Origin of the sequence: Streptomyces camelliae, assembly GCF_027625935.1 — a bacterium.
Lineage (GTDB): Bacteria > Actinomycetota > Actinomycetes > Streptomycetales > Streptomycetaceae > Streptomyces > Streptomyces camelliae.
In genome coordinates this window covers 7,118,975-7,233,265 of the sequence record NZ_CP115300.1, presented here as the reverse complement: position 1 = coordinate 7,233,265, position 114,291 = coordinate 7,118,975, and the positions used below count along the sequence as shown (strand labels likewise).

General features: G+C 71.1%; 102 protein-coding genes and 3 rRNA genes (2 of these 105 only partly in view). 37 read left to right on the top strand and 68 right to left on the bottom strand.

Translation table 11 applies throughout. The features are described from left to right. The 8 genes from O1G22_RS33130 to O1G22_RS33095 form a co-directional block, all read right to left on the bottom strand. Positions 1-734 carry the 5' portion of an ABC transporter ATP-binding protein gene (locus O1G22_RS33130; protein ID WP_270084675.1) on the bottom strand. The gene continues 631 nt to the left of window position 1, outside the view, so only the first 734 of its 1,365 coding nucleotides appear in the window; the start codon lies at positions 732-734; the stop codon falls past the left edge of the window. A 218-nt stretch (positions 735-952) separates the two neighbouring features. Then, positions 953-1,684 (bottom strand): class F sortase, encoded by a 732-nt coding sequence (locus O1G22_RS33125; protein WP_270084674.1) that lies wholly within the window; start codon positions 1,682-1,684, stop codon positions 953-955. A 754-nt stretch (positions 1,685-2,438) separates the two neighbouring features. Continuing rightward, entirely contained in the window at positions 2,439-3,008 is a 570-nt protein-coding gene (locus O1G22_RS33120; RefSeq protein WP_270084673.1) for a hypothetical protein, read from the bottom strand. Between the two features lie 96 nt (positions 3,009-3,104). Beyond that, positions 3,105-4,343, bottom strand: a complete 1,239-nt coding sequence (locus O1G22_RS33115; protein ID WP_270084672.1) for an MFS transporter — start codon at positions 4,341-4,343, stop codon at positions 3,105-3,107. Positions 4,344-4,365: 22 nt separating this feature from the next. Further along, positions 4,366-5,748, bottom strand: a complete 1,383-nt coding sequence (locus tag O1G22_RS33110; RefSeq protein ID WP_270084671.1) for a CitMHS family transporter — start codon at positions 5,746-5,748, stop codon at positions 4,366-4,368. Positions 5,749-5,872: 124 nt separating this feature from the next. Further along, positions 5,873-8,104, bottom strand: a complete 2,232-nt coding sequence (locus O1G22_RS33105) for a molybdopterin oxidoreductase family protein (protein WP_270084670.1) — start codon at positions 8,102-8,104, stop codon at positions 5,873-5,875. A gap of 102 nt (positions 8,105-8,206) precedes the next feature. Continuing rightward, complete coding sequence (locus O1G22_RS33100) at positions 8,207-8,824, bottom strand: TetR/AcrR family transcriptional regulator (RefSeq protein WP_270084669.1); 618 nt, start codon at positions 8,822-8,824, stop codon at positions 8,207-8,209. A 65-nt stretch (positions 8,825-8,889) separates the two neighbouring features. After that, positions 8,890-9,504 (bottom strand): hypothetical protein, encoded by a 615-nt coding sequence (locus tag O1G22_RS33095; protein ID WP_270084668.1) that lies wholly within the window; start codon positions 9,502-9,504, stop codon positions 8,890-8,892. A gap of 163 nt (positions 9,505-9,667) precedes the next feature. On the opposite strand from O1G22_RS33095, the gene hmgA reads away from it, so the two are divergent. The 3 genes from hmgA to O1G22_RS33080 are packed head-to-tail and all read left to right on the top strand — an operon-like array spanning position 9,668 to position 12,953. Further along, the gene (hmgA, locus tag O1G22_RS33090; RefSeq protein WP_270084667.1) at positions 9,668-10,978 is read left to right on the top strand and encodes a homogentisate 1,2-dioxygenase; all 1,311 of its coding nucleotides are present in this window, start codon (positions 9,668-9,670) and stop codon (positions 10,976-10,978) included. 45 nt (positions 10,979-11,023) lie between these two features. Then, positions 11,024-11,773 (top strand): GntR family transcriptional regulator, encoded by a 750-nt coding sequence (locus tag O1G22_RS33085; RefSeq protein WP_225098359.1) that lies wholly within the window; start codon positions 11,024-11,026, stop codon positions 11,771-11,773. Between the two features lie 25 nt (positions 11,774-11,798). Then, a complete protein-coding gene (locus tag O1G22_RS33080) occupies positions 11,799-12,953 on the top strand; it encodes a type ISP restriction/modification enzyme (RefSeq protein WP_270084666.1) in 1,155 nt (384 codons plus the stop codon). Here O1G22_RS33080 and O1G22_RS33075 read toward each other — a convergent pair. Together O1G22_RS33075 and O1G22_RS33070 are read right to left on the bottom strand one after the other, a co-directional pair. After that, on the bottom strand, positions 12,950-13,477 hold the full coding sequence (locus O1G22_RS33075) for a nucleotidyltransferase domain-containing protein (RefSeq protein ID WP_270084665.1): 528 nt from the start codon (positions 13,475-13,477) through the stop codon (positions 12,950-12,952). The two genes, O1G22_RS33080 and O1G22_RS33075, sit on opposite strands and share 4 nt — an antisense overlap. Continuing rightward, entirely contained in the window at positions 13,474-14,196 is a 723-nt protein-coding gene (locus O1G22_RS33070) for a TetR/AcrR family transcriptional regulator (protein WP_270084664.1), read from the bottom strand. Before O1G22_RS33070 ends, O1G22_RS33075 begins: the two co-directional genes overlap by 4 nt. Positions 14,197-14,259: 63 nt before the next feature. Here O1G22_RS33070 and O1G22_RS33065 point away from each other — a divergent pair, with 63 nt between their 5' ends. Genes O1G22_RS33065 through O1G22_RS33055 form a run of 3 tightly spaced genes read left to right on the top strand, consistent with a single transcriptional unit; the run spans position 14,260 to position 17,262 of the window. Further along, positions 14,260-15,216, top strand: coding sequence for an ATP-binding cassette domain-containing protein (locus O1G22_RS33065; RefSeq protein ID WP_270084663.1), 957 nt, complete (start codon positions 14,260-14,262; stop codon positions 15,214-15,216). Further along, a complete protein-coding gene (locus tag O1G22_RS33060) occupies positions 15,213-15,992 on the top strand; it encodes an ABC transporter permease (RefSeq protein WP_270084662.1) in 780 nt (259 codons plus the stop codon). Before O1G22_RS33065 ends, O1G22_RS33060 begins: the two co-directional genes overlap by 4 nt. A 46-nt stretch (positions 15,993-16,038) precedes the next feature. Next, entirely contained in the window at positions 16,039-17,262 is a 1,224-nt protein-coding gene (locus O1G22_RS33055; protein ID WP_428986429.1) for a CaiB/BaiF CoA transferase family protein, read from the top strand. 72 nt (positions 17,263-17,334) lie between these two features. Here the strand turns inward: O1G22_RS33055 and O1G22_RS33050 are convergent, their stop codons facing one another. The 3 genes from O1G22_RS33050 to O1G22_RS33040 all read right to left on the bottom strand — a co-directional run bounded on the left by O1G22_RS33050 (position 17,335) and on the right by O1G22_RS33040 (position 19,106). Next, entirely contained in the window at positions 17,335-17,616 is a 282-nt protein-coding gene (locus tag O1G22_RS33050; protein WP_225098365.1) for a hypothetical protein, read from the bottom strand. Positions 17,617-17,742: 126 nt separating this feature from the next. Then, positions 17,743-18,567 carry an anti-sigma factor gene (locus O1G22_RS33045; RefSeq protein ID WP_270084661.1) on the bottom strand — a complete coding sequence of 275 codons (825 nt, stop codon included), beginning with the start codon at positions 18,565-18,567 and terminating at the stop codon, positions 17,743-17,745. Beyond that, a complete protein-coding gene (locus O1G22_RS33040) occupies positions 18,564-19,106 on the bottom strand; it encodes a sigma-70 family RNA polymerase sigma factor (protein WP_270084660.1) in 543 nt (180 codons plus the stop codon). Before O1G22_RS33040 ends, O1G22_RS33045 begins: the two co-directional genes overlap by 4 nt. Before the next feature lie 217 nt (positions 19,107-19,323). Here O1G22_RS33040 and O1G22_RS33035 point away from each other — a divergent pair, with 217 nt between their 5' ends. The 4 genes from O1G22_RS33035 to O1G22_RS33020 all read left to right on the top strand — a co-directional run bounded on the left by O1G22_RS33035 (position 19,324) and on the right by O1G22_RS33020 (position 26,164). After that, positions 19,324-20,868 carry a DUF4331 domain-containing protein gene (locus O1G22_RS33035; RefSeq protein WP_270084659.1) on the top strand — a complete coding sequence of 515 codons (1,545 nt, stop codon included), beginning with the start codon at positions 19,324-19,326 and terminating at the stop codon, positions 20,866-20,868. Between the two features lie 97 nt (positions 20,869-20,965). After that, entirely contained in the window at positions 20,966-22,987 is a 2,022-nt protein-coding gene (locus O1G22_RS33030; RefSeq protein WP_270084658.1) for a tetratricopeptide repeat protein, read from the top strand. Further along, positions 22,984-24,510, top strand: a complete 1,527-nt coding sequence (locus O1G22_RS33025) for a nickel/cobalt transporter (protein ID WP_270084657.1) — start codon at positions 22,984-22,986, stop codon at positions 24,508-24,510. The genes O1G22_RS33030 and O1G22_RS33025 overlap by 4 nt, the downstream gene beginning before the upstream one ends. A 43-nt stretch (positions 24,511-24,553) precedes the next feature. After that, the gene (locus O1G22_RS33020) at positions 24,554-26,164 is read left to right on the top strand and encodes a serine/threonine-protein kinase (protein WP_270084656.1); all 1,611 of its coding nucleotides are present in this window, start codon (positions 24,554-24,556) and stop codon (positions 26,162-26,164) included. A 38-nt stretch (positions 26,165-26,202) separates the two neighbouring features. On the opposite strand, the gene O1G22_RS33015 is transcribed toward O1G22_RS33020, so the two are convergent. Next, positions 26,203-27,006: an SGNH/GDSL hydrolase family protein gene (locus O1G22_RS33015; RefSeq protein ID WP_270084655.1), complete on the bottom strand. Its 804-nt coding sequence runs from the start codon at positions 27,004-27,006 to the stop codon at positions 26,203-26,205. 264 nt (positions 27,007-27,270) lie between these two features. Here O1G22_RS33015 and O1G22_RS33010 point away from each other — a divergent pair, with 264 nt between their 5' ends. From O1G22_RS33010 to O1G22_RS32990, 5 genes are all read left to right on the top strand, one after another. Then, positions 27,271-27,681 carry a hypothetical protein gene (locus O1G22_RS33010; protein ID WP_270084654.1) on the top strand — a complete coding sequence of 137 codons (411 nt, stop codon included), beginning with the start codon at positions 27,271-27,273 and terminating at the stop codon, positions 27,679-27,681. Between the two features lie 393 nt (positions 27,682-28,074). Next, entirely contained in the window at positions 28,075-28,896 is an 822-nt protein-coding gene (locus O1G22_RS33005) for a glycosyltransferase family 2 protein (RefSeq protein WP_270084653.1), read from the top strand. Beyond that, the gene (locus O1G22_RS33000; protein ID WP_270084652.1) at positions 28,893-29,882 is read left to right on the top strand and encodes a glycosyltransferase family 2 protein; all 990 of its coding nucleotides are present in this window, start codon (positions 28,893-28,895) and stop codon (positions 29,880-29,882) included. Before O1G22_RS33005 ends, O1G22_RS33000 begins: the two co-directional genes overlap by 4 nt. Then, positions 29,875-30,684 (top strand): polysaccharide deacetylase family protein, encoded by an 810-nt coding sequence (locus O1G22_RS32995; protein WP_270084651.1) that lies wholly within the window; start codon positions 29,875-29,877, stop codon positions 30,682-30,684. Before O1G22_RS33000 ends, O1G22_RS32995 begins: the two co-directional genes overlap by 8 nt. Beyond that, the gene (locus O1G22_RS32990) at positions 30,677-34,447 is read left to right on the top strand and encodes a lipopolysaccharide biosynthesis protein (protein WP_270084650.1); all 3,771 of its coding nucleotides are present in this window, start codon (positions 30,677-30,679) and stop codon (positions 34,445-34,447) included. The genes O1G22_RS32995 and O1G22_RS32990 overlap by 8 nt, the downstream gene beginning before the upstream one ends. 21 nt (positions 34,448-34,468) lie before the next feature. Here O1G22_RS32990 and O1G22_RS32985 read toward each other — a convergent pair whose 3' ends face one another. Next, the gene (locus O1G22_RS32985; protein WP_270084649.1) at positions 34,469-35,887 is read right to left on the bottom strand and encodes a GH39 family glycosyl hydrolase; all 1,419 of its coding nucleotides are present in this window, start codon (positions 35,885-35,887) and stop codon (positions 34,469-34,471) included. 109 nt (positions 35,888-35,996) lie between these two features. On the opposite strand from O1G22_RS32985, the gene O1G22_RS32980 reads away from it, so the two are divergent. Together O1G22_RS32980 and O1G22_RS32975 are read left to right on the top strand one after the other, a co-directional pair. Then, a complete protein-coding gene (locus O1G22_RS32980) occupies positions 35,997-37,091 on the top strand; it encodes a DUF5925 domain-containing protein (RefSeq protein WP_225098379.1) in 1,095 nt (364 codons plus the stop codon). A 15-nt stretch (positions 37,092-37,106) separates the two neighbouring features. Then, positions 37,107-37,877 (top strand): DUF72 domain-containing protein, encoded by a 771-nt coding sequence (locus O1G22_RS32975; RefSeq protein WP_270084648.1) that lies wholly within the window; start codon positions 37,107-37,109, stop codon positions 37,875-37,877. A 101-nt stretch (positions 37,878-37,978) separates the two neighbouring features. On the opposite strand, the gene O1G22_RS32970 is transcribed toward O1G22_RS32975, so the two are convergent. Next, positions 37,979-38,347 (bottom strand): GntR family transcriptional regulator, encoded by a 369-nt coding sequence (locus O1G22_RS32970; protein WP_270084647.1) that lies wholly within the window; start codon positions 38,345-38,347, stop codon positions 37,979-37,981. 84 nt (positions 38,348-38,431) lie between these two features. Here O1G22_RS32970 and O1G22_RS32965 point away from each other — a divergent pair, with 84 nt between their 5' ends. Both O1G22_RS32965 and O1G22_RS32960 read left to right on the top strand, forming a co-directional pair. Continuing rightward, entirely contained in the window at positions 38,432-39,361 is a 930-nt protein-coding gene (locus tag O1G22_RS32965; RefSeq protein ID WP_270084646.1) for a GNAT family N-acetyltransferase, read from the top strand. After that, positions 39,342-39,842, top strand: coding sequence for a ribonuclease FAU-1 family protein (locus tag O1G22_RS32960; RefSeq protein ID WP_270084645.1), 501 nt, complete (start codon positions 39,342-39,344; stop codon positions 39,840-39,842). The genes O1G22_RS32965 and O1G22_RS32960 overlap by 20 nt, the downstream gene beginning before the upstream one ends. 25 nt (positions 39,843-39,867) lie before the next feature. Here the strand turns inward: O1G22_RS32960 and O1G22_RS32955 are convergent, their stop codons facing one another. Then, positions 39,868-40,491, bottom strand: a complete 624-nt coding sequence (locus O1G22_RS32955; RefSeq protein WP_270084644.1) for a class I SAM-dependent methyltransferase — start codon at positions 40,489-40,491, stop codon at positions 39,868-39,870. Positions 40,492-40,602: 111 nt separating this feature from the next. Between O1G22_RS32955 and O1G22_RS32950 the strand changes: the two genes are divergently transcribed. Then, positions 40,603-40,737 carry a hypothetical protein gene (locus tag O1G22_RS32950; RefSeq protein WP_270084643.1) on the top strand — a complete coding sequence of 45 codons (135 nt, stop codon included), beginning with the start codon at positions 40,603-40,605 and terminating at the stop codon, positions 40,735-40,737. A gap of 21 nt (positions 40,738-40,758) precedes the next feature. On the opposite strand, the gene O1G22_RS32945 is transcribed toward O1G22_RS32950, so the two are convergent. The 3 genes from O1G22_RS32945 to O1G22_RS32935 form a co-directional block, all read right to left on the bottom strand. Further along, positions 40,759-41,208, bottom strand: coding sequence for a GNAT family N-acetyltransferase (locus tag O1G22_RS32945; protein ID WP_270084642.1), 450 nt, complete (start codon positions 41,206-41,208; stop codon positions 40,759-40,761). A gap of 154 nt (positions 41,209-41,362) precedes the next feature. Further along, the gene (locus tag O1G22_RS32940; protein WP_270084641.1) at positions 41,363-42,226 is read right to left on the bottom strand and encodes an esterase/lipase family protein; all 864 of its coding nucleotides are present in this window, start codon (positions 42,224-42,226) and stop codon (positions 41,363-41,365) included. A 168-nt stretch (positions 42,227-42,394) separates the two neighbouring features. Beyond that, positions 42,395-42,841 (bottom strand): MarR family winged helix-turn-helix transcriptional regulator, encoded by a 447-nt coding sequence (locus O1G22_RS32935; protein ID WP_270084640.1) that lies wholly within the window; start codon positions 42,839-42,841, stop codon positions 42,395-42,397. Between the two features lie 97 nt (positions 42,842-42,938). On the opposite strand from O1G22_RS32935, the gene O1G22_RS32930 reads away from it, so the two are divergent. Then, the gene (locus tag O1G22_RS32930; RefSeq protein WP_270084639.1) at positions 42,939-43,313 is read left to right on the top strand and encodes a cupin domain-containing protein; all 375 of its coding nucleotides are present in this window, start codon (positions 42,939-42,941) and stop codon (positions 43,311-43,313) included. On the opposite strand, the gene O1G22_RS32925 is transcribed toward O1G22_RS32930, so the two are convergent. From O1G22_RS32925 to O1G22_RS32890, 8 genes are all read right to left on the bottom strand, one after another. After that, the gene (locus O1G22_RS32925; RefSeq protein WP_270084638.1) at positions 43,291-44,304 is read right to left on the bottom strand and encodes a DNA polymerase Y family protein; all 1,014 of its coding nucleotides are present in this window, start codon (positions 44,302-44,304) and stop codon (positions 43,291-43,293) included. The genes O1G22_RS32930 and O1G22_RS32925 overlap by 23 nt on opposite strands. Then, positions 44,301-47,756: a DNA polymerase III subunit alpha gene (locus tag O1G22_RS32920; RefSeq protein ID WP_270084637.1), complete on the bottom strand. Its 3,456-nt coding sequence runs from the start codon at positions 47,754-47,756 to the stop codon at positions 44,301-44,303. Before O1G22_RS32920 ends, O1G22_RS32925 begins: the two co-directional genes overlap by 4 nt. A 226-nt stretch (positions 47,757-47,982) precedes the next feature. Next, on the bottom strand, positions 47,983-48,882 hold the full coding sequence (locus O1G22_RS32915; RefSeq protein ID WP_270084636.1) for a S1 family peptidase: 900 nt from the start codon (positions 48,880-48,882) through the stop codon (positions 47,983-47,985). A gap of 221 nt (positions 48,883-49,103) precedes the next feature. After that, positions 49,104-49,898 carry a DUF1684 domain-containing protein gene (locus tag O1G22_RS32910; protein WP_270084635.1) on the bottom strand — a complete coding sequence of 265 codons (795 nt, stop codon included), beginning with the start codon at positions 49,896-49,898 and terminating at the stop codon, positions 49,104-49,106. A gap of 40 nt (positions 49,899-49,938) precedes the next feature. After that, positions 49,939-50,775: an LLM class flavin-dependent oxidoreductase gene (locus O1G22_RS32905; RefSeq protein WP_270084634.1), complete on the bottom strand. Its 837-nt coding sequence runs from the start codon at positions 50,773-50,775 to the stop codon at positions 49,939-49,941. Positions 50,776-50,782: 7 nt separating this feature from the next. Beyond that, positions 50,783-51,544 (bottom strand): amino acid ABC transporter ATP-binding protein, encoded by a 762-nt coding sequence (locus O1G22_RS32900; RefSeq protein WP_270084633.1) that lies wholly within the window; start codon positions 51,542-51,544, stop codon positions 50,783-50,785. Beyond that, positions 51,541-53,301 (bottom strand): FAD/NAD(P)-binding protein, encoded by a 1,761-nt coding sequence (locus O1G22_RS32895; protein ID WP_270084632.1) that lies wholly within the window; start codon positions 53,299-53,301, stop codon positions 51,541-51,543. The genes O1G22_RS32900 and O1G22_RS32895 overlap by 4 nt, the downstream gene beginning before the upstream one ends. After that, positions 53,298-54,155, bottom strand: a complete 858-nt coding sequence (locus O1G22_RS32890; protein WP_270084631.1) for an amino acid ABC transporter permease — start codon at positions 54,153-54,155, stop codon at positions 53,298-53,300. Before O1G22_RS32890 ends, O1G22_RS32895 begins: the two co-directional genes overlap by 4 nt. A 426-nt stretch (positions 54,156-54,581) precedes the next feature. Between O1G22_RS32890 and O1G22_RS32885 the strand changes: the two genes are divergently transcribed. Then, positions 54,582-55,487: an ABC transporter substrate-binding protein gene (locus tag O1G22_RS32885; protein WP_225098394.1), complete on the top strand. Its 906-nt coding sequence runs from the start codon at positions 54,582-54,584 to the stop codon at positions 55,485-55,487. A 33-nt stretch (positions 55,488-55,520) separates the two neighbouring features. Here O1G22_RS32885 and O1G22_RS32880 read toward each other — a convergent pair whose 3' ends face one another. Then, the gene (locus tag O1G22_RS32880) at positions 55,521-56,696 is read right to left on the bottom strand and encodes a DUF5685 family protein (protein ID WP_270084630.1); all 1,176 of its coding nucleotides are present in this window, start codon (positions 56,694-56,696) and stop codon (positions 55,521-55,523) included. Positions 56,697-56,964: 268 nt separating this feature from the next. Here O1G22_RS32880 and O1G22_RS32875 point away from each other — a divergent pair, with 268 nt between their 5' ends. Continuing rightward, the gene (locus O1G22_RS32875; RefSeq protein WP_270084629.1) at positions 56,965-57,402 is read left to right on the top strand and encodes a cell division protein SepF; all 438 of its coding nucleotides are present in this window, start codon (positions 56,965-56,967) and stop codon (positions 57,400-57,402) included. Positions 57,403-57,437: 35 nt separating this feature from the next. On the opposite strand, the gene O1G22_RS32870 is transcribed toward O1G22_RS32875, so the two are convergent. Together O1G22_RS32870 and O1G22_RS32865 are read right to left on the bottom strand one after the other, a co-directional pair. Beyond that, a complete protein-coding gene (locus O1G22_RS32870; RefSeq protein ID WP_270084628.1) occupies positions 57,438-58,628 on the bottom strand; it encodes an acyl-CoA dehydrogenase family protein in 1,191 nt (396 codons plus the stop codon). 87 nt (positions 58,629-58,715) lie between these two features. Continuing rightward, positions 58,716-60,386: an MFS transporter gene (locus tag O1G22_RS32865; RefSeq protein ID WP_270084627.1), complete on the bottom strand. Its 1,671-nt coding sequence runs from the start codon at positions 60,384-60,386 to the stop codon at positions 58,716-58,718. A gap of 260 nt (positions 60,387-60,646) precedes the next feature. On the opposite strand from O1G22_RS32865, the gene O1G22_RS32860 reads away from it, so the two are divergent. Next, positions 60,647-61,810, top strand: a complete 1,164-nt coding sequence (locus tag O1G22_RS32860) for a glycosyltransferase family 39 protein (RefSeq protein ID WP_270084626.1) — start codon at positions 60,647-60,649, stop codon at positions 61,808-61,810. 237 nt (positions 61,811-62,047) lie between these two features. After that, the gene (locus O1G22_RS32855; protein ID WP_225098400.1) at positions 62,048-63,079 is read left to right on the top strand and encodes a phosphatase PAP2 family protein; all 1,032 of its coding nucleotides are present in this window, start codon (positions 62,048-62,050) and stop codon (positions 63,077-63,079) included. 111 nt (positions 63,080-63,190) lie between these two features. Here the strand turns inward: O1G22_RS32855 and O1G22_RS32850 are convergent, their stop codons facing one another. Together O1G22_RS32850 and O1G22_RS32845 are read right to left on the bottom strand one after the other, a co-directional pair. Next, the gene (locus O1G22_RS32850; RefSeq protein WP_225098401.1) at positions 63,191-63,406 is read right to left on the bottom strand and encodes an I78 family peptidase inhibitor; all 216 of its coding nucleotides are present in this window, start codon (positions 63,404-63,406) and stop codon (positions 63,191-63,193) included. Positions 63,407-63,755: 349 nt separating this feature from the next. Next, positions 63,756-64,448: a LysM peptidoglycan-binding domain-containing protein gene (locus O1G22_RS32845; RefSeq protein ID WP_270084625.1), complete on the bottom strand. Its 693-nt coding sequence runs from the start codon at positions 64,446-64,448 to the stop codon at positions 63,756-63,758. 540 nt (positions 64,449-64,988) lie between these two features. Between O1G22_RS32845 and O1G22_RS32840 the strand changes: the two genes are divergently transcribed. Next, a complete protein-coding gene (locus tag O1G22_RS32840) occupies positions 64,989-65,783 on the top strand; it encodes a hypothetical protein (RefSeq protein WP_270084624.1) in 795 nt (264 codons plus the stop codon). 68 nt (positions 65,784-65,851) lie between these two features. Further along, a complete protein-coding gene (locus O1G22_RS32835; RefSeq protein ID WP_270084623.1) occupies positions 65,852-66,262 on the top strand; it encodes a hypothetical protein in 411 nt (136 codons plus the stop codon). Between the two features lie 76 nt (positions 66,263-66,338). Here O1G22_RS32835 and der read toward each other — a convergent pair whose 3' ends face one another. The 5 genes from der to aroH form a co-directional block, all read right to left on the bottom strand. Next, a complete protein-coding gene (gene der, locus O1G22_RS32830) occupies positions 66,339-67,823 on the bottom strand; it encodes a ribosome biogenesis GTPase Der (RefSeq protein ID WP_270084622.1) in 1,485 nt (494 codons plus the stop codon). 81 nt (positions 67,824-67,904) lie between these two features. Next, complete coding sequence (locus O1G22_RS32825; RefSeq protein ID WP_270086614.1) at positions 67,905-68,492, bottom strand: lysophospholipid acyltransferase family protein; 588 nt, start codon at positions 68,490-68,492, stop codon at positions 67,905-67,907. A 62-nt stretch (positions 68,493-68,554) separates the two neighbouring features. Beyond that, entirely contained in the window at positions 68,555-69,250 is a 696-nt protein-coding gene (gene cmk / locus O1G22_RS32820; protein WP_270084621.1) for a (d)CMP kinase, read from the bottom strand. A gap of 116 nt (positions 69,251-69,366) precedes the next feature. Continuing rightward, positions 69,367-70,452, bottom strand: coding sequence for a prephenate dehydrogenase (locus O1G22_RS32815; protein WP_270084620.1), 1,086 nt, complete (start codon positions 70,450-70,452; stop codon positions 69,367-69,369). Further along, entirely contained in the window at positions 70,449-70,811 is a 363-nt protein-coding gene (aroH, locus tag O1G22_RS32810) for a chorismate mutase (protein WP_225098408.1), read from the bottom strand. Before aroH ends, O1G22_RS32815 begins: the two co-directional genes overlap by 4 nt. A gap of 145 nt (positions 70,812-70,956) precedes the next feature. On the opposite strand from aroH, the gene O1G22_RS32805 reads away from it, so the two are divergent. Both O1G22_RS32805 and O1G22_RS32800 read left to right on the top strand, forming a co-directional pair. After that, positions 70,957-71,418, top strand: a complete 462-nt coding sequence (locus tag O1G22_RS32805; protein ID WP_270084619.1) for a Rieske (2Fe-2S) protein — start codon at positions 70,957-70,959, stop codon at positions 71,416-71,418. A gap of 21 nt (positions 71,419-71,439) precedes the next feature. Further along, a complete protein-coding gene (locus O1G22_RS32800; RefSeq protein ID WP_270084618.1) occupies positions 71,440-72,183 on the top strand; it encodes a nucleotidyltransferase domain-containing protein in 744 nt (247 codons plus the stop codon). On the opposite strand, the gene O1G22_RS32795 is transcribed toward O1G22_RS32800, so the two are convergent. From O1G22_RS32795 to pyrG, 11 genes are all read right to left on the bottom strand, one after another. Then, the gene (locus tag O1G22_RS32795; RefSeq protein WP_270084617.1) at positions 72,109-72,852 is read right to left on the bottom strand and encodes a nucleotidyltransferase domain-containing protein; all 744 of its coding nucleotides are present in this window, start codon (positions 72,850-72,852) and stop codon (positions 72,109-72,111) included. The two genes, O1G22_RS32800 and O1G22_RS32795, sit on opposite strands and share 75 nt — an antisense overlap. A gap of 4 nt (positions 72,853-72,856) precedes the next feature. Next, entirely contained in the window at positions 72,857-73,864 is a 1,008-nt protein-coding gene (locus tag O1G22_RS32790; RefSeq protein ID WP_270084616.1) for an ADP-ribosylglycohydrolase family protein, read from the bottom strand. 65 nt (positions 73,865-73,929) lie between these two features. Further along, positions 73,930-75,000, bottom strand: a complete 1,071-nt coding sequence (locus O1G22_RS32785) for a pseudouridine synthase (protein ID WP_270084615.1) — start codon at positions 74,998-75,000, stop codon at positions 73,930-73,932. Between the two features lie 12 nt (positions 75,001-75,012). Further along, entirely contained in the window at positions 75,013-75,663 is a 651-nt protein-coding gene (scpB, locus tag O1G22_RS32780) for an SMC-Scp complex subunit ScpB (protein WP_270084614.1), read from the bottom strand. Further along, complete coding sequence (locus O1G22_RS32775) at positions 75,660-76,880, bottom strand: segregation and condensation protein A (RefSeq protein ID WP_270084613.1); 1,221 nt, start codon at positions 76,878-76,880, stop codon at positions 75,660-75,662. Before O1G22_RS32775 ends, scpB begins: the two co-directional genes overlap by 4 nt. An 18-nt stretch (positions 76,881-76,898) precedes the next feature. Then, positions 76,899-77,450 (bottom strand): hypothetical protein, encoded by a 552-nt coding sequence (locus tag O1G22_RS32770; protein WP_225098416.1) that lies wholly within the window; start codon positions 77,448-77,450, stop codon positions 76,899-76,901. Continuing rightward, positions 77,435-78,568, bottom strand: a complete 1,134-nt coding sequence (locus tag O1G22_RS32765) for a ParA family protein (protein WP_225098417.1) — start codon at positions 78,566-78,568, stop codon at positions 77,435-77,437. The genes O1G22_RS32770 and O1G22_RS32765 overlap by 16 nt, the downstream gene beginning before the upstream one ends. Positions 78,569-78,947: 379 nt before the next feature. Then, positions 78,948-80,072 (bottom strand): alanine dehydrogenase, encoded by a 1,125-nt coding sequence (ald, locus tag O1G22_RS32760; protein ID WP_270084612.1) that lies wholly within the window; start codon positions 80,070-80,072, stop codon positions 78,948-78,950. A 138-nt stretch (positions 80,073-80,210) separates the two neighbouring features. Further along, on the bottom strand, positions 80,211-82,277 hold the full coding sequence (locus O1G22_RS32755) for a tetratricopeptide repeat protein (protein ID WP_270084611.1): 2,067 nt from the start codon (positions 82,275-82,277) through the stop codon (positions 80,211-80,213). Between the two features lie 162 nt (positions 82,278-82,439). Then, positions 82,440-83,066, bottom strand: a complete 627-nt coding sequence (locus tag O1G22_RS32750) for an NUDIX domain-containing protein (RefSeq protein WP_270084610.1) — start codon at positions 83,064-83,066, stop codon at positions 82,440-82,442. 83 nt (positions 83,067-83,149) lie between these two features. Continuing rightward, complete coding sequence (pyrG, locus tag O1G22_RS32745; protein ID WP_270084609.1) at positions 83,150-84,799, bottom strand: CTP synthase; 1,650 nt, start codon at positions 84,797-84,799, stop codon at positions 83,150-83,152. A 575-nt stretch (positions 84,800-85,374) separates the two neighbouring features. On the opposite strand from pyrG, the gene O1G22_RS32740 reads away from it, so the two are divergent. From O1G22_RS32740 to O1G22_RS32730, 3 genes are read left to right on the top strand one after another with little or no spacing between them, the layout of a single operon-like run. Next, entirely contained in the window at positions 85,375-87,177 is a 1,803-nt protein-coding gene (locus O1G22_RS32740; RefSeq protein WP_225098450.1) for a glycoside hydrolase family 15 protein, read from the top strand. A 49-nt stretch (positions 87,178-87,226) separates the two neighbouring features. Then, on the top strand, positions 87,227-88,561 hold the full coding sequence (locus tag O1G22_RS32735; protein WP_270084608.1) for an FAD-binding oxidoreductase: 1,335 nt from the start codon (positions 87,227-87,229) through the stop codon (positions 88,559-88,561). Between the two features lie 44 nt (positions 88,562-88,605). After that, on the top strand, positions 88,606-90,252 hold the full coding sequence (locus tag O1G22_RS32730) for a PucR family transcriptional regulator (protein ID WP_270084607.1): 1,647 nt from the start codon (positions 88,606-88,608) through the stop codon (positions 90,250-90,252). Between the two features lie 9 nt (positions 90,253-90,261). Here the strand turns inward: O1G22_RS32730 and O1G22_RS32725 are convergent, their stop codons facing one another. The 6 genes from O1G22_RS32725 to O1G22_RS32700 all read right to left on the bottom strand — a co-directional run bounded on the left by O1G22_RS32725 (position 90,262) and on the right by O1G22_RS32700 (position 96,246). Next, complete coding sequence (locus O1G22_RS32725) at positions 90,262-91,398, bottom strand: glycosyltransferase family 4 protein (RefSeq protein WP_270084606.1); 1,137 nt, start codon at positions 91,396-91,398, stop codon at positions 90,262-90,264. Between the two features lie 269 nt (positions 91,399-91,667). Continuing rightward, on the bottom strand, positions 91,668-92,414 hold the full coding sequence (locus tag O1G22_RS32720; RefSeq protein WP_270084605.1) for a hypothetical protein: 747 nt from the start codon (positions 92,412-92,414) through the stop codon (positions 91,668-91,670). A 19-nt stretch (positions 92,415-92,433) separates the two neighbouring features. Next, positions 92,434-94,176 (bottom strand): DNA repair protein RecN, encoded by a 1,743-nt coding sequence (gene recN / locus O1G22_RS32715; RefSeq protein WP_270084604.1) that lies wholly within the window; start codon positions 94,174-94,176, stop codon positions 92,434-92,436. Positions 94,177-94,215: 39 nt separating this feature from the next. After that, positions 94,216-95,133 (bottom strand): NAD kinase, encoded by a 918-nt coding sequence (locus O1G22_RS32710; protein WP_225098426.1) that lies wholly within the window; start codon positions 95,131-95,133, stop codon positions 94,216-94,218. Next, entirely contained in the window at positions 95,130-95,945 is an 816-nt protein-coding gene (locus O1G22_RS32705) for a TlyA family RNA methyltransferase (RefSeq protein WP_270084603.1), read from the bottom strand. The genes O1G22_RS32710 and O1G22_RS32705 overlap by 4 nt, the downstream gene beginning before the upstream one ends. A gap of 31 nt (positions 95,946-95,976) precedes the next feature. Beyond that, positions 95,977-96,246 (bottom strand): hypothetical protein, encoded by a 270-nt coding sequence (locus O1G22_RS32700; protein ID WP_270084602.1) that lies wholly within the window; start codon positions 96,244-96,246, stop codon positions 95,977-95,979. A 42-nt stretch (positions 96,247-96,288) separates the two neighbouring features. Here O1G22_RS32700 and O1G22_RS32695 point away from each other — a divergent pair, with 42 nt between their 5' ends. Beyond that, a complete protein-coding gene (locus tag O1G22_RS32695; RefSeq protein WP_270084601.1) occupies positions 96,289-96,636 on the top strand; it encodes a sterol-binding protein in 348 nt (115 codons plus the stop codon). 9 nt (positions 96,637-96,645) lie between these two features. Here the strand turns inward: O1G22_RS32695 and O1G22_RS32690 are convergent, their stop codons facing one another. From O1G22_RS32690 to O1G22_RS32675, 4 genes are read right to left on the bottom strand one after another with little or no spacing between them, the layout of a single operon-like run. After that, positions 96,646-97,503, bottom strand: coding sequence for an ABC transporter ATP-binding protein (locus tag O1G22_RS32690; protein ID WP_270086613.1), 858 nt, complete (start codon positions 97,501-97,503; stop codon positions 96,646-96,648). Positions 97,504-97,508: 5 nt separating this feature from the next. Beyond that, positions 97,509-98,567: a FecCD family ABC transporter permease gene (locus O1G22_RS32685; RefSeq protein ID WP_270084600.1), complete on the bottom strand. Its 1,059-nt coding sequence runs from the start codon at positions 98,565-98,567 to the stop codon at positions 97,509-97,511. Continuing rightward, positions 98,564-99,607, bottom strand: coding sequence for a FecCD family ABC transporter permease (locus tag O1G22_RS32680; RefSeq protein ID WP_270084599.1), 1,044 nt, complete (start codon positions 99,605-99,607; stop codon positions 98,564-98,566). The genes O1G22_RS32685 and O1G22_RS32680 overlap by 4 nt, the downstream gene beginning before the upstream one ends. Positions 99,608-99,661: 54 nt before the next feature. Next, positions 99,662-100,690, bottom strand: a complete 1,029-nt coding sequence (locus O1G22_RS32675; protein WP_270084598.1) for an HAD-IIA family hydrolase — start codon at positions 100,688-100,690, stop codon at positions 99,662-99,664. A gap of 73 nt (positions 100,691-100,763) precedes the next feature. Between O1G22_RS32675 and O1G22_RS32670 the strand changes: the two genes are divergently transcribed. Continuing rightward, entirely contained in the window at positions 100,764-102,047 is a 1,284-nt protein-coding gene (locus O1G22_RS32670) for a DUF1015 domain-containing protein (RefSeq protein ID WP_270084597.1), read from the top strand. A gap of 83 nt (positions 102,048-102,130) precedes the next feature. On the opposite strand, the gene O1G22_RS32665 is transcribed toward O1G22_RS32670, so the two are convergent. The 6 genes from O1G22_RS32665 to O1G22_RS32640 all read right to left on the bottom strand — a co-directional run bounded on the left by O1G22_RS32665 (position 102,131) and on the right by O1G22_RS32640 (position 110,454). Then, positions 102,131-102,913, bottom strand: coding sequence for a tetratricopeptide repeat protein (locus O1G22_RS32665; RefSeq protein WP_270086612.1), 783 nt, complete (start codon positions 102,911-102,913; stop codon positions 102,131-102,133). Next, positions 102,805-103,932 (bottom strand): hypothetical protein, encoded by a 1,128-nt coding sequence (locus tag O1G22_RS32660; RefSeq protein ID WP_270086611.1) that lies wholly within the window; start codon positions 103,930-103,932, stop codon positions 102,805-102,807. Before O1G22_RS32660 ends, O1G22_RS32665 begins: the two co-directional genes overlap by 109 nt. A 180-nt stretch (positions 103,933-104,112) precedes the next feature. Further along, a 5S ribosomal RNA gene (gene rrf, locus O1G22_RS32655) occupies positions 104,113-104,229 on the bottom strand. 104 nt (positions 104,230-104,333) lie between these two features. Next, positions 104,334-107,456 (bottom strand): 23S ribosomal RNA (locus O1G22_RS32650). A gap of 304 nt (positions 107,457-107,760) precedes the next feature. Next, positions 107,761-109,286, bottom strand: a 16S ribosomal RNA gene (locus O1G22_RS32645). Together the 16S, 23S and 5S rRNA genes form the textbook arrangement of a ribosomal RNA operon. A gap of 517 nt (positions 109,287-109,803) precedes the next feature. After that, complete coding sequence (locus O1G22_RS32640) at positions 109,804-110,454, bottom strand: DNA-3-methyladenine glycosylase (RefSeq protein WP_270084596.1); 651 nt, start codon at positions 110,452-110,454, stop codon at positions 109,804-109,806. Between the two features lie 100 nt (positions 110,455-110,554). Between O1G22_RS32640 and O1G22_RS32635 the strand changes: the two genes are divergently transcribed. The 3 genes from O1G22_RS32635 (at position 110,555) to O1G22_RS32625 (ending at position 112,597) form a co-directional block, all read left to right on the top strand. After that, positions 110,555-111,337 (top strand): sporulation protein, encoded by a 783-nt coding sequence (locus O1G22_RS32635; RefSeq protein WP_270084595.1) that lies wholly within the window; start codon positions 110,555-110,557, stop codon positions 111,335-111,337. A gap of 45 nt (positions 111,338-111,382) precedes the next feature. Further along, positions 111,383-111,922, top strand: coding sequence for a YbhB/YbcL family Raf kinase inhibitor-like protein (locus tag O1G22_RS32630; protein ID WP_270084594.1), 540 nt, complete (start codon positions 111,383-111,385; stop codon positions 111,920-111,922). A 168-nt stretch (positions 111,923-112,090) separates the two neighbouring features. Next, on the top strand, positions 112,091-112,597 hold the full coding sequence (locus O1G22_RS32625; protein WP_225100725.1) for an HNH endonuclease: 507 nt from the start codon (positions 112,091-112,093) through the stop codon (positions 112,595-112,597). 46 nt (positions 112,598-112,643) lie between these two features. On the opposite strand, the gene O1G22_RS32620 is transcribed toward O1G22_RS32625, so the two are convergent. The 3 genes from O1G22_RS32620 to O1G22_RS32610 form a co-directional block, all read right to left on the bottom strand. Then, the gene (locus O1G22_RS32620) at positions 112,644-113,603 is read right to left on the bottom strand and encodes an SPFH domain-containing protein (protein ID WP_270084593.1); all 960 of its coding nucleotides are present in this window, start codon (positions 113,601-113,603) and stop codon (positions 112,644-112,646) included. 110 nt (positions 113,604-113,713) lie between these two features. After that, positions 113,714-114,145 (bottom strand): NfeD family protein, encoded by a 432-nt coding sequence (locus tag O1G22_RS32615; protein ID WP_225100727.1) that lies wholly within the window; start codon positions 114,143-114,145, stop codon positions 113,714-113,716. A 61-nt stretch (positions 114,146-114,206) separates the two neighbouring features. Then, positions 114,207-114,291, bottom strand: the final stretch of a protein-coding gene (locus tag O1G22_RS32610; RefSeq protein ID WP_225100728.1) for an ABC transporter ATP-binding protein. It continues 707 nt past the right edge of the window; the window shows 85 of its 792 coding nt (coding positions 708-792); its start codon lies beyond the right edge, outside the window — the gene reads right to left on this strand; its stop codon occupies positions 114,207-114,209.

The window sequence follows — 114,291 nt, the reverse complement described above, 5'->3', positions numbered from 1 at the left end:
CCCTGGAGCAGATTGATGCGCGGGACGCCGATGAAGGCGGCGACGAAGACGTTGCGGGGCAGTGCGTAGACCTCGCGCGGGGTGCCGACCTGCTGGAGCACCCCGCCACGCAGTACGGCGACCCGGTCGCCGAGAGACATCGCCTCGGCCTGGTCGTGGGTGACGTACACCGTGGTGACCCCCAACTCCCGGGTGAGCTGGGCTATCTCGGCACGCAGCCGGTTACGGAGCTTGGCGTCCAGGTTGGACAGCGGCTCGTCCATCAGGAAGGCCGAGGCGTGCCGGGCGATGGCCCGGCCCATGGCGATCCGCTGCCGCTCACCGCCGGAGAGCTGGCTCGGATAACGGTCGAGCAGGTCTTCCACGCCCAGCATGCGGGCGGTGGCGGTGACGCGCGGGCCGGGGTCGGCGCCGCGGTCCTCGATGCGCAGCGGGAAGCCGATGTTGTCGCGGCTGGTCATGCTCGGGTAGAGGGCGAAGTTCTGGAACACCATGGCGATGTCCCGGGCGGCGGGCTGCCAGTCGTTGGCGCGCTCCCCGTCGAGCAGCAGCTCGCCCTCGTCGATCTCCTCCAGACCGGCGATCATCCGCAGCACGGTGGACTTGCCGCAGCCGGAGGGGCCGAGCAGGACCAGGAACTCCCCCGGTGCGATGTCCAGCGAGAGCCCGTCGACCACGCGCGTGCCGCGTGTGTAGGACTTGCTCACGTCGTGCAGTGAGATGGCGCGTGTCATGCCTGCCGCCCCCGGGGGCTGTCCGGAGCGCCGCTGCTCCGTGGTCCGAACGCCCCGCGCGGTCGTACGGGGCCTGTGGGTCACGGAAGTTAACGGAATGTGCCCGGCCGGGGGAAGACACCCGGGGCCGGCGGGAACGGCGGGGCAGGTGGGGAGCGGAAGCGGAAGCGCGGATTCAGCCGACGGCCGCCGCAGTTCCCACATCGCGGACGGCGGACTCAGGCTCTGCCCGGTTCGCGGACGGCGGTGAGGTGGGCGAAGACGACCACGTTGCCGGCGTAGCCGGTCCGCCGGTGATAGGCGCCGCCGCAGGTGATCAGCCGGAGTTCGGGACGGCCCCGGTCGCCGTAGACCTCGCGGTCAGGGAAGTGCGCCTTCTCGAAGGTGCGGACGGCGTCGACGCGGTACACGGCGGTACGGCCGTCCGCCCGCCGCACCTCGATCAGGCGCCCGGCGGTCAGCTGGGACAGCCCCGAGAAGACCGCGGGTCCGCTGTCCGTGTCCAGATGCCCGACGGCCACAGCGGTCCCCGCCCCACCCGGCGCGGGTCCGCCCTGGTACCAGCCCACCAGCTTGGGGTTGTCGTCGGGCGGCGCGGTCATCCGGTGGTCACGGTCCAGGTCCAGGCCCATCACGGGGGCGTGCACGCTCAGGTAGGGGATGGCGAGTGAGGTGGCGCGGGAGGGGGGCAGGGGGGCGGGGGCGACCGAGGAGGGGAAGGACGCGGCCGGGGCGCGGCTCACCGGCCCGGCGGGGGTGGCGTGCGGCTGCCCGGCCGGGGTCCCGGTCGACGCCGGGGGCGTGGAGCCCTCCCGCCGTGCTTCCGGCGGGAGTTGACCACCCCGGGCATCCGCACCGATGCCACCGGCGCCGGGAGCGGCCTGGTCGACGGCAGGTCCACCGCCGGCGCCCGCACACCGGACACCGCCGGTCAACAGGACGACGGCCACGGCGACCGTACGCAGCAACCGGTAGCCACGGCTCCGACGCCACGGCCGCCGGGTGGGCCGTACCCGGGGCGGGACGGTACGCCCGGCGCCACGGCCGCGCTGCGGCAGTGAGCCGAGCCCCGGGCCGGAGCCTGTACGCCCCCCGAACCCGGCCCCGGGGACCGGCCTCCGTGCAGCAACGGCACCACGGCCGACAGACGCGCCACGCCGGGCACCGGCACCCCGACCACCCCCTGCCGCACGCCCGGAAACCCCACGCCGCCCGGCCCCGGCACCCCGCCCGGCCACGGCACCCCGACCGGCCACGGCAGCGCGCCCGGCCACGACGCCAAGCCCGGACTCGGCACCCCGCGCGGGCGCCTCGCCCCTACCAGCTGCCTCGCCCCTACCAGCTGCGTCGGCCCGGACGGAGGCGCCAGCCCGGACGGCCGCGCCGTCACGGGCGGGCGCGCCGTCACGGGCGGGCGCGCCGTCACGGGCGGGCGCGCCGACTCGACCAGAGGCACCAGACCGGACGGAGACGGCGGCCCAGCCAGAAGCGGCCACACGCGCAGCCGTAGGCGGAGCCACAGCGCTGCGCGGGGCCGAGTCACCCCGCCGGCCCGAGCCCGCCCGGCCGGGCGGTCCGCCGGAGCCGGCCAAGGGCCCCGAGTCGGCCGGGCGGTCGAGGCCGGGCGGGCCGGGGGAGTCGGTCGGTGACCCCGGGTCGGGTGGGGCGTCCGGGCGCGGGGGTGGCGAGGGCCTGCGAGGGTGGTTACGCGGCACCATGCGAGCGGCGGCGGAGGCGGAACCAGACCGCTGTGCCGACGGCGGCCAGGCCCACGGCGGCGGCGCCGATGACCGGGGTGAAGGCCTCGGTGCGGGCCAGGCCGCCGGCGCCGGCCGGCGGGCCGCCGTTCGGCCTGCCGCCCGGGGCGCTCGGGCAGTCGACCTTGAAGACCTTGTGCTTGCCCGCCCCGGTGACGCCCACGACGGTCCAGGTCAGCTTGTACTGGCCGCTGGGCAGCATCAGGTTGGCCGTGGTCGCGGTGCCCGTGGGCAGGGTGAGGGCGCCGGAGAGCGAGGTACCGACGGCGGACGCCGGCTGCGGTGCGATGGTCCAGGTGATCTGCTGGTTCGGGTCGAAGTTGACCGCGTCGAGGTAGAAGCGGCAGACCTTCGGCTGGTTGAGATGCGCGGCGCTCACCGTACCCACCACGTGGATCTTGACGTCTCCGTTGGCACCGGGCGGCGCGGCCACGGCCGGTCCGCCCAGAAAGACGGTTCCCGCGAGGGTGAGGGCCGACCAGGCGGCGGCGCGACGGGGCAGGGACGGCGTCGGCATGAACCACACTCCGAATCGGGCGATTTACATACAAGTTGCGTTACCTGACTCTGTGTCACCTACGCATCCTTCGCCCGGAAGCGGCACCGCGCGTCCTCAGATATCGCCCTTCCGGCTCAACGGCGATCGCGCCCTCCACCGTGCCCCCGCCACCGCCTCCCGCCCCTCCCCCGGCGTCCGCGACCGGACCGCCACCCCCGCCGACACCAGCAGCAACGCCCCCAGCATCACGAACGGCGCCGCCACACCCGCCACCCCGGCGACCAGACCGGCGGCGGCCGGGGCGGCGACCTGGCCGAGCCGGTTGCCGGTCAGCCGCAGGGCGAGCGCGGTGGAGCGGGCCTCATCGGGCGCGGCCTGCACCACGGTCGTCATCGACAGCGGCTGGCCCACCCCGAGGCAGAAGCCGAGCAGCGTGAGGAGTACGCCAAGTGCCCACACCGGCACGGGAAGGGCGATCCCGGCGCACAGCACCGCCGCCAGGAAGCAGGTCACGGTGAGCAGCGCGGGCCGGCCCAGCAGCCGGAGCAGCGGGGTGAGGACCAGGCGGCAGGCGATCGTCGCCCCGGCGCGCAGGCTCAGCAGTACGCCGATCAGCGACGGGGCGATGCCGCGGTGTTCGCCGACGACGGGGAGGTACGCGGTGAGGACGTCCGTGGCGGAGAGGACCGACAGACTGATCAGCATGCCCGCGGGGACGCCCCGGGCGCCCAGGATGCGGCCGACCGGGACCCGGTCGCCTTGCGGGGCGCGGGACGTGACCGTCGTACGGTCCTCGATGCGCCACAGCGAGGTGAAGGCGACGGCCGCCCCCGCGCCCGCCGCCACGAGGGCGCCGGCGCTGCTGCCTGCCATGTCGGGGCCGCTGATCAACGCGCCGGCGGCCACCGGGCCGAGGAGTTGGCCCAGGGATGCGCCGATGGTGAAGTGGCCGAAGTTGCGGTCCTGCTCGTGCGGCGCGGACTGGCGGGCGACGAGCGACTGGGCGCCGATGACGAAGCAGAGGTGGCCGAGGCCCATCACCCCGCTCCAGACGGCCATCGCCCAGAGGGAGTTCACCACTCCACTGAGCGCACAGCCGCCGGAGATGAGGACCACGCCCGCCGGGAGCAGGGGCGCGCACCGGCCGTGGTCGGTACGCCGGCCGAGCGGTACGGCGGCGAAGAGGGGCAGCAGGGCGTACACGCCGGCGATGACACCCACCGCCCGCTCGTCGGCGCCGAGCGCGAGGGCCCGGTAGGAGACGGCGGGCCGGGCCATCGACACCGCCCCCTGCGCGAAGCCGAAGGCGAGGACGAGGCGCAGCAGCCAGCCGCGGTTCCCACCGGGCGCCATGGACCGTTCCCTTCCTGGAGGTTCAGATGATGCCGAAGAGGATTCCTGCCCCGAGCACGACCAGCGATGTCAGGGCGGCCCACTTGACCACGAACCGGGTGTGGTCGCCGAACTCCACCTTGGCCATGCCGACCAGGACGTAGACGGCCGGGACGAGCGGGCTGGACATGTGCAGGGGCTGGCCGATGATCGAGGCGCGGGCGATCTCCAGCGTGGACACGCCGTGTGCCTGGCCGGCCTCGGCGAGCACCGGAAGGATGCCGAAGTAGAAGCCGTCGTTGGACATGAAGTACGTGAGCGGGATGCTCAGCACACCGGTGACGAGGGCCATGTGCGGGCCCATGCCGGCGGGGATGCCGTCCACCAGCCACTTCGCCATGTGGTCGACCATGCCGGTGCCCTGCAGGACGCCGGTGAAGACGGCGGCGGCGAAGACCATGCCGGAGACGTTGAGGACGTTCTCGGCGTGGGCGGCGATCCGGGCCTTCTGGTCGGGCATCCGGGGGAAGTTGACGGTCAGGGCGAGGGCGGCGCCGAGCAGGAACAGCACCGGGATCGGCAGCCACTCCATGATCATGGCGGTGAGCAGGGTGACGGTGAGCAGCGCGTTGAACCAGTACAGCCTGGGGCGGAGCGTCGCACGGTGGGGGTCGAGTCCCCGGAAGCCCTCGGGCTCCTCGGGCAGACCGGCGCCGGAGGCCGAACCCCCGGTGTGTGCCCGCGACGTGTCGGCGCCGGCGCCGACGAGCACGGACTCCCTCTCCTCCACCAGGACCTCGTCCAGCGTGAGGACGCCGAGCCGCTTGCGTTCGCGGCGGCCGAGGACGTACGAGAGGACCAGGACGAACAGCAGGCCCATGGCCAGCGCCGGAATCATCGGCACGAAGATGTCGCTCGCGTCGACCTTCAGCGCGGTCGCGGCACGGGCGGTCGGGCCGCCCCACGGCAGCGTGTTCATCACGCCGTTGGCCATGGCGGCCACACCGGTCATCACGACCAGGGACATCTTCAGGCGCTTGTACAGCGGGTACATCGCCGAGACAGTGATCATGAAGGTGGTGGAGCCGTCGCCGTCCAGGGAGACGATCCCGGCGAGGACCGCCGTACCGACGACGATGCGCAGCGGATCGGCCTTGCAGAACCTCAGGATGCCCCGCACGATCGGGTCGAAGAGGCCGACGTCGATCATCACACCGAAGTAGACGATCGCGAACATGAGCATCGCCGCGGTGGGCGCGAGGCTGGTGACTCCGTCGATGACGTAGTCGCCGAGCTGGGCGCCCTTGCCGACGAACACACAGAAGAGTGCGGGGATCAGCACGAGCGCCGCGATCGGCGACATCTTCTTCAGCATGATCAGGACCAGGAAGGTCGCGATCATGGCGAAGCCGAGGATGGTGAGCATGAGTGGATACCTAACGTTCGCCCTTGAACATCCCACCTGGGGGTCGGCGGTGCGATGACGTTAGGTCCGTTCAAACGGCGTTAACAAGACGTTGACGTGCGAGCAATAAGCGCAAAATTCCAGGTCACAGGCTTGCGGTGAGCTGGACGGGGATGCCGTTCAGGACAGCGTTGCCGGACAGCGGGTCGAGTTGGCTGCCGTCGAGGAGCTGGTTGACGTTGACGCCGGGGCTGCCGGAGGCGTGCCCGAGGCGGGTGCCGGGGCGGTCGTGGCCCCAGCCGTGCGGCAGGCTCACCACCCCGGGCCGGACCCCGTCGGTGACCTCGGCGGGGGCCACCACCTCTCCCCCGGCGCCCTTGACGCGTACGTCCGCCCCGTCCCGGACGCCGAGCCGGGCCGCGTCCTCGGGGTGGATGTGCAGGGTGCAGCGGTTGGAGCCGCCGGTGAGGGCGGGCACGTTGTGCATCCAGCTGTTGTTGGAGCGCAGATGGCGGCGGCCGACGAGGACCAGTCCGGCGGGGCGTTCGCGCAGCGCCGCGCGGAGCCGGGGCAGGTCGGCGGCGATCGGCCCGGGCAGCAGCTCGACCTTGCCGCTGCGGGTCTTCAGCGGCTGCGGCAGCCGGGGGCGCAGCGGGCCGAGGTCGATGCCGTGCGGGTGGGCGAGCAGCTCGGCGAGGCTCAGCCCGTCGGGCCGTACGCCGAAGCCGTCGCCGTAGGGGCCGAGGCGCAGCATCATGTCCAGCCTGCGCTCGGGGCCGCTCTCGCCGGTGAGCCGGGCCGCGAGTTCCTTCGGGTCACGGCCGTACACGGGCGAGTGCTCCTCCTGTACGGCCTTGCCGAGGGTCTGCTCGATGACCATGGTGTCCACCGCTGCCGGGTCGGCGCCGTGCATGCCGGTGGCCGCGAGGATCAGCCGGGCGAGGATCTCGCTCTCGGCCATGCGGCCGGGCTCCAGCGGGACGGCTGGGCGGGTGTAGCGGACCTGGTTGCGCACGGCGAGGGTGTTGAAGGCGAAGTCGTGGTGCGGGCTCTGGGACGGCGGGGGCGGGGGCAGCACGACGTGGGCGTGGCGCGAGGTCTCGTTGAGGTACGGGTCGACGCTGACCATGAAGTCCAGGGACTCCAGGGCCTTGTCGAGGCGGTCGCCGTCAGGTGCGGACAGCACCGGGTTGGCGGCGACGGCGATCAGCGCGCGGACCGGTTCGCCCCGGTCGGTGGCGGCGTCGATCTCCTCCGCCAGCGCGGACAGCGGCAACTCGCCCTTTGCCTCGGGAAGGTGCCGTACCCGGGAGTGCCAGCGGCCGAGGGTGAAGCCGCGGCCGGGGCCCGCCGGGCGCGGGGTCTTGTCGGTGGCGGCCTGCGGGAAGAGGGCGCCACCGGGCCGGTCGAGGTTGCCGGTGAGGATGTTGAGCACGTCGACCAGCCAGCTCGCCAGGGTGCCGTGCGGGACGGTGCAGCTGCCGATGCGGGCGTAGACGGCTGCGGTGGGGGCGGCGGCCAGTTCGCGGGCGAGGGTGCGGATGAGGTCCGCGTCGAGGTCACAGGCCTCGGACACGGCTTCGGGCGTGAAGTCGCCGAGTGCGTCCCGGAGTTCGGCGACGTCCGTGACGTGCGGGGCGAGGTGCGCGAGGTCGGCCAGGTCCTCCGCGAAGAGGGTGTGCGCCATCGCGGCGAGCAGCAGGGCGTCGGTGCCGGGCCGGATCGCCAGGTGCCGGTCGGCGAGTTTCGCCGTGCGGGTGCGGCGCGGGTCCACCACGGTCAGGTGTCCGCCGCGGGCCTTGAGCGCCTTGAGCTTGCCCGGGAAGTCGGGGGCGGTGCACAGACTGCCGTTGGACTCCAGCGGGTTGGCGCCGATGAGGAGCAGATGGTCGGTGCGGTCCAGGTCGGGCACCGGGATGGCGTAGGCGTCACCGAAGAGCAGCCCGCTGGAGACGTGCTTGGGCATCTGGTCGACCGTGGAGGCGGTGAACAGGCTGCGGGTGCGCAGGGCGGCGATCAGGACCGGCGGATAGAGGGCGCCGGCCACGGTGTGGACGTTGGGATTGCCGAGGACCACGCCGACGGCGTCGGGGCCGTGCCCCTCCACGACCGGGCGGAGCCCCGCGGCCACCGCGTCGAAGGCCTCCTGCCAACTCGCCTCGCGCAGACGACCGTTCTCCCGGACGAGCGGGGTGCGCAGCCGGTCGGGGTCGCCGTCGACGGCCCCGAAGGAGGCGCCCTTGGGGCAGATGAAGCCCTTGCTGAAGACGTCCTCGCGGTCACCGCGGGCACCGGTGACCCGGGTGCCCTCGATGGTGAGGGTCAGCCCGCAGGTGGCCTCGCACAGGGGGCAGATTCGCAGGGCGGTGCGGGACACGGGTCCTCCCAGGGGCGGGGCGCGGGCAGCTGGTCCGGGCCGCCGAGCATACCGACCGGTACGCACGGAGGGGAGTCCCCGCGTGCGACTTCCCGGGCGGACTCAGTCCAGCACGCGCCCCAGATACGCCCGCAGCAGCTCGCGCGTCTCGGCGATGATCGCCTCGTCACCCTCCGGATCCGTGCGGAAGGCCAGCTGGACGAGGGCGTCGGCGCTCTCCACGGCGACCAGGAAGACCCGGCGCAGATCCTCGTCCGGGGTGCGGCCGACATAGCCGGAGAGCAGCCGGATCAGCCGGTCGGCGACGCGAGTGTTGGGTTCGGCATGGCGGGTGCCGACCGGTATCTGATTGCCGAAGTCGACCAGCGAGAAGCCGGGCGCCGTGCGTTTCATCGCGAGGTACTCGTCCAGGACGGCGTCCATCGCGGCCCGCCAGTCCCCCGCGCGCGCCTGCTTCAGCCGCTCGGTGACGCGCTCGGTGTAGCGCTCCAGGTTGCGCTGGGCGAGGGCGTCGGCCATCTGCCGCTTGTTGCCGAAGAAGCGGTAGACGGAGCCGATGGGCACACCGGCGCGCAGCGCGACCGCGCGGGTGCTCAGGTCGTCGTAGCCGACCTCGTCGAGGAGTTCGGCGCAGGCGTCGAGGATCCTGGTCAGCCGTTCGGCGCTGCGGCGCTGAACGGGCGCACGGCGGAGCGATGTCGCGTGGGGCACGGGCTTCATGATGCCTCTCCGCCTGCGGTCCGGTGAACCTCACCCTCCCCTACGGAAAACAGTGGTCGATGCACTCATCGCACCGGGGAGCCGCCCATCGTGGGCGCGGCCGACGCCCCGGGACTCCGCGTGGGCGTGTGCGTGGGGCTCTGCACGGGGGCGGTGGGGGTGGCGGTCGGCGCGGGATCCGGGTCCGACACGGTGATGTCGGCGGTGCTCTGGACCGGCTTGCCGTGGACGGCCCACGCGGTGCCGTCGTCGGCGTACAGGCGCGCGGTCACGTGGTGGGTGCCGTGCGGGACGAGGCGGCCGGGCAGGTGGTAGTCCGGGGTGCGCAGCCGGGCGGCCTCACGGCCGTCGACGAAGAGGTACGCGAGTCCGCGGCCGGCGACCGCCGTGCGGCCGGCGCCGGGCCCGGAGCAGTGGAAGTGGCGGAAGGTCAGGCGCACGTCCCAGCCGTCGCGCGGGTCCGGCGTCACCTCGACACCGACCTCGGGTGCGTCCTTCCGGTCGACCTCGCGCAGATGCCGGCCGGACTCGTCGGTGTCGTCCAGGACCTTGCCGACCGGCGAGGGCGACTGCACGCTCGCCCGGGGGTGACCGGTCGCGCAGCCGGCCGCTCCGAGCGGCAGCAGGACGCACACCGCGAGCGCGGTGAGGGTGCTGCGGATCCACGGCGTCGACGGCATGCCCGCGAGAGTAGAACAACGTTCCGGTCGTCCGGATCCACCTGAAGTCGGGTTCCGGCCAGGCCGTGTGATCCCCCGGACGGAGGAGAGCGATCCCCTCTTGCGCCCACCCCCACACATTCCTACGGTGATACATAGGAATCAGGAGCGCAAGGGAGCGATCATGAGCGGGGACACGCGGAAGACCGCCGCGGGACTGTCGTATCTGACCGGGTTCGGCAACGAACACGCCTCCGAGGCGGTGCCGGGCGCCCTGCCCGAGGGCCGCAACTCGCCGCAGCGCGCGCCGCTCGGCCTCTACGCGGAGCAGCTGAGCGGCTCGGCGTTCACCGAGCCCCGGGCACACAACCGCCGCTCCTGGCTCTACCGCATCCGCCCGTCGGCCGCCCACCCCGCGTTCACCCGCACCGGCAACGGCGCGATCCGTACGGCACCCTTCACCGAAGCCGTGCCCGACCCCAACCGGCTGCGCTGGAACCCGCTGCCCGAGCCGCCCGCCGGTACGGACTTCCTCGTCGGTCTGTGGACGCTCGGCGGCAACGGCGACGCGACCCAGCGCACCGGTATGGCCGTGCACCTGTACCACGCCAACGCCTCGATGGAGCGGGTCTTCTCCGACGCCGACGGCGAGCTGCTGATCGTGCCGGAGCGCGGCGGACTGCTGCTGCACACGGAGTTCGGCCTGCTCGCCGTGGAACCGGCCCAGGTGGCGCTGATCCCACGCGGGGTGCGCTTCCGTGTGCTCCTGCTGGATGATTCCGCCCGGGGCTATGTGTGCGAGAACTACGGTGCCCCCTTCCGCCTCCCCGACCTCGGCCCGATCGGCGCCAACGGGCTGGCCAACGCCCGGGACTTCCGGGCACCGGTCGCCGCGTACGAGGACGTGACGGGCCCGGTGGAGGTGGTGAACAAGTTCTGCGGCAACCTCTGGACGGCGGTCTACGACCACTCCCCGCTCGACGTGGTCGCCTGGCACGGCAACCATGTGCCGTACGTCTATGACCTGCGCCGGTTCAATGTGATCGGCACCATCTCCTACGACCACCCGGACCCGTCCATCTTCACGGTCCTGACCTCCCCGTCCGACACCCCCGGTCTGGCCGGTGTCGACTTCGTCGTCTTCGCGCCGCGCTGGCTGGTGGGCGAGGACACCTTCCGGCCGCCGTACTTCCACCGGAACGTGATGAGCGAGTACATGGGCCTGATCGAGGGCGCCTACGACGCCAAGGCGGAGGGCTTCGTGCCGGGCGGCGGCTCACTGCACAACATGATGTCGGCGCACGGCCCGGACCGGGAGACCTTCGACCGGGCGAGCGCGGCCGAGCTGAAGCCGCAGAAGATCGACGACGGGCTGGCCTTCATGTTCGAGACCCGCTGGCCGGTGACCCTCACCCCGCAGGCGGCGGGCGCCGATCACCTCCAGCAGCGCTACGACGACGTGTGGCGGGGACTTGAGCCCCACTTCCGCGCGTGACACCTCTGTTGCGCCCGATGTTCATCGAAAGGTACGGATAGCCGTGTGACCTCCTTCGCCCCGGACTCGATCGTCCTGAACCGCAAGCTGCCGCTCTGGTACCAGGTGTCGCAGTCCCTGCGCGCCTCGATACTCGGCCGCTCGCCCGAGGACCCGCTGCGGCTGCCCACCGAGGAACAGCTGGCGGAGCACTACGGGGTGAGCGTGCTGACCATGCGGCAGGCGCTGAAGGAACTGGAGGACGAGGGGCTGATCAGCCGGCACCGGCGACGCGGCACGTTCATCGAGCCCGGCGTCCGGCGGGGCGCCCCGGTGCGGCTGCTGGGCTCGGTGGACGCCATCGTGGCCCAGCAGTCCGGCATGACGACCGAGCTGCTGGACCACGGCACGGTGCCGGTGCCGGCACCCTTCGCCGAGTACTTCCCGGATCTCGCGGAGGTGGCGACGTACCACCGGCTGCGCAGCGACGAGAAGACCGGCGAGCCGACGAACCACGCCGTCAACCACATCCGCCCCGAACTGGCCGCCCGCGTCGACCTGGAGGACCTGATCCGCTGGCCGATGACGAAGGTGCTGCGGGACGTGGTCGGGGCGGACATCAGCCGCATCACGGACACGGTCGAGGCCCGCCTCGCCGACCCGGACACCGCCCGCCTCCTCCAAGTCCCGCTGCTCAGCCCGATCCTGCACTACACGGGTGTGACGTACGACACCGAGGGGAGGGTGCTGGACGTGGCGGTGATCCACTATCGGGGGGACCGCTTCTCGTTCACGGTGACCCTGGAGGCGACCTGATCCCGGGTCCCGCTCAGGCCTTACCATGCCCTGCGTGACGTACGACGACGCTCCGCTGCTGGCGGACCTCATGCCGTGGTCCGTCGCACCGCTACGGCCGGGCCGTGCCTGGCCGGCGGCGCCCGACGCGGCTTCGCTGAAGGCCCGCTGGAACGCGCTGCTGAAGGCCGAAGGCGCCGAGCGGCGGGCCCTGTTCGAGCCGAGCCGGGCCCGTACCCTCGACTCGGCGGTGGGCCAGTTGCCGGGCCAGCCGACCGGCACGGAGCGGCTGGCCCGCGCCGAGGGCCCGTGCGCGGAGCCGGTACGGGTGCTGGCGGCACCCTTCGACGAACAGTGGCTGATCCCGGACCACCGGCTGATCGACACGGCCCGCCCGGAGCTGTGGCGGGTGGCGGACGAGCGGCAGGTGTTCGTCGTGGAGACGGCCGACGAGACCACGCCCCTGCTGGCGACCTCGCTCCTGCCCACCCTCCGCACGGGCCGCGTCCGCCCGCTGTTCCGCCGCCCGAACGGCACGGAACCCAACCTCGCCCCAGGTCTGTCGGACCACCTCGCCGACCGCCTCGGCTCCCTGCCCACCCCACCGGACCTGCTGGCCTGGATCCTGGCGACGGTCCGCCCGGATCTCACCGTCCCGCTCACCTCGGACGCCGACGTGTGGGACCGGGGCACGGAGTTGGGCCACCGCATGCTGTGGCTGCTGCGCCGCGACGGCGAACGCCCCAAGCTGCCCGGCGGCCGGCGGCCGTACGTCCGCGCGCCCCTGCCGAGCCTCCCCCTCACCCTGCACTACGACCCGGAGGAGGAGACCCTCCACCTGGACGAGGGACGTATCTCCCCCGTCCCGCCACAGGCCTGGGAGTACGAGGTGGCCGGAGTCCGGGTCCTGGAGGCCTGGTTCGCGGCCCGTACGACCCCGTCCGACGCCGGCACGCTCGCGGCGATCCGCCCGGCGACCTGGCCGCAGCCCTGGACGTCGGAGTTGCTGGAGCTGATCACGGTCCTGGCTCTGCTGGCGGAACTTCGGCCCCTGCGCGCCGAGTTGAAGATCCCGGCCCCGATCACGGCGGCCGACCTGCGCCAGGCGGGCGTCCTGCCGGTGCCGGGCGCTTCCCGGCGTCCCGCGTCGGTCCTGGACCACCACGAGGAGGGCCCGGAGGGCCAGTTCGCGCTGCTCTAACGGCCCCGCAGGGCAGCCTCCAGCCGGGCGATGTCCGCGGCGTCCTTGGCACGGCGCGGCCGGGACGGATCCCAGACGGGCATCATGCGCTTGATCTCGATCTGGGCGAGCGGGCCGACGATCGGCGCCTCGATGTCCCCGATCCGGCCCGGCCCGGCGTCCAGCAGTCCGTCCGGCCACGCAGTACCGGCCCAGGGGCCACCCGCGACGACCACTCGCCCCGCCGCATCCCGGTCGACCAAGGTGAAGCTGCTGTCCAGCCCGTCCTTGACGAAGTCGAGCTGGAGATCGGGGGGCGGCCCGGGGACGGGCGTGTGACCGAGTGCGGTGAGGACCTCGGCGAGGGCTGCGGCATCCTTCGCCCGGGCGAACCAGTCGATGTCGCCGTGCTCCCGGGTGACCTCCCCGAGGAAGAAGTCCATGGCCCAGCCGCCTCGCAGCCAGAGAGGGATGCCATGCCGGCGGGCCGCCTCCAAGGTCTGTCCGATGAGGGTGAGCTGACGCCCGCCGCGTTCCTGGTTCACCTCTTGTCGCTGCCCGGGGTGAAGCCGTCGAGGACCCGCCCCAACGCCCGCTCGAAGACCGCCTCCAGGTCGATCGGCCCCGCATCCTCCGCGAACGCCGCCGCCATCCTCGGATACGCACCGGAGGCGACCTGCCCCCCGAGATAGGCGATCCGCACCGCGTTCTCCTCGTCCTCGGACCACGGCAGCGCCCGCACCCGCTCCGCCGTGTCGAGCTCATTGCGGACGTACGTCGTCACCACGCCGTTCAGCATCGCGATGAGCTCCAGCTTGGTGCCGTACGACGCCTCCAGCGGATCCAGACAGGCCAGGCAGTGCTCCAGATACCGCAGGGCATGCGGGCTGAAGCCGTAGACCGGGGACATCAGGCGCGGCACCCAGGGATGCCGGTGCATCAGCGCCCGCGTGTCGCGCGCCACCCGGATCAGGTCGGCCCGCCAGTCCCCGCTCGGCTGCCACGGGACCTGTTCCGCGCTGACCGCGTCCATCATCAGCTCGTACAGGTCCTCCTTGCGGGGGACGTAGTTGTACAGCGACATGGTGCCGCAGCCCAGCTCCGCCGCGACGTGCCGCATCGACACCGCGTCCAGCCCCCGCTCGTCGGCGATCCGGACGGCGGCGGCCGCGATGTCGTCGCGGGTGTACGCCGGCTTCGGACCCCGCCCGGTGCGCTCGGGGCGCGCCCAGATCACCTCGGGGACGGCCCCTCGGACTGCCATCGGTCATCACCTCGTTCACCATCCTAGTTACGTACGCCGTACGTAGTGCGCTATGGTCGAGCCATGACTTCTACGTACGCTGTACTTAGTGAAGGGCTGGAGAAGCGCTTCGGCGCTGTTCACGCCCTGCGCGGGCTGGATCTGGCGGTGGTTCGGGGGACGGTCTGCGGGCTGCTCGGCCCGAACGGCGCCGGGAAGACGACGGCCGTACGGCTGCTGACGACACTGCTGCGGCCGGACGCCGGCTCGGCGCGGGTCGCCGGGCACGACCTGGTGCGGGAGGCGGCCGCCGTGCGGAGCCGGATCGGGGTCACCGGGCAGTACGCCTCGGTGGACGGCGACCTCACCGGCCGGGAGAACCTGCGGCTGTTCGCCCGGCTGCACCGGGTCCGTGGACCGGCCGTGCGGGCCGACGAGCTGCTGGAGCGCTTCGGGCTGACCGAGGCGGCCGGCCGCAAGGCGTCGACCTACTCGGGCGGCATGCGGCGCCGGCTGGATCTGGCCGCGAGTCTGATCCGCCGGCCCGAGGTGCTCTTCCTCGACGAGCCGACCACCGGCCTCGACCCGGCCAGCCGCACCCGCATCTGGCAGGCGGTGCGCGAGCTGCAGGCGGACGGCACGACCGTGCTGCTGACCACGCAGTACCTGGAGGAGGCCGACCAACTCGCCGACGACGTCGTCCTGATGGACCAGGGGCGGGTGGCCCACAGCGGCTCCCCCGCCGAACTCAAGGCGCTCGTCGGGTCGTTCGCTCAGGCCGTGGTCGCGGACGGGGACGCACTGCCGAAGGCAGCGGCCGTGCTCGATCAACTCACCGGCAGCGAGCCGGTGTTCGACCGGGAGCGGAACTCCGTCGGCGCGGTCACCACCGACCCGACACTGACCCTGCCACGCCTGGTGCGCGAACTCGACGCGGCGGGCGTGCCGTTGCTTGACGCGAGCCTGCGCCCGCCCACCCTCGACGACGTCTTCCTCCGGCTCACCGAGGGATCCACGGACCTCAAGGAGTGCGCCGCATGAGCGCGTTGGCGTACGACGGTCTGGCGATGACCGGACGGCAGCTGCGCCGGGTCCGGAACAGTCCGGGCCTGGCGATCCTGACCCAGCTGATGCCGGTCAACATGCTGCTGTTCTTCGGCTATGTCTTCGGCAGCGCGCTGGCGATGCCCGGCCGCGAGTACCGCGCGTTCCTGGTACCCGGGCTGCTGGTCGCGACCGCGGCCGGCGGGCTGATGACCGGCATGTTCCAGGCCGCCGCGGACACGCACCGCGGCGTGATGGACCGGTTCCGGACGATGCCGGTGAGCCGGGCTGCCGTACCCCTCGGGCAAGCCGTGGCCGACCTCGTGGTCACGGCGATCGGCACCGTGCCGCTGCTGCTGGTGGGGCTCGCGGTGGGGTGGCGGATCGAGGGGTCCGCGGCCGGGGCCGCCGGCGCCGTGGGGCTGCTGCTGCTCTTCCGGTTCGCCTGCACCTGCGCCGGGATCTTTCTGGGCCTGCTCACCCGCAGCGAGGACGCGGCCGGCCAGCTCGGCGCCTCCTCCTTCGTACTGCCCCTGCTGTCCGACGCCTACATCCCGACGGACCACCTCCCGGGCTGGCTGCGGACCCTGGCCGAGTGGAACCCGATCAGCGCGGTGACCACGGCCCTGCGGGACCTGTTCGGCAATGCGCCCGTGCCGCACGGCGCCGCCTGGCCGGTGGCGCATCCGGTCGCCGGGTCGCTGGCCTGGACCCTCGCCCTCGTCGCCGTGTTCCTGCCGCTGGCCGTACGCCGGTACAGCCACGGCGAGTGACCGGGCACTGCTGACAAAGCCGCCGCTCAGGGGCATGATCCCGGGCATGGATCAGCCCACGCGTCAGCCCATGGACGAGCAGCAGCCCCTGCCCCTGGAGGGCATCACCGTCGTCGCCGTCGAACAGGCCGTGTCCGCACCCTTCGCGACCCGGCAGCTCGCCGACCTGGGGGCCAGGGTCATCAAGGTGGAGCGGGTCGACGGCGGCGATTTCGCGCGCGGCTACGACACGGCGGCCCGCGGCCTCGCCTCGCACTTCGTGTGGTGCAACCGCGGCAAGGAGTCCCTCGCGCTGGACCTGAAGGACCCGCGCGGCCTGGCCGTCGTACGGCGGCTGATCGCGGACGCGGACGTGTTCGTGCAGAACCTCGCGCACGGGGCGGCGGCCCGGCTCGGCCTCGACGCGGCCACCCTGTGCGCCGCGCACCCGCGGCTGATCGCCGTGGACATCTCCGGCTACGGCGGCTCGGGACCGTACGCGGACAAGCGGGCGTACGACATGCTCGTGCAGTGCGAGGCGGGGCTGGTGTCGGTGACCGGGACGCCGGAGCAGCCGGTGAAGGCGGGGATCCCGGCGGCGGACATCGCGGCGGCCATGTACGCGTTCTCGGGCGTGCTGGCGACCCTCGTGCGGCGCGGGACGACCGGGCGGGGCGGAGCGGTGGAGGTGTCCATGCTGGAGGCGCTCGCCGAGTGGGTGGGGCATCCGCTCCACCATGCGCTGCACGGCGGCGAGCCGCCCGCGCGCACCGGGCTCGCGCACGCCGTCATCGCGCCGTACGACGCCTATCCGACGGCGGACGGCGGGCGGGTCCTGCTGTCCGTGCAGAACGACCGGGAGTGGCGGCGGCTGGCTGAACAGGTCATAGAGCGCCCCGAATTGGGGATGGATCCGATGTATGCGACGAACGCGTCACGCGTCGCGAACCGGGAGAAGACGGACGCGTTGGTGGCGCGGGCGCTCGGTGTGCTGAATGCCGAGGAGGCGATGATCCGGCTGGAGAAGGCGGGCATCGCCTGTGCCCGGCTGCGGGATCTGCACGAGCTGGCGGCGCATCCGCAGCTGGCGGCCCGGGAGCGGTGGCGTCAGGTGGGGTCGCCGGTCGGGCCGCTGAAGGCGCTGCTGCCTCCCATCACTCTGCCGGGCGGGGACGAGGCACGCATGGGTGATGTGCCCGCGCTCGGGCAGCACACCGAAGCGCTGCTGCGTGCCGTGGGGATGACGGACGACGAGATCGCAGCGATGCGCCGGGACGGTGTGGCGGCCTGAGCACGGGCACCCCGGAAGGTTCCAGGGGGCGTCGCGGGGGCGGCGACGGCTCAGCGGACGGGCACGGCCCGCTCAGTGGCCGCGCCCGTGCCCACCGAACAGCGAGCGGCGCAGCCGGCGCAGGGGTGCGAACAGGGAGACGCGGCTGACCCGCTTGCCCCGGTCGCTGCGCTGGTGTGCGGTGTCACGCGCCGTCAGCTCACGCATCAGCGAGGTCGCCTCGACCGTCTTCTGCTGCGGTATGGCGGGACCCGCCAGCACCGACAGATGACGGTCGAGACGCGAACTGGTCGCGCTGCTCCCGCAGGTGATCGCAGGGACCCTGGCCCTGCTGCGCACTGTTATCTGCTCCATGTCACTCCCCACCCGTACGAGTCCACCCGGCCCGGGCAGAGTAACCCTATCGCCCCAGGGCGGCACGCGTGTATCTCGGCCACAGGATTCACCTTCCCCATAAGGCGGTTGACCATCCTTCTTTGACTACTCTCCGAATCCGACCGATTTCAGGGTGAGTTGGACAATGGGCTGGCTGGTGGGTTGCGCTGAGCCGCCGTCAGGCTCGACGGTCACGGCGAGTGACGTCGAGCCGGTGTCGAGCCCCTTTGCGACCAAGGGCGTGTCGCCCGCGAAGAGCCCGAGGGAGCGCGGCTGCGCGCGGGGGCGCATGAGCCACAGCTGGTGGACGCGGCCGCCGGCCGGGGTGCCGTATCCGCTGAGGGTGACGACGGCTTCCCGCTCCGCGGCGGAAGCGATCACTCCGATCCCGCGGCCGCGGGCGTCCTTGCCGGTCACGGCGCGGGCGTCGGAAGCGGCCAGAACGTGGGCGATCTCACGTGCCCGTACCTGTGCGGCGTCGAGCCGGTCCTGCGTGCGCTGCGCCTGCACCGCGAAGAGGGAGGCGACGACGAGGGCCGCCGTCGCGGTGACCGTGGCGAGCGGCACGAAGAAGGGGCGCGTGCGGGGCGTACGGGAGCGTCCCGGGGGTGGCTGGGTGCCCCAGACGTGCGGCGGCAGCTGCGGCGCGCGCCCGCGCGCCGGTCCCTGGACCGAGGCCGGCTCCTGCGGGGTCGTGCGTACGGCGGCCAGCACCCGGTCCCGCAGGGCGGCCGGCGCGGGGGCGGCCGTGGACCAGGCGAGCCGCACCGCGTCCTCGGCCAGTCCCCGGGTCTCGGCCGCGCAGCGGTCGCAGTCCCGCAGATGCTTCTCGAACCGGCGCCGCTCGCCCGGTTCGAGGGCGTCGAGGGCGTAGGGCGCGGCGAGGGAGTGCAGGTCTGCGCCGCCCATCAGCCTGCCGAGGATGCTCATGCGGCGCCTCCCAGGCACTGGCGCAGCCGGGTGAGTCCGTCGCGCATCCGCGTCTTGACCGTGCCGAGCGGCAGCGAGAGCCGTTCGGCGACCTCGCGGTAGGTGTAGCCGTCGTAGTAGGCGAGGGTCACGGACTGGCGTTGCAGGTCCGTGAGCCGCTTCAGACAGCGGCGCACCCACTCGCGCTCCAGCCCCGCCTCGACCTCCTCGGCGACCTGGTCGAACGCGGGCTCCCCGGCGCGCAGGGCCTCCCGCTGCTCGCGTTCGCCGGCCGCGCGGGCGCTGCGCACCCGGTCGACGGCGCGGCGGTGGGCGAGGGTGAGGATCCAGGACAGCGCGCTGCCCCGGCCGGGGTCGAACCTGGCGGCGGACCGCCAGGTCTCCAACAGCACTTCCTGGGCCACCTCCTCGGACTGGGCGGGGTCGCGCACCACCCGTCGGACCAGTCCGTACACCGGACCGGACACCAGGGCGTACAGGTCCTCGAACGCCCTGTGGTCCCCGCCCGCGACCAGCACCAGCAGCTCGTCCGCCTGCACGCCGGCCCCATCTCCGTGGCCACAGCCGGCCCTTCCCCGTGCTCCACGCATCCGCACGAACGCCCACCTCCCGCCCGTGATACGGATCAGCGGGCCGAAAACGCGGGTCGGGAAGAACCCAAAAATTTTTTCCGGCCGACCAAGCCGATCGGCGCCGTCGCTCCGTATACCCGTCCGTCAACGGCAAGTCGGCACTGAGTACGGACGGACAGACGGCATGACACCTCTCTTCTCCAAAAGCGGCAGGAGCGGCACGGGACGCACGGGCCTGGTCACGCTCCTGTGCGGCGCACTGGCGGCCGGCGGGCTCACCGCCGCGGGCGTCGCCACGCTGGCACCCGGAGCGGCCTCCGCCTCCTCCCACCGGGAGGCGCCGCTGATCTCGGGGACGCCGCAGTACGACAACACCGACCTGTACGCGTTCGTCAGCCCCGACAAACCGGACACGACGACGATCGTGGCGAACTGGATCCCGTTCGAGGAGCCGGCGGGCGGCCCGAACTTCTACACGTTCGCCGACGACGCCCAGTACGACATCCACATCGACGCCAACGGTGACGCGCACGACGACCTGATCTTCCGCTACACCTTCAAGACGCACACGAAGAACCGCAACACGTTCCTCTACAACACCGGTGTCGTGAAGAGCCTCGACGACCCCAACCTCAACATCACGCAGACCTACGACATCGACGTGCTCCGGCTCAAGCACGACCGGGTGGTGTACCGGACGAAGCTCGCGGACGGCGTACCGGTGGCGCCCTCGAACGTCGGCAAGGCCTCCATGCCGGACTACGCCAAACTGCGCTCGCAGGCCGTCTACAAGACAGCGGGCGGCGCCACGACCTTCGCCGGGCAGGCGGACGACCCGTTCTTCGCCGACCTGCGCGTCTTCGACCTGCTGTACGGCGGCAACCTCAGCGAGGTCGGCAACGACACGCTCAAGGGCTACAACGTCAACACCATCGCCCTGCAGGTGCCGAGCGACCTGATCCGCGAGTCCGCGGGCCAGCCGGTCGTCGGCATCTGGTCCACGACCCAGCGCCGCAACGCGCAGGGCTACTACACGCAGGTCTCCCGCCTGGGCAACCCGCTGGTCAACGAGGTCGTGAACCCGCAGAAGGACAAGGACAAGTTCAATGCCTCGCAGCCCGCGTACGACGGCCAGTTCCTGAACAACGTCACCCACCCCGAACTGCCGAAGCTCATCGAGCAGATCTACAAGATCAAGGCGCCGAGCGAGCCGCGCAACGACCTCGTCGATGTGTTCCTCAAGGGTGTCAAGGGCCTCAACCAGCCGCCCAACGTGCGCCCTTCGGAGGAGCTGCGTCTGAACACCTCGATCAAGCCGAGCATGCATCCCAAGCGGCTCGGTGTCCTCGACGGCGACAACGCGGGCTTCCCGAACGGCCGTCGCCTCACCGACGACGTGGTGGACGAGGCGCTCCAGGTGATGGAGGGCGAACTGGTCGGCATGAAGAACGACTTGGGTGACGGGGTCGACAAGAACGACCAGAACTTCGAGAAGTACTTCCCGTACGTTGCCGAGCCCACCTCCGGGTCGCGCGGCCCGCTCGCCAAGGGCACGACCGCGGGCACGGACGTACGCAGCCAGCTCGGCGACGCCCTCCAGCCAGCCGGCTCCGGCACGTCCGACAACACCGTGCTGATCGCCGCCTCGGCGGCCTCGGGCGCGGCCGGGATCCTGCTGCTCGGCACGGCCCTCGCCTGGTGGCGCCGGCGCATACAGCGCCCGTACTGACCGCCCCCCACCCCCAGACCGGCGCGGCCCGTACCCCCCTCCCCCACGGCGGGCCGCGCCTCCCACACCACCAGCGCAGCAGACGCGAGGAGAGGGCATGGGCCCGCGCGCGAAGGACGAGGACGAGGTCGAGGTCGAGATGGACGGCAGCAGGGTGAACAGGGCCGACGACACGACACCGGGACCGGCCCCTGCCGGCACCGGTGAGCGCTCCGCCGCCGGGACACCACCGTGCCAGGATTCCCGGGAGGGCTCTTCCGGAGGTACGGGCACGATCGACGACACCGGCGAGCCGTCGGCCCTCACCTCGCACGAGCACACCCTCCGCGACACCGGCCCCTCGGACACCGAGGAGCCGGCGGCGGTCGGCTCCGCCGAGCCCACGCCCGGCGACTCCGGCGACCGCTCGCCCTCGGGGTCCGCCGACCACTCGTCCCACGGCGCCGAAATCCCCTCAGCCTCCCCATCCGCCGAGCCCACGCCCAGCGACTCCGATGGCCGCTCACCCTCCGGGTCCGCCGACCACTCGTCCCACGGCGCCGAAATCCCCTCAGCCTCCCCATCCGCCGAGCCCACGCCCAGCGACTCCGATGGCCGCTCACCCTCCGGGTCCGCCGACCACTCGTCCCACGGCGCCGAAATCTCCGCAGCCTCCCCATCCGCCGAGCCCACGCCCCGTGACCCCGAGGACCTCTCCTCCTCCCGGTCCACCGCGAACCCGTCCCACGACCCCAACGCCCCCTCCGCCGCCGACCCCGACGGGCGTGTCGCCGCCGTGCACCGGGTCGCCGCTGCCGGGCGGCGCTGGCGGGCGCTCCAACTCGGGGGCTCCGCAGTGCTGTTGGCGCTCGCGCTCACCGGCGGGGCGATCGCCGTCGGCGCCGACCGGTCGCCCGCGTCCGTGGCGGCGGCCTCCAGCGCCGTCGATCCCGGGGTCCTGGGCGGTGGGAATCTGGACGCGAGCATCGCCGCGCTCCAGGCGCATCTGCGGACCCAGCCGAAGGACTCCGGCAGCTGGGCCACGCTCGGTCTGGCCTACGTCGAGCAGGCGCGGACCAAGGGCGACCCGTCCCGGTATCCGCAGGCGGACAAGGCGTTGAGCCGGTCCCTGGCGCTGACCCCGGACAACGACCAGGCCCTGGCCGGCCGGGCCGCGCTCGCCGCCGCCCGGCACGACTTCGCGGACGCCCTGACCTACGCGGACCGGGCCCTGCGGCAGAACCCGTACAGCGAGCGCGCGCTGTCCTCCCGTATCGACGCCCTGGTCGAGCTCGGCCGGTACCCCGAGGCGTCGCAGGCCGCCGAGACCGCCGACACGCGCAAGCCGGGCGTCCCGGTCTTCACGCGGTACGCGTACGTGCACGAGCTGCGCGGGGACGTGACGACCGCCCGCCGGGTCCTCCAGCAGGCGCTGTCCTCCGCCACCACGCCCGGCGACATCGCCTACGTGTCCGCCCAGCTCGGCCAACTCGCCTGGAACCAGGGCGACTACAAGACCGCCCTCACCTCCTACGCCCGTGCCCTCGCCGCCGACGACACCTATCTGCCGGCGCTGGAGGGCCGGGCCCGGGCGCAGGCCGCGAGCGGTGACCGGGCCGCGGCGATCAAAGGCATGGAGACCGTGGTGTCCCGCTATCCGCTGCCGGGCCCGCTCGTCGAGCTGGGCGAGCTGTACGAGGCGCGGGGCGCGGCCGGCGACCGGGCCCGGGCGAAGGAGCAGTACGCCCTGGTGGACGCCTGGATCTCACTGGCCCGCGCCAACGGCGTGAACGCCGATCTGGACACCGCGCTGGCCGCCGCCGACCACGGTGACAAGGCGGCCGCCCTGCGCGCGGCCCGCGCCGAGTGGGCCCGTCGGCACACCGTGCACACCGCGGACGCGCTGGCCTGGGCGCTGCACGTCAACGGCCAGGACGCGCAGGCCCTCGGGTACGCCCGCCAGGCCACCGCCACCGGCTACCGCAATGCCGCCTTCCTCTACCACCGCGGCATGATCGAGCTGGCCACCGGCCACCGCGCGGCCGGCCGCGCCTCCCTGGCCTCCGCCCTGAAACTGAACCCCGGCTTCTCCCCCTTGGGCGCGGCCGAGGCCCGCAAGGCGCTGGAGGCCACGAAGTGAAACGGCGTCTGGCGTGCCTCCTGCTCGCGGTGTGCGGCCTCGTCCTCCTGCCCGCCACCGGGGCGAGCGCGCATCCCTTGGGCAACTTCACCGTCAACCGGTACGACGGTCTCGTCGCCGCACCCGGTCAGCTCCGGGTCGACCACGTCGAGGACCTGGCCGAGATCCCGGCGACCCAGGCCAAGCCGGACATCGAGCGACTGGGGATGCCCGAGTGGGCCCGCCGGCGCTGCACACAGGACGCCCGCGGCAGCTCGGTGACCGTGGCCGGACACCCGGCTCCCCTCACCGTGCGGGACAGCCGGGCCACCCTGCGGCCCGGCCAGGCGGGGCTCAACACCCTGCGCGTGCAATGTCGTTGGACCGCGTCGCTCCCGCGGACCGGCTCGCTCACCCTCGGCTTCCACGCCACGACGAACTGGTCCGGACCCGGCTGGCGGGAGATCACCGCACGCGGCGACCGGATGACCCTCACCACGTCGGACGTGCCGAAGACCTCCGTCTCGCACGAACTCACCACCTATCCCAAGGACTTGCTGTCGTCCCCGGCCGACACCTCCACCGCGTCGCTGCGGGTGCGCCCCGGCGGCCCCGCCCTCACCGAGGAACAACAGGACGCACCCGCCGAGGCCGTGCTGCCCCGGGGCGTCGACCGCTGGACGCGGGCCCTGGACGGCCTGGTGGCCCGGCATGACCTCACGCTCGGCTTCGCCGCCCTCGCGCTGCTCGTCGCGGTGGTCCTCGGCGCCCTGCACGCTCTCGCGCCGGGGCACGGCAAGACCCTGATGGCGGCCACGGCGGCGGCACGCGGCGGCCGGGCCGGGCTCAGGGACGTCCTGCCGCTGGCCGCGTCCGTCACCGTCACCCACACCCTCGGCGTCGTCGCCCTGGGCCTCCTCGTCACCGCCGGCTCCGCCGCGACCCCCTCGGTGATCGCCTGGCTCGGCATCGCCAGCGGCGCCCTGGTGCTGGCGGCGGGCGTGAACCTCGTACGGCGGGCGTGGCGCAACCGGGCGCACGGGCACGTTCACGAGCACGATCACGCCCATGAGGAGTCGCGGGTACGCGCGTTGGCCGGTGTGGGCGCACACCATGGGCCCGCCCACCATCATCATCACCACCACCATCACGGTGTCGAACACACCCACGGCGGCCACACCCACACCCACCCCACCGCCCCCACCCTCCGCGGCACGATCCTGCTCGGCTTCGCCGGCGGCCTCGTGCCCAGCCCCTCCGCCGTGGTCGTGCTCGTCGGCGCCACCGCACTGGGCAAGGCCTGGTTCGGGCTGCTGCTCGTCGTGGCCTACGGCGCCGGACTCGCGCTGACGCTCACCGCGGCCGGGGTCGCCGTGGTCCGGCTGGGCACCGGGGCGTCCCGGGTGCTGGAGCGGCGCCCGCGCTGGACCGCACACCCCGTGGCCGCGCTGGTGCGCCGCACCCTGCCGCTCGTGTCGGCGCTCACCGTCCTGGCCCTGGGTGCCGGATTGGTGCTCAAGGGGGCCGCAACCGCCCTCGGCTGAGCTACGTTTATGGAGAAATCACGCGACATGCCTGGGGGCGCCCGTGTCCGGAGAACCGGCCCGCGACCGTGTGATCGCGGGCCGCTACCGTCTGCTGTCCCCGCTGGGCGAGGGCGGCATGGGCACCGTATGGCGGGCCCGGGACGAGGTGCTGCACCGGGAGGTGGCCGTCAAGGAGGTGCGGGCGCCGGCCGGGCTGCCCCCGGCCGACGTCGAGCGGATGTACGCCCGCCTGGAGCGGGAGGCGCGGGCGGCGGCCCGGGTGGCGAACCGCAACGCGGTCACGGTGTACGACGTGGCGTCGGAGGGCGGCCGGCCCTGGATCGTGATGGAGCTGGTGCGCGGCCTGTCGCTGGCCGACCGGCTGGAGGCGGAGGGCCCGATGCCGCCGCAGCGCGCCGCGCACATCGGCGCCGAGGTGCTGTCCGCACTGCGCGCCGCGCACGCCGCCGGGGTGCTGCACCGGGATGTGAAGCCGGCCAACGTGCTGCTCGCGGGCGACGGCCGGGTGGTGCTGACCGACTTCGGGATCGCCTCCGTCGAGGGCAGCTCGGCGATCACCATGACCGGCGAGGTGGTCGGCTCGCCCGAATTCCTCGCCCCGGAGCGGGCGTTGGGGCGCACTCCGGGACCGGAGTCGGATCTGTGGTCGCTGGGCGTGCTGCTGTACACGGCCGTCGAAGGCGTCTCCCCGTTCCGGTACGACACCCCGCTCAGCACGCTGCGCGCCGTGGTGGACGAGGAGCTGCCGCCGCCGCGCCGGGCCGGCCCGCTGGCGCCCGTCATCGAGGGGCTGCTGCGCAAGGACCCCGCCGAGCGGCTCGGTGCCGAACGGGCGGAGCACGAGCTGCGGCTCGTCGCGGCCGGGGGTACCCCCGCTGAGGGAGGGACACCCCTCGCGACACCGCCACCGGATCCGTCCGCGTACGCGCCGACGGTCGTGGCGCCGCGTCAACAACCTTATTCCACACCGTCGTTGCCTGCCCCGGCTCCGCTCGCCGAGCCACCCGAACGCAACCGTCGCGCGGGGGTCGTGCTGGTGGCGGGCTTCCTCGTGATCGCCCTCGCACTGGCGGGGCTGGCGTACGCGCTGACGCACCGCGACAGCGGGAGCGGCACAGCGGGCACCGGTCCGAGCACCACGACGGCGTCCTCCCGCACGCCGAGCGGCAGCACCGACTCGGACACCGGGACCCCGACGAGTACGCCGACGAGCACGCAGCCGGCCCAGTCCGTGCAGGTCACCGTGGCGGGCGAGCACACCACGTACTCCGGGACCTGTCCGCCGCCGACGGCTCAGTCACCGTCCTTCACAGCGACCTTCACCGTGGGCCGGCTGCCCGCTCAGGTGGAGTACCGATGGGTGGTGACGCATGGGTCCGTGTCCGATCCCGGGTGGAAGACACTGCCCTTCCCGGAAGGGGGCGGGAGGACCCAGCAGGTACGGGTGACCGTGACCGCGTCCTCCGGCAGCGGCACGACGGAGGACCGGATCAGCGTGAAGGTACGTGGTCCGGTGAGGACCACGTCGAACTCCGTGCCGTTCTCGGTCGCCTGTGTGACGGCGACGGATACGGCGACGGAGACCCCGACCGGCGGGGCCTCCGCATCCGCTTCCGCTTCCGCTTCGAGCTCCTACGGAAATTCACCCTGACAGGTGAACCCGGTCAAGCCTGATGCCACCTGAACGGGTTATGCGTTGTTCGTGAACACCGGCAGATAGCCGCCGGAGTGACCGGCCGCGGTGGGGTGGTACGACTCGCTGATGTCGAGCCAGTTCACGCTGTGCAGCCACGAGCTGCCGGAGCAGATCTCGTGGGTGGAGAAGGCGGTGCGGACGTCGGCGAAGACGAAGCCGTGGGCCGCGGCGCGGGTCTGGATGGCGGCGTCCATGTAGTCGGCGGCGTCGTTGATCGCGGAGCGCTTGGTGTCGGACAGGCCCAGGCAGGTCTGTCCGAGCAGGTAGAAGCGGGGGTAGCTGAGCACGACCACCCGGGCATTGGGGGCCTTCGCGCTGATCGCGTTGTAGACGTTGTCGAGCTTGCCGGGGAGCGTGGAGTCGACGTACGCCTTGGCGGTGTTGATGCGGCTGATGCAGTCGCTGTCGGACTGCAGCACGCAGGTCGTCATGACGTCGGAGAACCCGGCGTCGTTGCCGCCGATCGTGATGGACACGAGCGAGGTGCCGGCGCCGAGCGAGCCGAGCTGGTTGCTGATGACGTCGTCCGTCGTGGCGCCGGAGCAGGCGTTGAAGGCGAACGACGACGGGGAGTGGGCCGCGTTCCACAGGTACGGGTACGCGTTGGTGCTGCGGTCGCAGCTGCCGCTGGAGCTGATGTAGCTGCCCGCTCCCACTCCGGAGGAGTAGGAGTCACCGAGCGCCACATAGCCGCCGGTTGCCGCTGTCGAGGCCTGGGCCGCCGTGGCCGTGCCGAGTCCGAGGCCGGCGGCGAGGAGGAGCGAGGTCACGAATCCGGTAAGTCTGAAACGACTCATGGTGCCTCCCTATAGCAGGATCTCTGCCTATAACCGTCGTAGCGCCTACGCGCGTTGACCGGAAGTGTCCATGCCAAAACTTTCCAAGCCTCAACTAGATCGGCCCTGGAATTTCACCCGACCACGCCTTGCGTGCACTCGGCAGCCGTGTTGACCCCGAGTCAGTTCCGCCGCCCCGGCCGTCTTGACGGCCCGCATCGGCCTGCGCCACATTGAAGTCCGACATCCCGCGCGTCGGGGTCATATCGGGGAGCACAGTCGCCAATGCAGACCTTACGCATCAAGTCACGTTCATCGGACGGCGCCACCGAGGACCCCGAAGGGGCACGGACAGGACCGGGGAGGGACCTGTCGCCGCTGCTCGCGGGGGCCGCGACCGCCGTGGCGGCGGTCGGCGCACTGCTCGCGCTCACCGACTCCGGCTCACCGCTGCGCGGTCCGTGCACGCTGTTCTTCCTGCTCGCCGCGCCGGCCGTGGCGATCGGCGCAATCCTGCGCGGGCTGGAACCCTTCGGCCGCACACTCGCCGCCCTTGCGGGCTCGGTGGTTCTGAACATGCTGGTTGCCCAAGGCATGCTGGCCGTACACCGCTGGTCGGTGCATGGCGGGGTGGTGGCCGTGGGCTCGCTCAGCCTGTTGCTGCTCCTGCCGGCCCTCCTACGTAAAAGTGAGTAACTCCGGCCAAAGTTACGTAACGGCCAAACAAACAAAAACGTGAGACTGATATCCAGGTCTTGCTTATCTGGTTCAATCGTCAATACCGTCATAGATCTCACCCGCATCGGTCCGTCAGCACGCGGTTCAGGGGAGGGCTCAGGACCGTGACGTTCCGGCGTGGGGCGCGGTAGGGGGGTGCCGTACTCGGTGACCACACTGGTGACCGAGTCGTGCCGCGCGACCGGCTGCCTTTTTTCTTCTGCGATCGGCAGACCGGCCAGCTTTGACAGCTCATTCAATGGGTACGGAGATCCGCTCACCGTGCCATGGATGAGAAACCCCCCTTTCGAACCGGACACAAAGCCGGGCTGCCCAGGGGCGGGCGGTCCACCGGACGAGAGGGATACGACCATGAGTTCCGTCCTGCACCCGCCGAGTTCGGGGCAAGATCCCTTGCTGGCGGCCCAATTCCGGCCCATCTCCTCCCACCTGGCGATCACCCCGCCGGTGAGCGTGGTGATTCCCGCGATGAATGAGGCGGAGAATCTCCCCTACGTCTTCAAGACGCTTCCGGACTGGATACACGAAGTCGTTCTTGTGGACGGCAATTCCACGGACGACACCGTCGACGTCGCCCGCTCGCTGTGGCCGCAGGTCAGAGTCGTCGAACAACGTGGCAGGGGCAAGGGGGACGCCCTGACCGCCGGGTTCGAGGCGTGCACCGGCGACATCATCGTGATGGTCGACGCGGACGGCTCGGCCGACGGCGGCGAGATCGTGAGTTACGTCTCCGCGCTCGTCTCCGGCGCCGACTTCGCCAAGGGCTCCCGCTTCGCCAACGGCGGCGGTACCGACGACATGACCTTCATCCGCAAGCTCGGCAACTGGGCGCTGTGCACGGTCGTCAACCGCAAGTTCGGCGCCCGCTACACCGACCTGTGCTACGGCTACAACGCGTTCTGGCGGCACTGCCTCGACAAGATCGAGCTCGACTGCACCGGCTTCGAGGTCGAGACGCTGATGAACATCCGAGTGGTCAAGGCGGGGCTCAAGGTGCAGGAGATCCCGAGCCACGAGTACCTCCGCATCCACGGCACCAGCAATCTGCGCGCCGTACGCGACGGGCTCCGGGTCCTCAAGGTCATCCTCAAGGAGCGCTCCAACCGGCGTGAGCTGCGCCGTCAGGAACACCACTCGCCGATGCTCGACGCGGTCCGGGGAGAGGTGTCTTGAGAGATCCCGGCATCTCCGTCGTGATCTGCGTGTACACCGAGGACCGCTGGGAGGACATCCTCGCGGCGGTCTCCTCGGTGGCCGCGCAGTCGTATCCCGCGCTGGAGACGCTCCTGGTCGTGGACCACAACCCGGCCCTGAAGGACCGGCTGGCCCGCGAGTACAAGGAGACCGAGGGCATCCGGGTGCTGTCCAACGCGGGCCCGCGCGGCCTGTCCGCCGGCCGCAACACCGGCATCGCCGCCTCTCACGGCGAGGTGATCGCCTTCCTGGACGACGACGCCGTGGCCGAACGCGACTGGCTGCGCCGTTTCGCCGAGGGCTACGCCGACCCGCGCGTCATGGCGGTCGGCGGCCGTACGGTGCCGATCTGGGCCTCGGGCCGGCGGCCGGCCTGGTTCCCGGAGGAGTTCGACTGGGTGGTGGGCTGCACCTACAAGGGGCTGCCGCCCGGCCGGGTCCGGGTCCGCAACGTCCTGGGCGGAAACGCTTCCTTCCGGCGCACGGCGTTCGACGCGGCGGGCGGCTTCGCCACCGGCATCGGCCGCGACGGCGACCGCCGCCCACTCGGCTGCGAGGAGACGGAGCTGTGCATCCGCCTCACCCGCGCCCGCCCCGACGCCGTCCTGCTCATCGACGACCGCGCGGTGATCCACCACCGGGTGCCCGCACCCCGCGAGCACTTCGCCTACTTCCGCACCCGCGCCTACGCCGAGGGCCTGTCCAAGGCGCTGGTGGCGAAGAGCGTCGGCGCGGGCAAGGGGCTGGAGTCCGAACGCCGGTACACCACACGGGTGTTGCCCGCCGGGGTCGCTCGTGGCCTGCGGGACGCCCTGCTGGCCCGGCCGGGCGGCGCGGGGCGCGCGGGCGCGATCGTCGCCGGGGTGCTGAGCGCCGCCGGCGGCTATGCGGTGGGCAGTATGAGGGCGCGGCGGAACGGTACGACGTTTTCGGCGGCCCCGATCGCAGGGGGTACCCATGAGTGACGCCCCCGTGCCGATCCTCATGTACCACTCCGTCGCCACCGCCCCCAACGACGCCACCCGCGCCCTGTCCGTCGCGCCGGAGGCGTTCGCCGAACAGATGGCGCTCATCGGCGACCTGGGCCTGACCCCGCTGACCACCGCCGACCTCGCGGTCCGCTGGCGCACCGGCCGCCCGCTGCCCGCCCGGCCGGTGCTGATCACCTTCGACGACGGCTACGAGGGCGTGCACCGGCACGCGCTGCCCGTGCTCGCCAAGCACGCCTTCCCGGCCACGCTGTTCGTCTCCACCGGCTGGATCCGGGGCGCGTACGACACCGGAGGCGGCCTGGACACCATGCTCGACTGGCGGCAGGTGCGCGAACTGGCCGCCGCCGGCGTCGAGATCGGCGGCCACAGCCACACCCATCCGCAGCTCGACCAGCTCGGCGACGACGAGCTGCGCGCCGAGCTGGACCGCTGCACCGAGATCGTCTCCGGCGAACTCGGCGCCCGGCCGGTGTCGTTCGCCTACCCGTACGGCTACTCCAGCCGCCGGGTCCGCCAAGCGGTGCGCACGAGCGGCTACGCCCAGGCACTCGCCGTCGGCAACGCCCTCGCCCGCCGCCGCCAGGGGCCGTACGCACTCGAACGGGTCACGGTCCGGCGGGCCACGGGCGTCGAGGAGTTCGAACGGCTGCTCCAAGGCCGGGCCGTCGCCCGCACGTTCGCCAGGGACCGCGCCCTCACCAAGGGCTACGCCCTCGTCCGCAGAGCCCGACAGCTCCGCCAGGTCCGCCGGAAGGCCATCCGTTCCCGTGTCTGACACGACCACCACCGAGGCCACGACGACCGACACCGCGGCGACCGGCAGGTCCGGGCGCCGCCTGAAGCTGCCCGGGACGGGCCGCTCCCGGAGCGGCGGCAGCCCGCTGTTCCGCAATGCCTACGCGCTGATGCTCAACACAGGCATCAGCGCCGTCCTCGGGCTCGGCTTCTGGCTGGCCGCGGCACGCTACTACTCCGAGTCGGCGGTCGGGCAGGGCTCGGCCGCCATCGCCGCGATGAAGTTCCTCGCCGGGCTCACCGCGGTCACCCTGACCGGCGCGCTGGCCCGCTTCATCCCCGTCGCCGGGAAGCACACCGGCAAGCTCATCTTCCGTACCTACGCGGGCAGTTCGCTGGTGGTGGCGGTCGCTGCGGGCGTCTTCCTGCTCACCCTGGACGCCTGGGGGCCGTCGTACCGCTTCCTGCACGGCGCCCTCAACGGGCTCGGCTTCATCGCCGCCGTCATGGCCTGGAACCTGCTCACCCTCCAGGACGGTGTGCTGACCGGGCTGCGCAGCGCGACCTGGGTGCCGGTGGGCAACACCGTGTTCTCCGCCGTGAAGCTGGCCCTGCTCGCCGCGTTCGCCGTCGCCATCCCCACCACCGGTGTCTTCGTGTCCTGGGTGGCCGCGATCGCCACCTCCGTGGTGCCGCTGGGCTGGCTGGTGTTCCGGCGACTGGTCCCCCGGCACGTCAAGGCCACCGAGGGCCGCGCGGAGCCGCCGACGCTGAGACAGGTCGGCAGGTTCCTGGCCGGGGACTACACCGGCTCGCTGTTCTCCCTCGCGGTGATCTATCTCGTGCCGGTGATCGTCGCCTCCCAGGTCAGCTCCGCGCAGAACGCGTACTTCTACATCGCCACCACCATCGGCGGCACGACCGACCTGCTCGCCATCAACATGGGTGCCTCCCTCACCGTCGAGGGCTCGCACGATCCGGACCGCCTCGCCGCCCACACCCGGGCCGCGCTGAGGCGGATGGCCCGGATCATGCTGCCGATCGCGGCCGTGCTGATCGTCGGCGCGCCCTGGATCCTCGGCGTGTTCGGTGCCGGTTACGCGGACGCGGCGACCCCGCTGCTGCGCTGGCTCGCGGTCGGCTCGGTGCTGCGGGTCGTGATCGAGACGTACTTCGCGGTACTGCGCGCGCGTAGCCGTACCGGCGGACTCGCCTTGTTCCAGGGCCTGTTGTGCGTGCTGGTACTGGGTTCGACCCTGCTGCTCCTGCCCCGGATGGGGCTGACCGGCGCGGGTGTCGCCGAGGCCGGCAGCCTCGCGGTGATCGCCGCGATCGCCGCGCCGCGGCTGTGGCGGACGATCCGGACCTCCCCTGCCGCCGTGGCCGACGCGGCGGCACCCGACGGGGATCTCGCCGACCTGGGCCCGGCCATGAGCCCCAGGCCGCGCCGGCCCGGCCCGGCCTGGGCCCTGGACAACGACACCCTGGCCCTCGGCATCCACGTCGACTTCGACCATGTGGAGCGCCGCCCGGACGTCCGCCCGGGGCCCGGTACCCCGCCCGCCGGAACGCCGCTGCCCGCACTGGGGCTCCCGGTGGAAGAACGCGAACCGAGTGGCGAGGCCTCGCTGGGCCCGGCCGAGGCCGTGCTGCTGCGGGATGCGGAGGCGGCGGAGGTCGACGCGCCGTTCACGACGGGGGAACTGGACGCATCCCTCGCCGGGACAGACGTACCGGACGAAGCCGTGCCCGAGGATCTTCCAGCTCAAGTCCCCGACCCTCAAAGGCTGTTGCCGACCCGCTCCGGGGTCGTCCTCGGCTGTCTGCTGATCGCCGCGCTGCTGCTGTACTGGGTGCCCGCGCTGCGCCTCGGCGAGGCCGATCTGGACCGGATGGGCGGGCTCGGGCTGATCTCGGTGCTCCCACTGCCGACGCTGGCCGGGGCCGGGCTGCTGATCACGGTCTTCGCCGCGCTGCTGTGGCTGCGCCGCGAGCACCGGGCGCTGCTGCTGCTCACCCTGCTCGCCACGGTCGTCTCGCTGCACGCGCTGCCGGCCGTGATCGAGACCGAACCACGCTTCCCGACGGCCTGGCAGCACCTGGGCTTCCTCGACTACATCGACCGCACCGGCTCCGCCGTACCGGATCTGGACGCCCGCTGGAGCTGGCCGGGGTTCTTCGCGGTGGCCGCGTTCGTCGGCCGGGCCTGCGGGGTCACCGACTTCACCGAGGTCATCCGCTGGTGGCCGACGGCCATCCAACTCGCCTACCTGGCACCGATGTTCCTGCTGACCCGCTCGCTGCGGGCGGGCTGGCGGGCGAAGTGGACCGGCGTCTGGCTGTTCGTGCTGTGCGGCTGGGTCGGCCAGGACTACTTCTCCCCGCAGGGCTTCACCTATCTGCTGTATCTGATGTTCGTGGCGATCCTGCTGGTCTGGTTCCGCCCGCCGCACGTGATCTGGTCGAAGTTCCGTCCCGGCGAGGCCGAGGTGGAACCGGCCGACCGCCGCCAACGAGCGGTCCTGCTCCTGGTGTTGACCGGCCTGTACGCGGCGAGCGTGCCCGCGCACCAGCTCACCCCGTTCATCATGCTCGGCGTGCTCACGGCCCTGGTCCTGCTCGGCCGGTCCGAACTGCGCGGCCTGCCCCTGCTGTTCGCGGTCCTGGTCGCCGTATGGGTCGGCTTCATGGCCGAGCCGTACTGGTCCGGGCACTTCAACGACCTGTTCGGCGGGGTCGGCGGGGTCGGCAGCAATGTCTCGACCTCTGTCTCCGGCCGTATCCAGGGCGGCAGTTCGACCCACAAGCTGGTGCTGTACGTCCGGGTGCTGCTGGCCGGCTCGGTGCTGGCGTTCGCCTGCTGGGGCTGGTGGCGCCGCCGCTTCCACCGCTACCGCGAACGCTCGCTGCTGGTACTGACCTTCGTGCCGTTCTTCGGCTTCGGCATGCAGTCGTACGGCGGTGAGATGGCGCTGCGCGTCTTCATGTTCGCGGTGCCGGGCGCGGCCCTGCTCGGCGCGCTCGCCCTCTTCCCGCGCGCCGGCGCCACCACGAAGGAACGCGAGAAGGACCGGCTGAGCCTCGCCCCGCTGGCCGCGCTGCTCGCCGGGCTGCTGCTGATGGGCGGCTTCCTGGTGGCCCGCTGGGGCAACGAGTCGTTCGAGCGGACCCGGCCCGGCGAGGTCGCGGCCATGAACTGGGTGTACGCCCACGACAAGCCGACGGTACGGCTGCTGTGGCCGACCCAGGACACGGTGAACGACGTGACCCCGGCGATGCCGTGGGGCGCACGGGACATGGAGCGGGTGAACTATGTGCCCACCCTGGCCCCGACGGACCCGGTGCTGGTGTCGGGCCTGGTCAAGGCGTTGAAGGACGCCGGCCCGAACTCGTATCTGATGATCAACCACAGCCAGGTCACCTACCTGGAGATGGACGCGGGCTACCCCACGACCTGGGGGCGCCGGCTGATGGAGAACCTGGACGACCGGCAGGACGTGACGAAGGCCTACGTCAACGACGACGTCACCGTGTACGCCCTGCGGGAGCGGCCGGCGGGCGCGGTGCCGAAGCCGAACCCGGGGCCGATCGGTCCGCTGGTGACCTGGACCCCGTGGTCGGTGGTCGGTGCGCTGGCCGCCGTCGTGCTGATCCTGCTGCTGGCCGCGCGGGAGGTGGTCCGGGTCGCGATCCGGCCCGGCGTACGCCAGCTGCGGCTGCTTCAGGGATCGTTCTGGTTCGCGCTGCCGCTGCTGGCGGTGGTGCTGGCTTCGCTGGCGCAGCGGTTCATGACGATGAAATGAGCGGTGGCGGGGTGGGGTGGTTCAGGGGTCGAGCCACTTCACCTCGTACGGCCCCAAGTCGAACCGTCTGCCGTCGACCTGTGCGCTGATGGTCCGGTTCTGCGTGTTGACCACGAGGACGGTTCTGCTGCTCGCCAGGACCCGGACGTTCGGCACGTCATCGGGCGCGACCTGGACCGTCTCGTACGCCGTCCCCGGCGGGAACGCCTTCGCGAACCGGGACACCAGGTCGTACATGGGCAGTTCCCGGCCGCCGTCGGCGCCGGCGGTCGGTGTCCACAGACAGCCGGCGCAGCCGCTGCCCGACTTCTCCTCCGGGTTCCAGTAGAAGCCGGAGCCAGCGCCGCCCTTCACCAGGGCGATCATCCCGGTGGCCTGCACGGCGACGCGGTGCGGTTCGGTCCAGCCCGTGCGGTTGTCATTGCCGTCGCCGGGCTCGACGTAGTACTCCGCCCACCACAGCGGCAGGTCATGGGTCTGCCGCCGGATCCACTGGCCGACGGCGGTGAGCTTGTCGGTGGCGGCGAACTCGTTCGGCAGCAGGTCGTCGTCGCGGGTGTAGCTGGAGCCGTCGACCACGGCGAAGTCGGCGCCGGTCCTGTGCGCGTTCCAGTAGGCGAAGGCGTCCAGCACCCGCTGGTCCATGGCGCCCCAGGGGCCCTTCACGGTGCCCGAGGCGTTCTGGTCGCGCGCGTCGACACTGTCCATGACCAGGTACGGCCCGCCGACCATGATGTCCCGGTCGACCTTCTTCAGCGCCGCGTACACCAGGTTGTACAGCCGGGTGTAACCCTCGTAGTCCCAGCGGGACTTGGCGTCGCTCCAGAAGCCCTTGAACTCGTTCCAGACGATGAAGTGCTTCACGTCCGGGTAGCGCCGGGCGACGGTCGCGGCGAGGTCGGCGAAGTCCTGGTAGTGGTCGGGGGTGGGGGCGGTCTCCAGGGCGGCCTGGCTCCAGTTCGTGTGGTCCACCCCGGCCCGGCCGCCCTTCATCCAGTCCGGGGCGCAGCACAGGGTGATCACCGGGGTGCCGCCGGAGGCGCGCACGAAGTCGATACGGCGGTCCAGGGCGGCGAAGTCGTAGTGCCCCTGGACCGGTTCGGGATTGTCCGCGCCCCAGCCCATGATGTGCTGGTTCTGCGCCATCCCGCGGTCCTGCGCGAGCAGCCGCTCCACACGCGTGGTGGCCGCGGAGTCGCCCTCGTCCGCGCTGTACTGGGTGTGCGTGAAGCCCCAGCCGACGTACGGCTCCGGTGTGGCACTCGGGTCGGCGGGGGTGCCGTGCACCGTGGCGCCGTCGGGGGTGGTGCCGGTGGTGCGGGGACCGCCGGACAGCGCGCCGAACAGGGTCACCACCAGGGCGAGCGCGACCGCGCCGACGCCGAGCAGGGCGGTGAGCCGCCACCGCCGAGTATCCGAATCCCACCCATGACGTCCCATCAAGGACAACAGTAAGGGTGGAGGGACGGGGTCCGGCAGGCTTTGGGAAGACCGGGAACAAACGGAGAATTGCCGTGCGCGGAGCGCATCCGTGGCGGATCATGGCGGCATGTCTGCGAACCCACACGACGCTCTGCCGATCCGGCTCCACGTCGACGACTCCGACTCGCCGTCCGACGTCGTCGACGCGCTGTTCCTCGGCCGCTTCGCGACGGGCGAGCAGCCGTACTCGCACGCGGCGAACATCGACCGGGTCCGCTCCGGCGCGACCCTGCTGCCCGACGGTGCCCGCGTGCTGCGCGCCGCCCGCGACGACGACCGCAGCGCGACCCTCGCCGAGGGCGACGGCTGGACCCTGCTGGTCTCCCGCTGGAACCGGGGCGCGGACGTCACGGTCACCGCGACCAGCTCCGAACTGGCCAAGCGGATCCTCGACCAGGCCACGGACGGCGCGGCCGACGAGCCCGAACCGCAGCCCGAGAACGTGACCATGGGTTTCTGGTACGTCTCGCCCCGGCGCGGCCCGCACCGCACCACCCGGCAGATCTCCGCGGGCACCTGGGACGAGGTCCGGCCCAACTACTCGGCGCCGGTGGCGGAGGCGATGGACCGCCTGATGGAGACGACCCCGGAGGACATCGCCGGCCGCCTCCTGCTGCTGCACGGCCCGCCCGGCACCGGCAAGACCTCCGCGCTGCGCACGCTCGCCCGCTCCTGGCGCGAGTGGTGCCAGGTCGACTGCGTCCTGGACCCGGAGCGGCTCTTCTCCGACGTCGGCTATCTGATGGACATCGCGATCGGCGAGGAGGACGGCGCGGGCAAGGGCCGCTGGCGGCTGCTCCTGCTGGAGGACTGCGACGAGCTGATCCGCGGCGAGGCCAAGCACACGGCGGGCCAGGCCCTGTCCCGGCTGCTGAACCTCACCGACGGCCTGCTCGGCCAGGGCCGCAACGTCCTGGTCGGGGTCACCACCAACGAGGACCTGGAGCGCCTGCACCCGGCCGTGGTCCGCCCCGGCCGCTGTCTGGCCCGGATCGAGGTGGGGCCGCTGAGCCACCGGGAGGCCGTGCACTGGCTGGGCACCGAGGAGGGCATCGGCCGCGAGGGCGCCACCCTGGCCGAGCTGTACGCGCTGCGCCGGGGCACGGCCCCGACGTCGGTGCCGGGGGCCCGGGACAGCGCGGACGCGGGGCTGTACCTGTAGTGCTTTGATGGTGCTGTGACCTTGTTCGTCGGTACCTCCGGCTGGCAGTACAAGGACTGGCGGGACCTCGTCTATCCGCCCGGGGTCCCGGCCCGGCTGTGGCTGGAGGAGTACACCCGCCTCTTCGCGACGGTGGAGATCAACAACGCGTTCTACCGGCTGCCCTCCCGCGAGAACTTCGCGGCCTGGCGCGACCGAGTCCCGGACGACTTCGTGGTCGCGGTCAAGGCGAGCCGCTATCTGACCCACATCAAGCGCCTGAAGGAGCCCGAGGAGCCCGTCCACCGCCTGATGAGCCACGCGGCGGGCCTCGGCGACCGCCTGGGCCCGGTCCTCCTGCAGCTCCCGCCGACCCTGCGCGTCGACGCCGCCCTCCTGGACGCCTGCCTGGCCTGCTTCCCGTCCGGTACGAGGGTCGCCGTGGAACCCCGCCACGACTCCTGGTGGACACCTCAGGTGCGGGAGGTGCTGTCGGCGAGGGGTGCGGCCCTGTGCTGGGCGGACGTACAGGCCCGCCCGGTGATCCCGCTGTGGCGCACCGCCGACTGGGGCTACGTCCGCTTCCACGAGGGCCGCGCCACCCCCTGGCCCCGCTACGGCCGCCGCTCCCTGGAGACCTGGGTGGACCGCATCGCGACGACCTGGCGCAAGGGGGAGGACGTGTACGCGTACTTCAACAACGACCCGGGCGGGGCGGCGGTGCGGGACGCGGTGGTGTTCGGGAGGGCGGCGGAGCGGGCGGGCCTGGCGGTGACGCGATTCCCGGAGCTCGCGAAACGCTCTTGACCAGGTCCGCGCCGCTGACTCCGTCCCGCCGCGCCGGCGCTCGGCCACGACGGGACGGTCCGGCGATGCCGAACCCTCCGCGGCGAGAACGCGACGACCTCCTACTCCTCGTAAGCCGCCCGCAGGGCATCCCGCACGGCAGCCAGCGCCTCCCCCTCCCCCAGCCCCAGCCGCCGCACTCGCTCCACGTACGCCTGTGCAGCCGAGGAAGCCTCACGTACCGCGGCCGAGCCGGCGGCGGCCACGAACGTGCCGTTGCGCCCCCGCGTCTCGATCACCCCGTCGGTCTCCAGCGCCCGGTACGCCTTGGCCACGGTGTTCACGGCGAGCCCCAGGGACTCGGCCAGCCCCCGCACGGTCGGCAGCCGGTACCCCACGGGCAGCACCCCGGACCGCGCCTGCTCGGAGATCTGCGCCCGCACCTGCTCGTACGGGGGCGCACTGTCATCGATACGGATCTTCAGGCTCACGGCCCGATTGTCCCGCACCCGCCGGACAACGCCCGCGGAAAAATGACGGGCACCCCGGTGCGTCTGCCCGTACGGTCCCCTGTCATGACAGTGATCGTGCGCGATCTGCGCCCCGGTGACCGGTCCGACGTCGAGGATTTCGCACGGGTACGGCATCTCGCCCTCCCCTACGTCCTGTGGACCCCCGAAGCCGTCCTCCACAGGGCCACCCGCTCGCACCCCGAGGCCCGGTACCGGTCCCTCGTGGCAGAGGAGGACGGCGAGGTCGTCGGCACCGCCCAGGTGCTGCTGGCGCACGACAGCCCCGAACCCGGCCAGGGCATGCTCAACATCTACGTCCACCCGGACCGGACCCGGCGTGGTGCCGGTGAGCTGCTGGTCCGGGCCGCCGAGGAGCATCTGACGGCGCACGGGGCGACGAAGCTGTTCGCCTGGGTCCTGGACGAGCCCGCGAACCGCGCCTTCGCGGAGCGGCACGGCTACCGGGCCGGCCGCTCCGCCCACTTCCTGCGGCTGGACCTGGCCGAGGCCGCGCTGCCGCCGCTGCCCGCTCCCCCGCCGGGTGTCGAGCTGCGCACGGCCGCGGATTTCGCCGACGACCCGCGCCCGCTGTTCCTGCTGGACGCGGAGACGGTGGCGGACGAACCGAGCGATGTCGGCGCCGAGTTCACCGACTACGAGGCCTGGATCGAGGAGACCTGGCAGCACCCGCTGCTCGACCGCGAGCTGACCACGGTCGTACTGGCCGAGGGCCGCCCGGTGGCCTTCAGCGTGGCGTACACCGACGGCGGCACGCGGTACGTCACCGCGATGACGGGCACCGCGCGCGACTTCCGCGGGCGCGGCCTGGCGAAGCTCGCCAAGACCGACTCACTGCACCGCGCCCGCGCCGCCGGCCACACCGAGGCGCACACGGGCAACGACACCGGCAACGGCCCGATGCTCGCGATCAACAAGTCCCTCGGCTACGAAATCTGTGCGACGGAGGTCCGTTATGTCCGCGAACTCGGCTGAGCCGACGACCGAGTTGGAGATCGTGCTGGTCAAGGCGGGCCGTACGAAGATCCGTTACCCGGCCGAGCTGCTCCACGACGACGGCACCCGCTTCACCGTGCGCGCGCCGTGGGCGGGCGCCGGGGTCCGGGACTTCGGCTTCGTCCGGTTCGAGCCGGGGGATGTCTTCACCGAGTACTACTGGCGGGACCGCTGGTACTCGGTGAAGGAGGTCCGCGCCGGGGACGGCACCCTGAAGGGCTGGTACTGCGACATCACCCGGCCGGCCGCGCGCACCGGCGCCGAGCTGGTCGTGGAGGACCTCGACCTGGACCTGTGGCGCTCCGCCGACGGCACGGACGTACGACGGCTGGACGAGGACGAGTTCGCCGCGAGCGGGCTGCCGCGGACGGATCCCGAGGCGGCGACCGCCGCGGTGGCCGCCCTCGACGCACTGGAGAGGCTGGCCCGCTCCGGCGGCTTCGGCGAGCTGCTGTCCTGATCCGCGCACCGCCACCCCCGGCGCCTCACACCGTCGCCACCACCGCGTACCGCTCGTCGTCCACGGCCTTGCCCCACAGCATCGGGTCACCGGACAGTCGCTCGACGCGCACGTCGGCGCTCAGCCGTGCGAGCAGGGCGGTGAGCCGCTCGGCGGGTATGCCCACCGGATTCAGAGTCCCCCACACGCCCTCGACCAGCACGAACCGCCCTCCGGGCCGCAACAGGTCCCGCCAGTGCCGCAGCACCCGGTCGGGGGCGGGCAGCGCCCACAGCACATGCCGTACGAGGACGGTGTCGTAGCGCTGCTCGCCCACCGGCGGAGCCGCGGCGTCCCCGCGCAGGATCACGGCGGCCCGCCCGGCGAGCTTGGCGCGGGCCCGCTCGACCATCGCCGGGGACGAGTCGACGCCCGTGACCCGGTGGCCCTGCTCCGCCGCGAGGAGTGACAGGCTGCCGGTGCCGCAGCCGAGGTCGAGGACGTCGGCGGGGCGCTCGGGCAGCCAGGTGCGCAGTCTGGCGGCCCAGGCGGCGCGGACCCCGGGATCGCGCAGACCATGGTCCGGCTCGTCGTCGAAACCGGCGGCCTCGGCGTCCCAGTCGACCTCGGAGTCAGCCGGCGCAACCACTCGGTCGTTCGCGTTCGTCATACCCGAAGAGTGACACCCGCCACTGACAATCCGGCTCCGATGAGGAACTCTCCCCACAAGCGTCTGCCTCCGTGACAACACGGAACCCGGTAGATGCTGAAGGAGGCAGCCATGCGCCGCGCAACCGTGCAGAAGCCCCTGAAGAGAACGGACAGCCGCCGGATCCGCGAAGAGGCGGAGGAGCGCCCCGCCGGGCGCCCGGAGGTGCGCAAGGACGTCGCCCGCACCTGGTGGCCGGACGGCTGATCAGACCCGTCGTTTCCGGTATCAGACCAGTCGTTTCCGGTAGTGGAAGCGGTCGTACGGCCCGTCCACGCGCCGCTCCACCACCTCGTAGCCGAACTTCGGATAGATCCGCCGGTTCTCCCACATCATCGCGTTCGTGTAGAGCCTGACCTCGGGCAGACCGAGCACGCGCGCGTGTGCGTCCACGAACTCCAGCAGCCGCCGTCCCACCCCCTTGCCGTGCGCGTCGGGGTGGACGGCGATGCTGTCGAGGAACAGGTGGTCGGCGCGCGCCTCGACGACGACGAGCCCGGTCACCGGCTCCCCGAGGACGAACACCCTGCCCGCGGTCACGTCGGCCACGTGGTCCGCCTCCATGGGCTGCGGCACCACCCCGATGCGCTCGATGTAGGGGTGGTAGGCCGCGTCGGTCACGGCCTTCACGGCCGGCACGTCCGCGGCCAGAGCGGGCCGGATCTCGTCGTTCGTCATGGCGCGAACGCTATCTGCCTCAACTCAGCCTGAGCACACTCTTAACGGCACCATAAGGATCTCCCTCACCGGCCCCCAGCAGGCGATTTCACGGTTTCTTGGGTAGAGCGGGGCCTGTCCGGCGGCTCAGGTCGGACAGGCCCCGGAAGGCACGTCAGCTGAAGGCCGACGCGCAGGTGGTGGCGCTCGCGTGGGCCGGATCCAGCGCGTTGGCCACCTCGTGGAAGGCGATGCGGTCGAACAGGCCGATCGCCACGTGCTCGGTGAGGTCGAGCGGGCACAGGTCCTGGAGCAGGACGTTGTGGACGTCCGAGCCGCTCAGGTACTGGCTCTGCCAGGGCGTGGCCACCTCGTCGTACTTGGTGGCGATGACCGTGTAGTGCACTCCGGGGACGGTGTCGCCGCCCGCGTTGAGCTTGGTGAGGAAGTCGGAGCCCGGGATCTGGTCGGCGAGGCCGGGGGTGGTGGCCTTGATCAGGTCCCCGGCGCCGGGGAAGTACGGCAGCAGGTCGGTGAGGCCGCTGAGGGTGGCGCCGTGGTTGTCGGGGGCGAGGCCGACGAGGGCGTTCACCTTGGCGGCGCCGCCGAGGAACTTCAGGTAGTAGCGGGGCATCATGCCGCCCTGGGAGTGCCCGACGAGGTCGGCCTTGGCGGCGCCGGTCGCGGCGAGCACCTTGTCGACGAAGGCGGACAGCTGCCCGGCCGACTGGTCGATGGGGCCGAGGCCGTAGAAGAGGGGGACACCGGAGAGCTGTCCGTAGTCGAGGGAGAAGACGCAGTATCCGCGGGCCTCCAGATAGGGGGCGAGCGAAAGCCAGTTGTCGACCGAGTTGCCCAGGGTGCCGTGCACCAGGACGACCGGGCGGGGATGGTCGGCGGAGGGCTTGCAGGACCAGTCGTTCCAGCCGGTGCTCGGCGCGCTGTCGGCCGCGTGGGCGGTGGCGGCGGGTACGGCGGCGACGGCGGCGGTGAGCAGGAGCGCGGCGAGGGGTCTGAGAACTCGCTTCCAGGGCAGCATCGGGTGATCTCCTTGCGGCTCAAGGGAGGTGCGACGGCCTAACCCTGTGATCCGGATCACGAGGATGCTGTTCACTCGTCAAGTTACGGGCGAGTAGTGCAAGTGTGAAGTTACGCGCCAGTAAAAACTTCCAGTGCTAGTAGAGCGGCACCGGAACCCGACAGTCCGTCACCAGGCGGGCCTGACAGGACCGTGCGGAGCGATACGCGCCAACCGCTCCCCCAGCACGCGCACTTCACCCTCACCCAGCAGTTCGGCCCAACGCCCCACGACCTCGGCCGCCGCCTCCTCCGCCGCCCGGGTACAGGCCCACCCGCGCTCGGTGAGCACGATCAACCGGGCCCGCGCGTCCTTCGGATGCGGCCGGCGCTCGGCGTACCCCTTGCGCACGATCTCGTCCACCAGCTGACTCGCGGCCTGCTTGGTCACCCCGAGATGCGCGGCGAGGTCGCCGACGGTGGCACCGTCCGGGGCGAGCCGCGCGAAGGCGAAGCCGTGGGCGGGCCGCAGATCGGTGAACCCGCGGGCCAGGACGCCGTCATGGATGCGTTGCGTGAGGTCACCCGCGGCGGCGAGCAGCGCGGCGGACAGGGCCATGGCTTCGGAGTTCTGCACGAGGGCATTGAAACACCCTTGACAGTTTGGTCAAGTGGCTTGACCATATAGTCAAGCCACTTGACCACTTGCTCTCACGTGAACGGAGATCACCGCCATGCCCGTTGTCCGCTCGTCCGAGGCCACGACCCATGAGATCCACGGCGCCCGCTTCGTCTCGTACGCCACCCCGCTCACCGGCAGCAAGGAGCTGTGCGCGTGGCGCGGGGAGATCCCGGCGGGTACCAGGGCGCCTGCCCACACCGTCACCCGGGAGGAGATCTTCCATCTGCTCGTCGGCGAGCTGCTGATGACCCTCGACGGTCACACCGAGCGGATCACGGCGGGTGACACGGTGATCGTCAACGCCGGTACGACCCTGGCCGTGGAGAACCCGACGGACCACACCGCGCTGTCCTGGGTCACCACCTCCGTGGGCCTGGAGGCGGAACTGACCGACGGCACCCGTATCACGCCGCCCTGGGCCAACTGACCGACGTGGAGCCGCCGCCACGCCCCAGCGTCCCCGGCATCACCGCTCTCGGCCCGAACTTCGCCCGGGCGCGGTCCGCGACCTCCTCGATGCGGCGGACCTTCTCGTCCACGGGGTCGAAGGTGAGCTGGTGGGAGGCCTGGTCGGCGGGGGTCAGGCCCTCGACGCGCAGGGCGAGGGCACGGACCCGGGCGCGCTGGAGGCCGAGCGCCTCGTACATGCCGTAGGCCGCCTTCGTCAGGGCCGCCGAGTGTGCGGTCGGCTCCTTCAGGGTGCGGCTGCGGGTGGTCGAGGACCGGTCGGCGTAGCGCACGGTGAGCGTCAGCGTGCGGCAGACCTTCTCCACCGCGCGCAGCCGGGCGCCCAGCTCCTCGGCGGCCGACAGCAGTGCCCTGCGATGCCGGTCGGGGTCCAACTCGTCACGCTCGAAGGGCCGTTCGGTGACCAGCGACCGCGAGACGGCGTTCGGCACGACCCGGCCGCGGTCGATGCCGCTCGCTTTCTCCCACAGCTCGCGGCCCGCCCTCGCGCCGATCAGCCGCTGGAGCGTGGACAGCGGCGCGGCGGCGACCAGCCCCAGGGTGTCCAGGCCGTACTCGCACAGGGTGCGGGCGGTCGCCGCACCGACGCCGGGCAGCGCGGACACGGGCCGCTCGGCGAGGAACCCGGCGATGCCCTCCGGTTCCCCGGGTACGACACACGTCACCCCGGGCCGGGCGTCGCGCCGCGCCACGCGGGCCAGCATCGGCCCCGGACCGGCGCCGATCGCACAGTCGACGCCGTACAGCGCGAGGGCCCGTACCCGGATCACCGAGGCCAGCTCCACCGCGTCGCGCCCGAAGTACCGCTCGGCACCGCGCAGATCGGCCAGCGCCCCGTCCGGGGGCAGCGCCTCGACCACGGGGGTGAAGTCCTCCAGCAACCCGAGCAGTCCCGGCAGGGCCGCCTCGTACATCGGCGGCAGCTGGAAACGTACGCAGAGAATGGTCATCCCGCACTCCCCGGACTCTGGTGCCACAACTTCCGTATCGCCGAAGGCCCTTGTGAGGCCTCCTGACCCGCGGGCCGCAGATCGGCCCACGGATGCATCTCGTATCCGGTGGGCAGATGAATCCGCCGCCCACCCGTCGCATCGCCACCACCACCGCCACCGCCATCACCGCCATCACCGCTCCCGGCCACCGGCTCCGCGAGCCGGGCGGCCACCACGTCCAGACCGCCCTCGGCACGCAGCTCGACCAGCTCGGCGAGATTCCAGGCGGCAGAACCCACCACGCTCAGGCTCCGCGGCCCGCGCCGCTGCACCACGCCCCGCACCAGCAGCAGCCACGAGTGAAAGACCGTGTGCGCGCAGGCGTCGTGCGAGTCGTCGAAGAACGCCAGATCGACCAGCCCCGTGCCGTCGTCCAGGGTGGAGAAGATGACCCTCTTGCCGGACCGGATCGGCGGCGTCTGGGTGGCCGCCTTGGCGCCCGCGACCAGCACGGTCTCCCCGTGCCGGGCCTCACGCAGCCGGCGCGCGGAGACCACGCCCAGCTCCTTGAGGAACTCCCGGTGGTCGTCCATGAGATTCCGCGAGGCGTCCATGGACAGCACGCCCAGCTCGGCGCTGAGCCGCTCGGCCGGCGTGAGGTCGGGCAGCCCGGCCGAAGCGGTCTTCCGCCCACCGGCCAAGGGCAGTTGGCCGCCACCCGCACCCCGGGCACCCCGGTGCAGCTCGGTCAAGTGCAGTTGCAGATCACGCCGATTGGACCCGAAGGCGTCCAACGCCCCGACCTGGGCGAGCCTTTGGGCCAGCGGCCGGCTGGGCCGCCCCCGCTCCCAGAAGTCCACCAGGGAGGAGTACGGCTGACCGCCCTCGATCCTCTTCGCCTCGGCCTCGCTGATGCCGTGCACATCGCTCAGAGCGAGCCGCAACCCCCACACACCCGACTCGGACACCAGTTCGATCCGATGGGCGACCCCGGACACATTGACGTCCAACGGCAGGATCGGCACCCCTCGCCGCCGCGCATCGGCCAGCAGCAGCCGCTTCGGATACATCCCCGGATCATGTGTGAGCAGCCCGGCGTAGAAAGCGGCCGGGTGATGAGCCTTCAGCCAGGCCGACTGATACGTGGGGACGGCGAAGGCGACGGCGTGCGCCTTGCAGAACCCGTACGACCCGAAGGCCTCGACGATCTCCCACGTCCGCCGAATGGTTTCCGCGTCGTACCCGTTGGCCGCCGCACACTGCGCGAACCACACCTTGATCCGCCCCTGCGACTCCGGATCGGACAGCCCCCGCCGCACCCGGTCGGCCTCGCCCCGCCCGCACCCGGTCATGATGGCGACGATGTCGATGACCTGCTCATGAAAGACGACAACGCCGTACGTCCCCCGCAGCGGACGCTCCAGATCCGGATGCGGATACCGCACCGGCGCCCGCCCGTGCCGCGCCTCGATGAACGGCCGCACCATGTCGGCGGCGACGGGCCCCGGCCGGAACAGCGAAATATCGACGACCAGATCATGAAACGTACTCGGCTGCAGCCGCCCCACCAGATCCCGCTGCCCCGGAGACTCGATCTGGAAGCACCCCAGGGTCTCGGCGGACCGGATCAGCCGATACGTCTCCTCGTCCCCCGCCGGCACCGCGTCCAGGTCGATCCGCTCCCCGGTGACCCGCTCCACCTCGGCAAGGGCATGCGCCATCGCCGACTGCATCCGCACGCCCAGCACATCGAGCTTGAGCAGCCCGAGATCCTCCACATCCTCCTTGTCGAACTGAGACATCGGCAGCCCCTCGCCACTGGTGGGCACCACGGGCGTACGCGCGAGCAGCGAGGCATCGGACAGCAACACCCCGCACGGATGCATGGCGACCCCACGAGGCAAGGCGTCCAGCGCCTCGACGAGCTCCCACAACCGCCCGAACCTCTCCCGCTCCCCCGCCAGCTGCCGCAGCTCGGGCAGTTCGTCCAGGGCGGCCCGCGCATCCCGGGCCCGGATGTGCGGGAAGGACTTGGCGACCCGGTCGATCTCACCGGGATCCATCGACAGGGCGGCACCCACGTCCCGGATGGCATGCCGCACCCGATAGGTCTCCGGCATGGAAACGGTGGCGACCCGCTCCTCGCCGAACCGCCCGATGATCGCCCGGTACACCTCAAGCCGCCGAGCGGACTCCACATCGATATCGATATCGGGCAGCACGACGCGCTCCTTCGACAGGAACCGCTCCATCAGCAGCCCGTGCTCGACCGGATCGGCGTTCGCGATACCCAGAAGATGGTTCACCAACGACCCCGCCCCGGACCCCCGGGCGGCCACCCGAATACCCATCTCCCTTACGTCATCGACAACTTGAGCAACCGTCAGAAAGTAAGAAGCGAAGCCGTGATGGCCGATGATGTCCAGCTCGTGATGCATCCGCTCCCAGTACGCACGCCTCCCCTCATACCCGAGCCGCACCATCCCCGCCACCGCCCGCGAGGCGAGGGCCCGCTGGGCGGTGCGCCGCCCGGCACCGACGAGATACGCCTCGGGAAAGTGAACCGTACCCATCCCGAGGTCGTCCTCGGGATCGACCAGGCACTCGGCGGCCGTCGCCCGGGTCTGCTCCAGCAGCCGGTGAGCGGTGTCCCGCCGATAGCCGGCGGCCTCCACCACCCGCTCGGCGACCCGCAGCATGTCCCCCGCCCCCTTGAGCCAGGCCTCCCCGGAGTCCAGCTCCTTCCCCGGATCGATCGGCACCAGCCGCCGAGCGGCATCCAGCACATCGGCGACCGGCCCCATCCCGGGGTCGGCGTACCGGACGGCGTTGCTGAGCACAGGCCGCACTCCCTGCTCGGCGGCGAAGCCGACGGTATGGGCGGCCAGCCGCAGCGAACCGGGACCCGTGCCCGTACGCCCGTGCCACACGGCCTCCAGCCGCAACGCGTCCCCATAGACCTCGCGCCAGGGAGCGAGGAGCTTCACCGCACGATCGGGCCGCCCGGCCGCCAGGGCACGCCCCACATCGGACCCGGGCCCGAGCAGCACGGTCAGCCCGTCGCCGTGATTGTCGGCCCAGGCCAGCCGAGGGGTGTCCGCACCCCGGTGCGCGGCCGTGACGAGCCGGCACAGATCGGCCCAGCCCCGACCCCCGTCGCGAGCGAGATAGGTGACCCGGGGCATCGACTCATCGACGAAGGCACCGCCACGAACCGGGGCAGGGCGGCGCTTCTCACTCCGTAGCGCCTCCGCCGGAACCACCGCAAGACCCACCCCGAAAACCGGCCGCACCCCCACCCGTGCACAGGCCTTGGCGAAGCGCACGACCCCCGCGACGGTGTCACGATCCGTAAGGGCCAGCACATCCATACCCCGCTCCGAGGCACGCTCGGCCAGCCGCTCCGGATGGGATGCCCCATACCTCAGGGAGAACCCGGAGACGGTGCGCAGATGCGCGAAGCCCGGCACACGCACCTCCCGCACTCGAACATCAGTTCCCTACTTCCACCCCCACCATACCTCCATTCCCGAACATATGTACGACATCCCTTGCGGTCCTGGTGAGCGGGTGTTTATGCAGGTCGGAGGTGTGCAGGCGCGACACAAGCCGCCCCCACCGCGACGGGCCGCCGCGGGCAGGCGAAAGCCCCCACACCCGAAACGATGCGGGGGCTCCGACGATGACCCGGAACCGCTACGGCAGAGTGACCCCGTAGTAGCTGAGCGCCTCGGTCACGGGCTGGAAGAAGGTCGTACCACCGGAGGTGCAGTCACCACTGCCACCGGAGGTCAGCCCGTACGCCACGGTCCCGGCGTACAGCGGACCACCGCTGTCACCGCCCTCGGCGCAGACGGTGGTCTGGATCAGACCCGAGACGATGTCCCCGCTGCCGTAGTTGACGGTGGCGTTCAGCGCGGTGACCCGCCCGCTGTGCGTACCGGTGGTGGACCCGCGCCGGTAGACGGTCGTCCCCACGGACGGCGTGGCCGCACTGGTGATGGACTGGCTGCCCACCGAACTCGGATGCGAGATCGAGGAGTTGGTGTAGCGCACCAGCGCGAAGTCATTGCCCGGGAAGCTGTAGCCGACGTTGGTGCCGAGCACCGTGGTGTGGCTGGAATTGCTGTACCAGGTCGAGGCCACCTGACCGCAGTGCCCGGCGGTGAGGAAGTAGTACGTGCTGCCGCTGTGCACGTTGAACCCGAGCGAGCAGCGGTAGGAGCCACCGTAGATGGCGTCCCCACCGGTGATCAGCTTGTTGAACTTGCCAGGGGTGTGCTTGACGGTGAGCGCGCCCGCCTCGGCACCGGCCTGCCGCTCGATCCTGGCGATCTCGGCCTGGGACACGGTGCTGTCGACGGTGACCACGACACGCCCGGTCTTGCTGTCGACCGCCCAGGCCGTACCGGGTACGTCGGCCTGACGGACGGAGTCGCTCGCCTTGGTGAGCTGGGTCGCGCTGAACGTGTGGGCGTCGCTGGCGTTCGCCGGGGGGGCGGCGAACGCCGCTGCGGCCAGGAGGCCGGTGGCCACGGCGATCAGCCGGGTCCGTCTCGCGGTGCCGCTGCGGGGAGTGGTGCGCTTGATCCTCACTTTTCGTTCCCTCCCAGGGGAAGTCGGGGGCCCGCGTGGGGTCGGGGCCCGTGAGGCGCAGCCAGGGACAGGCACGGGAGTCCGAACACACATGCCCCTGACAAGCGCTGAGGGGGAGTATTCGGCCGAACGACCGGTCGCCACAAGGGCGCCTTTCGGCCGCGCAACTTTAACCCCCTTTTACCCAAACTTCCCTGACGCTGCGTCACACAACCGCCACGTCACACCACCGCACGCTCCCCCGCCTCCACGGCCGGCTCCAGCGTGTTGCCGGGCGGCGGGAAGGGGCAGAGGAAGTGTTCGGCGAAGGCGCACGGCGGAAGCTGGGCGCGATTGAAGTCGACGACCGTACGCCCCTCGGCGTCCGGCGCGGCCGGGTACAGAAAACGGAACCGGAAACTGCTGTCACCGCTGGTGGCGTCGGCGAACACGGCCCACAGCACCCCGTCACCCTGCTGAGCGACCTGAAGCGTCAGCTCCCGCCCGTCCAGGGTGAAGGCGAGCTCACCGGCGAGACCGAGCCCCCGCTCACGCCCGTCGGCGTTGCCGACCCGCACGACCCGCGTGCCGTCGTACGGCGTGAATGTGCCCGGCACGGACCAGCGCGGATCATAAGAAGTGGCCTCGATCCCCCCGAAGGCACGCCGACCCGCGGACTCGGGGTCGTAGACCCGCACCCCCCACACCCCCTCGCGCACCAGCACGACCAGCCGCTTCTCCCCGAACGCGACACGGGACTCGGCCTCCGGCCCGAGATCGGCGGCGAGCCGTACCTCACCCGCGAAGGCCCGGCCGTCCACGGTCAGACCGTCGGCGTCGGTCGCGGTGAGCACCACCCCGTCGGCATCCGCCACCCAGACCCCGGGAATGTCCGGAAGTCGCCTCTCCGGATAGTCCTCGACCCAGTGCGTACCGATCAGCGCGAGCGGCCCGTAGGGCGCCGAAACGGCCTCCGCCCGGCGCTCGTGCCACTGCTTCCACGCATCGAAGGCGTCAGTCGAACCACTGCCTGTCATACCCCTGTCCCTTTCACCACGTATCCCTCGAACACAGCGCTCACAGCCGAGCCAGCCCCAGATGATCACGCAGGGTGCTGCCCGGATAGAACGTACGGAACAACCCGCGATGCTGAAGCAACGCCACCGTGCCGTTGACGACCCGCTCCAGATCGCGCCGGGGCTCGACGGGAACGAGATGAAAACCGTCGGTGACCCCGTCGGCGTACCACCCGGCGACCAGCTCCGCCAGGTCGACCGGGCCGCCCCGGTACAGCGGACCCCGCGCGGTGGGCCGCGGCCCTCCCCCGCCGTATCCGGGCTCGGCCGCGTACTCCCCGTCGCCGAGGTCGATCAGCAGACTCACCAGGACCCGCAAGGCGTCCGGATCGCGCCCCGACTCGGCGGCCAGCGCCCGCAGTTCCTCGCGTACGGCGGCGGCCTCCCCCGGCCCGGCGGCACGCACCAGAGCCACGTCGGCGCACCGGGCGGCGAGGATCCGGCCATGCCCCTCGGTGGCATCGACCACACGAACGGGCTGCCCCTGCGGCGAATCCCAGGCGTCCCCCGCCTCCCCGGACGCGTCGATCCGCCACCCGGCCCGCCCGCCACTGACCGAGTCCAGCGCCGCCACACCGGCCCGCGCCGGTAAGGACGTGACGTGGGCCTCGCCGACGGCCGGGACCAGGCCGATCCGCCGCGTGGCGGGCGCCACCTTGCACAACACCTCCAGGGCTCCGGGACCGGCCCGGTCGAGCGAATCGTCCAGCGTCACGAAGTCCAGCCCGCCCCGCTCGGCGAGCAGCGCCAGCTCGATACAGACATCGGCATCGCAGCCCCCCGCCTGATCGATGCCGGCGGCGAGATGCAGCAGCCCCCGCCGATACCGCCGGCTCATCCCCACCTCACAGAACCTTCGCCAGAAAGGCCTGCGTCCGCTCGTGCCGCGGCCGGTCCAGCACGTCACCCGGTGTCCCCTGCTCGACGATCCTGCCGTCGGCCATGAACACCACCGTGTCGGCGACCTCCCGGGCGAACGCGATCTCGTGCGTGACGACGATCATCGTCGTGCCCCGAGCGGCCAAGTCCCTTATGACGTCGAGGACTTCACCGACGAGTTCGGGATCGAGCGCCGAGGTCGGTTCGTCGAACAGCAGCAGCTTCGGCTCCAGCGCGAGCGCCCGCGCGATGGCCACCCGCTGCTGCTGCCCGCCGGACAGCTGCCGCGGGTAGGCGTCGGCCTTCTCCCCGAGCCCCACCCGCTCCAGCAGCCGGCGTGCCTGTTCCACCGTCTCCTTCCGGGGCCGTCTCAACGCGGACACCGGCGCCTCGACGACGTTGTCCAGCACCGTGAGATGCGGGAAGAGGTTGAAGTTCTGGAAGACGAACCCGATCCGGGTGCGCTGGCGGAGCACCTCGCGCTCGGGCAGCTCGTACAGCTTGTCCCCGGCGCGCCGGTACCCCATCAGCGAACCGTCGACACTGATCTCGCCCCGGTCGACCTTCTCCAGGTGGTTGATGGTGCGCAGCAGCGTGGACTTGCCGGAGCCGGAGGGGCCGAGCACGACGGTGACCTCACCGGCGCGCACCGTCAGGTCGATGCCTTTGAGGACGTCGAGCGAGCCGAAGCTCTTGTGCACGGAGCGGATGTCGACCATGACGGTCATCGTGTGAGTTCCTTTTCGAGTGAGGCGCTCAGAAAGCCCAGCACCGCACGGGCGGTGGCGTCGTTCTGCCGGAACGCGGGCCCGCCGGTGCGCGGCCGGGTGAAGGCGCCGGGCGTACGGGCATTCGTATACGGCCCGAGCGCGAAGCGCCGGGGATGCGGGCGCCCGGCGGCGTCGAGAACCCGACCGTCCTCGGGGTCGACCCGGAGCAGTCCCTCGGGGGTCTCGGCGGCACCGTCGGCGTGCAGGTCGCGCAGCAGGCTGTCGCGGGCCCGCCCGACGGTGGGCTCGGGCAGCCGCGCCTCGACCAGGGCCCGGGCCTCGACGGAGAATCCCGGCACGGTGGGACTGGTGGCCCGGAACACCCCGTCCTCGGCGCGCACGGTCATGCCGGCGCCGACGAAGCGGAGCAGCCCGGCCCGGGACAGCGCGAGCATCTGCCGCAGCCGGGGTCCGGGCGGCCCGGACGCCAGATAGCTGAAGAACCCGTGCCACCAGGACCCGACGTTCCCGAGCCGCACGATCTGCCCGTAGACGGAGAGCAGCCCGAGAAAGACGCCCAGATCCGCGCTGTGCGAAGGATCATGACGGCGCTTCAGGTCGCCCTCGACATACGCGCGCAGCCCCTCCTGGAACGCCTCGTGCGACGCGTACCGCGCCCCCTCCAGCGGATGGTCGAGCGCGGTGAGGTCGAGCCGGTCGGCCGGGTCCGGTACGGCGGCGGCGACCAGCGCCCGGAGCTCGTCGTGCCCGGCCGCCGCCGCGTACTTCTCCTCGAAGTCGGCCCAGGCCATCGCCGCACGCCCGGGGTGGGCGGTGAACAGCCGGTGGTAGTGGGCGAAGCCCAGCTCCTTCTCCACCAGCGGCCACACATCGCGCCGGAAGTCGAAGCCGTCCGGCCGGGCCAGCAGCCGCTCGACCTCGGCGGGCCCGAAGAAGCGGGGCAGCGGGGGCCGGTCGCCGGTCCAGTCGTAGCCGATCTTCGAGTGGTACGGCACCCCGCGCCGCGAGCCGACGTACAGCACCGGCTCCCGTCCCGAGGGAACGTAGGTGTCCCCCTCGTACCGTCCGCCGCGCCCCTCGGTGAGGAGCACCATCAGGTCGACGAAGGCCAGCCCGAAGCCGCGCACGAGCACGGGTTCGCCGGGCCGCAGCGGGGTCAGGTCGGTGTCGGCGGTGAAGTCGGGCGGCAGGTGCGTCAGCTTGTGCGCGCGGGCATACGCGGCCAACTCACCTTGTTCCTCATCGAGTTCGGCGTCGAGATGGCCCAGGGCGAGGACCACCAGGTCGGCGAGGAGAGGCCGGGGCCGCCCCTCCAGCCACACCTGCTGGCGCCCCTCCCGCGGTCCGCTGACCCGCAGCGCACGCCGGGCGTGATGGTGAACGGTGACGCCCTCGGGCAGCTCCGCCAGCGCCCGCTCGTACACCCACCGCAGATACCGCCCCTGAAGCTGCCGGTCGGCGAAGGTGCTGCCGGCCAGCCCGGCCCACTCGTGCAGCGTGGGCCCCGCACGCACCGGGCCGTCCATGGTCACGGTGTCGTCGGTGAACATGGTGACGTCCTCGGCGTGCGAGTTCATCCACAGCAGCGGTGACTGCGCCTGCCGCCAGATCCGTCCGCCGCCCGGCGGATGGGGGTCGACGAGATGGATGTCGAGACCTGAATCGCCGTACAGCTCGGGTGCGTTGGCGGCGATGCGTTCGAGCAGTCCGGTCCCCCGCGGCCCGGCTCCCACGATCACCAGCTGCGGCCTCATCGGGCGCTCTCCGTGCCGCGCGCGTAGTGCTTCTCCACGTAGTACTGGCCGATGCCGAGGAGCGAGGTGACGACGGCGTACCAGAGGGTCGCGACCATCAGCAGCGGGATGACCTGGTAGGTGCGGTGGTAGATCAACTGGGCGGAGAACAGCAGGTCGTTGACGGCAATGACGCTGACGATCGAGGTGCCTTTCAGGGTGCCGATCAGCATGTTGCCTGCAGGCGGCACGATGGCGCGCATCGCCTGCGGCAGCACGATTCGGCGCCAGCGCCGCCACCGGCTCAGACCGAGCGCCTGGGCGGCCTCGATCTGCCCGCGCTCCACGGAGAGGATGCCGGCCCGGACGACCTCGGCGGCGAAGGCGGCCTCGTGCAGGGTGAGTCCGACGATGGCGACGGCGGCCGGGGTGAGCAGGTCGACGGTCTTCACGCCGAACACCTGCGGGTACAGGGCGCCGATGTTGAACCACAGCAGCAGCTGCACCAGGATCGGGATCGACCGGAAGAGCCAGACGTACCCCCAGCTGACCGCGCGCAGCACGGGGTTGGCGGAGAGCCGGAAGGCGGCGAGCAGGGTGCCGAGGGCGAAGCCGAGGACCATCACCACGGCGGTCAGCCACAGCGTGAGCCACAGCCCGTGCAGGATGGCGGCCGAGGTGAAGGAGGAGGCGACGACGTCCCACTGGAACGCCTGGTTGCGCGCGACGGAGTTCACCGCGAGGCCGAGCAGGGCGAGGACGGCGACGGCGGCGGCCCACTGTCCGTACCGGCGTCGCGGGACGATGCGGGGGGCGTCCGCGGACCCGGGTATCTCCGGCGCGGAGGGGACTTTGGCGAGAGTTTCGGAAGACATGCGAAGGCTCCCTGACGTGGTGATCGTCAGAACGGGGTGATGCCTTCACACGGCCGAGCCCCTCAGCAGGGCCGTCCACCGAGAGTACGCGGGCGTTTCGGTGCACTGTCAAGGCTGTCCGAACTGTGAGCCGTACGTCTCAAGTCAGTTGACGCAGAACCGGATGCCTGTTCCACTTGGCCTATGCATCCACAGCAGTGGCTGGTCACCCGCTCCCACATCGACTTCGGTCGTGTGTGGTCCTGTTCCTGTTGAGCTGACCCCCTGCGCACGCCTGCCCCGAGCAGGCGTCCTCGCGTTCTCCCGCTCTTTTCTCGCTGCTCGGCCACGCCTTCACACGCGCACCCCTCCCCTCGCGCCTTCGCACCTTCTGCTCACAGGAGACCGCTACCGATGCGTTCGCGTCTTTTGCTACCTTTTGTCACGATGACGACGGCCACCTTGTTCCTCACCGCCTGCGGCTCCGGCTCCGGCGGCTCGGGCGGTACGGACGCCTCCGGAGTGGCGGCGAAATCCGACGAGGTGCCCACCACCGATGTCGTCTCCGCCGAGAAGAAGGACGACGCGGCGGCCGGGCTGCTGCCCGCCGGCACGACGCACCTCACCGTCGCGATCAGCGTCGGCGGCACCCCGCCCGGCACCACCTATCTCTCCGACGGCACGACGGTGACCGGCCAGGACGTCGACTTCACCAAGGCGGTCGCCAAGGTGCTCGGCATCAAACTGACGGTCGAGCAGGCGAGTTTCGAGGCGATCCTGCCCGCCCTGGACAGCGGAAAGTACGACTTCGGCGCGAGCAACTTCGGCGTCACGGACGAGCGCCGCAAGATCATCGACTTCGTCACCTACATCAACGACGGCCAGGGCTTCGCCGTCCGCAAGGACAGCAAGCTGGCCAAGGTCACCGATCTGACGCAGCTGTGCGGCCTGAACGTCGCGACCGGCGCCGGCACGACCTTCGAGGCCACGCTGGAGAAGAACAAGCACCTGTGCACCGACGCGGGCAAGAAGGCGTACCAGGTGCAGACGTACGGCGAGTCGAGCGCGATCTGGTCCTCGGTGCAGCAGGGCCGCAGCGATGTCGTGATGTCCACGATCAACGGCCTGCGCTACGCCGTGGCCCACCAGCCCGGCCTGAAGTTCCTGGGCGAGTACCACCGCCTGGACGTGGGCTTCGCCTTCAAGAAGGGCACCAAGCTGGCCCCGGCCTTCCAGGCGGCGGTCAACAGGCTCATCGCCGACGGCACGTACGACAAGATCCTGAAGAAGTGGGGCACGACGGGCTCGGCGATCAAGAAGTCCCAGATCAGCCCGCCCGAGCTGAAGAACTGAGCGACGCCGAAGAGCCGGGCGAGGCGGTCACCGTCAGCAGTCGCAGCCCGAGCAGCATTCACAGCACTCGCAGCACTGGCAGACCTCGCAGCACGACGAGTCGCAGTCACAGTCGCAGTTGGCGCAGCAGCCCTCGCGCCTCTTGCGCGACCAGGGCCCCTCGAACTCGTCGGCGCAGCACACCTTGCACGTGCAGCACAGGCCGAGGGCGGCCGCACAGCCGGCCCAGAAGCCCCGCTTGTCCGGGCGCGGCGGCTGCCCGCCGAAGGGGTCGCCGTACGGGTGCCCCGGGGCTCCCGGCGCGTAGGGGCCCTGGGGCGGCCCGAAGGAGGCCTCCGGCCCGTGGCCGCACGCCTTCGTGCCGAACGCCCGGTCCACGGAGCGCTCCAACTCGTGCACGAGCAGCAGATGCGCCAGGGTGCGGTCGGTGAACTCGGCGTCCCGCAGGGCGAGCCGGATGCCGTGCAGGGCGTCGTCGGCGAGCCGGCGGGCCTCGGCGCGGGACGTGCCCGTGGCGGTGAGGGGGTTCCAGGCGCCCGACACGGCGTCGGCTTCCTGGTCCTCCACGGCGTCCAGCAGGTGGGCGAGCCGGCCGAAGAGGCGGCCGGCCTCCGTCAGGGGGCGTGCGTTGCCCGGCCGTCCGGCCAGCACCGCGGTGTGGGCGAAGGCGGCGGCCGTCGCGGTCTCGGTCGGCTCGGTGACCGTCAGGATCGGCGTGCCGTACCCGGCGAGGCTCTCCAGGCCGAGCTGCCGGTCGACGGCCTCGACGAGGACACCGGTGTCGAAGCCGACCGCCGCCCCACCGCGGGCACCGGCCCGGCCCCAGCCCGCGGCGACCCGGCGGGCCGCGGCGGCCACGGGCCGGCGGGCCAGCAGCCCGTCCTGGTCGGCGACATGGTCGCGGACCTTCGCCGCGGCGAGCACCAGCGAGACGGCGGCGGCGAGCCGCGCGCCCTCGCCCTGGGCGACCGACGCCGTGCGCATCCCGCGCAGCGCGCACGGCCCCGCCCTACGCCGGGCACCCGGGGCCGGTCCGGCCTGAGCCTCCGTCAGAACCGATATGAGCAGCCCGTCGTAGTTCGTCACGATACGCGCGAGCTGTCCGTGGTCGCGGCGCAGTGCGAGGCACAGCCCGCACAAGTGCGCCATCCACTCGGCTTTGAGACGTTCACCGAGCCGATGAGAGCAGGGCCTGACGATTCCGAACACTTCGATCCCCCGTGATGTGGTACGACGTTGGCAGTTCACCCGTACGCAGTGACGATCACCCGTCCGCCGTCGACGATCATATTTCACTCTCAGTCAGCAGCCATATGAGTCAGGACCCTTGGGACACAAGGGCTCTCGACGGATCGGCTGTGCACCAGTACCGTCACAAACCCCCCGCGCGGCGTCTATCCACTTGGCGCGCCGTCCGCATCATGGATGACCATAGGGGTGCTGAAAGCACGAAAGACCGCTGTGAGAGGAGGCGTCCATGGGATCGGTACGCAAGGCGAGTGCGTGGCTCGGCCTCGTCGACGACAACGATGACGAGCGTTACTACGACGACGAGTACTCCGAGGCCCCGGAGTCGCGAGACGCCTGGGTCACGGATCCCCGGGTGCAGGTGGCCACGGACACGGCCGAGGAGAAGGGCCGCCGGATCGGCACGGTCACCCCGGACAGCTTCCGGGACGCCCGCGCCATCGGCGAGCTGTTCCGGGACGGTGTCCCGGTCATCATGAACCTCACGGCGATGGAGCCCGCCGACGCCAAGCGCGTGGTGGACTTCGCGGCGGGGCTGACCTTCGGTCTGCGCGGCACGATCGAGCGGGTGGCGACCCGGGTCTTCCTGCTGACGCCGGCCAACACCGAGATCGTCAGCGGTGAGCCGGCCGCGCGCCGCGAGGACGGCTTCTTCAACCAGAGCTGAGGCAGGGCCGCACGCCGGCCCTGCCCCCTGGGGGCTCACCGGAAGGCGTCGAGCCCGGTGAGCGCCTTGCCCAGCACGAGCTGGTGCATCTCGACGGTGCCCTCGTAGGTGAGCACCGATTCCAGGTTGGTCGCGTGCCGCATCACGGGGTATTCGAGGGAGATCCCGTTGGCACCGAGGATCGTCCGCGCCGTACGGCAGATCTCGATGGCCTCGCGGACGTTGTTGAGCTTGCCGAAGCTGACCTGCTCGGGGCGCAGGCGGCCGGCGTCCATCCGCCGCCCGAGATGGTGGGCGAGCAGGATTCCCTTGTGCAGTTCGACCGCCATGTCGGCGAGTTTGGCCTGGGTGAGCTGGAAGCCGCCGATGGGCCGCCCGAACTGCTCCCGCGACTTCGCGTAGTCCAGGGCCGCCTCGAAGGAACTGCGCGCCGCGCCCATCGCGCCCCAGACGATGCCGTAGCGGGCATGGGACAGACAGCTGAGCGGGCCGCGCAGTCCGGTGACCTCCGGGAGTACGGCGTTTGCAGGCAGCCGTACGTCGTCCAGGACGAGTTCACTGGTGACCGAGGCGCGCAGCGACCACTTGTGCTTGATCTCCGGCGCCGAGAAGCCGGGGGTGTCGGTGGGGACGACGAAGCCGCGGATGCCGTCCTCGGTCTGCGCCCACACGACGGCCACCCCGGCGACCGAGCCGTTGGTGATCCACATCTTGCGGCCGTTGAGGATCCAGTCGGCGCCATCGCGCTTGGCGCGGGTACGCATGGCGGCGGGGTCGGAGCCGTGGTCGGGCTCGGTCAGTCCGAAGCAGCCGATGACCTCGCCGGACGCCATGCGGGGCAGCCACTGGAGCTTCTGCTCCTCGCTGCCGAACCGGTGGATCGCGTACATGGCGAGCGAGCCCTGCACGGAGACCAGGGAGCGGATGCCGGAGTCGGCGGCCTCCAGCTCCAGACAGGCCAGGCCGTACTGCACGGCCGTCGCGCCGGCGCAGCCGTAGCCGGTCAGGGACATGCCGAGGGCGCCGATCCCGCCGAGTTCCCTCGCCAGCTCACGGATGCCGGGCAGCTCCCCCGCCTCGTACCACTCGGTGATGTGCGGCAGCACACGGTCCGCCGCCCAGGCCCGCACGGTGTCCCGCACGGCCAGGTCTTCCGGTTCCAGCAGGTCGTCGATCCCGAGCGGGTCGGCGGGATCGAAGGGGGGCAACTTCGAGGACGCGGACATGAGACACCCTCCGGCACAAGAAAACTAGCACTGCTAGTCACTTTTTGCGGCCGACGTTACGGTGCCGTGTCCCGCACGTCCAGTACGTCAGGCCGAGACGCGGGACTGCACCTCTTCCCTGGGCATCTCTTCCCTCGGCACTTCTTCCCTCGACGCCTCTCCCCGGGGCACCTCTTCCCTCGGCGCGGGCAGCTCCACCGGCGCCGCGGGCTCCCCGCACTGCATGATCCGCGGCAGCCGCAGCGCGATCACCGACCCCAGCAGCAACAGCCCGGCGCTGACCAGCAGCGTCACATGCAGCCCGTGCACGAAGGAGTCCCGTGCGGCCAGGCGCAGCGCGGCCCCGGTGTCGCCGCCGAGCCGCCCGGCGACGTCGTAGGCCTCGCCGATCGAGTGCCCGGCCGCGCGCGAGGCGTGCCGCGGGACGCCCGGCACCGACCGCAGCCCGGGGGCGTAGGCCGCGTTCATCACGCTGCCGAGCAGCGCGATGCCGATGCCGGCGCCGAGCTGGTACGACGTCTCGCCGATCGCGGCCGCGCCGCCGGCCTGGTCCGCCGGGGCCTCGCTGAGCATCGACTCGTACGCCCCGAAGAGCGTGGTCTCCAGGCCGAAGCCGAGCAGCACGAAACCGGACAGCAGCAGCGGGGCGTTGTCGCCGCCGCCCATCGCGGTGAGCGTCAGCACCGCGGCGGCGGTCAGCAGGAAGCCGGCGCACACCATCCGGCGCGGCCCGAAGCGGCGCAGCATCCGTGCGCCCGCGAGGCCCGCCGCCATCGCCGCGACGGTCAGCGGCAGCAGCCTGAGGCCCGTCCGCAGCGGCGACAGGCCGAGCACCAGCTGCAGATACTGCGCGGCGATCAGCTCCAGGCCGACCAGCGCGAGCATCGCCAGCACGATGCAGCCCACCGAGGTGCTGAACGCGGGCCGGCGGAACATCCGCAGGTCCACCAGCGGATGCGGCAGCCGCCGCTGACGCCGTACGAAGAAGAAGAGGAGGGCCGCGCCGATCAGCAGCGGCAGCACGGTGAAGGGGCTCGCCGGTGCCTCTCCGCCACCCAGCCGCTTCACCCCGAGGACGACACCGAACAGACCGCCGGCCGCCATCAGGGCGCCGGACACGTCCCAGGGACCGGTGCGCTCGCCCCGGGACTCGGGCAGCAGGATCCGGCCGACCGGCAGACTGACCAGCATCAGCGGGATGTTGACGAGGAAGACCGCGCCCCACCAGAAGTGCTCCAGCAGAAAGCCGCCGAGCAGCGGGCCGACCGCCGCGCCGACGGCCGCGACCGCGCTCCAGATGCCGATGGCGAGCGCGCGCTCGCGCCGGTCGGGGAAGACCTGGCGGAGGATCGACAGCGTGGCCGGCATGATCATGGCGCCGCCGACGCCGAGCAGCGCGCGGGCCAGGATGAGTGTCTCGGCGGTCGGCGCGAAGGCGGCCACGGCGGAGGCGACGCCGAAGAGGCCGTAGCCGAGCAGCAGGACGCGTCTGCGGCCGATCCGGTCGCCGAGCGTGCCGAAGAGGATCAGCAGCGAGGCGCAGACCAGTGGATAGACGTCGACGATCCAGAGCAGTTCTATGGCGCCGGGCCTGAGGTCCTCGGTGACGGCGGGGACCGCCACATGCAGCACGGTCGCGTCGAGAGCGACGAGCAGCAGGCTGACGCAGAGGACGACGAGGACGACCCAGCGGTTGGCGCCGGCCCCGGCCGCCGCCCGGTGGCGCGGCCGCATGGCGGCCGTGGTCGTCCCGGACATGTGCGTACCTCCCAGCTGATCCCTCGCGTGCGGCGGACGACGGGGCGGGGACTTCCCTGTCGTACGGCCGGAGAGGAGCGGTGTCTCCGGCCCGCTCGAACCCACGCGGGTGACTCGCCAGCGTACGCGAGTCCGCCGCGCGCACACGTGGCGGACCTCTCACACGCTCGACGGAACCCGTGTGGCGTACGCCACTTCATCTCCCCTTGACCACGCCCCGGGGACGATTCCGGTTCACCGGCCGTTCGATAATCGAGCCCGTGACCGTTCTTGACCTGCGCGCGGCCGAGCTCCGCGCCCCTCTGCTGCGCCGGGCGGCCCCGGCCCTGCTGGGCTATGCGGCGGTGCGCGCCCTGGGGCTGGTGGTGCTGGCGGTGTGGAGCGCCGCGCGCGGCACGAGCGCGTACACCTTGCTGACCGCGCGCTGGGACGCCCTCTGGTACACCCGGGTCGCCGAGCTGGGGTACGGCTACGAGGTACGGCTGCCGAACGGCGACGTCCACTCCAACCTGGCGTTCTTCCCGCTGCTGCCCTGGCTGGAGCGACTGCTGCACGCGGTCACGCCGCTGTCGTACGCGGACGCGGGGTTCACGGTCAGCCTGCTCGCGTCACTGGCCGCGGCGGCGGGGATCTTCGCGGTCGCGGACCGGGTGTACGGCCCCCGGGCCGGGCTCTGCGCGGTACTGCTGTGGGCCGTGTTGCCCGTGGGGATCGTGCAGTCGATGGCGTACAGCGAGTCGCTGTTCACGGCGCTCGCGGCCTGGGCGCTGTACGCGCTGCTGACCGGGCGGTGGGTGAGCGCCGGAGTGCTCGCGGCGCTGGCCGGGCTGACCCGGCCGGTGGGGGCGGCGGTGGTCGCTGCGGTGTGGGTCACGGGCGTGCTCTCCTTCGTACGGGACCGCCGCACGCCCGGCGCGCGGACGCCGGCCGGGCGCCGCGTCCTCGGCATGCTGCTCGCTCCGCTCGGAGCCGCCGGTTACGTCCTCTGGGTCGGGCACCGCACCGGCAAGGGTCCGCTCGGCTATCTGGACGTCCAGGCCGGCTGGCGCAACGGGTTCGACGGCGGCTATGCCTTCGCGCGTTTCGTGGCCGACAAGTTCACGTCATTTCCGTCCGCGCTCGCCGGCGCCGGCCTGATCGTCGGGGTCGCCCTGCTGCTGTGGCTCCACCTCACCGGCATCCGGCAGCGTCAGCCGGTCGCGCTGCTGGTGTACACGGGTGTCGTCCTCGCACTCGCCCTGTGCGCGTCGAGTTACTTCGGCTCCAAGCCCCGGCTGCTGCTGCCCGCCTTCCCGGTGCTGCTGCCGCTCGCCCGCGCCCTGGCCCGGTTGCGCACGCCGAAGTCCGTGCTGGTCACGGTGGTTCTGGCGGTCGTCGCGGCGGTCTACGGGGCGTTCTGGCTGAACGGCTCCGGTCCACCATGATCAACTTCTCCGGCCGGTGACGCCGTGGAGAATTCCGCGTCAGTACCGGGTTAACGCATTCATAAGCGCTATATAAACAACACCCGGCATGATCAAAGGAATTGATGGCGGCAAGGTCACGAGATTGCGGAATCCCCGGAATTCGAGCGATCCTTGAGAGCTTTGCCACATCACATCGTCATCACAAAGCCGCTGTTTCGACGGGGTGCACAGCTCACTCGCTGTAACGTCGATTGGGTGCGTACCGAACGAAACCTCACCCGTCGGCTGGACCGGGTGTTCGCCAGACTCGACCGTGAGCCGGAACGACCGGCCCACATCGATGTCCCGAGGATGAGCCGGCACCGGGTCGTTCTGTTCACGGCGACCCTGGCTTTCTACCTGGCGATCGTGTGGGCCGTCGTGATCACGTCCTGGCTGGTCCGGCTCGACTGGCAGGTCATGTTCTTCCGGCCGTACCAGCAGTGGCCGCAGATCCACGCCTTCCTCGACTACTACGTGGTGCTCGGCCAGCGCGGCCCCACCGCCGTGATGGTCGCGGCCTGGCTCGGCTGGCGCTCCTGGCGGCAGCACACGCTCCGCCCACTGCTGACCCTGGCCGCCTCGCTGCTGCTGCTGAACATCACGGTCGGCGCCGCCAAGTACGGGATGGGGCGCCTCGGTCCGCACTACGCGACCGTGATCGGCTCGAACGAAATGGGCCTGGGCGGCGATATATTCCCCAGCGGCCACACCGCCAACGCGGTGGTGACCTGGGGAATCCTGGCGTATCTGGCCTCCACTCCGCGGGCGCGCCGCTGGCTGTCGGCGCTGTCGGCGATCACCGCGCTCGGCGTCGGCCTCACCACCGTCTACCTCGGTACGCACTGGCTGAGCGACGTGCTGCTGGGCTGGGCCGCGGGTCTGCTGATCCTGCTCGCGCTGCCGTGGTGCGAGCCGCTGATCGCCCGGACCGAGGACTGGCTGTTCGACCTGCGCGACCGCTGGCGGGCCCGCCGCGGCCGGCCCGTGGCCGAACCGGTCGTCCCGGTCACCCCGGTGGTGCTCAAGCCGCGCAGCGCCGCGCCGGCCGGGCAGCCGTCCCCGGAGCGCGAGCCGGTCGCCTCGACGCGGGCCTCGCGGGGGCTGGCGCACCTGGCTCCCGGGCCGCACACGACCCGCTCGGAGCGCAGCCCGGTCACCCCGGTGGGCAGCCGCCGCCCGCCGCACACCGACCACCGCGTCCCACGCGGCACCTCCCAGCCGGCCCGCCCCCTGACGGGCGGCTGACACCCCCGACGACAGCGGGCCCCGGTACGCACAACCGCCCCGCAGCGCGACGAAGGCCCCGTCTCCCGTTCAGGAGCGGGGCCTTCGCCCTGTGTGCCGTCGGTGGGGCGTTCAGCCCTTCCAGGCGCGGGCCACCCGGCCGTCGCGCACCTCGAAGTTCAGCCGTCCCACCCGGTACTCCATGGTGATGATCGCGCCCGGCGGCAGCGACCGTACCGTCGACCAGCCCCGCTGCCGAGCGAGCCGCTCGGCGTCGGCGGCGTCGAGGCCGACGTAACCGTCCGGACTGTCCTGGGGCTCCGCCGGCGGAGTGGGGATCGATGCCATGCCACCAAGCTAGCAAGGTAAGAGGAACTTACGCACCGGGTCACACTTCTGTCACAGCTTCCCGGCCGGTGTTTCCGGCGAAACGGTTCACACGTACGAGGGTTTCCGCCGGGCTTGTCAGCGCAATCGAACGGAATTCACTACCCTCGCGCAGCCGCTTCGAAATACCCGGCGGAAAGCCGCCGTGGCAGGGATCGAGGCGCTTCCGGGACAGGATTCCCCCAGCAATCCGGCGCGATGTCACGACAGCTGACAGCGCATAGGAATTTTCACGGATTCAGCACAACAGCACCGACGCGGACAGCCGCCGCCCTCGGCGGGCGGCGGCTGTCCTGCGGGTGCTCGGCGCTCAGAGTGCCAGGCGCTGGCCGGGCACGATCAGGTTCGGGTCGTCGCCGATGACCTTCTTGTTGGCGGCGTAGATCCGCTGCCAGATGGTGCCGTGCCGTTCGGCGATGGCGCTCAGGGTGTCGCCCTCGCGGACGGTGTAGTCACCGCGCGAGGCGCCGCGGCCCTGGTGATTCTCCGCGCGTTCCGGCGTCTTCGCCGGGGCGGACCTCTCGGCCGGGGCGGACTTCGTCGTCACGCCCTTCGAGTCGGCTGTGGCGGACGCCGCACCGGAGGAACCGGTGTGGTCGGCCGCCGGAGCCGCGCCATAGGCTCCGGCGCGGCCCGAACAGACGGGCCAGGCGCCCCAGCCCTGGGCCTGCTGGACCTTGGTGGCGACGGCGATCTGCGCGCTCCTGGAGGCCTGGTCGGCCGTCGGGGCGTAGGCGGTGCCACCGTACGCGCGCCAGGTCGAGGCGGAGAACTGGAGTCCGCCGTAGTAGCCGTTGCCGGTGTTGATGTGCCAGTTGCCGCCGCTCTCGCACTGGGCGATGCGGTCCCACACCCCGTTGTCCGCCGCGGCGGCGTTGCCGGTCGCGGCCAGCAGCCCCAGCGGGGCGAGCAGCGCGGCTCCGGCGAGCGCGGCCGTCGTACGGCCCTTGCGGGCGCCGTCCTGACGAGCGGTGCTACGGGTGGTATCGGCACACTCGGACATGTAATTCCCTCTCCACGAACCCGGGATCCCCCAGGCGAGGCACGCCTCGCCGCGCATGAACGCGGTTCCTCGCGCCCGCCCCGTCCGCCGTGGACCGGTGCCGGCACATCTGCTGCCGGTGCCGGGCGGTGGACGTACCCGAGCGGTGCTCGCTGCACACGGCGGAGGAATCTAGGGAGAGTGACCCCCCGGAATCAACCAACTCCCCGTCCATCCAGGCCAGTTGGCGGTTACCGCAGGTAGCGGTGATTTTCGGCCACCCACTACATCCGCTGATTTCCTGATTTGTCGACCAGTCCCCGAAGTAATCTGTGATTCTCTTCACCCGTTCAAGCTCCTTGACCGGACGGGGAGTTGACGGTGAGTGGCCGATTCCGCACGACCGGTGACCGTGTGCGGCGGTTGGTGCGAACCGGTCCGCGTCGGGGCGTGACTCCCACCACAGGACGTCCGTTGTCTTCTTCATGAGCCCGGACACCCCGGGACTCATCGGCCGGGAGCCACCCTGCCGACCCAGCACCGCATCCCGAGGGAGCCACCGTGCCGCGCATGCTCGACGTGAGTGACGCCGTACGCGCCGAGATCGGCGACGAAGAAGCCGACCGGCTGCTCGCCGGAGAGAACGCCCCGGGCAGTTACGACTGCACCTCCTGCCGCACCCCGGGCGACTCCGAGCAGGAGCGCACCAGCACCGTTCTGTTCGTCGGCGACGAGACCGCCGTCCTCGCCTTCGCCCACGCCAGTTGCCTGCCCTCGCAGGTCGTCCAGGTCACCGAGGAGCAGTTGCAGGGTGCCGTGCGGTCCATCGGCGGTGTCACCGGCGAGGCCGCAGCCGCCGGCGAGCCGCAGAAGTCCGTGCCCGAGCAGGCGGTGCTCGGCGTGACCAGCGGACTCGTCCTGATCGAGGGCGAGTTGCACCCCGCGCTCGTCGTCGAGCCGACCACGCCGATCGTGCGCCCGGGCACCAGCGGGCCCGGTGACGACTTCCTTCCGCTGCTCATCGAGCAGGGGTACACGCCGATGACCGAGCTGACGTCCGTGCCGCCGGTGCTGCACGGCTGGTCGGTGCTGCTCGCCGTGGGCCAGCTGCACGCGGTGCTCCAGCCTTCGGCGAACGGCGGGCAGCCCGTGGCCTGGTGGCAGGCGCATCAGCCGCTGCAGGTGACCGACAGCTGGCGGGCCGCCGCCAACAAGCACCAGCAGGTGCTGATGTTCGCGGCACCTGTGGGGTCGATCGGGCGGCAGCCGAGGGAGGATCTGCTGCGGGAGTCTCTCGACAAGGCCGCGGCGGCCGGGAAGCTGGTGGCTGCGGCACTGCCTCTTGCGGGTACGTGACAGCCCCGCGCCCCCAAAAGCGGTTGCAGTGACCGCATCCCTTCAAAGGCGCCGTCGTTGGGACATACGTGCACGCATACGACACTCCCCCTCCACGCCGGTCCGCCTTCGCCTCCGTGCCGTCCGCCAGGGCCGCTCATGAGCCGTCGGGTGGGCTGTCGGCCACGCCGATCTACGACACGCTCTACGCGGAGTGGGTCAGGACCTTCCGTACGCTGCCGGGTGACCGCAGCGGTGAGGAGGAGCTGAGGTTCAGCGCCTTCGGGAATCTGCCGGGTGCGGGCTCCTACGGGGGCCCTCGCTCGGGGTCGTTCAGCAGCTCGTACAGCGCCTACAGCGCCGGGGCCTACAGCGCGCGGCAGCAGTCGCAGTCGCAGTGGCAGCGGGTCGGCACGGTCGGCCGGCCGCAGCCGCAGGAGACCGGGATGCACTACGTGGCCCCGGCAGCACTGCCGCCGGGGCCACGCCGGGGCGTGTGAAATGCGACAGGGCGGCCCCCGACCTTTCGGTCGGGGGCCGCCCTGTGCGTCGTAGCGGTACTACTTCTTCGCGGTACTACTTCTTCTTCGCGCCGCGCTTCTCGCGCACCCGCACCGAGATGTGGATCGGGGTGCCCTCGAAGCCGAACTCCTCGCGCAGCCGGCGCTCGATGAAGCGGCGGTAGCCCGCCTCGATGAAGCCGGAGGCGAAGAGGACGAAGCGCGGGGGCTTGGTGCCGGCCTGGGTGCCGAACAGGATGCGCGGCTGCTTGCCACCGCGGACCGGGTGCGGGTGGGCCGAGACCAGCTCGCCGAGGAAGGCGTTGAGGCGGCCGGTGGGGACGCGCGTCTCCCAGCCGGCCAGGGCGGTCTCGATCGCCGGGACCAGCTTCTCCATGTGGCGGCCGGTGCGCGCCGAGACGTTCACCCGGGGCGCCCAGGCGACCTGGCCGAGCTCGGTCTCGATCTCCCGCTCCAGGTAGTAGCGGCGCTCCTCGTCGAGGGTGTCCCACTTGTTGTAGGCGAGGACCAGGGCGCGGCCCGCCTCGACGGCCATCGTGACGATCCGCTGGTCCTGCACCGAGATGCTGTCGGCGGCGTCGATGAGGACGACCGCGACCTCGGCCTTCTCCACGGCCGCCGCGGTGCGCAGGGAGGCGTAGTAGTCGGCGCCCTGCTGGAGGTGGACGCGCTTGCGGATGCCGGCGGTGTCCACGAACTTCCAGGTCTTGCCGCCGAGTTCGATCATCTCGTCGACCGGGTCGCGGGTGGTGCCCGCCAGCTCGTTGACGACGACGCGCTCCTCGCCGGCCACCTTGTTCAGCAGGGAGGACTTGCCGACGTTGGGGCGGCCGATGAGCGCGATACGGCGGGGGCCGCCGATGGCGCCGGCGCCGAAGGTCTGCTCGGGTGCCTCGGGCAGCGCCTCCAGGACGGCGTCCAGCATGTCGCCGGTGCCGCGGCCGTGCAGGGCGGAGACGGGGTGCGGCTCGCCGAGGCCCAGGTTCCACAGGTACGCCGCGTCGGCCTCGCCGCTCGGGCCGTCGACCTTGTTGGCGCACAGCACGACGGGCTTGCCGGCCTTGCGCAGCAGCCGGACGACCGCCTCGTCGGTGTCGGTCGCGCCGACCTTGGCGTCCACGACGAAGACGACCGCGTCGGCCGCCTCGATCGCGTACTCGGCCTGGGCGGCGACGGAGGCGTCGATGCCGAGGACGTCCTGCTCCCAGCCGCCGGTGTCGACGACCTTGAAGCGGCGGCCCGCCCACTCGGCCTCGTAGGTCACGCGGTCGCGGGTGACGCCCGGCTTGTCCTCGACGACCGCCTCGCGGCGGCCGATGATCCGGTTCACCAGGGTCGACTTGCCGACATTGGGGCGGCCGACGACGGCGAGCACGGGCAGCGGGCCGTGACCTGCCGCTTCGATGGCGCCCTCGACGTCCTCGATGTCGAAGCCCTCTTCCGCGGCGAGCTCCATGAACTCCGCGTACTCGGCGTCGCCGAGAGCCCCGTGGTCGTACTCGTGCTCAGCCGAGTCGCCGGGCTGGATGTCGTCGTTCATGTAGTCCGTACCTCGTCGTTCATCGTGGTGATCGGTGGACCGTCCCGGTTCGTACCGGCTGATCCACTACTCAAGTGTCGCCTAGCGCCCGGTCAGGCGCCTGGCGTTTTCCAGGTGGCTGGTGAGCTGCTTCTGGATGCGCTCGGTCGCCTCGTCCAGCGCCTTGCGCGTACGCCGCCCCGTGCCGTCGCCCGCGTCGAACGGGTCGCCGAAGACGACGTCGACACGGGAGCGCAGCGGGGGCAGCGCCTTTATCAACCGTCCGGGCTGCTCCGCGCTTCCCAGCACCGCGACGGGCACGATCGGCGCCCCGCTGCGTACGGCGAAGTAGGCGAGCCCGGCCCGCAGCGCGGCGAAGTCGCCCTCGCCGCGGGTGCCCTCCGGGAAGATGCCCAGCACGCCGCCGGCCTCAAGGACGCCGAGGGCCTGGCTGATGGCGGTGCGGTCGGCGGAGGCGCGGTCCACCTTCAGCTGGCCGATGCCGGTCAGGAAGGAGCCCAGCGGGCCGACGAACGCCTCCTGCTTGATCAGGAAGTGCGTCGGCCGGGGTGCCACGCCCATGACCATCGGGCCGTCGATGTTGTGGGAGTGGTTCACCGCGAAGATCGCCGGGCCGGTGGCCGGCACCTTCCAGGCGCCGAGCACCCTCGGCTGCCACAGGCCGTACATCAGGCCGACGCCGATGCGCCGCCCGACCTCGGCGCCCTTCGCGGAGGGCACGGACGGCTGGGTCACTTCCCCGCCCGCTTCTCCTCGACCAGGGTGACGACGCACTCGATGACCTGGGCGAGGGTGAGCTCGGTGGTGTCCACCTCGACCGCGTCGTCCGCCTTGGCGAGCGGCGAGGTCGTGCGGGAGGAGTCGGCCGTGTCCCGCTTGATCAGGGCCTCGCGGGTGGCGTTGATGTCGGCGCCCTTCAGCTCGCCGTTGCGGCGGGCCGCGCGGGCCTCCGGGGAGGCGGTGAGGAAGATCTTCACGTCGGCGTCCGGCAGGACGGTCGTACCGATGTCCCGGCCCTCGACCACGATGCCGTGCTCCGCGCCGGCGGCGATCGAGCGCTGCAGCTCGGTGATCAGCGCGCGCACCTCGGGCACCGCGCTGACCGCGCTGACCTTGGAGGTGACCTCCTGGGTGCGGATCGGGCCGGCCACGTCCACGCCGTCGACCGTGATGGTCGGCTTGTCGGGGTCGGTGCCGGAGACGATCTCCGGCTTGCCCGCGACGGCGGCGACGGCGGTCGGGTCCTCCAGGTCGATGCCGTTGGTCACCATCCACCAGGTGATCGCCCGGTACTGGGCGCCGGTGTCCAGGTAGCTCAGGCCGAGCTGCGCGGCCACGGCCTTCGACGTGCTCGACTTGCCCGTACCGGAGGGGCCGTCGATCGCGACGATCACGGGCTTGGCGGTCGGGGCGGCGCCGTTTTCCACGGAGGGACACCTTCCTGGTGCGGTGTGGGCGGGGTGCGGGGAGCGAGAGCGCCCTGCACAAGGTTACTGGGTGCGGGTGACCCGAACGGACGACCGCCGTTCGGCGCAGGGTGCCCCTACTGCCGCAGCGCCCAGCCCCGCTCCCGCAGCGCCTCCTTCAGCACCGCCGCCGCCTTCGGCTCGACGGAGAGCTGGACCAGACCGGCCTGCTGCCCGGTGGCGTGCTCGATGCGGACGTCCTCGATGTTGACCCCGGCCCGTCCCGCGTCGGCGAAGATGCGGGCCAGCTGGCCGGGCTGGTCGTCGATGAGGACGACGACGGTCTCGTACACGCGCGGGGCGCTGCCGTGCTTGCCGGGTACCCGCACCTGGCCCGCGTTGCCGCGGCGCAGCATGTCCTCGATGCCGGCGGTGCCCTTGTGCCGCTCGGTCTCGTCGGCGGACTGCAGGGCGCGCAGGGCCCGTACGGTCTCGTCCAGGTCGGCGGCGACGTCGGAGAGCAGGTCGGCGACCGGACCGGGGTTCGCGGACAGGATGTCGATCCACATGCGCGGGTCGGAGGCGGCGATCCGGGTCACGTCCCGGATGCCCTGCCCGCACAGCCGTACGGCGGCCTCCTCGGCGTGTTCCAGGCGCGCGGCGACCATGCTGGACACCAGGTGAGGCATGTGGGAGACGAGGGCCACGGCGCGGTCGTGGGCGTCGGCGTCCATGACGACCGGTACGGCCCGGCAGTGCGAGACCAGCTCCAGAGCGAGGTTCAGCACCTCGGTGTCGGTGTCCCGGGTCGGGGTCAGCACCCAGGGACGGCCCTCGAAGAGGTCACCGGTCGCGGCCAGCGGGCCGGACTTCTCCCGGCCGGACATGGGGTGGGTGCCGAGGTACGCCGACAGGTCCAGGCCGAGCGCCTCCAGCTCGCGGCGCGGGCCGCCCTTGACGCTGGCCACGTCCAGGTAGCCGCGGGCCACGCCCCGGCGCATGGCGTCGGCGAGCACGCCGGCCACGAGCGCGGGCGGGGCGGCCACGAGCGCGAGGTCGACCGGTCCGTCGGGGGCCTCGTCGGTGCCGGCGCCCAGCGCGGCCGCCGTACGGGCCTGCTGGGGGTCGTGGTCGGCGAGGTGGACGGTGACGCCGCGCTGGACGAGGGCCAGGGCGGCGGAGGTGCCGATGAGGCCGGTGCCGATGACGAGTGCGGTTCTCACTGGGCGATGTCCTTGCGCAGGGCGGCCGCGGCGCCGAGGTAGACGTGGTTGATGTCGGCGCGGGGCCTGTCGGACTCGATGTGGGCGAGGATCCGTACGACCCGGGGCATGGCGCCCTCGATGTCGAGTTCCTGGGCGCAGATCAGCGGGACGTCCACGATGCCGAGCTTGCGGGCGGCGGCGGCCGGGAAGTCGCTGTGCAGGTCGGGGGTGGCCGTGAACCAGATGCTGATGAGGTCGTCGGCGGTCAGTCCGTTGCGCTCCAGGACGGCGGTGAGCAGGGTTCCGACCTGCTCGTCCATGTGCCCGGCCTCGTCCCGCTCCAGTTGGACGGCCCCACGGACCGCTCGTACCGCCACGGTGCTGCTCCTTGCTGACATCCGGATCTGTCGTTGGTCCGTCCAGCGTAGTCAGCCCGTGCGGGCCGGGCGCACGGCGCCCGATCGCTGAGACGATGCCAAAAGTCCGGTATCGACCGATTGAGACATCTGTACGGAGGCTGGCATGGCCGAGGACGTGAAGCGGCGGGCGGTTCTGGTGACGGGCGCGGCGGTGGCACTCGCCGTACCCGTGACGGCGTGCGGGAGCGGCAACAAGAGCGGCGGCAGCGTCAAGAGCCCCAGCAGCGCAGAGAGTGGAAACACGGTGAGCGGAAGCGGCGTCAAGACCGCCGGCACCGGAAAGGACCTGGGCAAGACGAGCGACATCCCGGAGGGCGGCGGCAAGGTCTTCAAGGATCAGAAGGTCGTCGTCACGCAGCCCTCCAAGGGCAACTTCAAGGCCTTCTCGGCGATCTGCACCCACCTGGGCTGCACGGTGAACAGGGTCGCGGACGGCACGATCGACTGCCCGTGTCACGGCAGCAAGTTCCACATCGCCGACGGCACGGTGGCGCACGGCCCGGCGAAACGGCCACTGCCCGGGAAGGCGATCAAGGTGCAGGGAAATTCGATCAAACTCGCGTGAGGGTCCGCGTACGCTCCGGGCATGGAGCCCGAAGCCCTGGTGCGCGACCACACGATCTACGCCTGTGTCATGGGGTCCCGGGCGTTCGGCCTGGCCACGGACGCGAGCGACACCGACCGGCGGGGCGTGTTCCTCGCCCCCACTCCCCTGTTCTGGCGGTTCGAGAAGCCGCCGGCGCATGTGGAGGGGCCGGGCGAGGAGGAGTTCTCCTGGGAGCTGGAGCGGTTCTGCGAGCTGGCGCTGCGCGGCAATCCGAACATCCTGGAATGCCTGCACTCGCCGCTGGTGGAGCACATGGACGACACCGGCCGGGAGCTGCTGTCCCTGCGCGACGCCTTCCTCTCCCGGAAGGTCTACGACACCTTCACCGGCTACGCCGTCGGCCAGCGCCGCAAGCTGGACGCCGACGTACGCAGGACCGGCGCCCCGCGCTGGAAGCACGCCATGCATCTGCTGCGCCTGCTGATGACCGCCCGCGATCTGCTGCGCACCGGCGAGCTACGGATCGACGTCGGCGACCGGCGCGAGTGGCTGCTGGCGGTGAAGCGGGGCGAGGTCGCCTGGGCGGAGATCGAGTCCCGCATGGCCCGGCTGGCGGCACAGGCGGAGCAGGCCCTGCACCGCACCCCGCTGCCGGCGGAGCCGGACCACGCGCGCGTGGCGGGTTTTCTGTTCCGGGTGCGCCGGGACTCAGCCGTGCAGCCGCACACGGACCACGAAGTCGTGCAGGGCGTCGTACGCGGTGGGCGCGTCGGGGAGGGCTGAGGCGGCCTGGGCCTCGTCGAGCAAGGCGTGCAGCCGCTCCACATCGGCCTCCACGCGCGCGTGGGCGACCTCGGCGGTGCCGTGCTCCCGCTCCGCCTTGGCGGCTATCAGCTCGGGCAGATAGCCGGGGGCGTCGATCTCGTCCAGCAGCGTGGGCAGATGGGCCTGGACCTCGGCGCTGCGCATGAGGTGGATGCCGGTGAGCAGCACCCGGAACGTGTAGAGCAGCGGCTTGAGTTCGCCGGTCTTCTCGAACAGCCGCCACTGGGTCACCGCGAACCCGCGGTAGTGGTGGGCGTGGTGGCCGGTAAGGACACCGGGCGCCAGCGCGGCCAGCTCCCGGTGCGTGTCGCCGGTGTGCACGACCAGGGGCGACAGCAGCTGCTCCAGCACATAGCCGTTGCGCCGGAGCATCAGCCGTACGAACTTGCGCAGGTCGTGGGTGACGAGGTCCAGCTCGACACCGAACCGCACCCAGGCCCGCGAGCGGGTCTCCTCCGGCTCGCGCAGGCCGACGAGGGCGGCGGCGGGGAGCAGATGGACGCCGCGAAGGTCCACGTCGGAGTCCTGCGAGGGGAAGCCGTAGAGGTGGGCTCCGGAGACGGTCGCGAACAGCAGCGGGTCGGGCTGTTCGGCGACCACGGGCGCGAGGTCGAGGTCTTCGATCATGGACCTAAGCGTCCCAGAGCGCTCCGAGCGCCGACAGGTCCCCTCGGTACTCGATCCGCCCGGCCCAGTCGGCGGGCCAGGCGTCCGCGCCCAGCCAGGCTCCCGCGAAGGCGCCGGTGAGGCAGGCGATGGAGTCGGAGTCGCCGGAGGAGCAGGCGGCCCGGCGCAGGGCGGTGACGGGCTCGTCGGGGAAGAGCAGGAAGCACAGCAGCCCGGTGGCGAGGGCCTCCTCGGCGATCCAGCCGGCCCCGGTGGCCAGGCACGGGTCGGTCTCCGGGGAGGCGGTCCGCACGGCCTCCTGGAGCCGGTCGAGGACCGCGAGGCACTCGTCCCAGCCGCGCGCGATGAAGTGTTCGGCGCTGGGGTCCTGGGCGCGGGTCCACAGGTCGCCGAGCCAGGTGTGGTCGTAGTGCGTGCGGTGGTCGAGCGCGTACGAGCGCAGCTGTCCGACGAGCCCCGCCGGATCCGTCCCCCGGGCGAGCAGGTGGACGGCGTGGGCGGTGAGGTCGGAGGCGGCGAGCGCGGTGGGGTGGCCGTGGGTGAGCGCGGCCTGCAACTGGGCGGCGCCGGAGCGCTGGGCGTCGCTCAGGCCGGGGGCGAGCCCGACCGGGGCGACGCGCATGTTGGCCCCGCAGCCCTTGGAGCCGGTCTGGCTGGCGTCCTGCCACGGCCGCCGCTCCTCGACGAGCAGGTTGCACGCGGTCAGGCAGGTGTTGCCCGGGGCCCGGTTGTTCTCGGGCGAGTGGAACCAGTCCACGAACTCCTCGCGCAGCGGCCGCTCCAGCCGCTTGGGCGCGAGGTAGCCGCGTTCCGTGGCCGTGCGCAGGGCCCGCCCGACGGCGAGGGTCATCTGGGTGTCGTCGGAGACGAAGGCCCGCTTCGGCAGCTCCATCTCCCGCCAGGGCCCGCACTTGGCGAGGATCGAGGGCACGTCGTTGAATTCGGTCGGGAAGCCGAGGGCGTCCCCGAGAGCGAGGCCGATCAGCGCCCCGGTGGCCGCGCGCTTGGACATAGAAACACCATCCCCCTTTATCGTCACGTTGACAGTAAAGGGGGATGGTGATCAGGCGCAAGCGATCAGAGTTCGACTTCCTTCATCAGCATGCCGACCTCGGTGTTGGACAGCCGGCGCAGCCAGCCCGACTTCTGGTCGCCCAGGGTGATCGGACCGAAGGCGGTGCGCACCAGCTTCTCGACCGGGAAGCCGGCCTCGGCCAGCATGCGGCGGACGATGTGCTTGCGGCCCTCGTGGAGGGTCACCTCGACCAGATAGTTCTTGCCGGTCTGCTCGACGACCCGGAAGTGGTCCGCGCGCGCGTACCCGTCCTCCAGCTGGATGCCGTCCTTGAGCTTCTTGCCCAGGTCGCGCGGGATCGGGCCGACGATCGCGGCGAGGTAGGTCTTCTTCACGCCGTACTTCGGGTGCGTGAGGCGGTGCGCCAGCTCGCCGTGGTTGGTGAGCAGGATGACACCCTCGGTCTCGGTGTCCAGCCGGCCGACGTGGAAGAGCCGCGTCTCACGGTTGGTGACGTAGTCACCGAGGCACTGGCGCCCCTCCGGGTCCTCCATGGTGGAGACGACACCGGCGGGCTTGTTCAGCGAGAAGAACTGGTACGACTGCGTCGCGACCGTCAGGCCGTCGACCTTGACCTCGTCCTTCTCCGGGTCGACGCGGCGGCCCTGCTCGGTGACGATCTCGCCGTTCACCTCGACCCTGGCCTGCTCGATCAGCTCCTCGCAGGCCCGCCGGGAGCCGTAGCCCGCGCGCGCGAGGACCTTCTGCAGCCGCTCGCCCTCCTGCTCGGCGCCCGGGAAGGTCTTGGGCAGCTTGATGTCCTTCTTGCCGGCGTAGCGCTCGCGGTTGCGCTCCTCGACGCGTGTCTCGTACTCGCGCGAACGCGCCGGAGCCGTACGGCCACGCCCGCCGCCCTGCTGGGACTGCTTGGGGCCGCCCTTGGCGCCGCCCCGCGCGGAGCCGCCGCGCCCGGACTTGGGGCCGTCCTGGGAGGCGCCGGGGCCCACGTCGTAGCGGCGCTCCTCGGGGCGGGGCTTGCGGGGACGGCCCTGCCCCTGCCGCTCGTCCCGGTTGTTGCCGGCGCCGCGGTAGTTCCCGCGTCCGCCACTCTTGCCGCTGCCGCTGCTTCGCATCAAAGTTCCGTCTTAGTCGTCTGCGTCCTCTACGCCGGGCGCGTCGGGCGCGTCCGGGTCGAACGACGGGACTCCTTCCTGGGTCTCGGCCTCGATCGCCTCCGCCTCCGGGAGGAAGGGCGCGAGCTCCGGAAGCTCGTCCAGGCCGCGCAGGCCCATCCGCTCCAGGAAGTAGTTCGTCGTCCTGTACAGGATCGCACCTGTTTCGGGTTCCGTGCCCGCCTCCTCGACCAGACCGCGCTGGAGCAGGGTGCGCATCACACCGTCGCAGTTGACCCCGCGTACGGCGGAGACGCGGCTGCGGCTGACCGGCTGGCGGTAGGCGACCACCGCGAGGGTCTCCAGCGCGGCCTGGGTGAGCCGGGCGGTCTGGCCGTCCAGGACGAGCCGTTCGACGGCGGGCGCGTAGGCGGCGCGGGTGTAGTAGCGCCAGCCGCCCGCGACGAACCGCAACTCGAAGCCGCGGCCCTGTACGGCGTACTCGTCGGCCAGTTCCCGCAGCGCGTCCGCGACCTGCCGTCTGGGCCGCTCCAGCAGCTTCGCCAGATGCTCCTCGGTCGCGGGCTCGTCGACGACCATGAGCATGGCCTCCAGGGCGGGCTTGAGGTCGAGGTCGGCGACGGTCCGCAGCCCGGCCGGGACCTCGGCGGTCTCCTCGCTCATGCCTTCTTCTCCTTCTTGGGCTCCTCCGGCGGCCGGTCGAACTCGTCGGTGACCATCGGCGCCGCGTCCGTGTCCCCGCCGGTCCAGCGCACCAGCAGCTCTCCGAGCGCGGCCTCCTGCTCCAGGGCGACGGCCTTCTCGCGGTACAGCTCCAGCAGCGCGAGGAACCGGGCGACGACGGTGAGGGTGTCGTCGGTGTCCTCGACCAGCGCCCGGAAGCTGGCCTCGCCCAGCTCCTTCAGCCTGGCGACCACGATCCCGGCCTGCTCCTGCACGCTGACCAGCGGGGCGTGGATGTGGTCGATGTAGACCTGCGGTTTGGGCTTGGGCTGCATGGCCTTGACCGCGAGCCTGGCGAAGCCCTCGGGGCCGATGCTGATGACGACCTCGGGCAGCAGCTCTGCGTGCTGGGGTTCCAGGCCGACGGTACGGGGCCACCGGCGGGCCTCCTCGTCGAGCCGCCGGTTGAAGATGTCCGCGATCTGCTTGTACGCGCGGTACTGCAGCAGCCGCGCGAACAGCAGGTCCCGGGCCTCCAGCAGCGCCAGGTCGGCCTCGTCCTCGACCTCGGCGGCGGGCAGCAGCCGGGCGGCCTTCAGATCGAGCAGCGTGGCGGCCACGACGAGGAACTCGGTCGTCTGATCCAGGTCCCAGTCCGGCCCCATGGCCCGGATGTGCGCCATGAACTCGTCGGTGACCTTCGACAGGGCGACCTCGGTGACGTCCAGCTTGTGCTTGGAGATCAGCTGGAGGAGGAGGTCGAAGGGGCCCTCGAAGTTGGCGAGGCGGACCTTGAAGACGCCGTCGGAGGCGGACTCGCCCTCACCGGGCTCGGGCTCGGTCGGCCGCGCTCGCGCCCCGCGCCGACCGGACTCCGCTCCGGCCGGCGGCCCCGGCTCGATGCTCCCCGCGGGCTCGCTCTGCGCCGCAGGCTCGGCGCCGGGCTCCGCCACGGACATACGCCCGGAGTCGTCTCCCGCCTCCGGCCGCGGCTCGGCGCCAGGCTCCGGCGTCTCCGGCGGCGCCGACAGCGGCGCGGGGTCGGGCACGTCGGCAGCCAGGCGTTCTTGAGGCGGTGTCGCCGCGTGTTCCGTGACCGGCTCGGCGTCCGGGACGAGTTCGGCCCGCGGCACCCCCGGCCCCCGACCCAGCGCACGTCGGCGTCCGGCAGCGGGGCCGGAGGCGGGCGCGGAGGCGGGAACGTCGGACGAGGTCATGGCCCCCGCAGGCTACCGCTACCGCCCTCGCAGCCGTCGTACGAGGATGCTCGCGTCCCCGCGGGACTCCAGGTCGGCGAGGACCACGGCCACCGCTTCGCGGACGATGCGCCCGCGGTCCACCGCCAGCCCGTGCTCACCCCGGAGCACCAGGCGGGCGTGCTCCAGGTCCATCAGTTCCTCGGCGGAGACGTACACGGTGATCTTCTCGTCGTGCCGCTCGCGCCCGCTGGGCCGACGGGCCGCCGCCCGCCCCTTCTTGCGCGGCTGAGCGGCCGCGGCGGAGCCGTCCTGTGCCGCCTGCCGACGCGCCGGGCGGGTGCGGGACTCGCCGGCCCCGTCCTGCTCGGCCTCCGCGGCGACATGCTCCGCGCCCTCGCCGTCGCCGCCCTGGACGGGCACCGACTGCGGTGCGTCCTCGGCGGCGGCCACGTCGTCGCTCTCCCCCGCGGGAGACGGCACCCGGGCCTCACCGTTGGCCCCGCGGCGGGGAGTCGACGGCTGCAGCGCCGTCCCCCCTGTCGTACGGAAGAGTTCGTCGGCCCCGGGCAGACTCACTCGGCGTGACACCGGGCGAGCACCTCCCTGGCGAGCTGGCGATAGGCGGCGGCACCGACGGAGTTGGAGGCGTAGGTGGTGATGGGCTCACCGGCGACCGTGGTCTCCGGGAAGCGGACCGTGCGGCCGATGACCGTGTGGTAGACGTGGTCGTCGAACGCCTCGACGACACGGGCCAGGACCTCGCGGCTGTGGACCGTGCGCGAGTCGTACATCGTGGCGAGGATGCCGTCCAGCTCCAGCTCGGGGTTGAGCCGCTCCTGGACCTTCTCGATGGTCTCGGTCAGCAGCGCCACACCGCGCAGCGCGAAGAACTCGCACTCCAGCGGCACGATCACCTTGTGCGCGGCCGTGAGGGCGTTGACGGTGAGCAGGCCGAGCGAGGGCTGGCAGTCGATGACGATGTAGTCGTAGTCGTCCATCAGCGGCTTCAGGGCGCGCTGGAGGGTCGACTCGCGGGCGACCTCGGAGACCAGCTGGACCTCGGCGGCCGACAGGTCGATGTTGGAGGGCAGCAGGTCCATGTTGGGGACCGCCGTCTTCAGCAGGACCTCGTCCGCCGACATGCCCCGCTCCATGAGCAGGTTGTAGACGGTCAGGTCCAGCTCCATCGGGTTGACGCCGAGGCCCACCGACAGCGCGCCCTGCGGGTCGAAGTCCACGAGCAGCACGCGCCGGCCGTACTCCGCGAGCGCGGCACCCAGGTTGATGGTCGACGTCGTCTTGCCGACGCCGCCCTTCTGGTTGCACATCGCGATGATCTTCGCGGGGCCGTGGTCGGTCAGCGGGCCGGGGATCGGGAAGTACGGCAGCGGGCGTCCGGTCGGGCCGATGCGCTCGCGGCGCTGGCGGGCCGCGTCGGGCGCGAGCGTGGCCGCGTACTCCGGATCGGGCTCGTACTCGGCGTCGGGGTCGTAGAAGTGCCCCTCGGGCAGTTCGTCGTAGTCGGCGAAGTGGTTGTGGGGCGCGCCACTTCCGTCGCCGGCCATGGCGTTCACGTGATGGCCATCCATGCTCTGGTGTGCTGTCCGGGCGGTCTGCGGACCCGGACTCTGGTGGGCTGCGAAGGTGCGCACAGCTACGGAGCCGACAGCCTCGAATCCCGCGGAGCCCTGGCCCCGTACAGGCATTCCTGGTTGACCACCCCCGGGAGAAAATGTCGACTCATTCACAAGTCGTCTTACCTCCTTGGTGACCAGGAAACTTCTAGACAAGGTCAGCGTGGCACCATGCCGACGGTTGGCGACTCTATGGCGTGTCGGCGGTTCGCAGCAACACAATCCGCCGGACCCGGCACGATGTGTCGGCAATGAAACATCTCGCTGTCAAGGGCGTACGGCCGTCGCACAGCAGGTTTCACCGGTGTGCGAATCGGTCGAAGGGTTACGTTCGAGGCGAGTTGACCGAGAGCCGCAAAGTGACCATACACACATCCGGCCGGACCTTGTCGGGCAAGGTCCGGCCGGGTGCGCGCAGTTGACGAGCCGTGTTGACGAATCGCCTTGTGGATCAGCCGAGCAGGGACTCCAGCTCGACGTGCTCCAGGCCGTGGGCCTCGGCGACCTCCTTGTAAACGACCTTGCCGTCATGGGTGTTGAGACCCTTGGCGAGCGCGGCGTCGCGGCGCAGCGCCTCGACCCAGCCGTTGTTGGCCAGGGAGACGATGTACGGCAGCGTCGCGTTGGTGAGGGCGTTGGTGGAGGTGTTGGGCACCGCGCCCGGCATGTTGGCGACGCAGTAGAAGACCGAGTTGTGCACCGTGAAGGTCGGCTCGGCGTGCGTGGTGGGGCGGGAGTCCTCGAAGCACCCGCCCTGGTCGATCGCGATGTCGACAAGGACACTTCCGGGCTTCATGCGGGCCACCAGCTCGTTGGTGACGAGCTTCGGGGCCTTGGCGCCCGGGATGAGGACGGCACCGATGACGAGGTCGGCCTCCAGGACGGCCTTCTCCAGCTCGAAGGAGTTGGACATGATCGCCTTGACCTTCGTACCGAAGATCTTGTCGGCCTCGCGCAGCTTGTTGATGTCGCGGTCGAGCAGGGTGACGTCGAAGCCCATGCCGACGGCGACCTGGGTGGCGTTCCAGCCGGAGACACCGCCACCGATGACGACGGCCTTGGCCGGGGTCACGCCCGGGACACCGCCCGGCAGGACGCCACGGCCGCCGGCCGCGCGCATCAGGTGGTAGGCGCCGACCTGCGGGGCCAGCCGGCCCGCGACCTCGGACATCGGAGCGAGCAGCGGCAGGGCGCGGTTCGGCAGCTCGACGGTCTCGTAGGCGATGGCCGTGGTACCGGACTCGATGAGCGCGTCCGTGCACTCCTTGGAGGCGGCCAGGTGCAGGTAGGTGAAGAGGATCTGGTCCTTGCGCAGGCGGTGGTACTCCTCCGCGATGGGCTCCTTGACCTTCAGCAGCAGGTCGGCGGCGGCCCAGACCTCGTCGGCGGTGTCCAGGATCCCGGCACCGGCGGCCACGTACTCGTCGTCCGTGATCGAGGAGCCGAGGCCGGCGCCGCGCTCGATGACGACCCGGTGGCCGTTGCGCACCAGCTCGTGCACACCGGCGGGGGTGATGGCCACCCGGAACTCGTTGTTCTTGACCTCGCGGGGGATGCCGACCTTCACGTCGATCACGGTCCTTGGCTCAGAGGGTATGGGGGGTGCATTACAAGACATACCCGGGCATGCAGGGCACACCGGGAGACACCGCAGGAGAACGTGCGGCAGAGCCAGTTTAATGAAGGCGTTCCGCGTGTCTAGCCTTTCATTGCATCAATCTTCACTGGATGTACTACGGATTTCGCAGGCGTTCCTGTCTTGTTCCGCCCTTGTGTCGCCCTCCGGGGCCTCCTCACCCAGCATGCGCTCGGCCGCCGTGCGGTGCAGTCGAGCGGTGGTGGAGTCACCGAGGTGCTCCAGGGTGTCGGCAAGCCGGAGGTGCAGCGCGGCCTGCAGCCGGACGTCCTCCGCGCGCCGCGCCCACTCCACCGCCTCCTGGCAGGTGCGCAGCGACTCCTCGAACCGTCCGGCGTACTCCTGCACCCGGGCCAGCTCGCTCAACGCCCGCGCGTGGGCGGCGACATCACCGCCCTTGCGGTAGCCGGCGACGGCCGCCCGCCAGTTCCTCAGTGCCTCGCCGTAGCGGCCCGCGTAGGTGTGGGCGGTGGCGATCCGGCCGTACAGCCGGGCGGCCTGCTCGCGCTCGCCCCGGGCCAGCCGGTCGGCCAGGGCCCGGCCGAACCAGTCGGCGGCCCGGTCGTGGTCCCCCAGCTCCTGGTACGCGCCGCCTACGGATTCCATCGCGCGGCCGGTCGCGTACGGGTCGTTCGCCTCGCGTCCGGCGTCCAGCGCCGCGCGATACCGGGCCAGTGCGTCCCGGGTGCGGCCGGTCTGGGCGTCCACGTCGCCCAGGTTCAGCAGGGCGGCGGCCTTCTCGCGGGGCAGCCCGCGCCGCTCGGCGACATCGAGGACGAGGTTGTGCACGCCGTACAGGTCGGCCGCGGCCGCCTGGGTGCCCTCGTGCGCCACCAGGGCCCTGACCAGCTGGGACATCAGCCGGCGGGCGAGCGTGTCCAGCTCGCCGTCGGCCACCGCGAGCCGCGCGGACGCCAGCAGGGCGGGCCGGCGGATGCGCAGCCAGTCGGCGGCCGCCCGGGGGCTGGGGAAGCGCACCTCGCGGGGCATGGCGTTCAGCTTCTCGCGGGCCTGCGGACTGTCGGTCTCGGTGATCGCCCGGCAGGCCTGCAGCAGCCGTACCGTCCGCTCCAGCATCCGGGCCCGCGCCAGCTGGCGCTCCGCGGGCCGCTCCTGGCTCTCGGCGAGGGCGCGCACCAGCGGGTGCAGGCAGCCGGGGATCTCGTACTGGGGCAGCGGGGAGTCCACCGCGTGCAGCAGGCCGAGGGCGACGAGGTCGTCCAGGATCGTGCGGGCCGAGCCGACCGAGCAGCCCGCGAGGGCCGAGGCGGTGTGCGGGTCGGCCGGCCCGGCCGGGGCGAGCGCGAGCAGCCGCAGGATCCGGGCGGCCGTGGCGGGCAGCTCGTCGTACATCTGCCGGAAGACCCGGGCGAGCGGGGTGCCGTCCGTGCCGTCGTCGGTGGCCGCGTGCAGCCGTTTGGCGAGGTCGGAGACGGCGGCCTGGGGGCGGGCGGCGAGCCAGCCGCCGGCCAGGACCAGCGCGGCCGGATGGCCCTGGCAGGCCTCGGCGAGGCTCTCGGCGGAGCGCGGGTCGACGGTGATGCGGACCGAGCCGGTGTAGCGGGTGAGCAGCTCCACCGCGGACTTGGTGTCGAGGCCGCCGACGGTGCAGGGGCGCACGTCCGCGATGCCGGTGAGCGGGCCCGTGGAGACGGCCACCACCAGGCAGTCCGGGGTGTCCGGCAGCAGCGCGTCGACCTGCTCGGCGCGGGCCGCGTCGTCGAGCAGCAGCAGGGCGCGCCGGTCGGCGAGGGCGGTGCGCAGCGCGTCGGTCAGGTCGTCCTCGCCGGCGCCGGCCGGGGCGGGCAGGTCCAGCGCGGCGAGCAGCTCGCGGGCGGTGCGCTCGACCGGTACGGGGGTGCCGTCGGGCTCGGCGAGCCGGGCGCGCAGCACCCCGTCGGGGTAGCGGCCGGCGACCTGGCGTACGAGTTCCCCGGCGAGCGTGGTCCGGCCGGAGCCGGGGCGGCCCGCGATCAGCAGCACGCGCGCGCGGGGTGCCTTGCGGCCGGCGATCGTGTCCAGGCCCGCGCGCTCGATGTCGGCGCGGAGCTCCTTCAACTCCCTTGCACGGCCCAGGAAATGGTCTTTCACGGCCTCGCGCCCGGACAGCCCCGCGCCGTCTGTGTCCACCGCCTGATCCGTCACGGGCCACACTCCCGTCCCACCGCACGCGCAAGCCCGCCGGGTCTTCCGGTACGGGCGCTGAAGAGCCTAGTTCACGCTCTGCGACGTTCCGTGACGAGCGCGGCGGACAGATCCCCTGATCGGATCAGGCGATCGTCACACCACTGGGACGTACGGGTGAGCTCAGGACGCGAAGGGGCGCGCGGGCCACGGCGCGTCGGCCGGGCGCAGCGCGTCGAGACCGTCCCCGGTCCGGGCCGCCACCAGCGAGAGCACGCCGACGACCAGGCAGTTGTTGTGCACGTCGCCGGCCAGGACGCGGCGCACCAGCTCGTCGACCGGCACGCGCGCGTACTCCATGTCGGTCTCCTCGTGCTCGGCCTCGAACCGCTCGCCCTCGGCCTCCGCCAGATCGCGGGCGAGGAAGATCCGTACGGCCTCGTCGCAGCCGCCGGGGGTGGTGTACACGTCGGTCAGCACCCGCCAGTCCTCGGCCTTGACGTGCGCCTCCTCGTACAGCTCGCGCTGGGCCGCGTGCAGCGGGTTCTCGCCGGGGACGTCGAGCAGGCCGGCCGGGATCTCCCACAGCTTCTGCCGGACGGGGTGGCGGTACTGGTTGATCAGCAGGACCCGGTCCTCCTCGTCCAGCGCGAGGACGGCGACCGAGCCGGGGTGGACCTGGTAGTCGCGGCGGACCACCGAGCCGTCAGGCATGACCACGTCATCGGTGCGCACGGAGGTCTTGTTGCCCACGAAGGGGGTGTCCGTGCCCCGGATCTCCCACTCCTCCGGGGTGTCCTTGATCGTCATGCCCTTTCCTTCCCCATGTGCACGAACGGCCGGGGCGCGATCGTTGTGAACACGCGCGCCCCGGCCACCGTACAGCTCCTGTGTTACTTCGCGATCTTCCGCTCGACCGCGGCCTTCACCAGCCCGGCGAAGAGCGGGTGCGGGCGGGTCGGGCGGGAGCGCAGCTCCGGGTGCGCCTGGGTGGCGACCAGGTAGGGGTGGACGTCACGCGGGTACTCCACGTACTCCACGAGCTTGCCGTCGGGCGAGGTGCCGGAGAAGAGGATGCCGGCCTTCTTCTCCAGTTCCGCGCGGTAGGCGTTGTTGACCTCGTAGCGGTGGCGGTGGCGCTCCTCGATGTACTCCTTGCCGTCGTACACCTCGCGCACGATCGAGTCCTCGGCGAGCTTGGCCGGGTACATGCCCAGACGCATGGTGCCGCCCATGTCGCCCTCGCCGGCGACGATGTCCATCTGCTCGGCCATGGTGGAGATGACCGGGTGGGCGGTGGCCGGGTCGAACTCGGTGGAGTTGGCGTCCGGGATGCCGGCGAGGTTGCGGGCGGCCTCGATCACGATGCACTGCAGGCCCAGGCACAGGCCGAGCAGCGGGACCTTGTTCTCGCGGGCGTAGCGGATCGCGCCGACCTTGCCGAGCACACCGCGGTCGCCGAAGCCGCCGGGGATGCAGATGCCGTCGACGTCCGCGAGCTGGGCCTTGGCGCCGGCCGGGGTCTTGCAGTCGTCGGAGGTGACCCACTTGATCTTCACGCGGGCCCGGTTGGCGAAGCCGCCGGCGCGCAGCGCCTCGGTGACCGACAGGTAGGCGTCGGGCAGGTCGATGTACTTGCCGACCAGCGCGAGGGTGATCTCGTGGTCGGGGTTGTGGACGCGGTCCAGCAGGTCGTCCCAGGTCGTCCAGTCCACGTCACGGAACGGCAGGTCCAGCTTGCGGACGACATAGGCGTCCAGGCCCTCGGCGTGCACGACCTTCGGGATGTCGTAGATCGAGCGGGCGTCGGGGCAGGCGACGACGGCGGCCTCGTCCACGTCGCACATCAGGGAGATCTTGCGCTTGATGGCGGTGGGGACCTCGCGGTCGCAGCGCAGCACGATCGCGTCGGGCTGGATACCGATGTTGCGCAGCGCGGCGACGGAGTGCTGGGTCGGCTTGGTCTTCAGCTCGCCGGAGGGGCCGATGTACGGCAGCAGGGAGATGTGGACGACGAAGACGTTGTCCCGGCCGACCTCGTGGCGGACCTGGCGGACGGTCTCCAGGAACGGCAGCGACTCGATGTCGCCGACGGTACCGCCGACCTCGGTGATGACGACATCCACCTCGTCGGTGGCCATGCGCCGGATGCGGTGCTTGATCTCGTTGGTGATGTGCGGGATGACCTGCACGGTGTCACCCAGGTACTCGCCGCGCCGCTCCTTGGCGATCACCGTGGAGTACACCTGACCTGTAGTGACATTGGCGGTGCCGTCCAAGTCACGGTCGAGGAAGCGCTCGTAGTGTCCGATGTCGAGGTCGGTCTCGGCGCCGTCGTTGGTGACGAAGACCTCACCATGCTGGAAGGGGTTCATCGTGCCCGGATCGACGTTCAGATACGGATCCAGCTTCTGCATCACGACGCGCAGGCCACGGGCCTTGAGCAGCATGCCCAGGCTGGAGGCGGTGAGGCCCTTGCCGAGCGAGGAGGCGACACCCCCGGTGACGAAGATGTGCTTGGTCGTCGTAGATTTCGGCGGCATGGCCAAGAGGGGGCTCCCGTGGTCGCTGGCTGTCGTGCTGTGCGGCTGCCGGCCCGAAAGCTTCGGGGGTGCCGTCGCTGCGGTTCGGGGGCTCCCTTCGTTCTCCTCTGGGGCCCACCGGTCCACGGGCTACCAGGGTATCAGCGCGTGGACGAGATGGCTTACGGCCACGCTCCGCACCGGCGCGGACACCGTACGGTTCGCCACGCGCGTCACGATGGCCCTGTTCGCCACACGTGTCACCACAGATTCGCGCCGGTCACATGGTCATCACCCGGTGATCACTCGTTCGGCCCACACGGGTTGCCGGGAGCGGCACGCAGATCATCGGGGTGCGTCGTATCCTGCTCGGACATTCGCTGCCGAGCCCGGCCGGAACGACGGCACACCCCCGCCGGTGACACCCGGAACAACGAGAGCGCGGCAGTTCGTTGAGCATGGACTGTCGTTTTGCCTCAGGGCTCGGCGGACTGCTTTGCTTCACCGCTCAACGACGCACAACATCGACCCCTTGACCGCATCAGCGACAGCCCCCTGCGCGGGGGTGTGACGTGGCCGTTCGACTGGAGTTGCACGTGGCCGGGCGCATCGAAGACTACGCACTCATCGGAGACATGCAGACCGCCGCACTGGTCTGCCGGGACGGCACGGTGGACTGGCTGTGCCTGCCCCGCTTCGACTCGCATGCCGTCTTCGCCGGCCTGCTGGGCACCGAGGAGCACGGCTTCTGGCGGCTCGGCCCGGCGCACGCGGCCGACGCCAAGCCGCCGACGGCCTCCCGGCGCGGCTACCGCGGCGACTCGCTGATCCTGGAGTCGGAGTGGGACACCCCGCGCGGCACGGTCCGGGTGACCGACTTCATGCCCCCGCGTGACGGCGCGCCGCAGCTGATCCGGATCGTCGAGGGTGTCACCGGCCGGGTCCCGATGCGCTCCGCGTTGCGGATGCGGTTCTCCTACGGCCGGGTGGTGCCCTGGGTGCACAAGCACGAGGGCCGTACGGTGGCCGTCGCCGGACCGGACTCGGTGTGGTTCGACACGGACACCGAGACCTACGGAAAGTCGCTGACGACGTACTCCGACTTCACGGTCGCCCCGGGTGACCGGATCGCGTTCACCATCTCGTGGCAGCCCTCGCACAAGGAGCCCCCGCCGCTGCCGGAGCCGGAGGCCTCGCTGGAGGCGACGGAGGAGTTCTGGCACGAATGGGTGGAGCACTGTACGTACCACGGGCCGTACCGCGAAGCGGTGATCCGCTCGCTGATCACCCTGAAGGCGCTGACGTACGCCCCCACCGGCGGCATCGTCGCCGCGCCGACGACCTCCCTGCCGGAGGACATCGGCGGCGTCCGTAACTGGGACTACCGCTACACCTGGCTGCGCGACGCCGCGATCACCCTGTCGTCGCTGCTGCGCACCGGCTACCGCGAGGAAGCCCGCGCCTGGCGCGAATGGCTGCTGCGCGCGGTCGCCGGCGACCCGGAGAACCTGCAGATCATGTACGGCATCGCCGGTGAGCGCGAGCTGGGCGAGGCCGAGCTGGACTGGCTGCCGGGCTACGAGAACTCGGCCCCGGTCCGGGTCGGCAACGGCGCCGCGCACCAGCTCCAGCTGGACGTGTACGGCGAGGTCACCGAGGCCCTGCACCTGGGTCACATGACGGGCCTGGCCCGCAGCGACTACGCCTCGCTGCTCCAGCTGAAGCTGATCCGCTACCTGGAGGACCACTGGCAGGAGCCGGACGAGGGCATCTGGGAGGTGCGCGGCCCGCGCCGGCACTTCGTGCACTCCAAGGTGATGGCCTGGGTCGCCGTCGACCGCACGATCAAGCTGATCGAGTCCGGGGACGCGGACGGCCCGCTGGAGCGCTGGAAGGAGCTGCGCGACGACATCCACCGGGACGTGTGCGAGAAGGGCTACGACAAGGAGCGCAACACCTTCACCCAGTCCTACGGCTCCCAGGAGCTGGACGCCTCGCTGCTGCTGATCCCGCAGATGGGTTTCCTGCCGCCGGACGACAAGCGGGTGATCGGCACGATCGAGGCGATCCAGCGCGAGCTGTCCACCGCGGACGGGTTCATCCTGCGGTACCCCACGGAGGGCGACAACGAGGGCGTCGACGGCCTGCCGGGCGACGAGGGCGCCTTCCTGGCCTGCTCGTTCTGGATGGCGGACGACCTGGCGATGATCGGCCGCGTGGACGAGGCGCGCAAGCTCTTCGAGAAGCTCCTCGACCTGCGCAACGACCTCGGCCTGCTCGCCGAGGAGTGGGACCCGCGCCTGCAGCGCCAGGTCGGCAACTTCCCGCAGGCGTTCAGCCACGTGCCGCTGATCGACACGGCACTGCGGCTGACGGCTTCGGGGGCGTACGGCGGCTGAGCGATCCGCCTAGGCTGAACAGCAGCACCCTGCTCGGAAGGGGGCTGTCATGGCTTCCCGTTCCACAGCCCACAGGGCCCTCGCCGCGCTCCGTGCGGATCTGGCCGGCGAGGTGTTCGCCCCGGGCGACCCGGGCTACGACGAGGCCCGGGCCGTCGTCAACGCGAGGATCGACCGGCGTCCGGCCGTGATCGCGCAGTGCGCGGACGCGGCCGACGTGGTCCAGGCGGTACGCTTCGCCCGCGACCTGGACCTGCACATCGCGGTCCGCGGCGGCGGGCACGGTCTGGCGGGCACCCTGGTCGACGGCGCGCTGGTGGTGGATCTGCGCAGGATGCGCGCGGTCGTCGTCGACCCGGCGGCCGAGGCGGTCCGGGTCGAGGGCGGGGCCACGATGAGCGACCTGGACCGGACGCTGCGGCCCTACGGCCTCGCGGCCACCGGATGCCACGCCCCGGGTGCGGGAGTCGCCGGCTCTGTCCTCGGCGGCGGCACCGGCCGGCTGGACCGCGTCTTCGGGCTCGCCGTCGACGACCTCATCGGTGTGGAGCTGGTGACCGCCGACGCCGAACGGGTGCACGCGAACGACGACGAGAACCCGGAGCTGTTCTGGGCGCTGCACGGCGCGGGCGGCAACTTCGGTGTGGCGACGGCGCTCACCCTGGAGGTGCACGAACTGCCCGAGTTCTCGGTCGCGCTGCCGCTGTACCCGCCGGAGTCCGGCCCGGACGTGGTCCGCACCTTCCGCGAGCTGATCCGCACCGGTCCGCAGGAGCTGGGCGGGGCCGTGCTGTACCTGGCCGGTCCGCCGGCGCGGTGCGGTGCCCTGCTGACGTACGCGGGCGGCGCGGGCGGCCTGCGTGAGCTCGCCGCGCCCCTGCTGGCGCTGCCGCACGAGACGGACCTGTGCGGTGCCCAGGCGCTGGAGCTGCCGTACCCGCCTGCCGGACTGCGCGGCGACGGGTCGGCGGAGTGCCTGGGCGGTCTGCCCGACGCGGCCGTGGACGTCCTCTGCGCCCGCGCGGCGGACATGCCGGTGCCGAGCGCGGGCCGGCTCACGCTCCTTCCGCTCGGCGGCGCGATCGCCACCGGCCCGCGCGCCTACCCGGTGCCGTACCGGGACGCACTGTGGACCGTGCACCCCTTCGCCTGCTGGGCGGACCCCGCCGACGACGAACCGAACCGGGCCTGGGTGCGGGACGTGTGCGCCGACGTACGCCCCTGGAGCACCGGGGACGTCTGCCTCACCCTCATCGGTGACGAGGGCCCCGAGCGGGTCCGGGCGGGCCTCGGCGCCGGGAACACGCTGCGCCTGGAGAAGGTCAAGCGGGCGTACGACCCCGACAACGTCTTCCGGTTCAACCACACCGTCAAGCCGGTGTGACCCGGAGCTGTCCTGAGAACGTTCCCGCAGGTAGCGTCCGCTGCATGGACAGCCGTACGGACCACCGACTCGACACCCAGGGCGCCGGGATCACCGTGCAGCGGGCCCTTGAGCTGCCCGGACTGCGCAGCGGACTGCCGGAGATCCTGGCGGGTGCCGACCGGCTGGGGCGGACCGTGCGCTGGGTGCACGCGGGCGAGGTGCCGAACATCGCCTCGCTGCTCAAGGGCGGCGAACTGCTGCTCACCACGGGCTACGGCCTCGGCACCCGCCCGGCCGAGCAGCGGGCGTTCGTGCGCACGCTCGCCGAGCGCGGGATCGCCGCCCTGGTGGTGGAGCTGGGCCCGCGCTTCACCCGGCTGCCCGCGGCCCTCGTGGACACCGCCCGCGCTGCCGGGCTGCCGCTGGTCCAGCTGCACCGCGAAGTGCCGTTCGTGACGGTGACCGAGGAGATCCACACCGAGATCGTCAACGGCCACTACGCGCTTCTCCAGCGTGCCGAGGAGGTGCACCGCCGCTGCACCGAGGCCCTGCTGGGAGGTGGCGGGGTGCCGCAGGTACTGGGCATTCTGGCGGACTTCAGCGGCAACCCGGTGTTCCTGGAGACCGCCGACGCCCGGCTGCTGTACGCCGCCGGGGAAGGGCCCGAGGGCGCGGATCCGCTCCAGGTGTGGGAGGGGCTGCGCGGCCCGCACAAGGAGGCGCCGCCGCCCGCCGGTTCGGTGCTCGTGGACGTGCCCGGCGGCGGCCTGGGTACGGCGGGCTCGGTGCGCGCCCGGCTCGTGCTGCTGCCGGTGCGCTCACCGCTGGCGCCGGTGCACCGGATCGCCGCCGAGCGGGCCGCGGGCATCCTGGCCGTGGTGCTGATGCAGGCCCGGCAGGAGGAGGAGCTCGCGGCGCGCGGACGCGGTGACTTCCTCACCGATCTCGCCGAGGGCCGCATCTCGGCGCAGGACGCCCCGGCGCAGGCCCGGGTGCTCGGCTTCAAGCCCGGCGACAGCCCGCTGCTGCCGGTGGTGATGCGGATGGGTGACTCCCTTTCCCCGGGCGGGGGCTGGGCGGTGCTGGCGCGGGCGGTCTCGGAGGAGCTGGCCGCGGTGGGGGTGCCAGTGCTGCTGGGTGTGCGGCCGGTGGAGGGCCGGGTGCTGGTGCTGCTGGGGCTGCGCGCGGAGGCGGAGCGGGCGGCGGTCGCTGACCGGGTGGCGGCGGCGCTCCGGGCAGGGGTGGAGCGGGCCGGGATGCGCCGGCCGGGCTCGCCGCCGCCGGTCGTGGTGGTCGGCGTGGCGGGCGGCTGGGCGGCCGCGTCGGCGGGCCTGCGGCACGCGGCGGAGACGGCGACAGCGGCTCAGGGGCTCACGGACCGCCCCTGGTACGACGCCCGGCGCCTCGACATCGACCTCCTCCTGTGGCGGCTGCGCGACCACCCGGACCTCGCCGCGTTCGTGGACCGCGCGATCGGCCCGCTGCGCGACCACGACCGCCGCTCCAGGCCGCCGCTGCTGCCGACCCTGGAGACGTACCTGGCGCACGCAGGGCGCAAGGCGGAGACGGCCCGCGAGCTGCATCTGAACCGGCAGACCCTCTACAACCGCCTCGCCCGCATCGGCGAGTTGCTCGGCACCGACCTCGACGACCCGCAGACGGTCCTGGCGTTGAGCCTCGCGCTGCGCGCCCGCCGCCACGTGCCGTAGGGGGCCCGGTCAGGCCAGCGGCCGGGGCTGCGTCAACTCGTCGTAGACACTGAGCACTTGGGCGACCGTCTCGTCCTCGGTCGGCCAGCCGGCCGCCTGCCGCACCCCCGCCTCCCGCAGCTCCTGGCACCGCTCCGGGTCGGCGAGGAGGTGGACGACGGTGCCGGCGAGCGCCTCCGGGTCGCCGTACGGAACGAGTGCGGCCGCGTCGCCGACGAGGTCGGGGATGCCGCCGACCCGGGTCGCGACGAGCGGCACGCGCGCGTAGAGCGCCTCCTGGGCGAGGACGGAGCGCGACTCCCAACTGCTCGTCAGCAGCGCCAGATCGGCGGCGGCGAGCAGTTCGGGCACGTCCTCGCGGCGGCCGATGAGCCGCACCGGAAGCTCCTCGTCCTCGATCCGCCGCGCCAGCTGCGGGCGCAGCGGCCCCTCCCCCGCGATCACGACCTGCGGGACGGGATCCAGCTGCCGCCAGGCGCGGGCGGCGTCGAGCAGGACGTCGTAGCCGCGGTGCCGGTCGAGGGAGCCGACCGCGATGAGCAACGGGCGTCCGGTGGCACCGAGTTCGGCCCGGATCTTGGCGCGCAGCCGGTCGGGGTCGTCGCGGTCGGCGGGCGTGCGCGGTCCGGGCAGGCCGGCGGCGGCCAGCCGGGCGTCCCGCGCCCCCGTCCGCCGGGCCCGGTCCACCAGGTCGGAGCTGGTGCCGAGGACGACGGCCGCGGTGCGCACCACGCGCCGTTCCAGCAGCCGCAGCATGTGCGCCCGCGGGCCCTCCGCGCGGGCCCGGTCGTGCCAGGTGACCACCAGCGGGGTGCGCCGGCCGCTGAGCGCGAGCACCGACCGGAAGGAGGCGTGCAGCCCGTGCGCGTGCACCAGGTCGGCGCCCGCGCAGGCGGCCCGGAGCGCGGCCACCGAGACGGGGTCGCTGCTGCGCGGCACGTGCACGTGCTCGGCTCCGGCGCCGGTGAAGTCGTAGACGCGGTCGGCCTCGACGGGGGCGCACACCGTGACCCGCACGCCCCGCGCGACCAGCCCCTCGGCCAGGGAGCGCACGTGCGCGCTGCTGCCGGCGTTGCCTCCGCCCAGCACCTGCACGGTGCGCAACGGCGACTGGCCGTGCGGCGCGTTGCTGCTCAGGGGGCTCACGGGGCCGGGGCTCCTGGTTCGACGTGGGCGGTCACGAGGAAACGTACAGAAGGTAGCGGGCTCAGGGGGGTGGAAGGACGTACCCCGCACCCCTCCCGCACGGACCGGGTGCCCTCAAGCATGCCAGGCGGAACGGCCGTTACGGGAAATCCGGCGGGCGCACAGCGCGGTGGGCCGGGGGCAATACGCCGGAGCACGTCACCCACAAGGGTGAAGGAAACCCCGGCGCGGCCGAGCCCCGTGCGAGCGCATACGGGGAGGTCAGACGCTCACAGCGCCCGCGCCCAAGCGCTCACCCGGTCCCCGTGCACGGCTGCGGCCACGACCGCGACGGCGTGCGCGAGCAGCCCCGCGCGCCGGTTGCCCGCCACGACGGCCGCCCCCAGCGCGGCACCGAGGGCGTGCGCCCCCGTGTCCCCGATCATGGCGCGCTCGCCGAGGTCGTCGGGCAGCACGGCCGCAGCGCCGCCCATCGCGACGGCGGCCAGCTCACCGCCCGGACCCTCGCGCAGCAGCCCCGGCGCCCCGAGCGCCAGCACCGCGCCGAGCGCCCGCCCCGGCCGTACATCGACCAGGTTGACGAAGTGGGCGGTCCCCGCGATCACGATCCCGGCGAGCACCTTGTCCAGCGGCCGTTCCTTCAGCAGCGCGCCCGCGACGAGCCCGGCGGCCGATATCCCGAACAACTTGACGGCACCGCTGGTGACTTCGCCGTCCCGAAGGGCCTTCAGGTGCGCCCGGAACCCACGCCGATGGTCCCCCGCGACATCGTCGTACGCCCCGCACACCCCGGCGGCCAGCACGGCGAGCCCGGCCCCGGGATGCACCCGCGCGGCGGCGACGGCCGTACCCAGCGCCGAGGCGGGCCCGGCATACAGGTCGACCGTCCGCCCGGCGTAGTTCTTCCGCTCCCAACGCGCAGCTCTCCCGGGCAGGCCGGTGCGCAGGAACGCGAATCCGGCCCGGGTGAGCGCGGCGGACAGCAGGAAGGAGCGGGACTTTCGGGTGCCGGTCATCCCGCCACCCTAAATCCCGTCAGAGATCCGCCCGTGCCGTCGCCAGCAGTTCCTCGGCGTGGGCGCGGGCCGTCTCGGAGTCCTCCTGGCCGGCCAGCATGCGGGACAGTTCCCGGATCCGTTCCTCGCCCTCCAGGACCTTCACGCCGGACCGGGTGACGGACCCGTCGTTGGTCTTCTCGACCAGCAGCTGCCGGTCGGCGAACGCGGCGACCTGGGGCAGGTGGGTGACGACGACGACCTGCGCGGACTTGGCGAGCTTCGCCAGCCGCCGCCCGATCTCGACCGCGGCCTTGCCGCCGACACCGGCGTCGACCTCGTCGAAGAGGTACGTCGGCACCGGGTCGGTGCCCGCGAAGACGACCTCCACCGCCAGCATCACGCGGGACAGCTCACCACCGGAGGCGCCCTTGGCGATGGGCCGCGGCGGGGCACCCGGGTGCGGGGCGAGGAGCAGCTCGACCTCGTCCGCGCCCGACGGCCCGTAGGCGACCGGCCGGCCGCCGACCTCGACGCCGTCGGGGTCCTCGGTCTGCCGGATGTCGAAGGACACGCGCGCGTGGGGCATCGCCAGCGAGGCCAGCTCGGCGGTCACCGCGGCGGCGAAGCGCTGGGCCGCCTCCGTCCGCGCGTCCGTCAGCGCCTGTGCGAGACCGCCCAGTTCGGTACGGAGCGCGTCCCGCTCGGCGGCCAGCTCCCCGATCCGCTCGTCGTCGCCGTCCAGCTCGGTCAGCCGCGCGGCGCTCCGCTCGGCCCACGCCAGCACGGCGTCGATGTCGTCGCCGTACTTGCGCGTGAGGGCGTTGAGAGCCGCCCGGCGCTCCTCCACGGCCGCCAGCCGCAGCGGGTCGGCGTCGAGATCGTCGGCGTACCCCGCGAGCTCACCGGCGACGTCCCCGAGCAGGATCCCGATCTCCCCGATCCGGTCGGCCAGCGCGGCCAGCGCGGGATCGTGCGCGCGTACGGCCTCCAGGGCCCGGTGCGCGCCCGCGACGAGGGTCGAGGCGTCGATTCCCTCGGGGTCCTCGGGATTGCCCGCGAGAGCGGCGTGCGCGGCCGTCGCGGCGGACGACAGCGCCTCGGCGTGCCCCAGCCGCTCGGCCTCCTCGGCCAGCTCCACGTCCTCCCCGGCCCGCGGCTCGACGCCGGCGATCTCGTCGAGGCCGTAGCGCAGCATGTCGGCTTCCTGCGCCCGCTCACGCGCGCGCGTGGTGATCTCCTCCAGCTCGGCGGCAACGGCCCGCAGCCGCCGGTAGGCCTCGGCATACTTCGCCAGCGGTACGGCGACGGCGTCCCCCGCGTACCGGTCCAGCGCCTGCCGCTGCCGGGACAGCTTCAGCAGCCCCTGCTGATCGGTCTGCCCGTGCACGGCCACCAGCTCGTCGGCCAGCTCGGCGAGCAGCCCCACGGGCACGCTGCGCCCGCCGACGTGCGCCCGCGAGCGGCCCTCGGCGGAAACGGTACGGCTGATCAGCAGCGCCCCGTCGTCGAGCTCGGCGCCGGCCTCCTCGGCCCGTACGACGACCGGCGCGCCCGAGGGGACGGTGATCCGCCCCTCCACGACCGCCTTCCCGGCCCCGATCCGCACGAGCGCCGGATCCGCCCGACCGCCGAGCAGCAGCCCCAGGCTGGTGACCACCATGGTCTTGCCCGCACCCGTCTCACCGGTGACGGCGGTGAACCCGGGCGACAGCTCGACGACGGCGTCGTCGATGACCCCGAGCGACCGTATCCGCATCTCCTCCAACACGGAACAGACCATACGAGGTCCGGGGCGGGGAGTGCACACAGGCTGCCTGTCTCACTCCGTCGAGTGGTGAGGCGCCCCCCGCCATCCAGTCGTCGGCAACGCGAATTTCGCCACCAACCGGTCCGTGAACGACGAGTGGTGCAGCCGGGCCAGCCGCACCGGCACCGCCCCCCGCCGCACCTCCACCCGCGCCCCGGGCGGCAGCTCCACGGTCCGCCGCCCGTCGCACCACAGCACCCCCGGCGGGATGTGCGGCAGGACCTCCACGGCCAGCACGGAGTCCGGCGAGGTCACCAGCGGCTTGGCGAACAGCGCGTGCGCGCTGATCGGCACCATCAGCAGCGCCTCCACCTCGGGCCACACCACCGGCCCGCCGGCGGAGAAGGCGTACGCCGTGGACCCGGTCGGCGTGGACAGCACGACACCGTCGCAGCCGAACCCCGTCACCGGGCGCCCGTCGATCTCCAGCACGACTTCCAGCAGCTTCTCGGCGCCGGCCTTCTGCACGGCCGCCTCGTTCAGCGCCCAGTCGGTGTGCACGATGTCCCCGTTGCGGTGCACCACGACGTCGACGGTCATCCGCTCCTCGACCTCGTACGACCGCGCCACCACCCGGTCGACCACCCGATCGAGGTCGTCGCGCTCGGCCTCCGCGAGGAATCCCACCCGTCCGAGGTTGACGCCGAGCATCGGCACCCCGGACGCCCGGGCGAACTCGGCACCCCGCAGCAGCGTTCCGTCGCCGCCGAGGACGATCAGCAGCTCGCACCCGTCGAGGCAGTCCGGCGTCGCCTCCTTGACCAGCCCCACCTCCTCGGGCAGCGGCAGGTCGCGCGCCTCCTCCTCCAGCACCCGCACCCCGATGCCATGCCGGAGCAGCCCCTTGACGACGAGTTCCGCACTGCGGATCGCCGCGGGCCGCCCGGTGTGGGCGAGCAGGAAAACAGTACGCGCCAGGTTCTGTGTCAACGCGGCCCCTCCGCCACTGCACGGTCGACGTCGGCCGGGTCCAGGCGGGGAGCCCCGGACCGCAGCCAGAGAAAGTACTCGACATTGCCCGAGGGCCCGGGCAGCGGACTCGCGGTGACACCACGCACCCCGAGCCCCAGCTCCCAGGCCTTCTCGGCCACTGCCCGCACGGCCTCCGCCCGCAGCTGCGGACTCCGTACGACACCCCCGCTACCGAGCCGTTCCTTGCCCACTTCGAACTGCGGCTTGACCATCATCACCAGGTCGGCGTCCGGCTTCACGCACCGCTTGAGGGCCGGCAGCACCAGCCCGAGTGGGATGAAGGACAGATCACCCACGACAAGATCCACAGCTTCCCCATCGATCGCGTCGAGCGTCAACTCCCTCACGTTCGTACGGTCCTTGACGGTGACGCGTTCATCGTTCCGGAGAGACCAGGCGAGCTGGCCGTATCCGACGTCCACGGCGACGACCTGCGCGGCGCCCGCGCGCAGCAGCACGTCGGTGAAGCCGCCGGTGGACGCGCCGGCGTCCAGCGCGCGCCGGCCCTCGACCACGAGCCCCTGCGGGACGAAGGCCTTGAGCGCGCCGGCGAGCTTGTGGCCGCCCCGGGAGACGTAGTCGGGGTCGCTGTCGTCGGCCTGGACGACGATCGCCGCGGCCGTCTCCACCTGCGTGGCCGGCTTGGTCGCCACGGTTCTGCCGACGGTGACCCGCCCGGCGGCGATCAGCTGGCTGGCGTGCTCGCGCGAGCGCGCGAGCTTCCGCCGGACCAGCTCCGCGTCCAGACGACGGCGTGCGACTCCTGCCACGTTCGGTTCAGCTCCTGCTTTTGTTTTTTCGTCACGGCCGTGGGGGCACGGGAGGTCCCGGGCGGGCGTCGAGCGCGGTGAGCGCGTCGCGCAGCCCCCGATGTACATCCTCGTACACCTCGACGTGTCCGTCGGTGGCGAGGTGGTCGGTGTCGGCGAGCCGGTCGAGCTGGGCGTCGACCTCGGCGTTGCCGGTGGGGGCGCGCGGGACGTTCAGGGGGGCGGGCGCGGCCGGATCGTACGCCTCCGCCGCTTCCCGCGCCTCCGCGGGGATCTCCGTCTCCGGTACCGAGTCGCTCATGCCCCGACGCTATCGCGAACCGCTGGGGTACCGTCGGGGGCGATGGCCACGATCGAGGAGTGCCGCGCCGCACTGGGCAAGCTTTCGGACAACATGCAGGGCGCCGAGGGCGACGTCCGGGCGGCCGCCGCCCTGGACCGCTCGGTGACCTGTCACATCACCGACCTGGACGTCACCTTCGTCGGCCGGATGACCGACGGCCGGATCGAGGTGGACGACACCCACCCCGGCCCACCGCACGACAAGGCGCAGATCAGGCTCGCCATGGCCGGGGACGACCTGGTGGCCCTGGTGGGCGGCGAGCTGAACTTCGCGACCGCCTGGGGCAGAGGCCGGGTGCGGCTGGAGGCGAGCCTGCTGGACCTGTTCCGGCTCAGGAAGCTGCTGTGATCTTCCGGCTCAGCCAGCTGCTGTGACCCGCGCCTTCCTGGCCGCCGGGACGACGAGCGGGGTGCCCGTCTCCGGGTCGTCGATGATCTGGCAGCGCAGCCCGAAGACCTCCTCGACCAGTTCGGCCGTGACGACGTCGTTCGGGGCGCCCTCGGCGACGACCTCGCCGCCGCGCAGGGCGATCAGGTGGGTGGCGTAGCGGGCCGCGTGGTTGAGGTCGTGCAGCACGGCCACCAGTGTGCGCCCCTGCTCCTCGTGCAGCTCGGCGCACAGGTCGAGGACGTCGATCTGGTGCTGGATGTCGAGGTAGGTGGTCGGCTCGTCCAGGAGCAGCAGCGGGGTCTGCTGGGCCAGCGCCATGGCGATCCACACCCGCTGGCGCTGCCCGCCGGACAGCTCGTCGACGTACCGGTCGGCCAGCCCGTCGACCCCGGTCTGCCGCATGGACTCCTGTACGACCCGCTCGTCCTCGGCCGACCACTGGCGCAGCAGGCCCTGGTGCGGGTAGCGGCCACGGCCCACGAGGTCGGCGACGGTGATGCCGTCGGGCGCGATGGACGACTGCGGCAGCAGGCCGAGGGTCCGGGCGACCTTCTTCGCGGGCATCGACTGGACGACCTGCCCGTCGAGCAGCACCCGGCCCTCGCTGGGCCTGAGCATCCGCGACAGCGCCCGCAGCAGCGTCGACTTGCCGCACGCGTTCGGGCCGACGATCACCGTGAAGGAGTTGTCGGGGATCTCCACCGACAGCTGCTCGGCGATGACGCGCTGGTCGTAGGCGAGGGTGACGTTCTCGGCGGACAGGCGGTTCACAGTGCTCCTCGGGGTGTTCGGGTTCGTGCCGCGCGCATCCGACCCGCCGTGCATGCGCTTCATATCCGGCCCGCCCTGCGCTCGGTGACCAGCAGCCACAGCAGATAGCCGCCGCCGAGGACGCCGGTGACCACGCCGACGGGCAGCTGGTCGGCGCCGAAGAGACGCTGGGAGGCCCAGTCGGCGGCAACCAGCAGGGCGGCGCCCATGCACAGGGAGGGCACGAGGTTCGGGCCCGGCGAGCGGGTCAGGCGCCGGGCGAGCTGCGGTGCGGTGAGCGCGACGAAGCTGACGGGGCCGGCGGCCGCGGTGGCGGCGGCGGTGAGCAGTACGGCGGAGACCATCAGCACCAGCCGGACGCGCTGCACACGCACCCCGAGGGCGTTCGCGACGTCGTCGCCCATCTCCATCATCCGAAGACCGCGCGCGTTGGCGAGGACCAGCGGGACGAGGACGGCGCACAGGGCGAGCAGTGGCCAGACCTGGTCCCAGTCCCGGCCGTTGAGGGAGCCGGTCATCCACACGACCGCGCGGGCCGCGTCGACCAGGTCGGCCTTGGTGAGCAGATAGCCATTGACCGCGGTCGCGATCGCGGAGACACCGATACCGACCAGGACCAGCCGGTATCCGTGCACGCCCTGCTTCCAGGCGAGCAGATAGATGGCGCACCCGGTCACCAGGCCGCCGACCAGCGCACCGAAGGTGACCTGCGCGGAGGTGCCGGACATCAGCACGATCACGACCAGCGCACCGGCCGTCGAACCCTGTGACAGACCGAGGACGTCCGGACTGCCCAGCGGATTGCGGGAGACGGACTGGAACAGCGCACCGCCGAGACCGAGCGAGGCGCCGACCAGCAGACCGACCAGCACGCGCGGCAGCCGCAGCTCGTTCACGATGAAGTCCTGGTACGCGGTGCCGTTCCCGGCGAGGGTCTTCAGCACGTCGGCCGCCGGAATCCCCGCGTCGCCGGTGCCGATCAGCGCGACACCGGCCGCGCAGGCGGCGGCCAGCAGCAGGACGACGACGATCAGGGCACGCGGGTCCACGCGGAGGGACAGCCCACCGGGAGTGCGCACGGCACGGCTCGCGGTCCGGCTCGTGGAGTGGGTCTTCACAGCTGGGCCGTCCTCCGCCGTCGTACGAGAAAGATGAAGACCGGGCCGCCGATCAGAGCGGTGACGATGCCGACCTGGAGCTCCGAGGGACGGGCCACGACCCGGCCGAGGACATCGGCGCCGAGCAGCAGCACGGGCGACAGAACCGTGGCGTACGGCAGGATCCAGCGCAGGTCGGGCCCGGTGAAGGAGCGCACGACGTGCGGCACCATGAGGCCGACGAACACGATCGGGCCGCAGGCGGCGGTCGCGGCACCGCACAGCACGGTGGCTGCCAGCATGGCGAGCGCACGGGTGCGGCCCAGGTGGGCGCCGAGGGCGCGGGCGGTGTCGTCGCCCATCGCCACGGCGTTCAGCGGCCGGGCCAGCCCGAGCGCGAGGAGCATGCCGGCCGCGAGGAAGGGCAGCACCTGCAGGATGGTGGAGTTCGTGGCCGAGGCCAGCGAACCCACCGTCCAGAAGCGCATCTTGCCCAGTGCCGCGTCGTCCATGATCATCACGGCCTGGAGATAGCCGTACAGGGCCGCGCTGATCGCCGTACCGGCGAGCGCCAGCCGGACCGGGGTGGCGCCCCGGCTGCCGCCGAGGAACCACACCAGCGCGCCGACCGCCGCCGCGCCGAGGAAGGCGAACCACACGTAGCCGGTGAGGCTGGTGACGCCGAGATAGGTGATGGCGGTGACGACGGCGGCCGAGGCACCGGCGTTGATCCCGAGCAGCCCGGGATCGGCCAGCGGATTACGGGTGAGCGCCTGGAGCACGGCACCGGACAGACCGAGCGCGGCACCGGCCAGCAGACCGAGCACCGTGCGCGAGAGCCGCTCGTCCACGACGACGTCGCCGTACGTCCCCCTGCCATGGAACAGGCCGTGCCAGACCTGGTCCGGCGAGAGCGCCTTCGCCCCGATCGCGATGCTCGCCAGGGCGACGAGCACCAGGACCGCGACGGAGAGCAGGAGCCCAAGGGCCCGTACCGCCTTGCGACTTGGAGGCGCGGGGGCGGTCTCCGCGCGCTGTTCCGGAGGACTGTCGACCAACACGAGGTTAGGTTAGCCTACCCTCGCTACCGATCTCGATCCTTGGGTGCATAAGCGTCACAGTCCGAGACGTGCCAGCGCCTTCCCCCCGTCCAGCTCGCAGGAACCCTCGCCCGCCGCCGTCCAGGCCGCCGCGCACAGCGCCCGCAGGCCGTCCAGCGGCTCGCCGTCACCCTCCAGCTCCAGTCGGTCCGCGCCGGCCGTCGCCGTCCAGCCACCGCACCGGAAGCCCTCCGTGAGCGGGTCGACCTCCGGCTGCCCGGTGAGCAGCCCGCGCAGATCCGCGTCCACGTACGTCGGCCGGTGCTGCGGCGGCGCGGCCAGCAGCTGGGCGCCGTCGGTGACGCCGGTCAGCACGAGCAGCGAATCGACCCCGCCGTTGAACGCCCCCTCGATGTCCGTGTCCAGCCGGTCCCCGACCACCAGCGGCCGCTTCGCACCGGTACGTATGATCGTCTCCCTGTGCATCGGCGGCAGCGGCTTGCCCGCGACCTGCGGCTCCTTGCCCGTCGCGATCCGCACGACCTCCACCGCCGCCCCGTTGCCCGGCGCGATGCCCCGCCCGCTCGGAATCGTCAGATCCGTGTTGGACGCGAACCACGGCACCCCGCGCGCCACCGCGTACGACGCCTCCGCGAACCGCCCCCAGGTCAGCTCGGGCCCGCCGAACCCCTGCACCACCGCCGCCGGATCGTCGTCCGCCGACTCCACGGGCGTGAGCCCCCGCTCGCGCAGCGCCACCCGCAGCCCCTCACCACCGATCACCAGCACCCGCGCCCCCGCCGGCACCTGCTCGCTGATCAGCCGCGCCACCGCCTGCGCGGACGTGATGACATCGTCAGCGCCTGTCGGTATGCCCAGCTCTGTGAGGTGCTCCGCCACCGTGTCCGGCGTCCGCAGCGCGTTGTTCGTGACGTACGCCAGATGCATCCCGCCCGCACGCGCCACCGCCAGCGAGTCGACCGCGTGCACGATCGCGTTCCCGCCCGCGTACACCACCCCGTCCAGATCGAGCAGCGCCGTGTCGTACGCCTCGCTCAGGGGCTGCCCACTGCCCTCGGGCCTCGTCCTGACCGCCTGGCTCATTCCACATCGCTCCTCGTTCGATCGCCTTTCCCCCGATCATCCCGCACGCCACTGACACACGTACGATGCCGGGATGAATACCGCAGGTCACTCGGAAGCAAGGGCGCCCCGAGGCCTGGAACTCACGCCGTTCCGAGGCCTTCGCTACGACCCCGAACGGGTCGGCAGCCTCGCCGCCGTCACCTCCCCGCCGTACGACGTCGTCGTACGGCCCGACGGGGTGCACCACCTCCAGTCCGCCGACCCGCACAACATCGTCCGGCTGATCCTGCCCCAGGCCGGCACCCCGAGCGCCGGTACCGAACAGGCGGCCGACACCCTGCGCCGCTGGCTGGCCGAGGGCATCCTCACCGCGGACCCCGAACCCTGCCTGTACGTCTACGAACAGCGGGACGGAGGCGGCATGCTCCAGCGCGGTGTCATCGGCACCCTGCGGATCTCGGAGCCGGCCGAGGGCGTGGTGCTGCCGCACGAGGACGTCATGCCCCCCGTGGTCGCCGACCGCGCGGCCCTGATGCGCGCCACGCGCGCGAACCTGGAACCGCTGCTGCTGACCTACCGCGGCAACGGCACCACCGCCGAGGTGATCGAGCGTACGGCGGAGAAGCCCCCGCTGCTCTCCACGACCACCGAGGACGGCTTCCACCACAGCCTGTGGTCGGTCACCGACCCAGCCGACCTGAACCGCATCCAGACGGACCTCGCCCGGCACCAGGCCCTCATCGCCGACGGCCACCACCGCTGGGCCACCTACCGGCTGCTCCGCGCGGAACAGCCCTCCCCCGGACCCTGGGACTACGGCCTGGTGCTCCTCGTCGACACCGCCCGCTACCCGCTGCGCGTCCGCGCCATCCACCGCCTGCTGCACCGCCTGCCGGTCGCGGACGCGCTGTCCGCCGTGGAGGGCCTGTTCCGGATACGCCGCCTCGACGTGCCCCTGGCCGACGCCCTGGAGGTGCTCGCGGACGCCACCTGCACGGGCAACGCCTTCCTGCTGGCCGGCGACGGCGCCTTCCACCTGCTCGACCGCCCGGACCCGGACCTGCTGGCCCGCACGATCCCGGCCGACCGCCCCACCGCCTGGCGCTCCCTGGACGCCACGGTCCTGCACGCCACGCTCCTCGACCACGTCTGGCACATCCCCGAGGACTCACCCGCCGACATCGCCTACATCCACGACACGGCCGCGACGGTCACCAAGGCGGAACGCGACGGCGGTACGGCCGTCCTGATGCACCCCGTCCGCGAGGAGGTCGTACGCGACCTGGCCCGCCAGGGCGTGACCATGCCCCGCAAATCGACGTCGTTCGGCCCCAAGCCGGCGTCGGGACTGGTGCTTCGGGCGCTGGAGATCTGAGCCGACGGCATACAGGCATGCAGCGGCATACAAAAAAGAGGGCAGGCTCCGCGGGGAGCCTGCCCTCTTCTCAGTGACGGACGTCAGTCCTTGTCGTCGTCCTTGTCGTCATCCTTGTCAGCGTCCTTGTCGTCGTCCTCCTCGGAGACGTGCGCGGACGACTCGGTGCCACCCTCGGTCCCGGTCTCGTCGAGGGCGTCGACGAACTCCACGCCGTCCAGCTCGGCGAGCCGGTCCGAGGCGTCCGTACTGCCGTCCCGGTCGGCCTCGACGGCCTTGGCGAACCAGTCCCGCGCCTCGCCTTCCCGGCCGGCGGCCAGCAGAGCGTCGGCGTACGCGTAGCGCAGGCGCGCGGTCCACGGCTGCACCGAGTTGGACGCCAGCTCGGGGCTCTGCAGAGTCACGATGGCCGCGTCCAGCTGGCCCATGTCACGCCGGGCGCCGGCCGCGACGAGCCGCATCTCGACCTGACCGGCCTTGTCCAGCTTGTGCACCTCCGGGGCGCCGGCCATGTCCAGCGCCTTCTCCGGCCGCCCGAGCCCACGCTCGCAGTCGGCCATCACCGGCCACAGCTCCACGCTGCCGGTCATCCGGCGCGCGGCACGGAACTCGGCGAGGGCCTCGCTGTACTTCTGGTTGGCGTACGCGGCGAATCCGGCCGCCTCGCGTACGGCGGCCACGCGGGACGCCAGGCGCAGGGCCACCCTGGAGTAGCCGTACGCGCCCTCGGGGTCCTCGTCGATGAGCCGCGCGACCATCACCAGGTTCTTGGCGACATCGTCCGCGAGCGTCTTGGGCAGGCTCTGCAGCTCCTGACGAACGTCCTTGTCGATCTCGTCGCCGGTGACGTCCTCCGGGATCGGCAGCCGCTTGATCGGCTCGCGGTCGCGGTCCCGGTCACGGTCGCGCTCATCGCGGAAGCGGCCACCGCCACGGCGGTCGTCACGGCGGTCGTCGCGGCGCCCGTAGCCACCGCGGTCGTCGTCACGCCGGAAACCACCGGGCCGCCCACCGCGGTCGTCCCGCCGCGGCCCACGGGCACCACGCTCGTCCCGGCCCCGGAACCCGCCGCGGTCACCACGCTCACCGCGCTCAGCGCGGTCGCTGTCCCGCCGGAAGCCGCCACGGTCCTCACCACGCCGGTCGTCCCGACGGTCGTCCCGACGGTCATCGCGCCGACCGTAGCCACCACGGTCGGTACCACGGCGGTCGTCGTCGCGGCGGACGGCCGGCCGGTCGCCACCGCGGTCGTCGCGCCGGAAGCCCCGGTCGTCGCGGCGGTCGTCACGACGCGGCCCACGGTCACGGTCGTCCCGCTGGAACGCCGGACGCGGACCACGGTCACGACGCTCGCCGTAACCACCACCACGACGGTCATCACGCCGGTCGTCGCGACGCTCATCGCGCCGGTCGTCACGGCGGTCGTCACGGCGCCCGTAGCCACCACGGTCGTCCTCACGCCGGAAACCACCGCGATCGCCATAACCGCCGCCACGGTTGTCATCGCGCCGACCGTAACCACCACGGTCACTGCCACGGCGGTCGTCGTCGCGGCGGACGGCCGGCCGGTCGCCACCGCGGTCGTCGCGCCGGAAGCCCCGGTCGTCGCGGCGGTCGTCACGACGCGGCCCACGGTCACGGTCGTCCCGCTGGAACGCCGGACGCGGACCACGGTCACGACGCTCGCCGTAACCACCACCACGACGGTCATCACGCCGGTCGTCGCGACGCTCATCGCGCCGGTCGTCACGGCGGTCGTCACGGCGCCCGTAGCCACCACGGTCGTCCTCACGCCGGAAACCACCGCGATCGCCATAACCGCCGCCACGGTTGTCATCGCGCCGACCGTAACCACCACGGTCACTGCCACGGCGGTCGCTGTCACGGCGGTCCCCGCGGTAGCCGCCGCGGTCACCACTGTCCCGTCGCCGCTGGTCGCGCTCCGGTCGGTCGTCGGGAGAGTTGGTGGACATGGTGACTCCTGTCTTCGGTACCGCAAGCATTGTAAAAACAAAAGGACCCCTGGTCCCAGCTGAACGCTGGGACCAGGGGTCCTCCAAAGATTGTTCGGCGGCGTCCTACTCTCCCACAGGGTCCCCCCTGCAGTACCATCGGCGCTGTGAGGCTTAGCTTCCGGGTTCGGAATGTAACCGGGCGTTTCCCTCACGCTATGACCACCGAAACCCTAATGGTTTCGAGCGAACAAGCACACTTTTCTGTTATGCGTTCTGCTCAAAGTCGGCAACGGTCGTTGCCTCAGAACTAACACAGTGGACGCGAGCAACTGAGGACAAGCCCTCGGCCTATTAGTACCGGTCACCTCCACCAGTTACCTGGCTTCCAGATCCGGCCTATCAACCCAGTCGTCTACTGGGAGCCTTACCCCATCAAGTGGGTGGGAGTCCTCATCTCGAAGCAGGCTTCCCGCTTAGATGCTTTCAGCGGTTATCCCTCCCGAACGTAGCCAACCAGCCATGCCCTTGGCAGAACAACTGGCACACCAGAGGTTCGTCCGTCCCGGTCCTCTCGTACTAGGGACAGCCCTTCTCAAGACTCCTACGCGCACAGCGGATAGGGACCGAACTGTCTCACGACGTTCTAAACCCAGCTCGCGTACCGCTTTAATGGGCGAACAGCCCAACCCTTGGGACCGACTCCAGCCCCAGGATGCGACGAGCCGACATCGAGGTGCCAAACCATCCCGTCGATATGGACTCTTGGGGAAGATCAGCCTGTTATCCCCGGGGTACCTTTTATCCGTTGAGCGACGGCGCTTCCACAAGCCACCGCCGGATCACTAGTCCCGACTTTCGTCCCTGCTCGACCCGTCGGTCTCACAGTCAAGCTCCCTTGTGCACTTACACTCAACACCTGATTGCCAACCAGGCTGAGGGAACCTTTGGGCGCCTCCGTTACCCTTTAGGAGGCAACCGCCCCAGTTAAACTACCCATCAGACACTGTCCCTGATCCGGATCACGGACCCAGGTTAGACATCCAGCACGACCAGACTGGTATTTCAACGACGACTCCACAAACACTGGCGTGCCTGCTTCAAAGTCTCCCAGCTATCCTACACAAGCCGAACCGAACACCAATATCAAACTGTAGTAAAGGTCCCGGGGTCTTTCCGTCCTGCTGCGCGAAACGAGCATCTTTACTCGTAGTGCAATTTCACCGGGCCTATGGTTGAGACAGTCGAGAAGTCGTTACGCCATTCGTGCAGGTCGGAACTTACCCGACAAGGAATTTCGCTACCTTAGGATGGTTATAGTTACCACCGCCGTTTACTGGCGCTTAAGTTCTCAGCTTCGCCCACCCGAAAGTGAGCTAACCGGTCCCCTTAACGTTCCAGCACCGGGCAGGCGTCAGTCCGTATACATCGCCTTACGGCTTCGCACGGACCTGTGTTTTTAGTAAACAGTCGCTTCTCGCTGGTCTCTGCGGCCACCCCCAGCTCACCGAGTAAATCGGATCACCAGGCGTGGCCCCCCTTCTCCCGAAGTTACGGGGGCATTTTGCCGAGTTCCTTAACCATAGTTCACCCGAACGCCTCGGTATTCTCTACCTGACCACCTGAGTCGGTTTAGGGTACGGGCCGCCATGAAACTCGCTAGAGGCTTTTCTCGACAGCATAGGATCATCCACTTCACCACAATCGGCTCGGCATCAGGTCTCAGCCGTATGCAAGGCGGATTTGCCTACCTTGCGGCCTACACCCTTACCCCGGGACAACCACCGCCCGGGATGGACTACCTTCCTGCGTCACCCCATCACTCACCTACTACCAGCTCGGGTCACCGGCTCCACCACTCCCACCCACAGCAAAGCTGGGGGCAGGCGGCTTCACGGGCTTAGCATCACTGGATTCGATGTTTGACGCTTCACAGCGGGTACCGGAATATCAACCGGTTATCCATCGACTACGCCTGTCGGCCTCGCCTTAGGTCCCGACTTACCCTGGGCAGATCAGCTTGACCCAGGAACCCTTAGTCAATCGGCGCACACGTTTCTCACGTGTGAATCGCTACTCATGCCTGCATTCTCACTCGTCAACCGTCCACAACTACCTTCCGGTGCTGCTTCACCCGGCAGACGACGCTCCCCTACCCATCACAGCACCCGTTGGGGCTATATGCTGCAATGACACGACTTCGGCGGTACGCTTGAGCCCCGCTACATTGTCGGCGCGGAATCACTAGACCAGTGAGCTATTACGCACTCTTTCAAGGGTGGCTGCTTCTAAGCCAACCTCCTGGTTGTCTGTGCGACTCCACATCCTTTCCCACTTAGCGTACGCTTAGGGGCCTTAGTCGATGCTCTGGGCTGTTTCCCTCTCGACCATGGAGCTTATCCCCCACAGTCTCACTGCCGCGCTCTCACTTACCGGCATTCGGAGTTTGGCTAAGGTCAGTAACCCGGTAGGGCCCATCGCCTATCCAGTGCTCTACCTCCGGCAAGAAACACACGACGCTGCACCTAAATGCATTTCGGGGAGAACCAGCTATCACGGAGTTTGATTGGCCTTTCACCCCTAACCACAGGTCATCCCCCAGGTTTTCAACCCTGGTGGGTTCGGTCCTCCACGAAGTCTTACCTCCGCTTCAACCTGCCCATGGCTAGATCACTCCGCTTCGGGTCTTGAGCGTGCTACTAAAATCGCCCTGTTCGGACTCGCTTTCGCTACGGCTTCCCCACCCGGGTTAACCTCGCAACACACCGCAAACTCGCAGGCTCATTCTTCAAAAGGCACGCAGTCACGAGAATGTGCAAGCACATTCCGACGCTCCCACGGCTTGTAGGCACACGGTTTCAGGTACTATTTCACTCCCCTCCCGGGGTACTTTTCACCATTCCCTCACGGTACTATCCGCTATCGGTCACCAGGGAATATTTAGGCTTAGCGGGTGGTCCCGCCAGATTCACACGGGATTTCTCGGGCCCCGTGCTACTTGGGTGTCTCTCAAACGAGCCGCTGACGTTTCGACTACGGGGGTCTTACCCTCTACGCCGGACCTTTCGCATGTCCTTCGCCTACATCAACGGTTTCTGACTCGTCCCACGGCCGGCAGACCGTGGAAGAGAGATCCCACAACCCCGCATGCGCAACCCCTGCCGGGTCTCACACGCATACGGTTTGGCCTCATCCGGTTTCGCTCGCCACTACTCCCGGAATCACGGTTGTTTTCTCTTCCTGAGGGTACTGAGATGTTTCACTTCCCCTCGTTCCCTCCACTTGCCCTATGTGTTCAGGCAAGGGTGACAGCCCATGACGACTGCCGGGTTTCCCCATTCGGAAACCCCCGGATCAAAGCCTGGTTGACGACTCCCCGGGGACTATCGCGGCCTCCCACGTCCTTCATCGGTTCCTGGTGCCAAGGCATCCACCGTGCGCCCTTAAAAACTTGGCCACAGATGCTCGCGTCCACTGTGCAGTTCTCAAACAACGACCAGCCACCCATCACCCCGAACCAACGGTCCGAGTGCACTGGGGCCGGCGACTGAGGAAAAACCATTCCCTCAGACACCCAACAGCGTGCCCGACACGATCAGCCGACCAGATCAGCGTTCCACGCCCCGAAGGGGCAGTACTAGCGCCTGGTCCATCCTGGACCGTGCCGAATAATCAACGTTCCACCCATGAGCAACCAGCACCGGACGTTCGCCGATGTACTGGCCTCTGACCGAGCGAACCCGGTAAGAAGTGCTCCTTAGAAAGGAGGTGATCCAGCCGCACCTTCCGGTACGGCTACCTTGTTACGACTTCGTCCCAATCGCTAGTCCCACCTTCGACAGCTCCCTCCCACAAGGGGTTGGGCCACCGGCTTCGGGTGTTACCAACTTTCGTGACGTGACGGGCGGTGTGTACAAGGCCCGGGAACGTATTCACCGCAGCAATGCTGATCTGCGATTACTAGCGACTCCGACTTCATGGGGTCGAGTTGCAGACCCCAATCCGAACTGAGACCGGCTTTTTGAGATTCGCTCCACCTCACGGTATCGCAGCTCTTTGTACCGGCCATTGTAGCACGTGTGCAGCCCAAGACATAAGGGGCATGATGACTTGACGTCGTCCCCACCTTCCTCCGAGTTGACCCCGGCGGTCTCCTGTGAGTCCCCATCACCCCGAAGGGCATGCTGGCAACACAGAACAAGGGTTGCGCTCGTTGCGGGACTTAACCCAACATCTCACGACACGAGCTGACGACAGCCATGCACCACCTGTACACCGACCACAAGGGGGGCACTATCTCTAATGCTTTCCGGTGTATGTCAAGCCTTGGTAAGGTTCTTCGCGTTGCGTCGAATTAAGCCACATGCTCCGCCGCTTGTGCGGGCCCCCGTCAATTCCTTTGAGTTTTAGCCTTGCGGCCGTACTCCCCAGGCGGGGAACTTAATGCGTTAGCTGCGGCACCGACGACGTGGAATGTCGCCAACACCTAGTTCCCACCGTTTACGGCGTGGACTACCAGGGTATCTAATCCTGTTCGCTCCCCACGCTTTCGCTCCTCAGCGTCAGTAATGGCCCAGAGATCCGCCTTCGCCACCGGTGTTCCTCCTGATATCTGCGCATTTCACCGCTACACCAGGAATTCCGATCTCCCCTACCACACTCTAGCTAGCCCGTATCGACTGCAGACCCGAGGTTAAGCCTCGGGCTTTCACAATCGACGTGACAAGCCGCCTACGAGCTCTTTACGCCCAATAATTCCGGACAACGCTTGCGCCCTACGTATTACCGCGGCTGCTGGCACGTAGTTAGCCGGCGCTTCTTCTGCAGGTACCGTCACTTGCGCTTCTTCCCTGCTGAAAGAGGTTTACAACCCGAAGGCCGTCATCCCTCACGCGGCGTCGCTGCATCAGGCTTTCGCCCATTGTGCAATATTCCCCACTGCTGCCTCCCGTAGGAGTCTGGGCCGTGTCTCAGTCCCAGTGTGGCCGGTCGCCCTCTCAGGCCGGCTACCCGTCGTCGCCTTGGTGAGCCATTACCTCACCAACAAGCTGATAGGCCGCGGGCTCATCCTTCACCGCCGGAGCTTTCCAGGATCGGAGATGCCTCCGAACCTCGTATCCGGTATTAGACCCCGTTTCCAGGGCTTGTCCCAGAGTGAAGGGCAGATTGCCCACGTGTTACTCACCCGTTCGCCACTAATCCACCCCGAAGGGCTTCATCGTTCGACTTGCATGTGTTAAGCACGCCGCCAGCGTTCGTCCTGAGCCAGGATCAAACTCTCCGTGAATGTTTTCCCGTGATCGGGATGAACACCACGAGAGCGGTGCAAGAGGAGGAATGATCCTCTCGCACACAGCGTCCTCGCTGTGTTATTTCAAAGGAACCTCGCCCCAGCAGATGCTGGAGACGGGGTATCAACATATCTGGCGTTGATTTTTGGCACGCTGTTGAGTTCTCAAGGAACGGTCGCTTCCTTTGTACTCACCCTCTCGGGCTTTCCTCCGGGCTTCCCTTCGGTGTTTCCGACTCTATCAGATCCTTTCGGCGTCTGATTCCCGGTCGGCGGGTTGTCTTCGAGCTTTTGGGCTTTCGCCTGTCGGCCTTTCGACATTCACTACGTTAGCTCATTTCTTCGGCGACTCATAATCGAGTCTCGCGGGTTCGAATTTCGGGCACGCGGGCGCGCCGAAATCGACCCCGGCGAAGGGGTTGTAGCTAGGTAGTGGGGTGGCCGCTCCGGCTGCTGGCGATTGCCGTACCCGGTTCAGCGGCTTGGGATACGTTACGCACCTTCCAGGCACGCGTCAACTTCGGCGCCGCCTCGGTACATGGGCCCGATAGGGGCTCACCGTCGGATCGTCGGCAACCCAGTAACGCCACGGATGGACATCGCCGTTGCCGCCTTCGCCGGCGACTCCGGTGCGGGCACCGCTCCGTACCTGGTGAGCGGGGATCTTCGTGCCGGTCAGCATCCGCAAGGGTGTCTCGCCGGAGGCGCAGGCGTCCGTGCCGTTCAGGGCACGGTCGACCCCCAGGGCGGTGGCCAGGCGAGCCGGTCCTTTGGCGAGTTCCTTGTCGTTGCGGGCCGAAAGTCGACGTTTACGGGCCAGGTCCGCGCCCTCGACCACCTCGCCGGCGCGGAGCAGGACGGCGCTCGCGCGGCCTTCGGGACCGCAGACGAGGTTCATGCAGTGCCACATGCCGTAGGTGAAGTAGACGTACACGTAGCCGGGCGGCCCGAACATCACCTCGTTGCGGGCGGTGCGGCCGCGGTAGGCGTGGGAGCCGGGGTCGTTCGGGCCGTCGTACGCCTCGACCTCCGTGAGGCGGACGGCGATGGGGCCCTCGGAGGTCGTACGGACCAGGATGCGGCCGAGGAGGTCGGGGGCCACTTCGAGGACCGGGCGGTCGAAGAACTCTCTGGGCAGAGGCGTACGGTCCGGGGGCGCGATCATGTCGTCCGAGGGTAATGGAGAGCGGGCATGGCGCCGGCGGAACCGGTCGGGGGGCGGATGCGTTTGTAGGGGTCGAGGTTCCTTCGTAAAGGGAGAGTCAATGGCGTTCAAGAAGCTGCTCGCGAGCCTGGGGGCCGGCGGGGCCTCGGTCGAGACCGTGCTGACCGAGGTGAACGTGGTGCCGGGTGGCGTCGTCCAGGGTGAGGTGCGGATCCAGGGCGGGTCCGTGAACCAGGACATCGAGGGGCTGTCGGTCGGGCTCCAGGCCAAGGTCGAGGTGGAGAGCGGCGACCAGGAGTACAAGCAGGACATCGAGTTCACGAAGGTGCGGCTCGGTGGTGCCTTCGAGCTGCAGGCGGGCGCGGTGCACGCGGTGCCGTTCGGGCTGGAGATTCCCTGGGAGACGCCGGTCACGATGATCGACGGGCAGGCGCTGCGCGGGATGCACATCGGGGTGACGACCGAGCTGGCCATCGCGCGGGCTGTGGACTCCTCCGATCTCGACCCCATCAATGTGCATCCGCTGCCGGCGCAGAAGGCGATCCTGGACGCCTTCATCCAGCTGGGCTTCCGCTTCAAGAACGCGGACATGGAGCGCGGTCACATCCGGGGGACACGGCAGTCGCTGCCCTTCTACCAGGAGATCGAGTTCCACCCGCCGGCGCAGTACCGGGGGCTGAACCAGGTCGAGCTGAGCTTCGTTGCCGACGCGTACGCGATGGACGTCGTCCTTGAAATGGACAAGAAGCCGGGTCTGTTCAGCGAGGGTTCGGACACCTACCGGTCCTTCCAGGTCGGGCTGAACGACTGGCAGGGGACCGACTGGGCGGCTTATCTGAACCAGTGGCTGTCCGAGGTCGGCAGCAAGCGCAACTGGTTCTAGGCTCGGGAACTGCTGATTCCAGATCATCGATCAGGAGGTACCGAGGTGACCGAGCTCAAGCGGCGGCCGCTCCCCCACGATTTCCATCCGCCCGTGCCGTCGTTCACGGTGACGAGCGCGGACATCGAGGAGGGTGCGAAGCTCAAGGACGCTCAGGTCTACGCGAAGGGCAACACCTCGCCGCAGCTGCGGTGGGAGGGCTTCCCGGAGGGGACCAAGAGCTTCGCCGTGACCTGCTACGACCCGGATGCCCCGACGGGGAGCGGGTTCTGGCACTGGGTCCTGTTCGACATCCCGGCCTCGGTGACGGAGCTGCCGGCGGGTGCGGGCAGCGGCGCGTTCGAGGGGCTGCCCGAGGGTGCGGTGCAGGTGCGCAACGACTACGGGTCGAAGGACTTCGGCGGTGCCGCGCCGCCGCCCGGGGACGGGCCGCACCGTTACGTCTTCACGGTGTACGCGGTGGACCAGGAGAAGCTCGGTCCGGACGCCGATGTCTCGCCGGCCGTCGTCGGTTTCAATCTGCGATTCCACGCGATCGCGCGTGCCCAGCTCATCGGCGAGTACGAGAACCCCGCGCAGGGCTGAGCGCACCATCGCGATTCAGCCAAGCGTTCATTGAACGTTTGCCCGCCTCCGGTCTTGGAAGTGATCGGAGGCGGGCATTTTTTATTGCGTTGTCCATCTCGGCGCGCCCGTCCAGAGTTGATCCAAGCCCGCCGGGGGGTGGGCAGGTGCACACGGGAGGTGGGCTGGATGCGTGACACGCTGGTTCTGAACGCGAGCTTCGAGCCGCTGTCGACGGTGACCTTGAACCGAGCCGTCGTTCTGGTGCTGCAGGACAAGGCCGTCGTCGAGCAGGCCCATCCCGAGCTGCGGATGCGCGGTGCCGATGTGGACATACCGGCGCCGCGGGTGATCAGGCTGTGCAGGTATGTACGGGTGCCGTTCCGAAGACAAGCTCCGTGGTCGAGGCGGGGGGTGCTGGTCCGGGACCGGCACCGGTGCGCGTACTGCGGGCGCAGGGCCACGACGGTGGACCATGTGCTGCCGCGGGCGCAGGGTGGGCAGGACACGTGGCTGAATACCGTTGCCGCGTGTGCGGAGGACAATCACCGGAAGGCCAACCGGACTCCGGAGGAGGCGGGGATGGCTCTGCTTCGGGAGCCGTTCGAGCCCACTCCCGCGGACGCGATGCTCTTGGCCTTGGGGCAGGAGGACTTCGCTGCGCTTCCTGAGTGGCTTGCTCGGGATGCCGCCTGATCGATACGGCCTCGCGCCCCTGACGGGGCGCGCTGCTGAAACACCCTCAGTCGATGCTGGGCTTCTCCCTGCGTTCCGAGCCATTGTTCTGGGGCGGGATCGAGGAGCCGTTGTTGCCTGATCCTCCGCCCAGGGGGCCGAAGTTGCCCATCGCGCCGGACAGGCCCTTGAGGGCGTCGCCGATTTCGCTGGGGACGATCCAGAGCTTGTTGGCGTCGCCCTCGGCGATCTTCGGGAGCATCTGGAGGTACTGGTAGGACAGCAGCTTCTGGTCGGGGTCGCCGGCGTGGATCGCCTCGAAGACCGTGCGGACCGCCTGGGCCTCGCCTTCGGCGCGCAGGGCGGCGGCCTTGGCCTCACCTTCGGCACGCAGGATCTGGGACTGCTTCTCACCCTCGGCGGTGAGGATGGCGGCCTGGCGCGTACCTTCGGCGGTGAGGATCGCGGCGCGCTTGTCACGGTCGGCGCGCATCTGCTTCTCCATCGAGTCCTGGATGGAGGTGGGGGGCTCGATCGCCTTCAGTTCGACGCGGTTGACGCGGATGCCCCACTTGCCGGTCGCCTCGTCGAGGACGCCGCGCAGGGCCGCGTTGATCTCCTCGCGGGAGGTGAGGGTGCGTTCGAGGTCCATGCCGCCGATGATGTTGCGGAGCGTGGTGACCGTCAGCTGCTCGATCGCCTGGATGTAGCTGGCGACTTCGTAGGTGGCGGCGCGGGCGTCCGTGACCTGGTAGTAGATCACCGTGTCGATGTTGACGACGAGGTTGTCCTGGGTGATCACCGGCTGGGGCGGGAACGGTACGACCTGTTCGCGCAGGTCGATGCGGTTGCGGATGGTGTCGATGAACGGGACCACGATGTTCAGGCCCGCGTTCAGGGTCCGTGTGTAGCGGCCGAAGCGCTCGACGATGGCGGCGCTGGCCTGTGGGATGACCTGGATGGTCTTGATCAGGGCGATGAAGACCAACACCACCAGAATGACCAGGACGATGATGACCGGTTCCATCGTGTTCCCCGTACCCCTCTCTGCCGCGCCTCTTCGGCAGATCCTATTGGTGTGGAAGATCTTGCTGGTCGAGTCTGACAGACTGCCGCCCAACTCGCCGGTCGGATGGCTCAGATGACGATCGCGGTGGCCCCCTCGATCTCCACGACGTCTACTTCCTGGCCGACTTCGTAGGCCCGGTCGGTGTCCAGGGCGCGTGCCGACCAGACTTCGCCGGCGAGTTTGATACGGCCGCCGGAGCCGTCGACCCGTTCCAGTACGACGGCCTGCTTTCCCTTCAACGCGTCGATGCCGGTGGCGAGTTGGGGGCGTTGCCTGGTGTGCCGGGCGGCGATGGGGCGGACGACGGCGATGAGGGCTACGGAGACGACGACGAACACGAGCACCTGGATCACGCCGTTGAAGCCGAGTCCGGCGGCGACGGCGGCCGCGACGGCTCCGACCGCGAGCATGCCGAACTCCGGCATCGCGGTGACGACGAGCGGAATGCCGAGCGCCGCCGCGCCGACGAGCCACCACACCCATGCGTCGATGTCGTTCACATGGTCATGGTAGGGCCGTGGGCGGGCGGCGGACAGGGCGCACGAGGGAAGCGCGGAGGGCTCAGGACAGGGGCAGGCCCTGGGCGGTCCAGCGGTCGCCGACCTGCTCGACGACGAGCGGGAGGCCGAAGCAGAGGGAGAGGTTG

Bases quoted from the DNA above. Each gene is read 5' to 3' on its own strand.
- scpB (WP_270084614.1), bottom strand. From the start codon at position 75,663: ATGAGCGAGGAGACCGCCGAGGTCCCGGCCGGGCTGCGGACCGTCGCC.
- O1G22_RS32960 (WP_270084645.1), top strand. From the start codon at position 39,342: ATGTCCGCGAACTCGGCTGAGCCGACGACCGAGTTGGAGATCGTGCTG.
- O1G22_RS33055 (WP_428986429.1), top strand. From the start codon at position 16,039: ATGGATCAGCCCACGCGTCAGCCCATGGACGAGCAGCAGCCCCTGCCC.
- O1G22_RS32690 (WP_270086613.1), bottom strand. From the start codon at position 97,503: ATGCACGGCGGGTCGGATGCGCGCGGCACGAACCCGAACACCCCGAGG.
- O1G22_RS32825 (WP_270086614.1), bottom strand. From the start codon at position 68,492: ATGTACGGCCTGTGGCAGCCGAGGGTGCTCGGCGCCTGGAAGGTGCCG.
- O1G22_RS33060 (WP_270084662.1), top strand. From the start codon at position 15,213: ATGAGCGCGTTGGCGTACGACGGTCTGGCGATGACCGGACGGCAGCTG.
- O1G22_RS32635 (WP_270084595.1), top strand. From the start codon at position 110,555: ATGGCGTTCAAGAAGCTGCTCGCGAGCCTGGGGGCCGGCGGGGCCTCG.
- O1G22_RS32995 (WP_270084651.1), top strand. From the start codon at position 29,875: ATGAGTGACGCCCCCGTGCCGATCCTCATGTACCACTCCGTCGCCACC.
- O1G22_RS33120 (WP_270084673.1), bottom strand. From the start codon at position 3,008: ATGCCGACGCCGTCCCTGCCCCGTCGCGCCGCCGCCTGGTCGGCCCTC.
- O1G22_RS32980 (WP_225098379.1), top strand. From the start codon at position 35,997: ATGTCTGCGAACCCACACGACGCTCTGCCGATCCGGCTCCACGTCGAC.
- O1G22_RS32695 (WP_270084601.1), top strand. From the start codon at position 96,289: ATGGCCACGATCGAGGAGTGCCGCGCCGCACTGGGCAAGCTTTCGGAC.
- O1G22_RS32735 (WP_270084608.1), top strand. From the start codon at position 87,227: ATGGCTTCCCGTTCCACAGCCCACAGGGCCCTCGCCGCGCTCCGTGCG.
- recN (WP_270084604.1), bottom strand. From the start codon at position 94,176: ATGGTCTGTTCCGTGTTGGAGGAGATGCGGATACGGTCGCTCGGGGTC.
- O1G22_RS32775 (WP_270084613.1), bottom strand. From the start codon at position 76,880: ATGACCTCGTCCGACGTTCCCGCCTCCGCGCCCGCCTCCGGCCCCGCT.
- O1G22_RS33045 (WP_270084661.1), bottom strand. From the start codon at position 18,567: ATGAGCATCCTCGGCAGGCTGATGGGCGGCGCAGACCTGCACTCCCTC.
- O1G22_RS32925 (WP_270084638.1), bottom strand. From the start codon at position 44,304: ATGACCATTCTCTGCGTACGTTTCCAGCTGCCGCCGATGTACGAGGCG.
- O1G22_RS32870 (WP_270084628.1), bottom strand. From the start codon at position 58,628: ATGTCCGCGTCCTCGAAGTTGCCCCCCTTCGATCCCGCCGACCCGCTC.
- O1G22_RS32905 (WP_270084634.1), bottom strand. From the start codon at position 50,775: ATGAGCCGGCGGTATCGGCGGGGGCTGCTGCATCTCGCCGCCGGCATC.
- O1G22_RS32640 (WP_270084596.1), bottom strand. From the start codon at position 110,454: ATGATCGCGCCCCCGGACCGTACGCCTCTGCCCAGAGAGTTCTTCGAC.
- O1G22_RS32720 (WP_270084605.1), bottom strand. From the start codon at position 92,414: ATGACCGGCACCCGAAAGTCCCGCTCCTTCCTGCTGTCCGCCGCGCTC.
- O1G22_RS32890 (WP_270084631.1), bottom strand. From the start codon at position 54,155: ATGTCTTCCGAAACTCTCGCCAAAGTCCCCTCCGCGCCGGAGATACCC.
- O1G22_RS32625 (WP_225100725.1), top strand. From the start codon at position 112,091: ATGCGTGACACGCTGGTTCTGAACGCGAGCTTCGAGCCGCTGTCGACG.
- hmgA (WP_270084667.1), top strand. From the start codon at position 9,668: ATGAGCGGGGACACGCGGAAGACCGCCGCGGGACTGTCGTATCTGACC.
- O1G22_RS32670 (WP_270084597.1), top strand. From the start codon at position 100,764: ATGAATACCGCAGGTCACTCGGAAGCAAGGGCGCCCCGAGGCCTGGAA.
- O1G22_RS32900 (WP_270084633.1), bottom strand. From the start codon at position 51,544: ATGACCGTCATGGTCGACATCCGCTCCGTGCACAAGAGCTTCGGCTCG.
- O1G22_RS32950 (WP_270084643.1), top strand. From the start codon at position 40,603: ATGCGCCGCGCAACCGTGCAGAAGCCCCTGAAGAGAACGGACAGCCGC.
- O1G22_RS33030 (WP_270084658.1), top strand. From the start codon at position 20,966: ATGGGCCCGCGCGCGAAGGACGAGGACGAGGTCGAGGTCGAGATGGAC.
- O1G22_RS32945 (WP_270084642.1), bottom strand. From the start codon at position 41,208: ATGACGAACGACGAGATCCGGCCCGCTCTGGCCGCGGACGTGCCGGCC.
- O1G22_RS32790 (WP_270084616.1), bottom strand. From the start codon at position 73,864: ATGTCCAAGCGCGCGGCCACCGGGGCGCTGATCGGCCTCGCTCTCGGG.
- O1G22_RS32910 (WP_270084635.1), bottom strand. From the start codon at position 49,898: ATGACAGGCAGTGGTTCGACTGACGCCTTCGATGCGTGGAAGCAGTGG.
- O1G22_RS33110 (WP_270084671.1), bottom strand. From the start codon at position 5,748: ATGCTCACCATCCTCGGCTTCGCCATGATCGCGACCTTCCTGGTCCTG.
- O1G22_RS32700 (WP_270084602.1), bottom strand. From the start codon at position 96,246: ATGAGCGACTCGGTACCGGAGACGGAGATCCCCGCGGAGGCGCGGGAA.
- O1G22_RS33095 (WP_270084668.1), bottom strand. From the start codon at position 9,504: ATGCCGTCGACGCCGTGGATCCGCAGCACCCTCACCGCGCTCGCGGTG.
- der (WP_270084622.1), bottom strand. From the start codon at position 67,823: ATGAACGACGACATCCAGCCCGGCGACTCGGCTGAGCACGAGTACGAC.
- O1G22_RS32895 (WP_270084632.1), bottom strand. From the start codon at position 53,301: ATGAGGCCGCAGCTGGTGATCGTGGGAGCCGGGCCGCGGGGGACCGGA.
- O1G22_RS32850 (WP_225098401.1), bottom strand. From the start codon at position 63,406: ATGGCATCGATCCCCACTCCGCCGGCGGAGCCCCAGGACAGTCCGGAC.
- O1G22_RS32730 (WP_270084607.1), top strand. From the start codon at position 88,606: ATGGACAGCCGTACGGACCACCGACTCGACACCCAGGGCGCCGGGATC.
- O1G22_RS33005 (WP_270084653.1), top strand. From the start codon at position 28,075: ATGAGTTCCGTCCTGCACCCGCCGAGTTCGGGGCAAGATCCCTTGCTG.
- O1G22_RS32785 (WP_270084615.1), bottom strand. From the start codon at position 75,000: ATGCGAAGCAGCGGCAGCGGCAAGAGTGGCGGACGCGGGAACTACCGC.
- O1G22_RS32930 (WP_270084639.1), top strand. From the start codon at position 42,939: ATGCCCGTTGTCCGCTCGTCCGAGGCCACGACCCATGAGATCCACGGC.
- O1G22_RS32795 (WP_270084617.1), bottom strand. From the start codon at position 72,852: ATGATCGAAGACCTCGACCTCGCGCCCGTGGTCGCCGAACAGCCCGAC.
- pyrG (WP_270084609.1), bottom strand. From the start codon at position 84,799: ATGCCGCCGAAATCTACGACGACCAAGCACATCTTCGTCACCGGGGGT.
- O1G22_RS32955 (WP_270084644.1), bottom strand. From the start codon at position 40,491: ATGACGAACGCGAACGACCGAGTGGTTGCGCCGGCTGACTCCGAGGTC.
- O1G22_RS32750 (WP_270084610.1), bottom strand. From the start codon at position 83,066: ATGACGATCAAGGACACCCCGGAGGAGTGGGAGATCCGGGGCACGGAC.
- O1G22_RS33115 (WP_270084672.1), bottom strand. From the start codon at position 4,343: ATGGCGCCCGGTGGGAACCGCGGCTGGCTGCTGCGCCTCGTCCTCGCC.
- O1G22_RS32805 (WP_270084619.1), top strand. From the start codon at position 70,957: ATGGCCGAGGACGTGAAGCGGCGGGCGGTTCTGGTGACGGGCGCGGCG.
- O1G22_RS33070 (WP_270084664.1), bottom strand. From the start codon at position 14,196: ATGGCAGTCCGAGGGGCCGTCCCCGAGGTGATCTGGGCGCGCCCCGAG.
- O1G22_RS32675 (WP_270084598.1), bottom strand. From the start codon at position 100,690: ATGAGCCAGGCGGTCAGGACGAGGCCCGAGGGCAGTGGGCAGCCCCTG.
- O1G22_RS33080 (WP_270084666.1), top strand. From the start codon at position 11,799: ATGCCCTGCGTGACGTACGACGACGCTCCGCTGCTGGCGGACCTCATG.
- O1G22_RS33050 (WP_225098365.1), bottom strand. From the start codon at position 17,616: ATGGAGCAGATAACAGTGCGCAGCAGGGCCAGGGTCCCTGCGATCACC.
- O1G22_RS32865 (WP_270084627.1), bottom strand. From the start codon at position 60,386: ATGTCCGGGACGACCACGGCCGCCATGCGGCCGCGCCACCGGGCGGCG.
- O1G22_RS32985 (WP_270084649.1), bottom strand. From the start codon at position 35,887: ATGGGACGTCATGGGTGGGATTCGGATACTCGGCGGTGGCGGCTCACC.
- O1G22_RS33100 (WP_270084669.1), bottom strand. From the start codon at position 8,824: ATGAAGCCCGTGCCCCACGCGACATCGCTCCGCCGTGCGCCCGTTCAG.
- O1G22_RS33015 (WP_270084655.1), bottom strand. From the start codon at position 27,006: ATGAGTCGTTTCAGACTTACCGGATTCGTGACCTCGCTCCTCCTCGCC.
- O1G22_RS32940 (WP_270084641.1), bottom strand. From the start codon at position 42,226: ATGCTGCCCTGGAAGCGAGTTCTCAGACCCCTCGCCGCGCTCCTGCTC.
- O1G22_RS32845 (WP_270084625.1), bottom strand. From the start codon at position 64,448: ATGTCCGAGTGTGCCGATACCACCCGTAGCACCGCTCGTCAGGACGGC.
- O1G22_RS32885 (WP_225098394.1), top strand. From the start codon at position 54,582: ATGACGACGGCCACCTTGTTCCTCACCGCCTGCGGCTCCGGCTCCGGC.
- O1G22_RS32875 (WP_270084629.1), top strand. From the start codon at position 56,965: ATGGGATCGGTACGCAAGGCGAGTGCGTGGCTCGGCCTCGTCGACGAC.
- O1G22_RS33010 (WP_270084654.1), top strand. From the start codon at position 27,271: ATGCAGACCTTACGCATCAAGTCACGTTCATCGGACGGCGCCACCGAG.
- O1G22_RS32800 (WP_270084618.1), top strand. From the start codon at position 71,440: ATGGAGCCCGAAGCCCTGGTGCGCGACCACACGATCTACGCCTGTGTC.
- O1G22_RS32765 (WP_225098417.1), bottom strand. From the start codon at position 78,568: ATGCCTGTACGGGGCCAGGGCTCCGCGGGATTCGAGGCTGTCGGCTCC.
- O1G22_RS33065 (WP_270084663.1), top strand. From the start codon at position 14,260: ATGACTTCTACGTACGCTGTACTTAGTGAAGGGCTGGAGAAGCGCTTC.
- O1G22_RS33035 (WP_270084659.1), top strand. From the start codon at position 19,324: ATGACACCTCTCTTCTCCAAAAGCGGCAGGAGCGGCACGGGACGCACG.
- O1G22_RS32965 (WP_270084646.1), top strand. From the start codon at position 38,432: ATGACAGTGATCGTGCGCGATCTGCGCCCCGGTGACCGGTCCGACGTC.
- O1G22_RS32620 (WP_270084593.1), bottom strand. From the start codon at position 113,603: ATGGAACCGGTCATCATCGTCCTGGTCATTCTGGTGGTGTTGGTCTTC.